At 35.0% G+C, this 92,738-nt stretch carries 105 protein-coding genes and 2 pseudogenes; 15 read left to right on the forward strand and 92 right to left on the reverse strand.

What is annotated here, in order from left to right:
- Window positions 1-266: hypothetical protein (locus tag ACFVAD_RS20175; protein ID WP_386644355.1), on the forward strand; the 266-nt coding region annotated here is incomplete at its 5' end.
- A 101-nt stretch (window positions 267-367) separates the two neighbouring features.
- Here ACFVAD_RS20175 and ACFVAD_RS20180 read toward each other — a convergent pair.
- The 9 genes from ACFVAD_RS20180 to ACFVAD_RS20220 form a co-directional block, all read right to left on the reverse strand.
- Window positions 368-538, reverse strand: a complete 171-nt coding sequence (locus ACFVAD_RS20180; RefSeq protein ID WP_386644358.1) for a hypothetical protein — start codon at window positions 536-538, stop codon at window positions 368-370.
- 339 nt (window positions 539-877) lie between these two features.
- Window positions 878-1,969: a DUF3895 domain-containing protein gene (locus ACFVAD_RS20185; protein ID WP_386644360.1), complete on the reverse strand. Its 1,092-nt coding sequence runs from the start codon at window positions 1,967-1,969 to the stop codon at window positions 878-880.
- Window positions 1,970-2,007: 38 nt separating this feature from the next.
- On the reverse strand, window positions 2,008-2,634 hold the full coding sequence (locus tag ACFVAD_RS20190; RefSeq protein ID WP_386644363.1) for an HNH endonuclease: 627 nt from the start codon (window positions 2,632-2,634) through the stop codon (window positions 2,008-2,010).
- A 131-nt stretch (window positions 2,635-2,765) separates the two neighbouring features.
- Window positions 2,766-3,146: a hypothetical protein gene (locus ACFVAD_RS20195; protein WP_386644366.1), complete on the reverse strand. Its 381-nt coding sequence runs from the start codon at window positions 3,144-3,146 to the stop codon at window positions 2,766-2,768.
- A gap of 3 nt (window positions 3,147-3,149) precedes the next feature.
- A complete protein-coding gene (locus ACFVAD_RS20200) occupies window positions 3,150-3,371 on the reverse strand; it encodes a helix-turn-helix domain-containing protein (protein WP_386644368.1) in 222 nt (73 codons plus the stop codon).
- A gap of 105 nt (window positions 3,372-3,476) precedes the next feature.
- Window positions 3,477-3,692 carry a hypothetical protein gene (locus ACFVAD_RS20205; RefSeq protein ID WP_386644371.1) on the reverse strand — a complete coding sequence of 72 codons (216 nt, stop codon included), beginning with the start codon at window positions 3,690-3,692 and terminating at the stop codon, window positions 3,477-3,479.
- Between the two features lie 35 nt (window positions 3,693-3,727).
- A complete protein-coding gene (locus ACFVAD_RS20210) occupies window positions 3,728-4,105 on the reverse strand; it encodes a DUF4257 domain-containing protein (RefSeq protein WP_386644373.1) in 378 nt (125 codons plus the stop codon).
- 248 nt (window positions 4,106-4,353) lie between these two features.
- Window positions 4,354-4,644, reverse strand: coding sequence for an AbrB/MazE/SpoVT family DNA-binding domain-containing protein (locus ACFVAD_RS20215; protein ID WP_386644375.1), 291 nt, complete (start codon window positions 4,642-4,644; stop codon window positions 4,354-4,356).
- A gap of 69 nt (window positions 4,645-4,713) precedes the next feature.
- Window positions 4,714-5,103, reverse strand: coding sequence for a hypothetical protein (locus ACFVAD_RS20220; RefSeq protein ID WP_386644378.1), 390 nt, complete (start codon window positions 5,101-5,103; stop codon window positions 4,714-4,716).
- A 742-nt stretch (window positions 5,104-5,845) separates the two neighbouring features.
- On the opposite strand from ACFVAD_RS20220, the gene ACFVAD_RS20225 reads away from it, so the two are divergent.
- Window positions 5,846-7,183, forward strand: coding sequence for a replication initiation protein (locus tag ACFVAD_RS20225; RefSeq protein ID WP_386644380.1), 1,338 nt, complete (start codon window positions 5,846-5,848; stop codon window positions 7,181-7,183).
- Between the two features lie 246 nt (window positions 7,184-7,429).
- Here ACFVAD_RS20225 and ACFVAD_RS20230 read toward each other — a convergent pair whose 3' ends face one another.
- From ACFVAD_RS20230 to ACFVAD_RS20365, 28 genes are all read right to left on the reverse strand, one after another.
- On the reverse strand, window positions 7,430-9,052 hold the full coding sequence (locus ACFVAD_RS20230) for a hypothetical protein (protein ID WP_386644384.1): 1,623 nt from the start codon (window positions 9,050-9,052) through the stop codon (window positions 7,430-7,432).
- Window positions 9,053-9,124: 72 nt separating this feature from the next.
- Window positions 9,125-9,337 carry a DUF3006 domain-containing protein gene (locus ACFVAD_RS20235; RefSeq protein ID WP_386644386.1) on the reverse strand — a complete coding sequence of 71 codons (213 nt, stop codon included), beginning with the start codon at window positions 9,335-9,337 and terminating at the stop codon, window positions 9,125-9,127.
- A gap of 17 nt (window positions 9,338-9,354) precedes the next feature.
- Window positions 9,355-11,079, reverse strand: a complete 1,725-nt coding sequence (locus tag ACFVAD_RS20240) for an MBL fold metallo-hydrolase (RefSeq protein WP_386644389.1) — start codon at window positions 11,077-11,079, stop codon at window positions 9,355-9,357.
- A gap of 59 nt (window positions 11,080-11,138) precedes the next feature.
- Window positions 11,139-11,327: a hypothetical protein gene (locus tag ACFVAD_RS20245; RefSeq protein WP_386644392.1), complete on the reverse strand. Its 189-nt coding sequence runs from the start codon at window positions 11,325-11,327 to the stop codon at window positions 11,139-11,141.
- Window positions 11,328-11,385: 58 nt separating this feature from the next.
- Window positions 11,386-11,574, reverse strand: a complete 189-nt coding sequence (locus ACFVAD_RS20250; RefSeq protein ID WP_386644395.1) for a DUF2187 family protein — start codon at window positions 11,572-11,574, stop codon at window positions 11,386-11,388.
- Window positions 11,567-11,740 (reverse strand): Spo0E family sporulation regulatory protein-aspartic acid phosphatase, encoded by a 174-nt coding sequence (locus ACFVAD_RS20255; protein WP_386644398.1) that lies wholly within the window; start codon window positions 11,738-11,740, stop codon window positions 11,567-11,569. Before ACFVAD_RS20255 ends, ACFVAD_RS20250 begins: the two co-directional genes overlap by 8 nt.
- A 146-nt stretch (window positions 11,741-11,886) precedes the next feature.
- Window positions 11,887-13,035, reverse strand: a complete 1,149-nt coding sequence (locus ACFVAD_RS20260) for a hypothetical protein (protein ID WP_386644400.1) — start codon at window positions 13,033-13,035, stop codon at window positions 11,887-11,889.
- A 250-nt stretch (window positions 13,036-13,285) separates the two neighbouring features.
- Window positions 13,286-13,501 (reverse strand): hypothetical protein, encoded by a 216-nt coding sequence (locus ACFVAD_RS20265; RefSeq protein WP_386644403.1) that lies wholly within the window; start codon window positions 13,499-13,501, stop codon window positions 13,286-13,288.
- A gap of 62 nt (window positions 13,502-13,563) precedes the next feature.
- Entirely contained in the window at window positions 13,564-13,905 is a 342-nt protein-coding gene (locus ACFVAD_RS20270) for a hypothetical protein (protein ID WP_386644405.1), read from the reverse strand.
- Between the two features lie 71 nt (window positions 13,906-13,976).
- On the reverse strand, window positions 13,977-14,456 hold the full coding sequence (locus tag ACFVAD_RS20275; protein WP_386644408.1) for a hypothetical protein: 480 nt from the start codon (window positions 14,454-14,456) through the stop codon (window positions 13,977-13,979).
- Between the two features lie 23 nt (window positions 14,457-14,479).
- Window positions 14,480-14,872 (reverse strand): hypothetical protein, encoded by a 393-nt coding sequence (locus tag ACFVAD_RS20280; protein WP_386644411.1) that lies wholly within the window; start codon window positions 14,870-14,872, stop codon window positions 14,480-14,482.
- A 1,004-nt stretch (window positions 14,873-15,876) separates the two neighbouring features.
- Window positions 15,877-16,146, reverse strand: coding sequence for a hypothetical protein (locus ACFVAD_RS20285; RefSeq protein ID WP_386644414.1), 270 nt, complete (start codon window positions 16,144-16,146; stop codon window positions 15,877-15,879).
- 45 nt (window positions 16,147-16,191) lie between these two features.
- Complete coding sequence (locus ACFVAD_RS20290; RefSeq protein ID WP_386644417.1) at window positions 16,192-21,846, reverse strand: DNRLRE domain-containing protein; 5,655 nt, start codon at window positions 21,844-21,846, stop codon at window positions 16,192-16,194.
- Between the two features lie 335 nt (window positions 21,847-22,181).
- Window positions 22,182-23,270 carry a polysaccharide deacetylase family protein gene (locus ACFVAD_RS20295; protein WP_386644420.1) on the reverse strand — a complete coding sequence of 363 codons (1,089 nt, stop codon included), beginning with the start codon at window positions 23,268-23,270 and terminating at the stop codon, window positions 22,182-22,184.
- A gap of 410 nt (window positions 23,271-23,680) precedes the next feature.
- Window positions 23,681-23,866, reverse strand: coding sequence for a hypothetical protein (locus tag ACFVAD_RS20300; RefSeq protein WP_386644423.1), 186 nt, complete (start codon window positions 23,864-23,866; stop codon window positions 23,681-23,683).
- Between the two features lie 109 nt (window positions 23,867-23,975).
- Complete coding sequence (locus ACFVAD_RS20305; RefSeq protein WP_386644426.1) at window positions 23,976-24,182, reverse strand: hypothetical protein; 207 nt, start codon at window positions 24,180-24,182, stop codon at window positions 23,976-23,978.
- Between the two features lie 67 nt (window positions 24,183-24,249).
- A complete protein-coding gene (locus ACFVAD_RS20310) occupies window positions 24,250-24,582 on the reverse strand; it encodes a DUF4257 domain-containing protein (RefSeq protein WP_386644429.1) in 333 nt (110 codons plus the stop codon).
- A gap of 552 nt (window positions 24,583-25,134) precedes the next feature.
- Window positions 25,135-25,467, reverse strand: a complete 333-nt coding sequence (locus tag ACFVAD_RS20315; protein WP_386644431.1) for a hypothetical protein — start codon at window positions 25,465-25,467, stop codon at window positions 25,135-25,137.
- Between the two features lie 499 nt (window positions 25,468-25,966).
- A complete protein-coding gene (locus tag ACFVAD_RS20320) occupies window positions 25,967-26,116 on the reverse strand; it encodes a hypothetical protein (protein WP_386644434.1) in 150 nt (49 codons plus the stop codon).
- On the reverse strand, window positions 26,109-26,252 hold the full coding sequence (locus ACFVAD_RS20325; protein ID WP_386644437.1) for a hypothetical protein: 144 nt from the start codon (window positions 26,250-26,252) through the stop codon (window positions 26,109-26,111). Before ACFVAD_RS20325 ends, ACFVAD_RS20320 begins: the two co-directional genes overlap by 8 nt.
- Window positions 26,253-26,258: 6 nt before the next feature.
- On the reverse strand, window positions 26,259-26,564 hold the full coding sequence (locus ACFVAD_RS20330; RefSeq protein WP_386644440.1) for a hypothetical protein: 306 nt from the start codon (window positions 26,562-26,564) through the stop codon (window positions 26,259-26,261).
- A 127-nt stretch (window positions 26,565-26,691) separates the two neighbouring features.
- Window positions 26,692-26,940 carry a hypothetical protein gene (locus ACFVAD_RS20335; RefSeq protein WP_386644443.1) on the reverse strand — a complete coding sequence of 83 codons (249 nt, stop codon included), beginning with the start codon at window positions 26,938-26,940 and terminating at the stop codon, window positions 26,692-26,694.
- 77 nt (window positions 26,941-27,017) lie between these two features.
- Window positions 27,018-27,251, reverse strand: a complete 234-nt coding sequence (locus ACFVAD_RS20340) for a helix-turn-helix domain-containing protein (RefSeq protein ID WP_386644446.1) — start codon at window positions 27,249-27,251, stop codon at window positions 27,018-27,020.
- A gap of 339 nt (window positions 27,252-27,590) precedes the next feature.
- Window positions 27,591-27,911 (reverse strand): restriction endonuclease, encoded by a 321-nt coding sequence (locus ACFVAD_RS20345; protein WP_386644636.1) that lies wholly within the window; start codon window positions 27,909-27,911, stop codon window positions 27,591-27,593.
- Window positions 27,887-28,144 carry a hypothetical protein gene (locus tag ACFVAD_RS20350; protein WP_386644449.1) on the reverse strand — a complete coding sequence of 86 codons (258 nt, stop codon included), beginning with the start codon at window positions 28,142-28,144 and terminating at the stop codon, window positions 27,887-27,889. Before ACFVAD_RS20350 ends, ACFVAD_RS20345 begins: the two co-directional genes overlap by 25 nt.
- 66 nt (window positions 28,145-28,210) lie before the next feature.
- Window positions 28,211-28,423 (reverse strand): RNA chaperone Hfq, encoded by a 213-nt coding sequence (locus ACFVAD_RS20355; protein WP_386644451.1) that lies wholly within the window; start codon window positions 28,421-28,423, stop codon window positions 28,211-28,213.
- A gap of 5 nt (window positions 28,424-28,428) precedes the next feature.
- A complete protein-coding gene (locus tag ACFVAD_RS20360) occupies window positions 28,429-28,761 on the reverse strand; it encodes a hypothetical protein (protein WP_386644454.1) in 333 nt (110 codons plus the stop codon).
- Window positions 28,743-29,741 carry a helix-turn-helix domain-containing protein gene (locus ACFVAD_RS20365; RefSeq protein ID WP_386644457.1) on the reverse strand — a complete coding sequence of 333 codons (999 nt, stop codon included), beginning with the start codon at window positions 29,739-29,741 and terminating at the stop codon, window positions 28,743-28,745. Before ACFVAD_RS20365 ends, ACFVAD_RS20360 begins: the two co-directional genes overlap by 19 nt.
- 1,394 nt (window positions 29,742-31,135) lie before the next feature.
- On the opposite strand from ACFVAD_RS20365, the gene ACFVAD_RS20370 reads away from it, so the two are divergent.
- The 4 genes from ACFVAD_RS20370 to ACFVAD_RS20385 all read left to right on the forward strand — a co-directional run bounded on the left by ACFVAD_RS20370 (window position 31,136) and on the right by ACFVAD_RS20385 (window position 33,146).
- Window positions 31,136-31,726: a sigma-70 RNA polymerase sigma factor region 4 domain-containing protein gene (locus tag ACFVAD_RS20370; protein ID WP_386644460.1), complete on the forward strand. Its 591-nt coding sequence runs from the start codon at window positions 31,136-31,138 to the stop codon at window positions 31,724-31,726.
- A 22-nt stretch (window positions 31,727-31,748) separates the two neighbouring features.
- Entirely contained in the window at window positions 31,749-31,967 is a 219-nt protein-coding gene (locus ACFVAD_RS20375; protein ID WP_386644463.1) for a hypothetical protein, read from the forward strand.
- Between the two features lie 37 nt (window positions 31,968-32,004).
- Window positions 32,005-32,154, forward strand: coding sequence for a YvrJ family protein (locus ACFVAD_RS20380; RefSeq protein ID WP_386644466.1), 150 nt, complete (start codon window positions 32,005-32,007; stop codon window positions 32,152-32,154).
- Window positions 32,155-32,810: 656 nt separating this feature from the next.
- On the forward strand, window positions 32,811-33,146 hold the full coding sequence (locus tag ACFVAD_RS20385; protein ID WP_386644469.1) for a hypothetical protein: 336 nt from the start codon (window positions 32,811-32,813) through the stop codon (window positions 33,144-33,146).
- A 353-nt stretch (window positions 33,147-33,499) separates the two neighbouring features.
- Here ACFVAD_RS20385 and ACFVAD_RS20390 read toward each other — a convergent pair whose 3' ends face one another.
- The 3 genes from ACFVAD_RS20390 to ACFVAD_RS20400 form a co-directional block, all read right to left on the reverse strand.
- Entirely contained in the window at window positions 33,500-34,006 is a 507-nt protein-coding gene (locus tag ACFVAD_RS20390; protein WP_386644472.1) for a hypothetical protein, read from the reverse strand.
- Window positions 34,007-34,585: 579 nt separating this feature from the next.
- Window positions 34,586-34,978 carry a hypothetical protein gene (locus ACFVAD_RS20395; protein WP_386644474.1) on the reverse strand — a complete coding sequence of 131 codons (393 nt, stop codon included), beginning with the start codon at window positions 34,976-34,978 and terminating at the stop codon, window positions 34,586-34,588.
- A 16-nt stretch (window positions 34,979-34,994) separates the two neighbouring features.
- Window positions 34,995-35,579 (reverse strand): hypothetical protein, encoded by a 585-nt coding sequence (locus ACFVAD_RS20400; protein WP_386644477.1) that lies wholly within the window; start codon window positions 35,577-35,579, stop codon window positions 34,995-34,997.
- A 695-nt stretch (window positions 35,580-36,274) separates the two neighbouring features.
- Between ACFVAD_RS20400 and ACFVAD_RS20405 the strand changes: the two genes are divergently transcribed.
- Entirely contained in the window at window positions 36,275-37,447 is a 1,173-nt protein-coding gene (locus ACFVAD_RS20405) for a tyrosine-type recombinase/integrase (RefSeq protein ID WP_386644480.1), read from the forward strand.
- 96 nt (window positions 37,448-37,543) lie between these two features.
- Here the strand turns inward: ACFVAD_RS20405 and ACFVAD_RS20410 are convergent, their stop codons facing one another.
- From ACFVAD_RS20410 to ACFVAD_RS20530, 25 genes and pseudogenes are all read right to left on the reverse strand, one after another.
- Window positions 37,544-37,795, reverse strand: coding sequence for an alpha/beta fold hydrolase (locus tag ACFVAD_RS20410; RefSeq protein WP_386644483.1), 252 nt, complete (start codon window positions 37,793-37,795; stop codon window positions 37,544-37,546).
- Between the two features lie 17 nt (window positions 37,796-37,812).
- Window positions 37,813-38,148 (reverse strand): alpha/beta fold hydrolase, encoded by a 336-nt coding sequence (locus ACFVAD_RS20415; protein ID WP_386644486.1) that lies wholly within the window; start codon window positions 38,146-38,148, stop codon window positions 37,813-37,815.
- A gap of 51 nt (window positions 38,149-38,199) precedes the next feature.
- Window positions 38,200-38,730 (reverse strand): hypothetical protein, encoded by a 531-nt coding sequence (locus ACFVAD_RS20420; protein ID WP_386644489.1) that lies wholly within the window; start codon window positions 38,728-38,730, stop codon window positions 38,200-38,202.
- A 49-nt stretch (window positions 38,731-38,779) separates the two neighbouring features.
- On the reverse strand, window positions 38,780-39,379 hold the full coding sequence (locus ACFVAD_RS20425) for a hypothetical protein (RefSeq protein ID WP_386644492.1): 600 nt from the start codon (window positions 39,377-39,379) through the stop codon (window positions 38,780-38,782).
- A 560-nt stretch (window positions 39,380-39,939) separates the two neighbouring features.
- Window positions 39,940-40,527, reverse strand: coding sequence for a TlpA family protein disulfide reductase (locus ACFVAD_RS20430; protein WP_386644494.1), 588 nt, complete (start codon window positions 40,525-40,527; stop codon window positions 39,940-39,942).
- Between the two features lie 13 nt (window positions 40,528-40,540).
- Window positions 40,541-41,059 (reverse strand): MauE/DoxX family redox-associated membrane protein, encoded by a 519-nt coding sequence (locus tag ACFVAD_RS20435; RefSeq protein WP_386644496.1) that lies wholly within the window; start codon window positions 41,057-41,059, stop codon window positions 40,541-40,543.
- Window positions 41,060-41,064: 5 nt separating this feature from the next.
- On the reverse strand, window positions 41,065-41,277 hold the full coding sequence (locus ACFVAD_RS20440) for a twin-arginine translocase TatA/TatE family subunit (protein WP_386644499.1): 213 nt from the start codon (window positions 41,275-41,277) through the stop codon (window positions 41,065-41,067).
- Window positions 41,270-42,049, reverse strand: coding sequence for a twin-arginine translocase subunit TatC (tatC, locus tag ACFVAD_RS20445; RefSeq protein ID WP_386644501.1), 780 nt, complete (start codon window positions 42,047-42,049; stop codon window positions 41,270-41,272). Before tatC ends, ACFVAD_RS20440 begins: the two co-directional genes overlap by 8 nt.
- A 1,219-nt stretch (window positions 42,050-43,268) precedes the next feature.
- Window positions 43,269-43,442 carry a hypothetical protein gene (locus ACFVAD_RS20450; protein ID WP_386644504.1) on the reverse strand — a complete coding sequence of 58 codons (174 nt, stop codon included), beginning with the start codon at window positions 43,440-43,442 and terminating at the stop codon, window positions 43,269-43,271.
- Between the two features lie 4 nt (window positions 43,443-43,446).
- Window positions 43,447-44,301 carry a hypothetical protein gene (locus ACFVAD_RS20455; RefSeq protein WP_386644507.1) on the reverse strand — a complete coding sequence of 285 codons (855 nt, stop codon included), beginning with the start codon at window positions 44,299-44,301 and terminating at the stop codon, window positions 43,447-43,449.
- A 20-nt stretch (window positions 44,302-44,321) separates the two neighbouring features.
- Complete coding sequence (locus ACFVAD_RS20460) at window positions 44,322-46,532, reverse strand: type IA DNA topoisomerase (RefSeq protein WP_386644510.1); 2,211 nt, start codon at window positions 46,530-46,532, stop codon at window positions 44,322-44,324.
- 4 nt (window positions 46,533-46,536) lie between these two features.
- Entirely contained in the window at window positions 46,537-46,842 is a 306-nt protein-coding gene (locus ACFVAD_RS20465; protein ID WP_386644512.1) for a DUF2325 domain-containing protein, read from the reverse strand.
- A gap of 93 nt (window positions 46,843-46,935) precedes the next feature.
- The gene (locus ACFVAD_RS20470; protein ID WP_386644514.1) at window positions 46,936-47,613 is read right to left on the reverse strand and encodes a LuxR C-terminal-related transcriptional regulator; all 678 of its coding nucleotides are present in this window, start codon (window positions 47,611-47,613) and stop codon (window positions 46,936-46,938) included.
- A gap of 197 nt (window positions 47,614-47,810) precedes the next feature.
- A complete protein-coding gene (locus ACFVAD_RS20475) occupies window positions 47,811-48,344 on the reverse strand; it encodes a hypothetical protein (protein WP_386644517.1) in 534 nt (177 codons plus the stop codon).
- Window positions 48,345-48,367: 23 nt separating this feature from the next.
- Complete coding sequence (locus ACFVAD_RS20480; RefSeq protein ID WP_386644520.1) at window positions 48,368-48,958, reverse strand: hypothetical protein; 591 nt, start codon at window positions 48,956-48,958, stop codon at window positions 48,368-48,370.
- Entirely contained in the window at window positions 48,955-49,617 is a 663-nt protein-coding gene (locus ACFVAD_RS20485; protein ID WP_386644523.1) for a hypothetical protein, read from the reverse strand. Before ACFVAD_RS20485 ends, ACFVAD_RS20480 begins: the two co-directional genes overlap by 4 nt.
- A gap of 213 nt (window positions 49,618-49,830) precedes the next feature.
- Entirely contained in the window at window positions 49,831-50,496 is a 666-nt protein-coding gene (locus ACFVAD_RS20490; protein WP_386644526.1) for a hypothetical protein, read from the reverse strand.
- A 21-nt stretch (window positions 50,497-50,517) separates the two neighbouring features.
- Entirely contained in the window at window positions 50,518-51,096 is a 579-nt protein-coding gene (locus ACFVAD_RS20495; protein WP_386644529.1) for a hypothetical protein, read from the reverse strand.
- A 244-nt stretch (window positions 51,097-51,340) separates the two neighbouring features.
- Complete coding sequence (locus ACFVAD_RS20500) at window positions 51,341-52,255, reverse strand: group II intron maturase-specific domain-containing protein (protein WP_386644531.1); 915 nt, start codon at window positions 52,253-52,255, stop codon at window positions 51,341-51,343.
- 115 nt (window positions 52,256-52,370) lie between these two features.
- A complete protein-coding gene (ltrA, locus tag ACFVAD_RS20505; RefSeq protein WP_251434772.1) occupies window positions 52,371-53,615 on the reverse strand; it encodes a group II intron reverse transcriptase/maturase in 1,245 nt (414 codons plus the stop codon).
- Between the two features lie 551 nt (window positions 53,616-54,166).
- Window positions 54,167-55,006, reverse strand: a pseudogene (locus ACFVAD_RS20510) (reverse transcriptase domain-containing protein); the annotation flags it as partial.
- An 812-nt stretch (window positions 55,007-55,818) separates the two neighbouring features.
- Window positions 55,819-56,295, reverse strand: a complete 477-nt coding sequence (locus ACFVAD_RS20515) for a single-stranded DNA-binding protein (RefSeq protein WP_386644538.1) — start codon at window positions 56,293-56,295, stop codon at window positions 55,819-55,821.
- A gap of 70 nt (window positions 56,296-56,365) precedes the next feature.
- On the reverse strand, window positions 56,366-56,713 hold the full coding sequence (locus ACFVAD_RS20520; protein ID WP_386644540.1) for a DUF6018 family natural product bioysynthesis protein: 348 nt from the start codon (window positions 56,711-56,713) through the stop codon (window positions 56,366-56,368).
- A gap of 238 nt (window positions 56,714-56,951) precedes the next feature.
- Window positions 56,952-57,785 (reverse strand): hypothetical protein, encoded by an 834-nt coding sequence (locus ACFVAD_RS20525; RefSeq protein ID WP_386644543.1) that lies wholly within the window; start codon window positions 57,783-57,785, stop codon window positions 56,952-56,954.
- 78 nt (window positions 57,786-57,863) lie between these two features.
- Complete coding sequence (locus ACFVAD_RS20530) at window positions 57,864-58,232, reverse strand: hypothetical protein (RefSeq protein WP_386644546.1); 369 nt, start codon at window positions 58,230-58,232, stop codon at window positions 57,864-57,866.
- Between the two features lie 176 nt (window positions 58,233-58,408).
- Between ACFVAD_RS20530 and ACFVAD_RS20535 the strand changes: the two genes are divergently transcribed.
- Window positions 58,409-58,603, forward strand: a complete 195-nt coding sequence (locus ACFVAD_RS20535; protein WP_386644549.1) for a hypothetical protein — start codon at window positions 58,409-58,411, stop codon at window positions 58,601-58,603.
- 56 nt (window positions 58,604-58,659) lie between these two features.
- Here ACFVAD_RS20535 and ACFVAD_RS20540 read toward each other — a convergent pair whose 3' ends face one another.
- From ACFVAD_RS20540 to ACFVAD_RS20640, 21 genes are all read right to left on the reverse strand, one after another.
- The gene (locus ACFVAD_RS20540) at window positions 58,660-60,426 is read right to left on the reverse strand and encodes an adenine nucleotide alpha hydrolase family protein (protein ID WP_386644551.1); all 1,767 of its coding nucleotides are present in this window, start codon (window positions 60,424-60,426) and stop codon (window positions 58,660-58,662) included.
- 64 nt (window positions 60,427-60,490) lie between these two features.
- On the reverse strand, window positions 60,491-61,459 hold the full coding sequence (locus tag ACFVAD_RS20545; protein WP_386644554.1) for a hypothetical protein: 969 nt from the start codon (window positions 61,457-61,459) through the stop codon (window positions 60,491-60,493).
- A 347-nt stretch (window positions 61,460-61,806) separates the two neighbouring features.
- A complete protein-coding gene (locus ACFVAD_RS20550) occupies window positions 61,807-62,217 on the reverse strand; it encodes a hypothetical protein (RefSeq protein ID WP_386644556.1) in 411 nt (136 codons plus the stop codon).
- Entirely contained in the window at window positions 62,214-62,753 is a 540-nt protein-coding gene (locus tag ACFVAD_RS20555) for a hypothetical protein (protein ID WP_386644559.1), read from the reverse strand. Before ACFVAD_RS20555 ends, ACFVAD_RS20550 begins: the two co-directional genes overlap by 4 nt.
- A 352-nt stretch (window positions 62,754-63,105) precedes the next feature.
- Entirely contained in the window at window positions 63,106-63,480 is a 375-nt protein-coding gene (locus ACFVAD_RS20560) for a hypothetical protein (RefSeq protein WP_386644561.1), read from the reverse strand.
- A gap of 583 nt (window positions 63,481-64,063) precedes the next feature.
- Window positions 64,064-64,498 carry a hypothetical protein gene (locus tag ACFVAD_RS20565; protein ID WP_386644564.1) on the reverse strand — a complete coding sequence of 145 codons (435 nt, stop codon included), beginning with the start codon at window positions 64,496-64,498 and terminating at the stop codon, window positions 64,064-64,066.
- Window positions 64,499-64,655: 157 nt separating this feature from the next.
- Window positions 64,656-65,201 carry a hypothetical protein gene (locus ACFVAD_RS20570; protein WP_386644567.1) on the reverse strand — a complete coding sequence of 182 codons (546 nt, stop codon included), beginning with the start codon at window positions 65,199-65,201 and terminating at the stop codon, window positions 64,656-64,658.
- 13 nt (window positions 65,202-65,214) lie between these two features.
- Complete coding sequence (locus ACFVAD_RS20575; protein ID WP_386644570.1) at window positions 65,215-65,382, reverse strand: hypothetical protein; 168 nt, start codon at window positions 65,380-65,382, stop codon at window positions 65,215-65,217.
- 207 nt (window positions 65,383-65,589) lie between these two features.
- The gene (locus tag ACFVAD_RS20580) at window positions 65,590-66,102 is read right to left on the reverse strand and encodes a hypothetical protein (RefSeq protein WP_386644573.1); all 513 of its coding nucleotides are present in this window, start codon (window positions 66,100-66,102) and stop codon (window positions 65,590-65,592) included.
- Between the two features lie 631 nt (window positions 66,103-66,733).
- Window positions 66,734-68,020 carry an IS110 family RNA-guided transposase gene (locus tag ACFVAD_RS20585; RefSeq protein ID WP_386644575.1) on the reverse strand — a complete coding sequence of 429 codons (1,287 nt, stop codon included), beginning with the start codon at window positions 68,018-68,020 and terminating at the stop codon, window positions 66,734-66,736.
- Window positions 68,021-68,304: 284 nt separating this feature from the next.
- Window positions 68,305-68,829 (reverse strand): histidine phosphatase family protein, encoded by a 525-nt coding sequence (locus ACFVAD_RS20590; protein ID WP_386644577.1) that lies wholly within the window; start codon window positions 68,827-68,829, stop codon window positions 68,305-68,307.
- A 49-nt stretch (window positions 68,830-68,878) separates the two neighbouring features.
- Complete coding sequence (locus tag ACFVAD_RS20595; RefSeq protein ID WP_386644580.1) at window positions 68,879-69,286, reverse strand: NUDIX hydrolase; 408 nt, start codon at window positions 69,284-69,286, stop codon at window positions 68,879-68,881.
- A gap of 130 nt (window positions 69,287-69,416) precedes the next feature.
- On the reverse strand, window positions 69,417-69,899 hold the full coding sequence (locus ACFVAD_RS20600) for a hypothetical protein (protein ID WP_386644583.1): 483 nt from the start codon (window positions 69,897-69,899) through the stop codon (window positions 69,417-69,419).
- A 210-nt stretch (window positions 69,900-70,109) separates the two neighbouring features.
- Window positions 70,110-70,505 carry a DUF4030 domain-containing protein gene (locus ACFVAD_RS20605; protein WP_386644586.1) on the reverse strand — a complete coding sequence of 132 codons (396 nt, stop codon included), beginning with the start codon at window positions 70,503-70,505 and terminating at the stop codon, window positions 70,110-70,112.
- A 172-nt stretch (window positions 70,506-70,677) separates the two neighbouring features.
- Entirely contained in the window at window positions 70,678-71,436 is a 759-nt protein-coding gene (locus tag ACFVAD_RS20610; RefSeq protein ID WP_386644589.1) for a hypothetical protein, read from the reverse strand.
- A 75-nt stretch (window positions 71,437-71,511) separates the two neighbouring features.
- Window positions 71,512-71,997, reverse strand: a complete 486-nt coding sequence (locus tag ACFVAD_RS20615; protein WP_386644592.1) for a hypothetical protein — start codon at window positions 71,995-71,997, stop codon at window positions 71,512-71,514.
- A 208-nt stretch (window positions 71,998-72,205) separates the two neighbouring features.
- Window positions 72,206-72,496 (reverse strand): TIGR04104 family putative zinc finger protein, encoded by a 291-nt coding sequence (locus tag ACFVAD_RS20620; protein ID WP_386644594.1) that lies wholly within the window; start codon window positions 72,494-72,496, stop codon window positions 72,206-72,208.
- Window positions 72,497-72,632: 136 nt separating this feature from the next.
- On the reverse strand, window positions 72,633-73,613 hold the full coding sequence (locus ACFVAD_RS20625) for a GNAT family N-acetyltransferase (protein ID WP_386644597.1): 981 nt from the start codon (window positions 73,611-73,613) through the stop codon (window positions 72,633-72,635).
- A 645-nt stretch (window positions 73,614-74,258) separates the two neighbouring features.
- A complete protein-coding gene (locus ACFVAD_RS20630) occupies window positions 74,259-75,545 on the reverse strand; it encodes an IS110 family RNA-guided transposase (protein WP_386644600.1) in 1,287 nt (428 codons plus the stop codon).
- A 492-nt stretch (window positions 75,546-76,037) separates the two neighbouring features.
- Window positions 76,038-78,599, reverse strand: coding sequence for a heavy metal translocating P-type ATPase (locus ACFVAD_RS20635; protein ID WP_386644603.1), 2,562 nt, complete (start codon window positions 78,597-78,599; stop codon window positions 76,038-76,040).
- A gap of 59 nt (window positions 78,600-78,658) precedes the next feature.
- Complete coding sequence (locus ACFVAD_RS20640) at window positions 78,659-79,042, reverse strand: ArsR/SmtB family transcription factor (RefSeq protein WP_386644606.1); 384 nt, start codon at window positions 79,040-79,042, stop codon at window positions 78,659-78,661.
- Between the two features lie 163 nt (window positions 79,043-79,205).
- On the opposite strand from ACFVAD_RS20640, the gene ACFVAD_RS20645 reads away from it, so the two are divergent.
- From ACFVAD_RS20645 to ACFVAD_RS20660, 4 genes are read left to right on the forward strand one after another with little or no spacing between them, the layout of a single operon-like run.
- On the forward strand, window positions 79,206-79,721 hold the full coding sequence (locus tag ACFVAD_RS20645; protein WP_386644609.1) for a copper resistance CopC family protein: 516 nt from the start codon (window positions 79,206-79,208) through the stop codon (window positions 79,719-79,721).
- Between the two features lie 3 nt (window positions 79,722-79,724).
- Window positions 79,725-80,816 (forward strand): copper resistance D family protein, encoded by a 1,092-nt coding sequence (locus ACFVAD_RS20650; RefSeq protein WP_386644612.1) that lies wholly within the window; start codon window positions 79,725-79,727, stop codon window positions 80,814-80,816.
- Window positions 80,817-80,833: 17 nt separating this feature from the next.
- Complete coding sequence (locus tag ACFVAD_RS20655; RefSeq protein ID WP_386644615.1) at window positions 80,834-81,514, forward strand: DsbA family protein; 681 nt, start codon at window positions 80,834-80,836, stop codon at window positions 81,512-81,514.
- Window positions 81,514-81,951 carry a disulfide oxidoreductase gene (locus ACFVAD_RS20660; protein WP_386644616.1) on the forward strand — a complete coding sequence of 146 codons (438 nt, stop codon included), beginning with the start codon at window positions 81,514-81,516 and terminating at the stop codon, window positions 81,949-81,951. Before ACFVAD_RS20655 ends, ACFVAD_RS20660 begins: the two co-directional genes overlap by 1 nt.
- Window positions 81,952-82,006: 55 nt before the next feature.
- Here ACFVAD_RS20660 and ACFVAD_RS20665 read toward each other — a convergent pair.
- Window positions 82,007-82,565 (reverse strand): annotated as a pseudogene (locus ACFVAD_RS20665) (SCO family protein).
- Window positions 82,566-82,786: 221 nt separating this feature from the next.
- Here ACFVAD_RS20665 and ACFVAD_RS20670 point away from each other — a divergent pair.
- Entirely contained in the window at window positions 82,787-83,833 is a 1,047-nt protein-coding gene (locus tag ACFVAD_RS20670) for a flavin-containing monooxygenase (RefSeq protein ID WP_386644619.1), read from the forward strand.
- A gap of 108 nt (window positions 83,834-83,941) precedes the next feature.
- Entirely contained in the window at window positions 83,942-84,247 is a 306-nt protein-coding gene (locus ACFVAD_RS20675) for an ArsR/SmtB family transcription factor (RefSeq protein WP_386644622.1), read from the forward strand.
- A 62-nt stretch (window positions 84,248-84,309) separates the two neighbouring features.
- On the opposite strand, the gene ACFVAD_RS20680 is transcribed toward ACFVAD_RS20675, so the two are convergent.
- From ACFVAD_RS20680 to ACFVAD_RS20700, 5 genes are all read right to left on the reverse strand, one after another.
- Window positions 84,310-85,227: a cation diffusion facilitator family transporter gene (locus tag ACFVAD_RS20680; protein WP_386644625.1), complete on the reverse strand. Its 918-nt coding sequence runs from the start codon at window positions 85,225-85,227 to the stop codon at window positions 84,310-84,312.
- 409 nt (window positions 85,228-85,636) lie between these two features.
- Window positions 85,637-86,371, reverse strand: a complete 735-nt coding sequence (locus tag ACFVAD_RS20685) for an urease accessory protein UreH domain-containing protein (protein WP_386644639.1) — start codon at window positions 86,369-86,371, stop codon at window positions 85,637-85,639.
- Between the two features lie 490 nt (window positions 86,372-86,861).
- Window positions 86,862-88,679, reverse strand: coding sequence for a group II intron reverse transcriptase/maturase (ltrA, locus tag ACFVAD_RS20690; RefSeq protein WP_483887614.1), 1,818 nt, complete (start codon window positions 88,677-88,679; stop codon window positions 86,862-86,864).
- Window positions 88,680-89,618: 939 nt separating this feature from the next.
- A complete protein-coding gene (locus ACFVAD_RS20695) occupies window positions 89,619-90,782 on the reverse strand; it encodes a hypothetical protein (RefSeq protein ID WP_386644628.1) in 1,164 nt (387 codons plus the stop codon).
- 263 nt (window positions 90,783-91,045) lie between these two features.
- On the reverse strand, window positions 91,046-91,492 hold the full coding sequence (locus ACFVAD_RS20700) for a GNAT family N-acetyltransferase (RefSeq protein WP_386644631.1): 447 nt from the start codon (window positions 91,490-91,492) through the stop codon (window positions 91,046-91,048).
- Between the two features lie 245 nt (window positions 91,493-91,737).
- Here ACFVAD_RS20700 and ACFVAD_RS20705 point away from each other — a divergent pair, with 245 nt between their 5' ends.
- Window positions 91,738-92,160, forward strand: a complete 423-nt coding sequence (locus ACFVAD_RS20705) for an Lrp/AsnC family transcriptional regulator (protein ID WP_386644634.1) — start codon at window positions 91,738-91,740, stop codon at window positions 92,158-92,160.
- Window positions 92,161-92,738 lie beyond the last annotated feature (578 nt).

The raw sequence follows: 92,738 nt of genomic DNA on the forward strand, positions 1-92,738 counted from the left end.
GAAAGTCATCGGATGAAAAATCGGAAGAGCATTTTTTCAGCAGAAGTGTAAAAAGGAAACGAGCAAAAAGTGTAAAATTCAACTTGACGTCTACACCTCCACCAATTCAACTTCTAAAACGCTCTAAAAATTGCAAGATGTATAATCGAATCTCTCTCATAATGGCATTTCCAAGTAGTGATACAAATACAACCCGCAAAGTACAAGAAAGTTTTCCTATACATAATATAATTATCATTCTCTCTGTTGAACGAATCTCAACATAAAAAAACAAAATTACAAATAATTCAAATTCTGCTAACAGTATAGAATCTTCTTCTGTTATTGCATTTTATTATTGCCATTTTAATAGTAATTTGTATGTTGTTTAAAAAACGAATACTATTATAGCTATTATTAGTAAAATCAAGGCCAAAAGAAATCGTACAAATATAGGCCTTATTTCTACTTCTTTTTCTACGTTCTTAACTTTCTTCCTGAAATCTCTCCAAGTAAAGAAAATAGCAATCAAAAATATAATTAAAAATACAATTTTCAAGTTAAATTCCTCCTCCCTGTCAACTTGTAATTCTAAAATATTTTTTATGTTGAACTTACATAGATAAGCTTATCATGGAAAGAAGAAAACCTTAAAGTTCAATTGTTTCATTTGAGTTTATTGTCAAATGGTTTACTTAAATTGTGAAAACAAGGGTGTTTGGTTTTTATTCGGTTTTAAAATTATACCCACTTCAGACCAAATTGTATGGAGTGGGTATTTAATCGGAAATCCAATTGTTCACTAAATTTCATAATCAATTTCTTCAAGTTGTTTAACTCTTGGCTGGTGTTTGAAAATGTGAGTATAGCATTTTACCTACATCCTTTTCTATTTGCATTAAAATAAGTTCAATTGCTGGTCCTCTTCCAACTTAGCGCCTGTCAATATAGAATAGAAACTATTTTCATGATTATAGGATAGCAATTTCAGTACACCTTCAGTGGCTAACATTTTCATAATTAATTGGACATCGAAATATATCCTTGGCTTATTATTAGTTGAATATAAATCACTATCCGCTCCATAACTATTAATTAACTTCCAACAAACGTCCAAGGTATTTATCTCTACATTTTGGTGATTATTAATAATTTCTAAGATAGCTTCCTGGTACTTTCTTTTTAACGACAATCTAACTTTATTAAAATCTATTTCTTTTCTATTTTCTTTACGATCAACTAACATTTTCTCTATTGCTGCCTTATTTTCTTTTTCTGCTTGTTTAGCTTGCTCCTGCTGTTCTAATTCAAGTTTCATAGAAGATTCTATCTGAGCAGCTTTTTGCAAAGCCTGAGACTTCTTTTTAGCCTCCTCTTGCTTCTTATAAACCCGCTCCAATAATTGTTTATCTTTTTCTTTCAGGTGCTGCCTGATTTCCAGTCGAAGCCTCTCAACTTGTCGTTCAAGTAGTGGTATACCTTGGTTTAGATGCTCTGAAATATCAGTCGGAAAGGACAAGTCCCCGGGAATTTCAGGTAGCCATTCGGCTTCAAGCGTCCAACCATCTACCATTTTCAGAAGGATCTCATCCAACTCATAATCAATTCTTTCGAAACCTTTTATAATATCCTTTACAAGCTCTGGTTCAATCTTGGTATGTTCTTGAAAATGTTGAATACCAAAGGTTTGAACTTCTCCAGTTAAAGTATTGGAGACTTTATATTGTCTGCGGAGTTGTCTTCCACAAGCACAAAAGAGTGAATCATTCTGCCAATCTGGGCCAGCATCAATATAATCTATTAATTCCCAACTGGCTGCAGCGACTTCTATTTCTTCATCCTTCACAGAACTCGCCTTCCAATTGGCAATGAGGTTAGAAAATTGAGTTTTCTTTCCTCTTTTGAGGAAATTTATAAGGTATTCTCTTTGAGAATCAGTAACGGACTCTAATAATTCATCACGTTCTTTTTGTGAGAGGATTTTCTTCATGGATTACTTCCCCCTTTTACCTTTCTAATGTCATTCTGTTATTTATGGTATATGTACTTACTATTTTGATAAGAGAGAAAGCTTAAGTATATATCGTGTTTTAAGTTCAGAATGCAACCTTGAATTTCATCCTTAAAGTGAGTGATTTCTCGAGTATCTGGGTTAATATAAATACTTCCATTATCTAAGTACTTATGACAATTTTGACAAGCCACAACCATATTACCTTCAAAATCTGGACCCTGTTCCCCCATCGGTCTAAGATGGTGAGTTTCTGTAAAGTATTCTCCAGGCTTTATTTCAATTCCTTTTTTTGAACAGATTTGGCATGTATGATTGTACAGAGCTTTTAATTTATTGCTTTTTTGTTGATCGCGATAATAAGATTCAGATTTTACTTTTACATTGTTCTTCGCAATTGGAGCAGCTCCTAATGAATCATCTATAATCCCTAGAAAAGTGATTTTGGATTTAGAAGCTTTATTATTACAGGATCTCTTATTACTTATTTCAGTTAATCTTGCCGGGAAGTCATTATATTGTCTTTCAAAGTATATTCTTGTAATCTCTTCTATCTCTTCTCTATGATCGTCATAAATATCCTCGTCTTCTCGCATTTGCAAATCATTGTAATCAAAGAAATCATCCTCATTCAAATAACACATATTTTTTTCTCCTCTTCTCTAGCATAAGATAGAAATAGATGGGATTTTAAAACCAACTAAATCACCAAATTTTCCTCACATATACTTATCATTGAGAAAAGAAATATCACACACAAAATAAAGCAATTAACCTAGTCTCTATAATTATTTCGTTCCTCTGCTTCCAAGACGATACTGTTTATTTTCTTTTTTAATCTGTTCTTCCCCCAAGGAGTAATAGCCTTTGTCATTCGCCACTTAAGAAACTCAATTTCATCTTCCTCTTCTTTGGTTAATAGGTCCCGAACGGTAGGAGGTTCAAACGCATTGCCGGCAGTACCCTTATGGAGCGGGACTAATGAAGGGTTTTCCTCGTAATGACGTTTGGCTGCGGATTCCATGAGACGTGTAATCTCACGTATATATTGGTCTTTGATCTCGGAATTCTCAATATCCAATTCTAGGATCTCTCTTTGGTAATGATTTATCATTTCTAATTCTCTAGGGTTTAGGATACTCTTCCACTTTGCCATTTCTCATCCCTCCTTGTTTTCGGTGTCCTGGCTCCCATAAACTTCATTTAAAGCTTGTTCAGTGACTAGCCATACTCTTCCTTCCTTCTTAATAAGACCCCGTTCCAGCTGACTATCAAATTTTCTATATCGAACAATGTCGTCTTTCAGGGTGCTATAAGGAATATTTCTTTTGTTTGAAGCAGATGCAGCAGTGTATATTTCTGATAAAGCAAACTTTTCCACACTTTTCACCCTTACAATATTTTACTTATCTTTCATTATACGTCCATTTAGACGTATGAAGCAAATAAAAAAACAGCTAAAGAATAAATCTTTAGCTGCATACATTTAGCTGATGAAGTTTCTCAATTTTGGTGTAAAATTACCTTTCGCTACACCCCTATGGTATCTATCCTCTGCCAGGTTAATAATCTTCTTAATCGTCAACCAGCTCTTAATAACACCAATTGGCGTTCTTGAATCTTTCATTGATTCTCTAAGGACTTTGATATGGTTAGTTTCCTCGTCTGTTAGAATGTCGCTAACTGTGACTTTTTGGTACATAATAGCTTCTCCTCTCAATCACAAATTTAGTTTAATTACGATGATTTTTTGTTTTGGTTTTTGTCCTTTGATTGAGTTACTTCTTTCTCTAATGACTTTGTAATATTGGCATCTGTTACTTGATTAAACATTCGGGAAAGATATTGGATTACTTTCTCTGCATTTAGTGCGCCGATAAGAGCCACAAGAAACATCCGATATGGATCTCCTGGGTTAAGAGCCAATACAAGAGCAAACGCTCCAAATGCAGAATCCATACAATCGTATAGGAATCCTAAATCCCAAGATTTTTTTAACCGTCTGGGCCACTTAATAACTTTGTATTTCCTTGCGTGTAGGTAAAGTCCTAACAAGGTACCGAAACCACCTGCTATTAATGGTTGCTCTAAAATCTCTAAAATCTCTACTAACATACTCTTCACCTCCTAATTAAATTGGCTTTCTTTTTTTGCAATCATTTTTAACAACAAAAAACGCCCCAGGGGTGAACTTTGGTTATACCTCATCTACCGAAATAGATACAAAAGTATAATAAGTTCGCCCCATAGGACGCTAATGTGTAATATTAATAGACTGCTAACCTTAAAGGTTGCATAGAAAAAAGAAAGGTAAAAAACTATACCTTAATTATATGGAAATTTTTTCACATATGCAATCATTTCTATGAATGGACCGGTTCTTTTAACCACTTTTGAAGCTCCGCAACCAATTCTCTAGCACTCTCTTCACTTAATATTAGTTTTCCCCCAGCTAATGATAAGTTTGTCTTCTCAACTGTCCCTGATACTAAGCATTGGTTATAAGCCTGATATTTCTTAAGAATTATTTGGTCTTCATCAACAAATATCTCTAGTGGATCTCCGATGTTTATTTCTAGTGAGCGTCTAAGCTCTACAGGAAGGACAATTCTTCCTAATACATCAACTTTTCGTGTAATACCAGTAGATTTCATGTAAATCACTCCCTTTTAATACATTATATAACAAATATGAAGAAGTTTCTCATTTAGTTTTCTTTTCAATTAATCCTCTATTAATGAATACTGGGTTAACTGATGATAACCGCTTTTCAATATATAAACAGTAGAATTGAATCTGTAATTAATTAACACAGTATTATTTAGGTTAAGCCGTTTAAGGCTAAGGTCTTTTAACATGATCCAAACCTCCTGCAGAACAGCAAGGAGAACCTTCTTTTCTAAAGAATCACCTTTTGTTTGAATGTATTCTAATCTATTTTTTAAGTTTGACTTAAATCTTTTAAATTTAGTAGATAACTTTTCTTTTATATGGGACCGTTCCAGGATATTAGAATGAGTATAGTCTTTCCATAAAGACATTACTTCTTCGAATTTGGTAATGAGACTTTGGAATTCAGTGTCCAAAGCATGTAAATATTCATTAGGCTCCATACAGAGATCCTCCATTTTTCCTTAAATTATACTAATTAAAGTAAATGGGTGAGTTCCTTATATGAGGGTGTTTAGTAGTACTTATAGTGTACGGTATTCTTTCCTATGTTAAATTCCGAATATTATATAGGATTTGTTATATATTTTGTATTAATGAAAGTATTTGGTGGAAGCTGCAACAACTATTTTGTTGTTTTATACACTATTTTAATATGTTTTAATGATTTAATTGTTTTATTGTTTTAAGGTGTCGAAATCCTTTGATATATAAGGGTTTCTGACAGTTAAGTATCACTAATTTTGCGTAAACTATCACTTTTCTTGCGTGAACCCTCACTAATTTTGCGTTTATCCTCACCAATTTTGAGTGAAACCTCACTGATTTTGCGTTAAACGATCACCAATCTTGCGTATACTATCACTTTTTTTGAGTAAAGTATCACTAATTTTGCGCCACATTCTTAAACTATCACTTTTCTTGCGTGAGAAAATTTAAGTTACCGCCAACTATCACCAATTTTGCGTTCAAGTATCCTAGAAATTACAATTTTATAGTCAAAGGGTATAAGTATCACTAATTTTGCGTGACTTAGAGGAATAATTTGGATAAAAACCTCTATAAAGCCTGATATGACGCAAAATAAGTGATAGTTAATGACTATGCGAAAATAATCTCTATTTCCTCTTTCTAAAATTATCACCTTTCCATTATACTAGTGATAGATTGCGAGGAGGTATGGTTTTGGGAAAGACGACAGAAGTGCAAGCCGCTCCATATGAACTTGATATTAAAAACTGGGTTACAAAGTCTAACCAACTGATCGAAGCTACATACAAGCTATCTCTACAAGAACAGCGCATATTATTGGTTTTAGCAAGTAAGGTGCAGCCGAACGATGAAGAACTAAAGGCATATAAATTCCGTGTGCAGGATTTTATGGACATTGTAGGGACGAAACCAGGTACAGGCTATTACTCTCATATTAGGCAAGTTGTAACTGATCTACAGACCAAAACATTAACCATTAAGCAAGGGACAAAGACAATGGTTGCTAACTGGCTGATGACGGCCATTTATGAAGATAATGAAGGAAGCATTCTCTTGAAATTTAATCCGGACTTAAAACATCTGTTTCTAAATTTAAAAGAAAAATTCACTTCCTATCAGCTTGAAAACGTGATTAAGCTACAATCGATATATTCCATTCGTATCTATGAACTACTTAAGCAATATCTAAGCATTGGAAAACGACACTTCACTATCGAGGAGCTTAGAAACTACTTGGCCATAGAGGAAGGGAAATATAAACAATATGGGCATTTTAAAAATAAAGTTCTGAGTGTCGCAATGGAAGAGTTAAAGGTGAAAACGGATCTCTCTTTCACATTCGAGGAGCATAAAACGGGGAGAAAAGTTACCTCTATTACTTTCTTTATAAAGGATCGCAGGCAAGAGAAAGGAAATTCGTTAAGTACAGAGGTGCAACCAGACGATGAGGGTTCCAAAGTAGAGAAATCCTCTACCAGCGAGTGGCCAACAGAGCTTCAAGAGATTGTTATGGATATGCTAGATTTAGGTATAGAAGAGGAAAAAGCTAAGTACCTCATAAATACATATCCTAAGGATCAGCTTGAGAGAAACATCGAATATGTAAAACTCCAACAACAGAAAAAGAATATTGATAACCTGGGTGGTTATTTGTTCAATTCTATTAAGAAGGATTATGCTAAGGCTAAAAAGTCTTCTGTTCGTTCATCCCGTTTTGTGAGTGAACCTGAAGATTCAGAACAGCTGGAACTGCTTGTTGGCAAATCCCATAATGACAAAATAAAAAATTACATAGAAAAGTACGGGGATACTGCTAAATTTGAAGAACATTGCCTGGCGGTAAAAAAAATTAAAGACCGGCTAAAAAAATACTCTAAAGATGATACAGACATTGCCCATCAGAGCATTATGGAACTAGTAGAACAGGATATAGAAATACTTAGTAATAGTGAGCGTGGACCAAGAAATTTAGAAGAAATGGAAGATTCCTACCTTAAGGAGATATATGCAACCATGTTGCTCCATGTATAGTGATCCCTTAGTTAAATGGTTATATAAACAATAAAAACTCAGTTCTATAAGAACTGAGTTTTTATATCATTTTCTCTACCTACGTGGTTCAACAGTCGGGAAAATGAATTATGATTCATTATTTAATCAGGTCAATAATTTAGGAATTTGGTCTACAAAGCCTTTTAATTGTTTTTTATGAGACCTTAACTTATTTTTAACCAGTAAGATCTCTTTTATATCTTAACCGTTTAGAAAGCAATTTTACTATTTAAAGTCTTTAACTCTTTCTTGTGCACCGAAAGCCTCTAAAACATCATCAAAAGCAGAAAAAACCCTTTGTTCTAAGAATTTCGGCTTTCGCATAGGAAAATTTCGGTGATATAGAAAATTCTTAAAGGAAATAAGAGGGTTTTTTAAAAACTCATCAACAATATTAAAGATCGGTCTCTTCTTTGACACTAGATAGCATAGCGCTTCATATTCTTCTATATCCAATGAAATACAACCTTTTACTATTTCTGAGTTATTTACTTGTTCGAGTTTCTCGTTTACATAATCATCATAAAACCCTAAATTATTACATTTATTATTAGTTACAGAAAATATATAAACTTCTTCCACCCCTGATAATTTATGCGATATTTCTGTTGTTAGAATCTCTGAAATTGACGTGAAAGCCTGCTTAACTGGTTCAATAAATGTTCTATCTAAGTCTTTCTTAATGGATAATTCATCGCCTTGTAGGAAGGCCGCTGCTCGTACTCTGCGGTTCTTAACTTCAAAAACTGCTAGCTTTTTTCCGAGTCTGATCATTACATCCGGAGATTGTTTAGAGTTATTTTCACCATATGCAAACTCTTCAATATATTGGTAAGGAACTTTAGAATCTTTAACACTCTGTCTACCTGCTAAAGCAACATATTCTTCAAAAGGCCTTCCAAGAAATCCTAGAATTTTATCATTATCATACATTTTCCTCACCTTAAAAAAGAAAGCCTCATATACTTCATCTTCTAAAAAGGGAATACATATAGGAATGAAGTTTTTACCATCATAGTTAAACAATGGTTTTATTTGAAATAATGAAAAATCCCAGGGGTGATTTATCTTTTCTAAGACCCATTCCTTTGCTTCTGAAAAAGAAAAGGAAAGTTCATTAACGATTTTGATACCAGCCTCTTTTATAGAAACTTCAGAATAATATATCTCTGGGTTAATGCTTACTGGTTTAGTTATTTTGGTGTTTACTTTAGAGAATCCGCTTATGAGGGAAGTAATAACTGATAAATACTCCTTCATAGTATAAGGATTTCTTTCACAAAAGTCAGATTGAATATCAATAAATTCTTTTCTATTATATTTTTCTTTTTCTGCCGCTAAGTCTAAATATATATAAGAAGATCTTCCTAATGATGCAAATACTTCTGGCCTGTTGTTGAAATGAATATTCCTAATCAACTCACTTTCCAAAGTTGAAGAATTTCCTCGATATAAAAAATCACCAATCTTGGCACATAAGGTTATCACCTGACCTAGTAATTCAGTTTCAGATAAATTCGAGGATTTAGTTAACATTTTTTCATCACCATATGCAAAAATATATTTCCAGAAAGTTAAAATGCATTGGTAGTTGATCATGGCCCTATTAGCTACGACTGTAGCAACTCTTTCATTTAAGAGTCCCTTCTGCTTCAAGAATAGCAAAAAAGTTCTTTTGGTATCTTGGTCCATGTAATCAACATACTGCAACCTAGACAAAAGTTGAAGGGTATCCAACAATGGCTTGTCCTTTATTTCATTTATCACGCTTAATTCTGAATCTTTATATCCATATAATTCACTGTAGGTTAAATAAACGAGAGTGTTACTTTGCTTGATTTTTTTCATATTGAACCCCATCCATAATTAGGTTGAAATTATGATAATCTAACGCTTGCTAGAGCAGCTTGTCTGTCTTTTTTAATCTTCCCATACATCGTTCATAAGGTTTTGAATATGCTTCTTTCTCTTCTTTGTTTTGCTGAGATTTGGTAACCATATTCCTCCTACTAGTAAAACTACATCATTAGGCTTGCAGGCTGGATCCACTTCGGATTTTGGAAAATCTTTTGTTTGACCATCAATTTCAATTACAACTATATCTCCTTCAAAACGATCAATAATGCCTTCCATGGATTGAATCCCCTTTCTTATTGAGGTGTAAAGGCCGTTAAGGTATTTGTAGTCAATCCGTTAGCAGTTACACTAATATCCCCTTCCACTGTAAACCCTTTAGCAGCTCTCCCTATTCTGAAGCTTATATCAGCCACACCATTAGCACCGGTGGACCCGGTATACACCGTTTCTGTTGATTTATAATGGAGTGTTAATGTTACTTCCGCGCCAGATACTGCATTTCCTTGACCATCTGTTACAGTGACACTTACGACTAAATTAGAGTTTTGGGTAGGTGTCGCATTACTAATTGTAGCGGCAGCGGATAACGACTGTGTTTTTTTTGGCTTTTCCTCTACTGGAGGTGTTGCCGGAGTTGCAGGAGGAGCTTGTTCGTTATTCTTTTTGGTTGTATCTTCTGTTTTTGGTTTAGTGGTTGGTGCTTTATATACCCAGGCATTTGTATTTACCTTTATGTCACTACCGTTTGTAGTAAATACAATGGTTCCTTGTTTATCATTTCGATAAATCTCGGCCCCTGTGTTATTCAGACGTTCTAAGACCTCTGGAGTGGGATGTCCGTATGAATTCTTCCCTACCTGGATGATAGCGTAGTCTGGTTTCACACGTTCTAAGAAGGCATATATAGAGCTACCGTTGGATCCATGATGCCCTACCGCTAATACGGTCGAATCAAGCTTATCTCCATGCTGTGTAATCATTTCATTCTCTGAGCGCTCATCTGCGTCTCCTGTAAAGAGGAAACTGTTTTCTCCATATGTTACTTTTACCACAATACTCATTTCATTCCGATCAGAGGAAGAACCTATTGGAGCAAGGAACTCGGCTTTGATACCGTCACCCAAATCAAAGGAGATTCCCTCGGCCCCGGTCTTAACAGAGAGACCTTTGTTTTTAATCGACTGTAATACCGATTCAAAAGTCTGGGTAGTGGCAGAAATTTTCGGCATATAAATGGCGCCTATATCAAATGAATCTATTACTGCATCCATACCACCAATATGATCTGCATCCGGGTGACTACCAATCATATAATCTACCTTTTGTACACCGAGATTATTCAGATAAGCTACCATATCATCTTCATCGTCATTGTTACCTGCGTCAATAACCATTACCTTACTGCTAGGAGTAACAATTACCTGGGCTGATCCTTGACCGATATCAACGAAATGAACAGACATTTCTCCACTGGCTGCTGGAGGGTTTGTAGCTTTTGCTTCAGTTTCTTTTGCTTCTACTTCTTTTGAGGTTTCCTTGGAATCTTCTTTTTGCGACTCTTCATCGTTTTTTTCATTAGCCGTAGCAGCAGTTTCTTCGGCTTCTTTTTCTTCTAAATTCTCATCGAATTTCGTACCGATTTGATTATCTTCTGTGGTAGTACTTTGTGCTTTATCTGCTTCAGGTAAACCGGTACCAAAACTAAAAAACGCAATAAAGGCAAGCAATAGTGTAATGCCGGCAATTTTACGATTATGTATCTGCAAGCTAGTGACATTTCCTTTTATTAAGCCTATGATCGAGGCAACTATTAAAATTAAAGCTAAGTAGGTTAATAGAGCCCATATTCCATCTTCTAAAAAAATCATGGTGATAAAAGGTATTGAAAATACTCCTCCTACAATAAAAGGCAAGTATTTGGGATATTCTTTTCGATTCCGTAATAACAAATAAATACCATAAGGTGGCGCCAGGAACAGCATGAGCCATGTTAGCCATTTTTTGTTTGAAAAATGCATCTCTTCAACTCCAATGATTATTACACTATTGATTTATTGATTGGTATACTCGATTCTGGTTATTGAATTCTTATCCTAATAACCCCATCCTGATCTGATTTATAAACAGGAACCGTAGTTTTTTTCATTTCTTTCTCAATCAAATCTTTAACCCATCCAGCAAAATTTTCTTTTTGTGATGCGAATGTATGTAAATCATTATCACGTTTGATATCAAGATTAAACTTAACACTTTTTACTTTGTGCATATCATTCACCTTCCATTAATTAGAATGGTAATATCTATGCACCCTATGAGGATAGTATTCAGCTCTTAAGGATTTTATAATTTTTATGATTTACCACTGTTCTATCCGTGGAATAACCTAGGTTTATGGCATCATCATGAGAGATTTCTACCACAGCGGAGTTTTGATAGAGAATACTTACTCTCCCCTTTATCGTCATATTATCCCTTTTGAATGAAATTACATGCCCCTCTTTTGCCTTAGCCACATTTATACACCCCTTTTGTCTCTTTTTGCACATAAACTATAAGTTCGTCTAATTCTTGTGAAATCTGCAAAGTTCTTTCATTTGATAAACCAAGCTTTTTCACTGCATCTAGCAGTTCTAATCTCTTATTCTCTAACGCACTATAATAGTCTATAATTGTAATCACCTTCACTCTTTTATTTATATTTTTATGAAATAGAAATGCAATTTCCTAGAAATAAAAAAAACCCAAAGCAAGGCATGAAAGCCTATCACATTGGGTTTTTCCCATAAATTAAATAATTTACATTTATTATACATTAAGTAAACCTTTTAAAAAAGACTTAATTGCTTCACTGGCTCTTTTTCTAGGTTTATTAAATGAAGAAGGTTCTGTTTAATTATATCTATTGTTGACATTTCTTCATCGGCTGAAACCCGCTCCCCCGTTTCTAAGTAAACTTTTCGCTGATCTGGTGATTTTCTGGCATTTAAAAATGCAGTCGTATCAGCAGAAAACAGGGATATTTCACATAACCACCGGTTAGCTAATCCCAAACAGTGGAAATTTACTTCAGGAAACTTATTTACCAAATCAATGAGTCTAGCCTTTGTTTCTTCCTTGTGTTTTAAGATGCTTGGTACAAGACCCCCTATACAGATCACCTCATGTTCTTCTTGGGATAGCTCCATTAAATTATCTACCGTATCATTAAATTGCCATACTGGCCAAATGGTAGCTGCAGGACAGAGGGATTTTAATCTCTCATAATTACTTCTGGTTTGTTGCGGGTCGCCAATTACATCTAAATTTATAAAAGCCTTTATTCTATTATCCTGACACTCCTTATTAATAAAATTAGCATATTCCTCCACGGAAATCATTTCTACTTCATCAATATGGAATAGTTCCAGCTGATTATCCAATTTTTTATTCCATCTTTGCTTGTATCTAAAGGTACTGAAGGCCCCACTGTCCACGATACAATGAAACCCCTCATCCAATATCCTCTTCCAGTTTCGATTGCCTCTAATATGATAGTAGTTAAGAAGCAGATATTTTCCGCCTAACTTTTTAAGTTCACCTCTAATATATGGATCCTTTTCAAGTCCAGACGCAAACACCCTTGTCCCTGTAAGGCTTATACGCACTTCTCCGCTCTTCATTTTCCTAAGAATCACCTTATCAGTAAAGACATCTACTAGGACCGCTAGCAACGACGAAGTAAACTTGCTATAGCATTGTAGCTGCTTCCTGGTAATCGTCTTAGAATCTATAAAAAAGCTTATTGCCTTTCTAATGGATTTTCTTGAAATAGAGAAAGGTTTAACACTCTTGTTTGTAGTGATAGATAAAAAGGAATCACTTATCTTATTAATATAATTGATTCTGCCTTTAACAGTAAAAGTAAGAATTGAGTTATTCTTGGATACTCGTCGAATAAAACGTCTTTCAATTTCTCTTGCAGACTTTTCAAACATATTGTCACTCCTTTTAAATAGGAAAAAGCAGAGGGAAGATCCCGCTGCTTTTAATTATTCATCCCTTATTAGATTAGGTTGTTACAGGTAGACTATTTTCTTCCTGTACCATTACATTCTTTACATTTTTTGTGTTTGATAGATGCTTCCTCTACATACATTAGAATTCCTTTTCCACTGCACTTTTGACAAATTATCATGCTTTACTCTCCTCAGTTAGTTAACTATCATCTTTTCTTCAAACTGTGTATTAGTTAATTGGCACGAAATGTAAAGGTGAATATTCCTTCGTTAGCCCGTTATCATTCTCTATAATTAAATTCTTCGTTGGGCTAATACCTTTTATCTCATAAGTTTTTCCAACCGTACAAGTTGAACCGTCAAATCCCAGAGACCAAGAAGCTATAACCATATCTCCTTTACCTGCCAAATATTCTTTAACATAACAGCCTATTTTTACTTTCATTTTTTTCTTCCTCCTTACGACGTCTTCTGGGTCGAACGCGTCTAGTAAGAATCTGTTTTAACCTAGACACTATCAATAAGTCTATATTTTTCGTCCATTAGCTCTTCAATATATGCTGCATCCATTTCATAAGTAGCTCTTTTTATCTCTTTATTGATAACCTTTAATTCAGAACGAATGGTGAGAAACTTATTTTTTCGGCCAAATTGTCTTAACAAGGACCAAAATGTAGCTCTTATTTTACTCTGGAAGCCAATTTCCTTATTTTTAGGAAAGCACTTATAGCATATTGCTTCAGGATCCTCTTCCTTTCCGCAATACCCACAAGCCTCCAGATTCATGTAACTTCTTACAATATAAAGAAAATCTTTCTTCCTACTATTGTTTATTAGAGATTTCCACATTTCATCACGCTCTTTCCGAAAAAGTTTAATAAAAAAGAGTAGAGTGGTATTACACCTCTACTCTAAAAAAATCATTTTTTTACTACAATAGCTTCGTAGCATTCTTCACAAACAGTCACTTTTGTAATATTTCCTTCGCCAAAATCAACAGTTATTGATTTATTAGCTTCAATGTATGGATCCTGGTGAAAATGACATATGGCTATTTCTTTTCCCTCTATCGCACTGGAATGGACATCATTCGTAGCTACCGAATTCTTTGAATACAAAGCGATGGTAGACTTTGTTTGCTCAAGTATAATACTTGTCCAGTCGTCCTTTAACCATCCTTTTTTTTCAAAGTTTTCTAGTGTCTCAAGTGGTAAATCTCCATAATTGTCGCTATGAAATGAAAAGATGATATCTCCATCCTCATCTTCCTCTTGGATCGAAACAAAAATTCCAGTCTTTGCTTCAAATACTTGCTCTAGTGCCTCACGAATCTTTACCAATGAACCTACTAGGAAAAAGTCCCCTGCTCGACAATCTAACTCATATAAATTTTTTTGCATGCTCGTAACACTCCTTTTGATTTTTAATAAGTTTGTTTGAACTTCTCAAACGCTTGTTTAAATAGTTCCATTTGTCGGAAAGGTATAATATGGTCAATGAACTCTCTTCGAGCTTCTTTAAGTGGTACATCACTCATAATTGATTTCATATCATCAATATTTTGCTGATCCCAAGTTTCCAAATTTGACTGCATAATCTCCTTTTTGCACCAGGAAACAGTTACACTTTCAAACTTGTAATAGCATTCAGAGCTTTCATCTTTCTTATAAAAAGCATATTCCTGAATGGCATCCTCTGAAGAAGATACGTTTAATAAAAATAGGGATCCGAACTCAAAATACTGGTGAGGAATCTGTGTATTGTTGACTAACAAATCAGCTAATTCCTCTGCTTGTTTTTCCGCTGTTAATAACATTTCTCCACTCTCCTAAAAGGTTTTATATATATAAAAAAGACGATAAAGTTTTATGAAACTTGGACCGTCTTTGTTAACACAAGAATGTTTGTTGAAGTTCTTGAAACACAAAAAAGCCCATGAGTAGCAAGAACGGTAATACCGTAACTTGACCCATAGGCCTGAAATTTATTAAAGTAACAGCTGACCAAATTTGGTCGCATAGAAAAAGTAAAAGAAACACTTGAATAATCTCATTATATCAAAAGCTTCAATTACTTTCTATTTTTTTCGGTAAAACATTTGCCTTTTCATCATATATTTTCGCGGTGATCTCAATTTTCATTGCTAATTGAGGTTTATTCATCTTGGACCGACCTATGATGTGATGACTAGTTCTTTTGCAAACTCTTATAACTCTTCAGCTGCCAAGTTAATCGTTAATTCTTGGTGTAGCTGTGATATTAAGTTTGATCATTTTCTACCTATGTTGTTCAACAATCGCGCCCGATAATGGAAGATCGTTCTTGAACATCAGCTTCACAGATATTCCAGAAAAGCATCCTTAACTTAAATAAGAAATAGTCATTTTAGAAAATACGGTTTCATCTAAGCATTAAGTTGGATAAATAACTTTTACTAGTGGTTCAACTGAGATACTTGTTAAACTGGATCATAGATGGATATTAATCCTAATTTTTTAACATGGGTCTTTTCTCTTGTCCCTCAAGTAAACACAGATGAATTTTTAGGGTACAGTCATTTCTGAAAGCTATGGATCCTATCTTGTGATAAATGGAAACTACTAGACAAGTGGTAATAATATATCAAAACTCTCTTTAATCTTCATCCAAAATAACGGAAATTTATAATAAACAATTAAGATTGTTGTATGTTAACTCTGTGGAATCAAATTTTTTGTAAAGAAGAAATTAGCTATCAGTTCATCGTACTATAAAAAAATTGGATGAAAACAATTAATGTTTTCATCCAATTGCATCCTTTTAGCATTCATCGATCATAGGTTACTTTATAGGAACAATAAATACCCCAACATAAATTAATGTTATACCAATTATTATTAGTAAAGTTTTGATTACCCAAATAGGCATCACTTTTAGGATTTTCGATACTAGAAAAATAACGACCGTTTGTAATAGAGAAGCATCGTAGACTGCAATTTGATCAATAAATTCATCTTTTTTTTGTGTAACTCTAGATAAGGTTAAACCTTTAATAAAAAATAACAGTCCAAATACTAATAAAAACAACTTAGAAATAATTAACCAAACCATTGATTCTTCCTTTCTAACTTTTACAAAAGTATTATTAGCAGAAAATTATTTTAGTAATCTTCTGTTCTTATATATACTACCTAAATTTCCTTTTGAACCAAAGATAATAGCGTTAACTAATCCTTTAAATGTCGGTCTATCCCCATTTGCAACTGTTGTTAAAATATAGCTTTTAGCCGAATATGAAATGTCATTTGCTAAGCGTCCGTAGAGACCAATTTTCTGGGCAGCGATTACTTTTGACCATCCGCCACCTACAACTCCACTAATTGCTCCTACTGCTGCACGTTTAGCAAAAGTCTTCCAAGGAAATTTTGACTTCCAATATTTAAATTTATATTTTTTCCAATGACTCCAAAATAGACTCCAAGTATTTCCGACAGCTCCAGCTGCAGCCTTTCCAAGGACCCACCAAGGAAAATGACCATTTGGATCAACAAACATTACTGGGTTATTCTTTGTATAGGTATATTGATTTATAGATTGTGGGTCGTCCTCAAATCCATGGAAGGTATCCCTTGTGATAAATCTTCCGATCTCCGGATCATAATAGCGAGCCATTAGATAATATAATTCAGTAGTTTCATCATATCGGTAACCAGAGTAACGATATGGGTTAGAAGAAGCCATTGTTCCTGTTTGAGTTGTGATGTTTCCCCAAGCATCATAATGATATTGAGCTACTGTAACACCCTTTGCATTCGTAAGTGCAGTGACATCACCGTGTCCATTAACATGGTAATAGTAAGTTTCAGCACCCTTAGTCATGCTAACCGGATTACCTTGGGCGTCCCATGTGTAGGAAGCTACAATGCTGTTATTAGCATCTGTCTCATAAATCACTTTATCCCCACTATAGTGAAAGTATATCGTTCCATTCGTAGTAGTCTTACTTAAGCGTTTGCCATCTTTATCATAGGTAAAACTTGCCAGTGATGTACCGTCGGATTTCTTTACTTCAATCAGACGGTTCTCTATGTCATAGATATACGTTTTTGTTCCATTATTTTTTAAGTTTCCATTCGTATCGTACGTATATGCTTGACCGTTGACAGCGGTAAGTTGATTCGCAGTATCGTTAGTGTAATTGGTTGTCGTTGTATTTCCATCTTGAGTTACTATTTTCTTCGTACGGTTCCCAACTGCATCATACTCGTAAGAAATCGTAGATCCATCTGCCAATGTTTCCTTTGTCAGCTGATTTAAAGCATCGTATTGATAAGAAATTGTTCCGGCACTTGTGACTACACTAGTTTGGTTGTTATTGGCATCATAGGAGTACGTGTAGGTATCTAATAATCCTCCGGCTACATTATAATTTTTCACCGATTTCAAACGGTTAGCATCATCATATTCAAAAGCAGTATAAGTACCATTACCTTTACTGGTAGAAATGGAATTCCCACGCTCGTCGTATATGAATTTCGCTTGGTTTACACCGTCTCGTGTAACTGCCGTTACCTGGTCCAATGAATTATAACTATATCCATTAGTAATTGTCGTCGCTCCTGAAGTAACAGTTAATGAAGTAGGATTACCGTTATCATCATATGCATAATCAATCTTGTTTGCCGCCCCTACAGATTGTTGGGTGACACGGTTATTTTTATCATACTTGAAACTTGTTGTTTTACCAGTATTATCCGCATACCAAGCAATATTTCCGTTGGCATCATAGCCCAATCCCCACTGTTTAACGCCATTATGGTATATACCGTCCATCCTATTTAAAGCATTAAAGGTGTAGGATACGGTGTCGCCTTTAGGAAAGATCAATTTTTTCGTATTTCCATTCTTGTCATAACCCAATTGAATCACTTGATTTAATGGGTTCGTAATCTTTGAAATCTGATTAAATTCGTTATAATCGTAAGTGTTGACATTGTTTTTGGCATCTGTAATAGTTGTCCGATTTCCAACCGCATCATACCCGTATGACGTTGTTTTCAAATTGGCATCCGTCACGCTGGTAAGCAAATTACGTTTGTCATAGGCAAACGACGTGGTTTTTCCTTTTCCATCGGTAACACTTGTTTTATTTCCAACTGCGTCATAGCTGAACTTCACATTATCTCCAACGGGATTATCTACTTCGGTGAGATAGTTTCCACCAGCGTCATAGGTGTTAAAGGTGTGAGAAGCTCCTTTTTCTAAGCGCATCGCATCAAACCAAGCTGTACCCAACTGATCATTGTAAAGATATAGTACATCAACGGAATTGAAAGCTTTCGTAGGTTTTACTTGTGCAGCCCCATGCTGCCAACCAGCTGTTGTTTTGCTGAAATCATTCGCAAAAGTCCCTACTGTTCCATCAGTATAATTAATCTGAACTTGAACAACATAGTTTCCACCGTTGACGTCAGCCCCTACTTGTTTCGACCACCCAGACAAAGTCAATGGTGTGTTGGCATCTCCGGAAAGTTTAATGCGTTGCTTGATAAATTTATTTTTCGCCTTTTCACCAGTAAGTTTAAGGGAATAGGTACCTACATATACATTATCTTCCCCTGTATCACTTTGATAGATTCCATCGTTGGCAGACAAGTTGGCGCTGTTTGCCCAGCCTAAAGGAGTCTTATCGCCAGCACCGGTATTTCTCTCAAAGCTGGAATTTTCCACGTGGTTATATGCACTGAGTACCGTTCCTTTTTCCAACTGGATGCCGTCAAAATAAGCTGTACCAGTTCCTGCATTAAGACCTACAGATACTCGAATGTTAGCTGTATTCGCTGGTACATTGTTGACAACAGCCTGTATACGTGTCCAATCATGCGTTCCTTTTAATTGATATGCTGCCTTCTCACTAATCCATGCACCAGTCGAATCTAAAAATTCTAACTTTACGACTGCTGTATTGGTCATACTTGTTGTTTTCACATATCCACTAACAATATAATGATTTCCTGCAACAAAAGGAATCATCTGATCTGATTTAGCAATCGCCCACCCTGTAGGGTTCGAAATACTGATTGATTTTGTACCAATTTTCGCTGTATCTGACCATGCAAAGGTAGCTGTCTTTCCAGGTTCGATTGCCTGTGTCCAGCTATCTGCCCAGTTATCCGTATTGCTATCAATCTCAAAACTTGAGTTTGTAATCTGATTATCAGCAGCAGACATAGGGTGTGTATCATAATCTACATTTCCATTTGTTGCATACCTGCTTGCAGAAGTCTGTACGTTCGCGTCAGTCGATTCCGTATTATTGTTTTCTGAATCGTAATCAGACGTACTAACGTTACTGTTAAAGTCCTGTTCCTTTACTAAGTTGTTTTGACCATCGTATGTGTAAGAAGCCGTTTGGTTTTCCGGAAGCTTCATGCTGGTAATATTGCCATTTGCATCATAGGTGTATACCCATGTTGCAGTTCCATTCGCTTTATTGGTATTAGCATCTTTTACCTGTGTCAAATTATTGTTGTTGTCATACGTAAAAGTAGTTATCGCTTTATTGGCGGCATCTAATGGATTTTCCGTTTGCTGTACAATATTTCCATTTGCATTATACGTGTAATCCACTCGGCGACCTTCTCCATCGGTCACAGAAGTAGCCAAATTGGTAGTATCATAAGAATAAGTGCTCGTACTTGTTTGCTGAACACCGTCGATCGTGATCGGGCGGCTGATGCTTGAAATGCGATCTGACGTATCATAACCAAGTGTTGTTTTAATGCTACGAGCATCTGTAATTCCCGTGATGTTATGATCAGTATCATATGAAAAAGTTGTTGCTTTTCCTTCTGAATTAATCACTTTTATGAGGTTACCAGATGCATCGTATTCGTAACTTGTTGCTCTGCCTGCCGGATCAGTTACACTTGAAACGTATCCGTTTGTGCCGTAATTGATCGCTGTTTCCCGCCCGGAAGCATCTCGAACTTTTGTTAATTTTCCAGAAGTGTCATATGCGAAAATCGTTGTGTTATTATTTGTATCAACGATTGAGCTGACTTTACCATTACTGTTAAAGTTCGTTTCTGTACCGTCAGTTTCAGTAATCGTATACGTTCCGTCACCATTTTTGATTAAATCAAGGTAAACGCCCCCAGCAGGTTTATATCCGCCTCCGACTTTTTCTCCAAAAATGTGACGCGTATTATCTTCATCTATTAAAGTAATTGGTCCACTTCCTGAATCAACAATTAACGATTCAAGATTAGTAATCCACCCGTATCCGAATAAACCTTTAAAAGAAGATTTTCGACTATTGAATGTTCGAGTTAGGCTTACTTCTGGTCCACGCCCCGGAATCTTAACATCAGTTTCTTGATAAACAAGATTTCCGTTTGCTGGATTTACACCATCTTCCGTATTCGTCCAAAAGGATTCAATACCAATAGCTTCTACTCGGTAGTTAATCGATAAACGAGGCGTATTACTACCATTATTTACCGAAATAAACGTACGAAATGGTGAAGTGGTTTCATTCTGTTGCTTAAGCATCAAACCATAGTTAGCTTGTACTCCGTTGTACCAGTCTTTTGCAAGCTTTGTAATATCCCATCCCCAGTACTCGTTATAAGAACTGCTTGTAACAGTTGATTCTTTAGTGCTTGCATTAGTTGGCTGTGTTTTCCATGTCACAGACGACGACCAATCACTTGTAACGCGGTGTAAATCTACAGAAACTTGTTGACTATCATTTCTCGTTTGATAGGCATTAAATGTCGCACTGTCTATTACACTATCACTTGGAAGTGCCGGAAGGAAAAATCTTACGAGGGCACGGGTATTTCCAAAGTAGCTGTTGAAACCGGTATGCATATAGGTATTGCTGGAGTAAATAGAGTCTGGAAAGCTGCTTGCAACAAAGTTATCACGTACCACATCCCAGCTATTAATAGTAGGATCAATGGTCACAGGATATTGTGTCTCTGGATCTTCTAAAAACGCCTGGTCAGCTACAACGTCAACAAACGTTTTTCCATTTTCTTTACGTAAATCAAGAGAGACTTTATCAGAATACTTTCCTTTTGCATCTGTCATAAATGGTAATTCAAAGAACCACACTTGGTTACCAGTTGAATCTTTAAAAATAATGGTCCCATTTTTTTCTTTATGAGGGGTCACACCCTTCACCTTCAGCTCAAAACTGAATGTATTTTCATTTTGATATTCATGAAGAATAATATCTTCTTTCACTGCGCTGCCTTGTACACGGTAATGAATATCGACGTTTTCGAAAACACCTTTATAGTTCACTTCATTATTTTTCACTGTACCTCTTGCTTTTTTTGCTTTTAATGGAACGAGGCTAATGGTTTTTTCATTCTTTTCAACAGTAACAAGTTCCCCGTTACCAGTTTCTTGCGTAAACCATACCTTTTGATTATTTGCGGTATTCTCAAATTTCCCCGCTTTTTTTACGCTGTTTCTGAGTTTATTATCAATCTTCTTCCACTTCTTGTCTGAAGGATCTTGATAAAACTGTTGCTCCATAAAAATCTCTTCAGTAAAGCTTCCATCAGGATTTAAATACCTTGTTGAAAAGGGAGTACGTTTATTAGTTAACTCCAATTTTTCTTTTGGAAGCTTATTTGGTAGTTCACCAATATCTGCGTTTAGGTTTTCCTTTTTAGGACCCCTTTCTGCTTCCCCTGGAGCTGCTTCTGTAAAACCTGGTCCTACTAAACTGATAATAAGGCAAAATGATACGATTACCGCAAACCAACGGTAAAATGACCTAAACGATGAAGACATATACTATTTTTCTTCCTCTCTCAAATTATGTACTATCTAAGATAGCCTAGATTATTATACCTAGATAATTATAAATTGGATATTAATCAAAATTTGGTAAAAAAATAGCCCCTTCCCACTTAATGACAGCTTAAAAATTTCCATTATGAATCTTCCACAAAAAAAGTTTTGTTTTTGTCTGTTATTATCCTTTAACTAGACACACAGTACTTTTGTAACAGATTTAAGGTACTCTATTTCTGTGTAAACAGAAAAAACCTCGGACTCAATTAAGTCACGAGGGTATGAATATATTAGGAAGCTTATTTTATATTTAATATGAAAATCTTAATATTCTATTTTGCTAATAAGTTGTCAATTGTTACAAATTCATAGCCTTCTGCTCTTAATTGGTCAATCATCTGAGGTAGCGCATCAACAGTACCTTGTAATTTGGTATTTTGGAAGTTGTGCTGGAGGACAATTCCTCCTGGGGATTTATCCCTATGCACAATAGTAAGTATTTCCTCTGCTGATTTACCGCTATAATCGATTGTATCCACAGACCACATGATGTTCTTAAATCCGAGCTTATCAAATACATGAGCATCAGCTGCAGTATAGTCTCCATAAGGCGGTCTAAATAAAGTAGACTTTACTCCAGTTACTCTTTCAATGATTTCATTGGTAGATGTAATCTGTTGGATGACTTGAGACGTATAAAGTTTGGATAATTCAGGATGATTCCATGTATGATTTGCAATGGTATGACCATCCTCTACCATTCTTTTAGCCAACTGCGGAAAATAAGAAACTTGCTCTCCAACTACAAAAAACGTGGCTGGTACACCTTTTTCTTTTAATATATCCAAAATTTGAGGTGTAATAATTTTGTCTGGACCATCATCGAAAGTTAAGGCGATTTTCTTTTCTGTTGTGTCTCCTTTTTCGATAGCGATTGGCTTGTTCTCTACTGAAGTGTTTGTTTGAATAAAGGTTCGATTGATTTTAGAATCGTAGGTAACCGTCATGCCTAATTTTTGTGCAGTTACCAACAATGGAATGTATGGACGGCCATTGACAACAGTTGTTGTTGTTGCAAGGTACTCGCGAATCCATTTGTTTTTTTCTTTCACGTAGTAGTCGATGTATGCCTTTTCCAATGGGAGAGCAACAATATTATTTCTCTCAACCGCAATAGAATTGTATTTCTCATTCTTGTCAACAGCAGCACCTGTGTGCTTGAAGAATAGATCTGGTACCATTACACGGCCATTTTGCATATAGTAGGTCGTCTTTATGAGTTTCCCATCCACAGAAAAATAAGCAGATGAAACTGTAGAAGCCTTGGCTGGCGCTACTCCAAAAAGACCCGTTATGATGAAGGAAATGAGAAGAATGGCCAAAATTGTTCTTTTCCCTTCCAATTTGTAAACTTTAATCATTATATCCCCCTGTGTGTTTTTCTTTTTTCTTACAGAAAGGATTTTACCAACAAAACATAAATTACAAAACAGTTTTTTATTGGAAATAATAGTGGGCAGCAAATAGAGTGAGAGCGATAGATAATATTATCACTACTGATAATTATCTAAAGGCTAGACTACTAGGATTCCACAAAGCTCTTTTGTTTTTGACTCCTTTTTCCTCGCCTCATATTACTCATCTTGTTGTTCCGTTATATGGCCCTTTAATGGAATAAGAAAAACTGTTGCTGATAATACAACAGGATTTTTATCAATCCTTTAAAAACGATCAAACTTTATAAATAATCGAACTTTGTATTAAACAATTACTTGGGCGCTTTGCCCTTTGATATACAAGATAACAAATAAAAAGAAGCAGCATCTCATGATTATAGATTCTCTGCTTCTTCTGCTCTGTTTTTATGAACAATAATTTCGACTTGATCTAGGAGCAAATGGATTTGTTCTGCATAATACTTCACTTCGTTCTTGGTTCGAGCATGGAGTAATTCTTCTTTTAATTCTTGATACTTTTCCTTATCTTCATCTGACATATGCGACCAAATACTACTCACAAGATCACCTCTATATATTGAATGTTGGATTACATTTAACGTAATAGATAATATTTTATCATTGGTAATATTATGGCATAATTTTACTAAAAAAAAAAGCAACAAAGGACTAAGCCTTTTGTTTGTTTTTTAATACGTTTCTTGAACTAAACTTGTTATTAAATCTTTTTATGGATGCTACTCTGTGATCTGCTCGGTTTAATACCTCGTGTATTTTGGATGCAAGCTCTCTAACTTCCCATTTAGTGCTGGCATTTAAAAGTTCACTTCTTAATTCATTAATTTGCTCTTTCTCTTGTTTTGTTAGTCCGAACATTCCATTTTTCCTCCTATGATATGTAATTGTAATTTTCAACACCTTTAAAAGGGAATAAGCTAAATAATCAACGACCTAAACGGTCATTTAATTTATTTAGCTCATCTGCTTTCGCCCGTTCTGTGTTTAATTCCTTATACAACAGAACATTTTCCGCGGCCATCCCCGCCATAATTGCTATTCCTAGTAACTCGCGATTATCACTAGGGTTAAACAAATAATGTGTGGTAAAAATGGCTGCTAAAGCACCTATCAATACATCCGCTAAAAATCCTAAGTGAAGACTTTTTGGTCTCTTAATTTTTTTTGGATATATCAGACTTTTTTCATGTCTAATTAAATGTGCAATCAGACCTGTAACACCTCCTACTAAACCAGCAAGACCTATTGTTTCTAACATAAAATCACGCTCCCTTTGAGATAAAATAAAAAAGACCTCCAGGACGACGAATAGAAAAATACACGCAAATTACACGTGTATCTTTTAAACGACGACCCAAAGGTCACAATGCCTAATTGTTATACCGCTAACCATAAATGGTTGCAAAAAAAGTAAAAAGAAAAAGTGTTACTCCATAATTATAACAAGTATGGACTATCTATATTAACATGTATTAAGATTAATTTAACGAATACAAATCCTTGAAATAGTTAATAATAGTGAAATTACATAATATCAAACCCTTGAAATTAAAAAGATCTCATGCTTATATGAAACAAGTACCCAAATAACCAATAAAATGCTTGTCAAGTTCTTCGGAAGAGTGATATTATTTATTTAAGTTAATTTAAATATGTGAATTAATTGTTGACAAATGAGAATGTGTGTGAATATGAAAAAAATTATCATGCTTTGTTATGTATTCTCATAAGATATAACAGTGAAAATGAAAAGAACCCTTTGTCCCCACAAAGAGTTCTGATCAAAGAATAAATGTTGTCCCCACAACAATTATCCTTTGAAGTTGTTTTCTTCATCATTGAATTCCTTAAATTCTTTTACAATTTTTTTGTAAAAACTAAATGTTTTTCTCTTGATTCCAGAAAATCCCTTCTGGAATTTTTTCTTTAGTTTACGTGTGAAAAATGATGCTAGCATTATCGTGAAACATACTAACATCAATTTTAAGGACCAACTACTGGATAGATACACATACATAGTATCAAACCTGGATGTGAAGGATAGGATCTCCTCTTTTACACCTGGTAACCAGACATTGAACACAAATTCTAAGCAGCAACTTATAAAAACACCATTGTTAATAGTATAAAGCCTCTTTCTCATGCGATACTCACCTCCAAGATACTTAGAGAAGACGTATCACATAAAATTCGACTGAAAGTAGCCGGAGGGCTTTTACACCTATTCAGTTGTAATAAAACTCCCAATCACATTCACCTTTCCTTTCCGAGCAAGGCTCTTGCATAAATCTATAAAAACAGGATTGTATGGCTCCTGATGGACCCTCTCATTATTGGTAGCTTAGTAGATATACGTAGCTTACGCATGTAATACAGTTAATATACTTTATTCAAAGGTTTTGTCCTAATATTTCATGGTAGGATTATATTCCAAAAGAATCAAAGAGTAAACCATTACTTATAAAAAATATTTCATAACTTTTTCTTTATTCCATCAATTCGAACTTTCTTCCCAAAATAGGCAAACTATCAGCGTTATATCTTTAATATAAGTATAGTAATCTTAAAAGACTTTTATACCTCCCTTCCTTAAAAAAATAAAAAAACAACCAACCCTAGAAAAAAATTCTAGGGTTGGCCAACTAATCCTCAATTTTCTTTATAATTTTATTAATCTCATCATTATAATATTCAATATCTGATCCGTATTTGGCAAACATCATAGCCTGCTGCAGCTGAACAATTCTAGTTCTCTCTTCTTCTGAAAGCTTAGGATATATGAAATTACTCATAGTTATATGGATGTCCCCCAATGTAAAGTGGGCCTGGTGCATGTTTTTTTATTTCAGATGAAAAATTTGAATTCGCAAAGATAAAACAGGCTAAGATAATTAAAGCTAGACCGGAAAGGGCAATTATTTTTTTCATAACTTTCTACTCCTTAATATCAATTTCTACTTTTGATGTTTTTGCAATATATTCTAGACATTTGATTACCGGATATTTCACAAGAGAATCAGACTGATTGAATGTTACTCCTGATTGTTGAAGCTTTTGTAATAGTTCACTGAGGGTAATCTCATCTCTTTTTACTTTATTGAAGTGATACAGGACAAGTTTCTTCCATACTATGGGTGGCCCATTAATGTAGCCCTCACCGGGATAACTATGGTTTAAGATCCGTTCCATTTTTTCAGCTTTTTTATCAGCTGCTATCTGCTCTTCATATGAAGTAGTCATTACATTCTCCCCCTAACTAAATGAGCCCAGCACAAGAACGGAAACGTTAGTTTCCGCTTTGTACTGGGCTCATCCCATCTTGTATATGATTAACCTAATTATAGCATATTTACTCAGTTTAAGGAATTTATTCCAAAATACATTCTAACGCAGCCTCTTTGATGGAATCCTCTACATCCATACGTAGCATACCCTTAATGGATTGAAAAGTCTTATCTTTCTCGCTCCAAATCGTGATGTTTTTGACTTCAATCAGGTTAGTATGCACGTGTAAAGTGATTTTAGATTTGTAAGTCTCATTTTCAGAAGAAAGCAGTAATCCTTCAATGACCATTATTCCACTATTATTGCTAATTAACTGCCCATCTATAAACATTCTATCATCGCTCCCTAACATGCTATTTATACATGTTATGCAGCCTGATAGTTTGTTATTCAAAAAACTGTGCTAGATCACCAGAAGTCATTAGGATCCACGTATCTGTCCCTCTTCTTCAGTACACCTATGATTAGTCTCGCTGTCTGCATGGTGGGGATTCGGTTTTTATCATTCGCAAGCTGGCTGATTAACCCCTCGCTTACTTTGGCCGCCTCTGCTAACCATACCTGTTTAATACCATTCTCTTCCAAGTATTTACCAAAAAGAGTCTTTCTCTTTTTCTTTCGATTAACCTTTACCTCTGACACAATTCTCCCTCCCGAAAGTCGAATTAGTAAGAAGTATGGACTAATCTCCTATTATTTAAACGTTTCTTTATTATATTTAATCTTTTAAAGGTTTCTTTAATTAGAGTCTTAAAAACTTACAATCTTTATATCTATTAATATCAATGTTTTCATAATAAAGACTACGATTCTGCTAGTCATTTCGACAAAATACATATAGGACTTTTGGATACATAATATCGAATATTACGGCATATCTTGCTATCACTTGGAAACAACAAGAAAAGCCCCAATGTATCCAAGTGATAGCATGGGGCATTCCTATTTTTTAGTAAAATTTTTAAAAATTATTTAATCATTTTAAGAAGCAGTAGCTCTAGAGGAAATGATCAATTTGATTAATTGGTTTCTATTAATAAGCTTAATCTGGTTATATCTCGCAAGCTCAATAGCAGCATCTGTATAATAGCTATTGGATACAACCCAACCTTCTTCCGCATGATAATAATCCATCGAAGCCCTTACTTCTTGGACTGCCTTTATCCCGATTTTCTTCCGGTAGCGTTTTGCTTGTACCACTATTCTTTTACTTCCCTGCTGCAATATTAAATCAGCTCCATAGTCTCCACTACCTTTGGTAACTTTAGCTATATAACCTAATCGGGTGTATAAGATTTCCAGGTATGACCGGTCATTTGGTCGATCTCCTGAATGCCTGAGTTACTTAGGATGTTGCTTTTTTGCTTTGCCGATACAAATAGAAAAACAAACATTACGGAGACAGATACTACCCCAAAAGAAGCTGTCAGAAATAATGAACTGGTTAATAAAAAGATTCCAAATGTAATTAAAACCACCAACATCATTAGCGATTCTGTTATTATGTCGTCCTTGCTCTTTCTTCTTCTGGCCATACTATATTTCCTTCCTTAAAACAGAAAGGCAAGCATCTAACCTTTTTGTTTATAGTCAAATAGTATTTAAAATTTTAATGGTCCCTGGGGAGTAATAGTGGCTATTTCAGATTTGTATATGATTTGTTGTCTGGAGTTATAATTAATAACCAAGGTAAACGTATCATAATTTGTTAGTTCTCCTTTTAGGGTTTTTCCGTTTTTTAAATGAAGGGAAATAGCAGTTTTACTTTTCCGGATCTCATTTAAAAATGCGCTCTGCATATCTCTTTTTTTCATTTTCATTAACTCCTATTGTTATCATCTGTTTCAACCAATTGTATATCACTGCAGTAAAAAAATCCTATCCCATTTTGAAATTCAACTGTATAACAGGTAGCTCGGTTGTTCTTTTGTATGGAAGAGATGTACCCCCTTTGTTTTGCAAAAGATTTTAAGTAAAAGTAGTCTTCAGGATTCTTATCTTCTAAAGTAGGAGCGGGTTCTAGGACAGTTACTTCGGACCTTAGAGAGTAAGCTACGTTATCCTGAGTTGCATCCGGTTTAGGTTCAAGCATTTCAAAAATACTCAATTGTTCCACAACATCATTACCTACCTCTATTTTTGCTTTCGCCATTCCCAAACAGTATCAAAAGCCTCGACAGCAATTTGTTCCATGGATTTATTTTCTTTTTTAGCTTTGGTTTTAATGAAGTCCTTAAGCTGGCTTGGAATCGAAATATTAAATGGTTCTAGATCACTGTCTAGGAATACTCCTTCGGGTTGTTCCAACACTTTTCCTTCTAAGATATTGTTCTTCAATACCTCTAAAATTTCTTGATCTGTACTTACTACAAGAGAAGGCTTTACCTCTAATTCAATAAAGTTCTCTTGTAAATCAATCCTAATGTTCTGAGGACCAGCGGCAGCATAAATGAGTTCAATTGCTGTATAAATGGAAGATTTAATGTTAAACGGACGTGAAAACCTAAATTTCGCATAACCTCTTCTTGTACTATAGTCTCTATTTTCAATTTTTTGATAACACTCAAAACCACGCTTCTCCGCAACGTCTAAGGGAATATTCTCACCATGTTCAGTAACTATTTTGCTCTTTTCTTCTGTTATTTCCATTAAGCGTCCGTGCTCGTGCGTATATTTATTGATAAAAAGTTGAAATAAGAGAAATCCTTGGTTTTTTAAATAATAAAACTTCTTGTCCAAACGCGATTCAGTTTGATGGCTATATGCCGTTTTAAAACGCTCGAACTCTTCCTTCGAGATAAAATAAATTTCTCTACCTTTATAAAGATGCTTTACGGCACTTAAAGTGCCGTCATTTATAAAAGAATTAACCGTGGCTACATGTATTTTTAATGCATCAGCTACTTCACCAGTAGTAAAACCAGGCTTTTTCAGAGCCTTCTCCAACTTTTCTACTTGGTCGCTAGGGAATAACTTTGTCCTTCTCATTCGCCATTTGTGATCGTATAGAGGAACTAACTTCTTTTCACGAACATATTTATAGATTGTTGCCGTTTTTACGTTTAATCTTTCTGCTACTTCTTCTGTAGTTAAGTACTCTTTAAGCGTTGGATCATTTTCTTCGTTAACCACGTGAACCCTCCTCTAACTTAATATATATATTACTTCTTAACAAAAAGTAATTTAAATTTAATAAATAAAAAGCTATCCAAAGATAACTCTTATTAATAAAATTAGCAACTTAATAGAGGAAAAAGAAAAAGAGTGCATGCATTAATCCATCACAGAACATTCTCCCTTTGCATAATCCTAAAGATTACTTAAGTTAAACTTGCACTATTTAGTTTTTCGAACTTTAAATTTTTTAAAAAGATGCTCAATTCTAGATTAGCTGATTCTCTACCATTGTCAAAAAATATTTCTGTTGTTTTAATATCAAAATAATCTCAGCAATCAGTGATTACACGAATGCTGGTAATATCGATATATTATTTCACATATTCATGTTTTTTGCATTGCCTTCAATTATATTATCTAAAATGAATTGTTTTTTTAAAATTTAGACATTAAGTATCGTCCTTTTTTAGGTGTATAAGCTTTGTACCCTCATTAAAATTAAAATGTATGTCCATATACGCTCCATTAAAAAAGAATATTCAACGAATTCTTTCCCTTTTCATATTTACATTATCAACCATTCTTTGTGAGATATCCATAAAAATTATTACGAAAATTACTTTTATATGGGGTAGCGCTGTTAAAATGTGAATTTTCAAGTTTGCCTTTCGCAGCTTTAATAACGAAAACTTTTACAATGATAAGGCTTTTGAGACAAGTCGTAGAGAGGCACTACCAAGATTTATTAGACGCCTCCCAATAGATTACAACTCTATTGAGAGAAGGCTCTATACCCTATCGTTGTATATCCGTATTATCCTGATGTTACCCCTCATGATAATACACAGGGATTGTTCGTTCATTGACCTGGTGGAGTGCCCGTTTACGTGAAGTGAACACAAAAATCAAGCATTTGTACTATAGCTCCGAGAGAATGAAATACAACCTGATATTTCTTGCTAACTACCTGCGTATGGCGTTCCGATCCATACGAGAATCGGAACAGATTACGTATTCCCTCGCTGACGCAAGTTGGATCAATGTACTATTGTGCATTACGATACCACTAGGCGAATGGCAAAGAGAAACCCTAACATATATTTATATATCACGCAGATATGTATTGTAAGCAAAAAAGGACAACTTAGTGAATGTAACCCATTTGGAACGTGAACAGTAATACACTTTCTCTACTGTTATATTGGCTAGAATGTCTCTAAAACAAGTAACACTAACACTAAATATAAACCAATATGAAAAAACTCACCCTGCCTTTTTCTTCATTCTGGGAGTAAAGAAAACAATTACCGACTAAAATATGTTAAAATACAAGAACAAGCGTTCGCATTTCGGTTTATTTTTTTCGCTTTTTTTCACTTTAATATGTAGCAGCCAAAGAATGGAGAGTGGTGATTATTAAGAAATATACTAGTTTAGACGAATACAAACAAATGAATGTTGAGTTTTTTTCTCAACCCATTGTCAAGGGATTCTTCGAAAGTGATTCCTCTCATATGGAGCTCCTCGAAAAGGCGATCATTCAAGGTGATAAGAAATCCCAAAGAATGTTGGACAACCTGTTTTTTGAGCATTTTTTATTATATAGGCTCGTAAAGTACATCACGACCCTATCCCACTTTTATTCTATTGATTTCGACAAACGGTTGAGAAAACAAAAGGTGAGATACCCTGCAATTTTGGATAAAACGATTGATGATTCGGAAAACGATGGCACCATGGGTGATTTTCTTTCCTACAAACAAGAAGAATTTCATGAGATGAATCAGGATTTAAACTTATTCGATATTATTGAAAATGACAATCTACTCCTAGCTTTCAAAAGTTTAACGCTAAAAGAAATGCAAATCTTACAACTTATAATAATTGAAAACAGAAAACAGGTAGATATTGCTCACTTGTTTGGTGAAACCCCTCAAAATATAGCAAAAACAAAGAAAAGAGCAATAGAAAAAGTACAAAGACAACTAATAAACTTCTAACCTTCAAGGAGAGTGGATATTTGTGAAAAAATTCGATGAAAAAATTCTGATGCGAGCCTTCGTTCTAGTTGACTCGAAAATAAAGAAGTCCACTATGAATACTGATCTGAACAACAGAGAGGATTTAGAACAAGAAATAAAATTAAAGGTCATTGAAGCTATACTAAAGGGTAAAATTGAAACCCCTCTTACGTTTACAGAGTATAAGGAGAAGTTTGACAGGAGAAAAGCAGTGAGCTAACCGATTTTAGCTCACTGCTTTAAGGGGGTGAAAACAAATGGAGATTCCTCAAATTGTCACCATACTAGGGAACTTTGGCTTTCCCGTTATGATAGCTATTTACCTTCTTATCCGTTTTGAGAAACGAATTGAAAGTCTAACGGAAGCTATAACAAAATTACAACAAGCCATGAAAACAAAACTTTAAGAGACTTATAAGATTGTTTTCTTCTAGAGTAGTTCCTGTTTATGTAGTACCAAGTGATATAGTCACTTGAAATAATATGGTTTTTCACGAAATACGCGGCTAACATTATTTTTGCCCGGTCGGAAATGAGTGAACTACGAAGCGCTCAACTTAGTATTTACAATCATGGCATTAATTCACCCAACAAACATAATTTTATTTTGCTTTACCTTTCAGCTAGAAAGGGATATATCGCAAGCACTCCGACATCTTTTGCAAACGCCTTTTTTTGGATTTGCATCCACAGTTAGAATTTCTTTAAAGAACTCCTGTTTATAACGGATACAAAGGGATGCTCGAACTTGATGTGTTTTTATGTCCAATACAAAATTATACCAACATAAGTAACATTTCCTATCGTGGAATATACGGTAAGTGGCCAACAACGAATTCGATTCATTAAAGGAAGAGGAGTAGTAAGACGAGCTCAAACATCTTACGAAACTTGGATTCCTCTCTTATAGTCGAAAAACCGAACCTTACTGGTTCGGTTTTTGCGGTCTTTCACCAAAGAGCAATAAAATAGAACAATAAACAAGTAATATCCAGTATAAATACACAATTAGTGGCAGAATTATGTTAATATTTAAACAAAAATAGATTGTGGGGGAATTTTTATGACCTTAGGGGCATTGTTTATTGTGGTTGTTTTAGTTTTCATTAATGAAATAATAGGAAAACGCTTAACCTTAGGGGGAGTGGACTTAGAGGACTCAAATGGAAGCAAAATGAATATTTTAGGGAAAGGATTTATAACATTAATTTTCTTGAGTATTTGGATTATTGCTTATATCAATAATAGTAATAACGATACACTCAGGTTAGTATTTGTATGTGGTATTGCTTCTATACTATTGTATCAATCCATTCTAGAATGGAAATTCCTCGTAGGGAAGAAACATATTTCCTCTTTATTAACTACTTTTGCAATAATCGTTGTTATTTTTTTATAGAGTCCATAATTGCATTAAACCTTAAGGGTTAGTATTATTTGAGATTGGGATTTAAAGATTAATTAAAGAATTATAACTTTTACTAAAAGGTTCTAATAATAAAAAAAAGAAAAAACAGCAAATTGCTCTGTCAGCTTGTAGAGATCCTTGTTTTTCTCTACAAGCTTTTTATGTGGTTAAGAATCTAGGTAATTTTGTTCATGTTTTAAAAAGAATTAGTGATACTTGCACACTCACATTCCCCTTTCTCTTGCAAAGCCCATACGTTTGTATTTGAAAAGAAATGAAATTTACAGAAAAAACACGCTGTCGATAAAATCTCGACAGCGTAACCTGGAAATTTATTATTTTTTTTAGAGAATAATCCATTGTCCACTAGAAGTTTGTACACGTTTTACAATGTAGGTACCGGGAGGGACAGGGCTACCACCTGTATGTGGCCCTTGAATAAAACGAGCAGAGTTACCGCTCCCTAAGTTATGCTCTAAGAAAAGGAATTCAGCCTCTACCGCTGTGTACTTGCCGTTTTCTAAAAAAGGAATTAATTCATCATCAATAATTCTTCGTCCACCTAAAATTTTATTTTTGTGAAGTTCTTTTGCTGTACTATTCATGTAGTTAACAAGCTCTGCCATGAAATAACCAGCAGAAGCTATCGGTACTGCTTTCCCAACAAGTACACGTCCTACAAGAGCGCCCCAAGCTGCTGAAGTAACTGGGTTAAATAAAACTTGTGAGACAGGTCCTGATAAATTTTCATTTAGTGTACGATAAGCCGCACCATGTGCCGTAGACATAGAGCGAATTTGACTTAGAGTTGCGGTAATTGTGGCAGTATATTCTCTAGTAGTGTATGACATATTATACATCTCCTTAATATTGGATTTTCAAGTTCTCGATTGTGCACGATCGACAACCTGTTATTATATAAAGAGAAATTTATTGTTAAAAAAACAACTAATACTCTAAAATTTTTTTGAATTCATTTATTTCTTGTTATTGGCCCCTATACTCCTCAAACATAACTGAGGTACCAGGCAAAACCCCACTTAGAATTCAAATCAGCCAATGAGCTAACACTATCAAACAAAACATCTGGAACCAATGCCTTCTCAAACCTTATTAACAGATTCGGAAGTAGTTTCCCAAAAATGCGGTTTTATAACGTTAAGCCGTCGGAGCGTTAAATACGAAAATTTAACAAGGTAAAGCATTTCCAGACAAGTCTTAGGAGATACTCCCAAACTTTATTAGATGTGAAATCGGTAAAGTCCCAAGAGATTAAAACCCTATTTGAGACAATGTTCTCTTCCCTATTGTTGTATATCCGCATAATCCTGAAGATACCCCTATATCTATAATCTGAGTTGATAAAATTTCTTCACAAGGGATGTACTATTACTATTATTTTTTTCCGAGTTCCTTCTATTATATATCTTTTAAATGACGAGAGAAATTTCCCTCCCGTTGGGCTTCACAAAACGAACGTATTCAAATTCCCAGGAGTCAAGATCAATACAAGCAGGATCTTCTAATGTAGAGCTATCTAGCTCTATATTATGTCGAGTTTTAAGATGATTCAGCAGCTTGCGTGTTGCTGTTACTTCTTCCAGATTCCTTCTTGTTACTGCAAAACGATGTGGCTTATCTAATAAAGCATACCCAACTCCTATCAATTCTCGTCTTATAGGAGTTGCAGCTAGATACGACTTAACTTCTATTAACAGGTTATCAAATACGAAATTCTCCCCTATATTTGACTCATAGACGGGAACTTCTTTCCCGTCTATTTTTATATGAGCAATCACATTGTTTGATGATAGATTTTCCAAGGTCTGGTCCTCCTCCTTAATCCTTATTTTTGGTATCGAGCATAAGAGATTTATGTTGAGTAGTTAACGGATAGTAATTATTGGATTTTGTGTGTCTAATCGGGAAAATACGGATTTCTTTCTTCGTAACTTTATTAACTACAAAAGGAATCAATTCATTCTTGTTCTTGAAGTACCCAGTATGGCCTTCCACCCACTCGTCAGTTTCTTTAAGGAATGCTTCCCTGCCAAAAACCGCTGACTCTATATGTATGTTATCCTTCACTGGTTCGAGAGTGATTGGCATTACCTTTAATCTACGTACACCTTCCATCACGATTTCAATCGGATATTTGTTATTAGGTTTAATCGCATAGATCACCCCTATTTTCCCGGTGCTTTTCTCCCTTACTATTAATCCCGGTGAAGCTTCCTCTAATTGAAATGATTCTCCCTCTTTCACTGAATAAGAATACCGAGTTGTTTTTGTTTTAATTTGCTTAATAACTGCTTCTTCCGCTAATTGAAGTAATTCTTCCATCGAAATCTCTTGATTCACTTTCAACGTTACCTGGATAGGTTGAAAATTCAACATTACCGTTTTTTCAATTTTTTTCCCCATTTTTGAAACACCCTTTCTAAAATGTTTTTTCTAAAAGGTTAATAGATGAAATATCACTCCGCTGAATATTTGTGATAGTCTATTAACTTGATTATAAGTTAATGATAATTAAATTACAATATGGAAAGTAATTTATGTATATTAAGTTAAAGTATTATTTAGTTATTTAATATTAATATTATATAAACTAATATTGTATTATTTTATATATATAGAATATTGAATTGAAATAAACTATAATAAGTTTATATACATTAACTTATAGTAAGTAAATTAATGTCTTTATAGTTATACCTTGTTGTAATTAATGAATATTAGTGTTCTCTAATTTAATTTAACTATATTTAGTTAAAACAAAAGACTGAGGTGGGTCCCCAGTCTTTTATCGGAAACATTCATCGTTCCGTATTTATTTTTATTGCGGTGTAAAAATATCACTTTTCTCCAGTCAGGAGATCACTTGCTTTTTTTGAAAATAAAAAAGCAGCCTATGAACAGAATAGATTCGAACACACTGGTATGTGCCACAAATTCTAATGTCCAAAGACTGCGTATTGGATTAAATGATATTTTCTGCTAACCCTGTTAGGTTGCATAAAAAAAGCCAAATAGCTTATAAGTAAAGTATATTTCAGCTCTATTCTATTGTAAATATTCTTTTTTAGAGAAAATATTTTTCTGACAGGAGTGTTTGGATGACCACAAACCTAAGTTTGATAGAAAGTTTATCTGCCAGCGCCAAGCTGCCCCCTATTCCAATAATGATAGCAAATTTAAACGACAACCGGTATTACAATAAACTTGCCGTAAGAAGACAATATAATCAAAAGTTTGATAATGAAAAATTTCAGGATTTTAACGATTTAGAAATGATATACTACTACGTTCACGATCAGAAAAATATTGATGATACTAAAAACAAAAGCGAAAAAACTAGAACTGAATACTTAAGAGAACTTCTCCAATTTTCGAAGCATATTGTTGAATATAGTCAGTCAATGGGGATAGAAATATATGATATAAAGGAGGGATCATTATTCAAAAGTCTAGATGAAACCCATCTAGAGAATTATCAGGAATGGTTGGTAAAAACCGCACCAAGACTCCTTTATAATAAAGAAAGGTTCACGGCGACTACTATTGCGAAAAAGACTTCAATTATTAAGAGCTTTTTTCGCTTTTTATTTAACTCACGGTATATAGAGAAGGATGTTGCTGCAGGGCTAAAAGTTGCAACTGTAAAAAGAGAGGAATTGCCTAATAGGGACCTGGGACCATCAGAAGTTCTCGAACTCCTTAACTATTTAAAGGAGGAAAATCATCCTATCTTATTTGGTATCATTCACCTTCTAGTGACAACAGGTATAAGGAATATAGAATTCTGCAGGTTGAGAGTAAAGGATTTGAAGAAGAATTATGCTACAGGAGACTATTACCTTGAAGTGTTGGGAAAAGGAAATAAAAATAGAATTTGTGTCGTAAAACCAAAGGTATTTGATAGTATTGTGGAATTTAGGAAAGTTAGAGGATTGCCAACCTTCCTTAACGATACTGATAATTCTCACCTATTCACAACCAACACAGGCAAACCCTATTCAAATTCGTATTTCTCTACCTATATTAAAACAGCTATAAAGCGGACACCATTGGAAATATTAAAAAACAGGGAGAATCCGATCTCTCCCCATACCATGAGACATGCATTTGCGATAATTTCTCATTACAGCGGTTCAGATATCTATGATATTAGTAGAAGTCTTGGACATGAGCAGATTGAAACGACTGTGATCTACCTTGCTAAAGTGTTTGAACAGGAGCGGAATGCGATTCATCAGTGGAAAAATGGTGTTTTAGCTGAATATATTTAATTTGATTCCAATAGGGGTACCACCAACATTTTGACATAAAACCCACGCTAAGACATTTATTAGAAAATAGGGGAGAATTGATTTTTATTTTCTTACTTATTCGGAAAAACTTAATGCCACATTGCACATCTTTCCTGGTTGCTCAACAACAGTCCAATGGCCACATTTCTCAATCTCTACAAGTTTTGCATGAGGTATGTGTTCCAACAATAGCTCTTTAATTAAAGAAGGGGTTAGCATGTCGTGATTTCCTTGAGCAACAAGGATGGGGATTTTTGAAATCTTATGTACATTTTCAGTCACATTATAATTGTTTCCCATATCCATTCCTATTGCTTTATTCACCACTAAACGTGGTTTTCTCTTTACGCTTTAAAGTTTCTTGAGATAACGTAATAATGCTCCAATATATGAAGTAAATCGTTTATTGAAGATTCTCCGATTTTGAGATTCTCTTCCAATTTGGAATGCTTGATTTTATCATCCTCAGTTTGTCTCTTCTCTAGTTCTTTACTAAACCTTTCTAATCCCTTAGAAGTAACGCCTATTGCAGCTGTTGAAAGCATTTTATTGACTCTTTCCGGATATGTAGTTACATAAAGTAAAGCGAGCATTGATCCCCATGATTCCCCTAATAAATTCATCTTTTTAAAGCCTAATTGTATTCGCAGAGTCTCTAGGTTTCCCATTTCATTATTCAAAGATAGAAAAACCACTTGGCACAAAAATGAATCCAAGTGGTCCTTTATCGTTTAGTTACTTCGGTTTTCTAATGACTTTACAGTAATAGTTCCAAACAATTCTTCTCCAAAGTAGGCCTCTAATTTCCATAATCCCGGCTCAGATAACTTAAGAGTAGAGGGTAAATGGTGATCGGCTCCGTTGTTCGGGGCAAGCATAGTAGAGGCAGGTAAAGAAAAAAGTTCTTTCCTTTCTCCAGTTCTTTCACTAACACCTATTACTTTAAATGGTTTTAGAAAGGTTTTTTTATCTCCCCAAAAGTGCCACATATATTTTTGGTCTTGTCCGGAAATAAATGGCCCGTATTCCGCAATCCCGAATTTCCCATTGTCTCCAATTAGAAAAACTAACTCATCTTCATTAGAAGTTTTTCTAATTAATTTTGCGCTTTCTACCCATTTTTCAATTTCACTATTTTGGTTATGTTCTTCTTCATTAAGGTGTTCAATCTGTTTATTTTCATTAAGGTTTTTTGTTTGTTCACTTGTGCAAGCTGTTAAAAATACAGAAATTAATATTAATAAAGGAATCTTTTTTAACATTTTTACCTCCCAATTTTTTATAATCTCCACAGGGTATTTACCTAAACATTTAAATAGTTTTAAACAGTAATAAGATAAAAATACATGAAGTTACTAGTAAGGTAAGTCCATTTAAGTACAAAAATGTATTTGTCTTATTAACATATAATCGTTTGACATCCTTCATTTCTACTTTTTTACTAGAAAGTAACACAATCACTGTTGGAAGAGCTCTCGAAAATGCATAGACAAAACCAAAAGCAAATCCATAGATAGGGTTCATAAACAATCCAATATAGATATAGAGTATATAGAAGGTAGCATAAGGCATGTACGTGAACATACCTGCTCCTAGAATTAAACCCCAAACCCACATATTTTGAATAGTACTTCCCTTAAACCACTCAGATGGGATTTGCCACTTATTTTCAGGTAACTTTATTTTTATTAACTTAAATGCATCTAATGTATAAACAAATAGTAAAATTGAAAAGATACCACCTTTTATGCTGAAAGGAATCCAAGATAGCACTACGAAAATCATTGAAGTGTAGAGGAATCCAGAAATGGATCCTGAAATAGTTGATGCTAGAAAATAATGAAATGAAACAGAAATTTTTCTCTTTAAAGTCTCCTCACCTAGGAGACTCACCTCTAAGGTTACATTCATACCTCAATTGGTGCCAATCTTTGTAATACCTGAAACTACTGATAAAAGAATACATATTAAAACGGAATAAGTAACCATACTTGCCCCCCTCTCCTAATCTAATATAAAGGGAGAATGCCAAAGTTAATTCTCCCTCTATAGAGCTATTTATAAATTAATGTTACAACCACATGCGTTTGAAATACCTGATTTCCCACTCGGCATACAATCACAACAAGCAATAGAACCCCAACTATAACTTACACACCAACAGCCGGTGGATGTATACCAATGTTTATATACTGAGTGTCCAGAAGGACACTTAGTAGATTGAGAAGAGGAACATCCAGCGCATCTTTTTCTATTAGGGAAGGTACATCCTGTTTCAGGAGGATACCAGGTTTCGCACCAGGAATATGAACCGTTAGCTAAGACCTTGTTTGGGTTCTTTGCAAAGCTCATAAACGATAGAAATATAGCTCCAACCACCGTCTTGATAAAAATTGATCTACTAACTTTCCTTTCTAGATTTTCCGCAATTACTTTAGTGAAATTATCAATAGATTGGACTAATTTAAGCATCAATTTAGCACTCCTTCCAACTCTATAGATTCAAAATCGCTATTAAGGGAATTAATTAACCCTTCAATGTGAGATAGCCCGTTACACAAGCCTTTGCCTTTCACCTCTCCATTTTCATCCAAAGCGAAGGCAAAGGGTGTGACTCTAACTCTGCTTCCTTGTAAGATATTTCTTTCAGGATCTAGAATTAATTCACCTTTAATGGCATCAACATTATTTAGTTTTGAAAAACTCTTCTTATCACCAACACCTATTAAAATAAAATTTACTTTTTTACTATATTTAGTGTAAGCTTTATTCCAATCAGGGAGTAATTCTCTACAAGGCAAACAACCTGGTGAAATAAATGCAATGATTGTAGGTTTATCACTGAATGAATTGTTTGTAACTAATTGGTCTGTGAAATAGGATAATCCTTCAACTCGAGTGAAAACCCTACCTATTGGAACCCCATCACGTTCAATAGCTTCCGATTTGGCTAAATATACTGTTCCGAATTGTCTGAATAATAAAAACAGACAAAATAATATAAATAGAATTGCCGCCCATAAAAGAATATTTGAATAAAGTAAAGCGTCTTGTCCCATTGTAGTAACCTCCCTAATTAAGTAATTCAACATTAATTTTATAGTTGTTCCAAATCTTCTCAAAGAGCAGTATCATGAAAGTCAAAGCAAGACCAGTTAAAAATAGAGGAATTTCGAATTCCACTTGAAAATAATTTTGACCAAAGACAATAACAATGTTAGCAATTAAGAGGAATGTAATTTTCAACAATGTAAGCTTTCCCACTTTTACATCAAGTAATTTTCCATAGCATCCACATGTAGTTTCTTTACCATTAGCTATCATATATGTTACACCAATGGTAAAGCTCACTAACAACAAGAATATCAAGCCACTTCCTATTAGGATATACTCAGTCATCATTAATAAAATGGCTCCACTAATTTCTGCGAAGGGTAATGTAATTCCATATATTATTAAGAAGGGTTTAGGTAAAAAGTCATATTCGCTTACTAACTGCAAGAAATATTTCATGTTTATTATTTTGGGAACTGATGAAACAATTAACATCCAGAATAGTGAATATAAGCAAATATTAAAAATATGCTCCACTATATTCAGTCCTTTCTTTCCTTCCCGACTATACTAATAGGGTCTTTTTTATTAACATCGGAATTTTTATTTTCTTCATTATCTCCAAATGCTCCTTTAAACTCTCTTAACGATTTGCCTACAGAACGCCCTACTTCCGGTAAATTTTTCGATCCAAATACAATCAAACAAACTAGAATCAACATGATAACTCCTGGGATACCAATATTACTAAACACTTAGATCACCCCCTTTCTGAACAGTATTCATTGTTTGTTTTTTCCTAAATCGGTGAAAAATAATATATGCAATGAAAATACTAAGCTCATATAAACTAATTAGGACTCCGAGTACAATTAAACCAGAAATAAAATCAGGTGGAGTTGAAATAACAGCAACAAACGTTAGGAAAATATAAACAAACCGCCTTATAGATTTGAGCTTTTCGGGGGTCAGGATTCCAATGAACGTTAAAAAACTAGTAATTGCTGGAATCTCTAAAAACAATCCAAATATTAAGCAAATAGTGAATACAAAAGAATAAAAATCTGAAAAACTATAAACAGTGTTCATTCCTAATACAACAGTTGCTTCTAAGAAAAATGTTAATAGTAATGGCACAAAAATAAATAGTCCTATACTCGAACCAACGAAAAACAATACAGAAATAATGGGGATAAGGATAAGTGAAATTTTTTGGGTTTGTTTATTCAATGCTGGCTTTATGAAAAAGTATATTTGACCAAAAAGGAAAGGGAGAGTTAAACATATTGACAAAAAAAGCATAGTTTGAAGGTATATAGTGACTGATTCTGTTATTTTAAATACATTTAAGGAAATGTTGTAATCAGCAGCCGACGATTTTAAATAATTCAGTGTACCGGGGGTTAGAAAGTAAGAAATAATAAGTATAAAGATGAAAAATCCGAATATTATAGTTATCCTTTTTCTAATTTCAATAAGGTGTTCCTTTATAGATTTTAAATTCTCTCCGGACTCTAATTCATTCACTTTCACAACTCCTTTGTTTGACTACAGTATTCAGATAATTACAAAAAATTTACCATATTTTTTAAAATTTTTCCATATTTATTCCTGAAAGAATAAATATTTATCTGCTATTCCCAATTTAAAGTGAATTTTCACCTATACAATACTTTACTTCACTCATCGGTAGATTCCTGGCATAAACGGATAATATTGTAAACTTTTTCGAAAACGCTCAGAACTATTATCAGAAGGAGTTGGAGAACATCCCCTTTTTCCTTTTTATTTCTGCATAAAATTTGTAAAGATATAATGCAGAAATCCCATATATCCTCCTTTTTTTCATTCATTATAAATAATTCTGCATGTACTGCACATATCCATTTATTTTCCACTTGGGAAATTAGTAGGCTAACTTATTGAATAATTATTATATTTTTACTATCACTTTCCTGAAAATTGAAATGGATATACATATAAAAAACAAATTCTAATTAAAATTAAAATGAAATAGACTAGTAATAGAAGGACATTATGAAGTTGGGAGGCAAGTTGAAAGGAGAAATGCTGGGACAGATAACTGGTAGAGGATTTGGGAAGTTATTTTCATTAGAGGTAATGGAGAATGGAAGACAAAGAGTTTTATATGGTTTATCAGTCTAAGTGAGAAATAAATGTAAGCTTAATATGGACGTACTGGCGAAAGCTGTAATTATGGTGGCAGAATACCACATGGCTAAGAATGGAATCTGCCCCTCAGATTTAGTTAATGGAAACGCTAATACAAAAGGTGATAAGCATGGGGAAAAGAAAAAGAGAGGACATTCACTCATATATTGAACGAACTATCCTCTCTTATGATAGTCTTATTACATACGTTAATACATATTTTGGACGGAAATACCTTTAATTTCTTACTCAAATACATTTATAAAAAAAAAGAAAGTTTTAAGTAAAGATTACACGCCTATATTTTTCATGAAAATTCTAACATTTATGAAAGGTTGTTATATTCTTTGTTATTTTTTAAAAAATTAAGTTAAAGCCTGTTTCCTTGCTAGAAATTCCTCACACTTTGGAGTAATCTCCGTTTCAGTTACGCCTATTTCTCTCATGCTTTGAACAAAATTCTCCACAATTGCCTTCCTTTTCATTTCTCTATAGGTTCGTAGATATACGCCATTCTCAATAAGCCATCCGAGATTTTAAAAATTTACCTATCTGTGATAAGGTTCATATATTTTCATCTATATCCTCCCTGTTTATCGTTATATAACGGGTTTGTTATTGATTCTGGAAATCTTTTATGCCTTTGCTTGCGCAGCTTCTTGTAAAAAGATTCTTCCTTGTTTTCCTCATGCGCAACATTTACATATTCTTCTTTTATTATTTTCTTTTGCCATTCCATCTGGCTCATAATATCATCCTTTACTTGTTAGAATTTGAATGAATTTATCAGATTTAATGCTTAACTCACTTCTTTTTTTATCCTGGTTAAATGTATTTTTCTTAAGGAACCCGTAAGAAATAATTTCTTTTCCTACGAGTTGGTCGTCCCGTAGAGTAAAGTGCTTAAAGTACTTATCGAATACTACTAGTGAAAATTGCGATCTCTTATCTTTGCTTTCAAATACAATAAAATAGACTTTTTCCCTCCGGATTACCCGTTCTACTTTTCCGAAGATGAAGTAAGGAGTTTCAAGGAGCTCATCATTCCAGTGCTGCTCATAGGCCTTCTCGAAATGGAGAATTAACCTCGATATTGGTATTTTAGCGCCTTTTACCTGAACAACAATGCTCGACAAGATACCAGGGTCATAAGAGGTAAGGAGATTAACAACAGCCTTTAAGGAGCCAATACTCTTTGGAGTCTCATTCTCTTGCTTGATTTTAATTTCTGTTGGATCTACAGACTTCTTCTCCTTTTCTTCTCTCTCTACCGTTTTTGGTTCATAATCAGGATCCAACTTATTAAAATTTATCTTTACAATATGCTTTTTGATCCCGTTATCTAGTAGGTCCTGCTGATACTCTTCTACTTTGGCTACGGATTCGAAAAAGGAAAGCGGCTTGTAAAATCCGCAAGTACTCGAATGTTTGTTTTCTTCCGACTTGCCTGTTGTTTTAAAATGCGATACCACACTATCCGTTCCTTTTACAAAGATAACAGGGGCTGAACAGGATTTATCAAGACAATAAATGCTATCTCCGTGGATTTCCGGATTATATTCATTTACTGTAATGACTTGACCACCAGGCAAAATAGCTGATTGCATTTTAATCTCCCTCCTTCATCTTAAGATTTCTTTTTCGGCTTGATCCCTTCAAAACTGAACTCCAATCTCCTCTTGTTATCATTCCATACTAGAAAGGCATCAAAATAATCGTCTGCATTCTTCTTCTTAAAGTTAGTAATCATACCTGCATTACCTTTTTCCAACAAGTTAATAATATTTTGTTGAGTGAGCTCCTTAGATAACATTTTCTTTGGAAGACTAAATTCACAATTAGTAGTCTGGTAGGCGGTGCAGCCGTAAAAACTTCCCTTATCAACTACCGGTTCTCCGCAGAAGCGACATGGCCCTAATTCTCTCTTATTGGAAACCTTTGAAGCTAAGTCTTTTGTGTCAATCACCCAGGTTTCAGACCTTTCTCTCATGTCTGAAACGAAGGAGGTTACTAACTCTTTCACTCTATTTGTAAAAGGGCCAGGCTTTCTCTTCCCCTCTCCAATTTCCTTTAACGTTCGTTCCATATTCCCAGTGGTTAGCGGGGAGGCCAGCCAATTATTTTCACCGATAGCCTTTATTAAAGTTCTTCCTTTTGGAAGCAGAACGATGAGATTTTTTTCTACTTTGATATATGACTTATTTATAATTTGATTGATTATGGCTGCTCTGGTCGCAACAGTACCTATGCTTAGTTCCTTATTGGAAAAACCTGCTTTCTCCTCTTTATTTAAAGTTCTACCAGCCTGTTCCATAACTTTGACCAGCTGACCTTGCGAATAACGAGGAGGTGGGCTTGTTATACCTTCTCTTAATTCTAAATCTCTTAAGAGTACTTCATCTCCAGGTTTAATTGAAGGCATTGTTTCCAGTTCGATTCCCGGATCTGATTCAGCATTACTTTGTTCCCCATGTACCACATCCCGCCATCCGTTATGGGTAAGAGTCTTTCCTCTTGTCTTAAAGCTAAATTGCTCGTCAACGATGGTTATAACGGTCATTTGGTCATATGTAGCGGATGGATAGTGAGCTCCGATAAACCGATTCACTATCAATTTGTATATTCTAGATTCTCCTTCTGACAGCGTTTCAATTGCAGGTATATCTTCAGTTGGAATAATTGCATAGTGATCATCTACTTTCGTAATGTCAATAAATCTCTTATTCTTACTAATGTCTTCAATAGGCGCTGGTAGTAAGTGTTTAAATGCAGGAATGTTAGTAAGTGAGGATAGGATGCGCGGGAACTCCCTCGCTTCATCTTCAGATACGACCCTAGGATCTGCCCTTGGATAGGAAATAGCCCCTTTAATATATAACGCTTGTGCTAATTCCAAGACTTCATCCGGGGAATAATGAAATTTCTTATTGGCATCTTCTTGTAAAGCGGTCAGGTTGTAGAATTGTGGTGGCGGGACATCTAGTTGTTCTTTATCAACACTTAATATACGAATCGTTTTGTTCTTACAATAAGCCAACAGCGCTTGTGCTTTCTCTTGGTCAAAAATATTCTCCTGATTCTGCAGAAACCATCGGCCAGTATATGTCTCTTCTCCTACCATGAATGTACCTTCCAAATTCCAAAATGGCTGCATTTTAAAAGATTCAATCTCCATTTCGCGGCGATATACAATGGACAGAAGACTAGTCTGCACTCTACCTAAACTGAAAGATGTATCAGCTGAATGGCCAGCCGCCTTTAACCTCTCATGCATTAGAATACTAATGGTCCTACTGGCATTCATCCCAATAATCCAATCGGAAGCTTGTCTAAGTTCTCCCTCAATAAGCGAATTCTGATAGAATTTCATATCTTTAAGATTCTTAAATGCACGATGAACAGCATCTTTCGTTAAAGAAGCACTCCAAAATCGTTGAACTGGCTTCTTTGTATTGGAATGTTTTATCACTTCTGAAACAAGCAATGTACCTTCTCTAGCAGGATCACCTGCATGAATGATAGTTTTTATTTCAGGCTTTTGTATCCAGGTAACGATATTCTTATAGATCTTATATTTACTAGGATCTACTTCTAGTTTTAAATTCTCTGGAATAATAGGTAGGTGCTCGAGCTTCCATTCCTTATAAGACGCACTATATTTACTTGGCTCAGCAAGGCGAAGCACATGACCGACACACCAGACTGCTATCCCGCCTTTAGGCATATACTCATTTGGTGCTATCTCTAAGTATAATTTTCTATCCGTTGTCTTAAATATTTTGCAGACTGTTCTGGCTTGGGACGGCTTTTCAAAGATAATAAGTTTAATAGTAAACACCTCATTACGCAGCGTCTAATAGTTCGATTCCTTTCTGAATGGCACCGCTAGCCCCAAAGCCGTTTACAAATTCAATAGGCTTGCCTGTTTGTTTGCAAACTTCTTTCACCATATCCATAGATACATGGCCGATTGCCCCTAAAAGAACCACTACACAATCTGCTTTTTTTATAATAGATTTGAATTCCTTCTTATTCCCACCGTTTCTTGTTTTTCCAGAATGGAACAAGATGTTACAATTCATTTTCTTTCCCATTTTGATAAAAGTGAGTTCGTTTGATCCACCGAAAATAGCTACAGTTTTTTTCATTGTATTCAACTCCTGGTTATATTTTAAATAATTCAATATGTATTACTTTATTAAATAATACAACAGGAGTTCGCTTGATGCAAATAAATTTATTTATTTTTCTGAATAATGAAAGTGCTTGATGTTTAACCATCCTTCATTTATCGATTTGACTACCGCCCCGACCCTGCTATTAACCTTTAACTTTTTCTGTATCGTGGTGGAATAATAGGTGATCGTTGATTCAGAAATGAATAATTTCTTTGCAATTTCTTTGTTGGTTAAATCTTGGGCCATTGATTCTAATATTTCCCACTCTCTATTGCTTAAGAGTTTATAGGGACGAATTGGTGGAGCGGCTTTAGCTTCACTTTTATCCTGCTTGAATAATTTCATGATAATGTAGCGATTTATGCCCTGGTCTATAAAGAGCTCTCCTTTGGATACTCTATTTACCGCATCCAAGAAACGATTTAGATAATTAGTCTTCAAAAGGAACCCTTTAGCCCCCCTGTAAAAACAATTTAAAACAAATGATTCTTCATCTAAACTTGAAACAACTAGAACATTCGTTTTGATTTTCATTAAATCGTTCAGGACATCTTCCCTCACTTGAAGTTTTGAATCTACAGGATCAATAATTATTATGTCTTGCGATGAGAACTGTTCCAATTCTGCTGACTCTATGGCCAAAGAACCGATAAAACACTCAGATTCCGGATAGTGAATATTTAATAGATTCTTAAATCCTTCGGCATGATAACGTTGTTCTGTAATTATGCATATTTTCATATTCTTCCCTCACTCAAAAAATAAAGCCCTCCATATAAACATACTCAAAATGAATATGTTTTACGGAGGGCTTATCCCTTATCGCTATATTTTCCATATAAAAAAGTCCCAACAGGAATAACTGCTCGAACCTTTTTGGCTCTACCTTTATTATAGAGTCTTTTTATTAATACTTACAATAAAAATGTGGAAAAATTTCAGATGCTTAGCCGAATCACCTTTCCATTATCCAACATGGTGTATCTTCCAATACCATTTTGGTCTACATACCAACACATTCTAGATGCAAGAGTACTTGGAGCCTCATGATCATGAAGCGGAACAACAGAGGAGTACTCTCTTTTTTCGCCTGTAATAGCAAGAGATACTGTGTTTTTTGAATTATTTACAACCCAACAACCAAATGTTTCATCCGGAGAGGTGTACCAGTATGCATCCTCTCTTTGTGATGAGATATCTGGGGAAAAAGGATAGGCTTCATTTTCTTTAGCTCCTTGCCATTCTGCAATTACAGAAGGAGCTGCTTCTTCCATGTGATTTACCCAAAGTTGACTATTCTTTTGGAATGAGTTGGATGTAACTTTTTTATGACAAGAGAAAAATACACTTGGATTAGTAACCTCACGATTTTTCCAATAACCACATTGATTCGTCTTAGGATCATATATTTCACATGCGGTTTGACAAGTGGCCACTCTTTTCTCTTTATTATTCACGACAAGTGACAACATACTATCACCTCCATCTCCTTGATTTAAGTATACATAAATATGATTGGTACGGTAGTGGAAAGTATGGCAACCAACACAGATCCGACCATTAATCGTCTGCTCCACCTGTGATAATCAGGGTGCTTAATTAATTTGTAAGTGAACCTAAATAACAAACTTGTTAGTAGCATACCGATTGCTATAAATACCCCGGTCGTTGTAAGAAAATTAATTATATCCTTTATAAGAGCGGGTACGCCAATAACTGTTGTTGAATAAAATAAAATGGGACCGCCCCGTAATACAAGTATAACAAGTAAGGAACTCATCATAACACCTGCAGACCATTTCATCCATTGTCCATTTTTAAATAGCAAAGACATGGAATAACCGATTACTGCAACAATGAAGAAGATGCTGATCACATTCATTCCTGTTTCATAAATACCTGGTAAAGCGCTACTCATTGAATCAGTCAATCCAGAGAATAAACCTGTAGATCCATCTTTAGATTCAAATGGCATTTGAGTTCCTTGAGGTTCCGGAATAAAAGTTCCAGCTGCTGCTTCTCTATGAGAACTAAATAAATGTACAAGTGTTATGGAGGCCAGGCTGAATACTATTTTTTTATTCAACGGTGCTTTACTCCTTTAAATACAGTAGCAACTTTTTCTTTACGAACATTCCAAACGAGCTTACCATTTACCATTGGCACTTTGCTGTAAAACTTATATTGTTCCATACTTTTCTTAGTTGCAATATCAGTGATAGTTAACCAGTTTTCCCACGAACCTACATTTTGTTTGCCTTTTTGTAGGGTTTTGACAAAATCTTTAGCATTTAAGGAGATATTAAACACGATGTTTCTTAATTTATTCTGATTTCCTTTAAATTCAACAGAATCAACAAACTTCTGATACTGCGACAACACTTCAAAGGTCCTGAATGTATATGCTGCTACATCCTTTACTTTGTCTCCTAACTCAATATTTAAAGCTAAGTGAATATTTGAATCTTCAAATGTCCCATCCTGTTGAACTTGAATTTCAACGGTGATTCCCTTTTTTATCTTTTGTATAAAGGGAGTTAACCAACTAAGGCTAGTATACTCTAAATAGTCTTTAATATTGTCGTAATAGTCTTCTTCAGAAAGCTTAATACCTGGTTGCCCATAGCTTTCTATAAACATTTTGTTCTCTTTTGCATTAAATTTAAGTTCAAGGATTTCCACTACTATTGACCTCTCCTTCAGTTGGTCAATGTAGTCATTTATATTTATTTCTTGTAAAAACATGGTTATTTCCCCTTTCCATATCCCTAGTTAAAGTTTAGTTATTATTATTTAATGTGTCTATCATTTTTCGACAAATATTCCTACATAACTATAAAATAGTTAATTAGTACCATAAAATGTTCATATTTCCTCCTTTCCCAAATGCACTGTAAATTCTTATGTAATGCATTTGGGAAAAGAGGCGACTTTAGTCGCGCTCTTCCTTAATCCTGTTTATACAGCAGCTGCTACATCATCAAAATGGTTTATATCAAAATATTCCGGTTCGTCCGGCAAGCAATATTCTGGATTAGTTCGTTGCAACAACTCTATCTCTAGAGCTTTGACACCATCAACGCTTCTATCGACGGTTATATTCAGGACATCTCCATTTTGGATACAATCTATCTTTTCTCCAACATGGATCCATATACGACTACCATCAGAAACATGAATATAATCTTGTTCAAACCCGCAAACGCTGACTGTCCAATTTTGTACTCCTATCTGTTCATCCTTAATCTTCACTGTATCTGGCTGACTACAATCTTCTATTACTGAATCAATTACGATCTCATCATCAATATAAAAGTCATTCATAGATAAGAAGTTCTCATCGAATTCTTCCAACGAGTTCATGGATACTAAGTTACCGCTAAGCTCTTTATATAACTCTTCTGCCTGAGTACCAGCTATATCCGAGTTCTCATATACTGTCAGTTTTGTTTCAGCAACTCGTTCATGGAACGTATCAACTTCTTGGAATTCAAACACTTCTGCTTTTCCAAAATAGTAAGGACGTTCTTCAGTAGAGTATTGAAAATATAGAAACTTTTCGTATGCATAGGTTTCGAGTACTAAGACAATTAAAATTTGAAGTGAAAATAATATGGTTATCATTTTTCGAGTTCTCCCATCCAATTAAAATAATTCAAATGCCAATTGACCATCTATAGGGGCCTTTTTTCTCAGAGCTTTACTCTTTACCTCTGTTACTTCTAATAGCGTAACCTGTACCTGTTCGTGCTCTCTTTGTGGCTCTGTTAAGTGAGCTAGAATAGCCCCATCTTCCACCACGTTCATTCCAAAAGCTAGGGCAAGGTCCACTTCCAAAACTTCTTTTTTCACAGAGAACCCAGGTATTACTCCCCTTTTAATGTTTTCTGCAATAGTTCTGGATTGTCTCTTCATCACATTCATAGTAGCTTCTACTTTGATTTGGTTATCCATCCAATTTACGAACTGTTCTTGAATGGATTGCTGCTTAAGTGCTTTTTTCTTCTTTCCTATTCCAGATAGAATTTCTCTTGCGCGATCAGAATGCTTACTGACCCAATCTTCTGTTGAACCTTTAAGAACTTTATTACCTTTCTTAACAGATTCAATTAGCATTGATTGTAAGTCGCCTTCTTCTCCGAGCATTGCTGAAAGTCCGTCACTTGAGACTTCTCCATTTATGGCTGCCGTGGCTCTATTCTTTTGAGCGATTAAAGTGGCCATAGTTTCCTGGAATGTTTCTTTATACTGAATGTAGAACAAGCGACATTCTTGGTCCTGTCCAATCCTCCAAGATCTTCTGGCACTTTGATTAATCGTAAATAAGCTCCAGCTGAACTGATAGTAAATTAACGTTGGGGTACAAAGCAGTCGGGTAGGTCGGAGGTGTTACCACCTCTTTCCCCCCTAAGAACCGTACTTGTACCTCTCAGCACATACGGCTCAAGCCATCTTTCATCCTCATAACTTAATATTGAAACTTCTTGAATGCTTTTTTCATGAGGCTGATGGCCTTTTTATTGTTTATGTCTTTTACACCGTTAGCCTTTAGGTACTCTACGACTTTTGGTAATTCTTTACCTTCACCGTATTTCTCTAACAGCACATGGTGTGTTTTGTGACATGATTTATGCAGTAGTTCAAGGTTTTCGTAACTGTCGATTCCCCCAATTACTACAGGTACAATATGATTGCTTTCAAGTAGTTCCGTTCCGAGTAAAGATTCCCCGCAAATTCTACATTTGTATTTACTTTTCTTCGCAAGTTTACGTTTAGCATTGGTATTTTCTCTATCGAAAATCTTCTCATCACGTTTTTCAAAGTATTGTTTGAGAGAAGCATTAAATGGACTACTATTTTGCTTAATTTTTACGTGTCTTACAATTTTTGCCCAACTCATACGTATAAGTTGTTTAGTTTTATTGTTAGGACACGTTAATAGCCATTTATCTTTGCTTACTCCAGTGTGGTCAGGTTTAAAGTACATCTTAATGATTTTCTTAATCGATGTGTGATGGTGACGGTGTTTCAGATAAATCAATACTCTCTCATTGACATAAGAATCAATGTCTCTGTAGATTACCTTCGCTACTGTTGGTGACCAATAGTTAGCGATTCCTTGTAGCACACGATTTAATTTTTCGATTAATGCTTCCGTTTCTCTGCCTTTACCCCAGTCGAACACTTCTTTGATTTTGCGTTTAGCATTTTTAACACTGTCTTGCGATGGCTTGATGAATAACTGATTACCTTGTTTAGTTGGATATTGTCTAAAATTAAATCCTAAGAAATCAAATCCTTCTTTAATATGAATGATTCGTGTCTTATCTTCGGCTAATTCTAAACCACGTTTATTCAAGTATGGCTGTAATTTTTCATACATCTCATAGGCTTGTTCCTTAGTAGGACATACGATGATAAGGCAAGTAGACCACTGGAACCTCCCCAGTAGTCTCTCTCAGAACCGGACGTGAACCTCTCAGCTCATCCGGCTCCCATTATTCAGCCGTAGGTTTGATACCAATATCCCAGTGTTTGAAGAGTTTAGGATTTTGTTTAGATATTCTGCCTAGAAAATGTTCTGCCCTTCTCTTGTGTCGAGATAACTTTTTATACTTTCTTCTCGCCCACATAATTAAGGCTTTGTTTATGTGCCTTAAAGAGGAGTACATTTCTGATTTGTAGAATTTCCCATAGTAGTTAATCCACCCTTGAATTACTGAGTTAAACATATTTGATAGGTCTATGAGCTCTTTATCAGCCTTCAATTGTAGTTTCCAATCTCTCACTTTTTGCTGAATTGATTTCTTAGATTTGTTACTGATGGCTGGCGTGAAATTCACAAAATGTTTCCCCCACCTGTTCTTCGACAGCCTTGGTCTGAACGTGTATCCAAGAAAATCAAACGCTATGTTTTCATGATCTTCTTTCCTGTCCGCATCCTTACAATATACGATTTTGGTTTTGGAAGGATGTAGTTCGAGTTTACATTCATTCATTCTTTCGCTTAAGGATTTGAGCACATTCTTTGCTTCTTCCTCTGTCTTGCAGTGGATGACTGCGTCATCTGCATATCTAGCGAATGGATTGCTTGGGTGATTAATAGCCATCCATTTATCGAACGCATAATGTAGAAATAAATTTGCTAGCACCGGACTTATGACACCACCTTGCGGTGTGCCGGAGGTGCGTTCTTTTATTCCTTCATTTGTTTGAAATGGTGCTGTTAACCATCTTTTGATGTACAACCTAACCCAGTCAATGTCTGTATGCTTATCTACTGCTCTCATCAGTAACTCATGGTCGATGTTATCGAATAAACCTTTAATATCAAATTCAAGTACCCAATTGAACTTCCAGCATCTTTTTCGGGTTGTCTCTATTGCTTGAATAGCGCTTTTCTTAGGTCTGTATCCATAAGAATCGTCATGAAAGAATGGTTCTACCAAAGGTTCGAAGTATAACTTCACTGTCATCTGTGCAATTCTATCCGCAACCGTTGGAATTCCAAGTGTCCTAATACCTCCACCTTTCTTTGGTATTTCTACCGCTTTTACCGCTGGAGGAAAGTAACTTCCCGATGACATTCTGTTCCAAATTTTATACAGATTATCCTTTAGATTTCTTTCAAATTCTTCTAAAGATTGCTCATCAATTCCTGCTGACCCTTTATTTGCTTTAACCCTGTTAAAAGCTTCAAAAACTATCTTTTTAGATATCGCATATGGCTTTGTTTTATGCATAAGTTCCTCCCAGTACTATGGTTGACTTGTTTATAAAACTGAATAATATAACCCCTTTGCTCCATCTCCGTTAGGAGGTTTCATTGCTACTACGAGTTATTCCGCCCCTATACATGGCATTGGTACTCTGATTCTTGTGGGGCTTCCACTTGAAATCTCTCCCTTAGCATCCATGTCGTAGGTTCCCACGTTCCACACAAAAGCCTATATTAAGTTCACGCCGCCTTTATACCGGTCACCGAACGGACAGTAAACAGGTTTCCTCCGAACTTATCCTGAGTTAACGACTCCCCCTCAGTTTTGATGACATCTCTACGCTTTCGATACTTCTTCAGCGGTTCAATGGTTTTCGTCTCCTTAATACGTACCTGACAGTGTCTTGCACTGCCTTTTCCCTAACGCTCAATACCCTAGCTTTTGCCTAGAGCACCTTAGGGTGGTTTGAAATCTCCACCTGTATGGCGATTCCGAGGGGCCCACCCTCATCTTTTGTGCAGCATGTTGCACTATGCAACTCTTCGAGTTGTTTTTGTGCTCCTTCGTGGCACACAATCATCTGCATACCTTACCAGCCAACCCTCTTTAAGAGTTGTCTTTTTCAGAGCTCTCCATCTGTTGGAGTCTTTGGGATAAGTATAGTGGGTTTTAAAGTCCTCCCATTGATCTGCTATCCATTGGTCTAGTTCGTTTAGAACTATGTTTGATAGCAAGGGGGATAAAATTCCACCTTGAGGAACCCCTTTACTAGAGACCCCCTCGAATTGTACTTCTGCTTTTAACATCTTTTTGATGATTGCAAGGAGCTGCTTATCTTTAATACCAAGAGAATAGATTTGTCGGATAAGTTTGTTGTGATTGACATTATCAAAGAATCCTTTGATATCAATATCCACAACATAGTGACAGTAACCTACATTGATTAGATTGGTAGCTCTTGCAATCGCATGATGTGTTGAACGGTTAGGTCTAAAACCGTAGGAATGTTTAAAGAATTTAGCTTCACAAATCGGTTCAAGTACTTGTTTGATGGCTTGTTGTACCAGTCGGTCTTCCATCGTGGGAATTCCTAGTGGTCTTTTAGTGCCATCTATTTTGTCAATAAAAACTCTACGAATTACGTCAGGTTTGAAATTACCAAGGCGATTCTGGATTTTGTTGACAAATTTTTTCTCATTAAGAACTTTATATTCCCGAATAGTCAGCCCATCTGTACCTCTAGTGCCACTACCTGTATTCGCTTTGATGTTTCTATATGCTAACAAGATATTATTTCGATTAGTTATCAATTCCATGAGATTATGAAATTGATGACCTTCTTGTGCTTTTGCATATAGGTTATCAAAGACCGATTGCATGTCATAATACTCTGAGTATCTCACTGCGTTAGTCATTGGTAAGTTCGCTACTCTCCCTTTTTATTGAGATTTCGCCTACTTTTCTTAACCGATTGCTTACCGCTAGATTTATAATTACCTATTATTGATAGTTAGACTAGTGGCCTTCCCTCCGCTATGTTTCCATAGTTTCATTAGTACCATGCCACCACTTTCACGATTGATTAATTTACGTTATAGATTTAATCTTTTCCGTAAAACCGCTTCACAGACACCAAAGTCTCCACGTCCATCGCTTCCCACGTTCCATTGTTTCTATCCGTACATCTCTACCCTTAGATGCCTTCTTTACACCTGCTTGCTTGAACATCCCTTTATGATGATAAGGACTTTCATAACAAAAAATTTTACTTATCCTCACAAGCACTGCATTAACAGCATGATTATTCCTAATCATTTCGGCTCTAGGTGCGTACATTCGAAGGTTCGTCAGTTTCTATTGAAACATTCTCATCATAGGTAGTTTTTGGACATCCGGCATATCATCCTTCCATTACTTTAGAAAAAAGCATTGGGAAGAATTTCTGCCGACTTCACCTAGCTTCAAACAGAAAATAATTTTGGTTTAATTTCTGCATGTAGGAGTCTTAATGGTATGCTTCGGGGCGGTTAACTCCCTCATTTCATAACTCGAAACAATAGTTAGCTTTCTTATTGAAAGCCGATTATTTCACATTCGCAAATGCTTATAAATCAACGTGTCACACTCTTGTTTCCTATATTACTCATAGTTTAGTAATCTCCTCTCTAGTGATAAATAAAAAGAGTATCCAACCTGTATAGGTCGAATACTCTTCGTTAAACTCTGCTTAGAATGGGTATTCATCTTCATTAGATGAAGATGATGAATTCCAGTCCCAGCCGCTATTATTATTGTTGTTGTCTTGCTCATAATGCTGATTATCGTTCGCTTGGTTGTTGTGTGATTGGTTACTAGATTCAAGATTCTTCTTGCTTTTGCCTAGAAATTTAACCTGGTCTGCAACAATTTCTGTTACAAATTGAGTTTTTCCAGTTGAATCTTGGTATGACCTGGTCTGGACTCTACCAACGACTCCAGCAAGATCTCCTAGTCCTAAGTATTTACAACTATTTTTAGCCATTTCTCCCCAGATAACCACATTAGGAAAATCCACTGGTACTTTCCCATCATTATTAGGATCTGGTTTTGCTCCAGGACGTTCGCAAGCCAAAATCATATTGGTTACGGCTTTTCCTGAGTTATTAGTATTATTAAGAACTAAAGGCTTGGCTACTCTTCCTACAAGTTGGACCGAATTCATCATGTGTAAAAACTTCCTCCTAAAGGTCTATTTATTACTCTCTCTCCCTCTTACTAGCAACCGAAATTAAAAATTAATCTTCTAAACCAAAGAAATAATCAAAGAGTCTAGCTCTGATCCCCTTGGTGTTCGTAGTTGGACGATTAGTTCCGATGTAAAACTTCTTTTCACCGGCAAAACACCAAACCACGCTTTGTCCTGTCTGCTGCTGCATACAATCAACAAAGTGAAGTATTTCGTCTACTGCTTGTTCTTTAGTATTCGCACGGCATGGAAAAAAACGTCTTGTACCGTCCTTAAATATAATCTCCGCTTTAATTCTTTTTTGTCTTGTAATTACTTCTAATGATGGTCGGTTAACCAAATATTCTGTAACTACATCTTTCTTTCCTAATAATCCCGCTAATGATTGTTGTGGCATGAAACATCCCTCTTTCTAAAAAGTTTTTTGAGAATAAAACGCAAAAAAGCACCCTTTAGAAATGATTGGTTAAACCAAAAATGGTTGTTCAATCACCCCAAAGAGTGCTGCGTTTTATAAGTTATAAGGCCCGCTAACCTTAAAAGGTTGCAATTAAAAAAGTAAAGAGAAAGTAATATACTTTAATTATAGACCTATTATTTCAAGAGTTCAATTATTTTTCTAATAATTTGCTATATTACTGTTCTCTAGAAAGAAATCGGAACTTCCCTTTTTTTAAATCTATAATCCACCAGCAGTCTACATCTTGTTGATCAAAAGTATATTCCTCATTTGGGACTTTCAATTCCGATAATTTTTTGTAAAGTCTATAATACTCTAATAATGCTGAACCTATTTCGGAAGATTCTTCTATTTTTTCAAAATTCAAGTCGTTAATTTCTGCCTTTTTTAGAAATCTAAATAGGAGACAATTATTAATCTCACTAAGTGTAAATATTAATTCAGAATTTAATAAGTTAAATATCGGGGTTTGATACATATTCTCGATAGTTTCTTTTATAACATGATATTGAGCCATTAAAAATTTTGACTCAGTATAATAACCTGTATAGTGTAGCGATTTATCCGAATCTCCTTTTACAACTTGAAAATAGAAGTTCATTTCATGATTAGTAAATTTCTTGATTCTTTTTTCAACCTCAAAAGAGACTGATGCATCATCCATCAAGTTATTAATCTCATGCTTAATCCAAAAATAATTATTAGTAATACTCATTATCCCAATAATTTTATCTATACTATTATCGAAGACAATAAGGGCTTTTTTTTCACTTTTCAATTCAGGTATTCGTACTACCATTAAATAAAAAAACCAGCTTATCAAATACCCATAACTTAAGTTATATATAGTTTCACCTAACTGACTACCATATGAAAACCAAGAGATTAAAGGTACTTGAGACGTATGGATAGAACTTAATGGCGAAAATTTTATCGTGACTATTAAGATTAAACTAATCACAACAATTACAATAAGTATATTTTCTTTAATCTTCTTTATTGCGTTCATGTATATCCCCTATTATTTTATTCTTTTATTTTCCAGAAATTCAAAACTGTCCTAATTGAAAAAAGAAGATAGCTTCCGCTACCTCCTAGCTCTGATTTTCATTGCTTGAAAAACCACATCCTGTAATTCCATATTCGTTATACTTCCAAATACATCATCTAATTCTACTGGATAGCCATTATAAAGGGATAGCCCTACTTCTACCATTCTTCGAGTAGATCCAGTTAACTCTGGTGAACTCACAATATGCATTTCTTTTTCTTCATTCCATCTCATATGTGCATATAAAGGGGAATTATCCTCTTCATACATTTTTTCTGTATAAATTTCAGGGTAAGCTGCAATATAAATGCTAGATTCATACTGAATGTCTTTACCCGGTGTTAATCTGTATCTATGCATTAAGCGTTCATAATTTTCTTGGTGAACTTCGTTAACAAAATACATTATTTTCACTCCTAATCTATTGTACAAGTGTACTTGATACAAAGAAAACTGTCTTTTAAAAAGTGAATTCGACTCTTTTATGTGAATATCCTCCATCCAAGGTGAAAAGAATGGGTATAAACTCGTCATAAATCTAATATATTTTATCAAACTGTTATGTGAAAGGGAGCGATTTGATGGACGGACAATGGACATACTCATACTCCGAAATAGAATGGGTCAATGATTCGTTTCATTCAAGAGAGGAAGCTTTGGAAGAAGCGGTAAATCAGGATCAGCAGAAGGTAGTTTGGATTGGCCAATTATCTTCAGTAGATAATAATGAGTTGGAATTCTTAGTGACTAACATCGAACGAATGGAATATGCATAAGCAACTTTAAGGCAAAAAAAATCACCTGTTATATATTCAACAGGTGATTAAGTATTCTATGACACTTTAAATAAATCTAGCTGTATAGGTTCAACTCTTTCTGTAGGAAGGAATCTTTTTATTACCGGAAAAGGTTCTCTTCCAAGAGTAATAAGTACTTTGTTAATCCGCTCCAAAATACCAATATCATAATTAGGATCTTGAAGTAATACTCTTCCTGCTTCTTCGTATCTATTAGCAAACATATCCCAATCCATAACTTCCTTCTTTTGAGGCTCATACAGCCATTTTGAGACGGTTTCTGCTGCTTCTTCATAGGAATGTATATCTTTGTCACAAACAAGGAAATAGGCCACATTCCAGGCATATTGCTCATGCTCGCCCATGTCATGATTGTCTGCATAGAAAAAATAAGATTTCCCTGTTTCTCGCACCCTTTTTTCAATAAAATCCACAAATTCGTCTCTTCCATATTCTATATCCTGGTGGATCCAGAATTGAGGATAAGGATTCGTGGTTTCCCCCTCTTTCAATGCCCCTTCTTTATCGTAAATAACGGGCCCATCATATTTCCAATCTAAAGGAGTAATATCGGAAATAGAGTAACCTTCTTCTTTCCATATATCTTGAATAGTCTGGACGATACCTAGAGGTATGAGCTCGTAGCCTGTTTGTTCTTGAATGAACAATAGCTTCCTTAATAAAAGCACTCTTGCTTCTATAGTTAAAGAACCTGGATTGTACTGTACATCCTCCGCTCTATCAAAGGTTTCATATTCTGATAAACGAATTTGGTCCTGTGCAGATTCATCCGTATGATCGAGTAGACCATCTCCTAATAAATCCAGTTGATTATTCAAATTCTCTTGTTGAATAATTCGTTTATTCATTCTTTTGAGCTCAACTCTCCTAATAGGCATCCGAAATCTAGCATCATTGCGAATTTGAGCCAATACCTCTTTGAATTCAAGGAGTGGATTTAAGGAAGAGTCTTTACGAACCAGATCCTTCAGCATTTTGTCTTCGGACACAGCTGTACAAGTCCAACATCCACTCCTACCGTTTCCACAACTATTTCCTTGCCCATCTGTCTTTATAGAGCATTCAAAGATACCTTCCGGATAAAAGTGTCTTAACTGCTCTACACTTGTCCCCCACGGAAAATACTCATAATCATCAAAATATGCCCACAGCTGACTGCCGGATAAGTGTTTAATCGGATGATATACCAATACATTTTTGTAATTGCTATGTTTGGCGAAATTACCTCCACCTTCTATCTTGTTTTTAGTGATCGAGTTATTTCTTGAGATAGACTCATTTACTCTTACTCCAAGACACAGCATAAGGTCATATTCTTCTCCTAGTGAAAAATAACTCCCTGCCATTAAATCCTGCATAATACGGTCCACAGCATTAATTTTGAGCTTGTGTGAACACCACCGGAAACGACTGTTCGGTGACACTGGTGGATTTCCTTTGGCCAATACATTAACCCAGTAGTTATCCTTTAATGAAGGGCTAGCAATATGGGCTACAATGGGCAAATTTTGTTCAGCTGCTGCATCATTTACACAATCAATAGACTGAATCAGATACTTTTGCATGTCTGGCGTTTCTACCTCGGTATTGGAGGTTATTACATGCACCTTCTTATGACGTTCAGCTGGTGACAGGGAATTTAACATCTCCCAAAATAATAATAGAACCATGGTGGAGTCTTTTCCGAAACTTGTAGCTAAAACAAACTCCTTTTTATCTCTTAAGTATAATTCTTTCATCTCTTCTTTAATCTCTAGAAATGGTTTATAAAAGTCTGACACTGTACATTCCTCCTTAAGATAAAAAGGCCTTTTCCAAAGAGGAAAAAGCCGTTGAACACACTCATTAAGCGAATAGACTTAATGATTTTTGAATAGCCATTTGCTGGAATTGAGAAGTAATTCTTCTCTCAACATCAAGAGGCATCATGATAAAGTCTAATCTATAATCTACTACTGTCTGGAACCGCTCTACTTCTGATTTAGGAAGTATCTTATTATCAATAAGTGATTGCAACTGAGCGTTATCCGGGGTAGCGTATTTAACCAAAAATTCATCCCCGAATGCATCTAGCACCTTCTCCATATCATAGACAGGACGATTAGCAACTAAGGATACGGATCCGTACTTATGTGTCAATTTCCCCTTGTCTGTTAATGCTGCGCACATGCTCATTTTTTTCTTAAAAGATTCATACGTGGCTTCAAGATTCTTGCATTGTTCCTGGAGCGGGATAAACCTCTTCACTAATTGATTTAAGGATAGTTCGCTAAGTGTATAGCTTTGTTCTGATTGGCTAATTAGCTCCTTTCCTACTTTATTAAAGCTTGGTTTTACGTAGTAGGTTGGTGGTTTTTTAAAAGGCTCTAATGCAATCAGTTCCTCTGGGATCTCTTTTTTAATTAAAGGAATATCCAAGCGTAATACATTACAGACAATTCTATCTTGTAAGTAGCAGAATAGATTTTCAATTAAGCCTTGGTTGTCTGTCGAGCTTTTGGATTTTGGCACAAATTTCGCGACCACATTATACTTCTGATACTCATGCCTTCTCACTTCACTATCCTTTAATCTGTATCGTACTTCCTTTTTTAGGTCTTCCAACTGCTGTTGAAGCTTCTTAAGTGTTGGATAGGTACCCTCTTCTATAAACTGCTCCATTAGGGAAGCAGCAGTTTCTTCGTTTTTTTTTGACAGATCCTCTGTAAATTGCTCAAAGAATGCTCTTTCTGTTCTAGAGCATTTCTTGCAACGTTTCATATCATAATCCTCAGCGGATATATTGTATTTACAGTTCTCACAATTTTTCTCCATCGTTAACCTCCAAAAAGCTCCCTATCTAGTATGAATGGGAGCAATAATAGATTACTCCCTACTAGAAAGGGATATTTGGTTGGTTATTAACTATTTTTTATGAACTCCATCTACTGAATCTGATACCAAATTCCCTTGCATATCGCAGATTATTAGCCGAGGGAAATGTTTATTTTCCTTTAAAAAGGAATTGTACTCCTCTTTTCCAAAATAAACAGCTTTTTCTACATAACCCTTTTGATTTACAAGAAATCCTCTCAGCAAAATCTGATGACAACTCTCATTCATTTCTATTATTTCACCCTACTTTATTATTCATTTATTGGTCTTAAGTTTGCATTATTTTGTTAACAAGCTACAAATTTTCCGGATTGAGATTGCCATTTTGACACTCTTTGTACTTCAGCCCCTGGATGGAACAATTTGAACATTTGTTTGACATGCTCTGAGTCCACTGCAGGTAACAAGAAAAAAAGCTCATCATCATATTCAGCCATTGTATATATGACCTCATACATCTGTTTGACAGCTTGTTCCCCGTCTAAATATTCATTACATGCTAAGACTGAAGTAATAGCTTCCGTCTGTAAGAATTGCGGAGGACAAAATTCAGATGTTGTTACAATAAACAATGCCGGTAACCCCCATAAAGTTTGAAAAGGGAAAATATTCCCTTCTGCCAACAATTCCCCATCTTTAAAGAACTGATTATTCTCCACTAAGAAATGTGCATCTTTTGTATAAAACTCGATTCTCATATCGCGATTCCCTCCTCAAAAGAGCTGAAGAGATCATACTCTACTGGTAATAAGTCATCTCTGATCATTTCAACCTCTTTAAGAAATACGGGAAGTTTAACAACTCTACTGTGATTCTTCCTAAGTTGTAAATTAACAACATCATTTGGTAAACACACAATTTTAACATTACCTTTTTCAAAAATCCCTCTTAACTGGCCGGTCTTATAAGATGGTCTTCTCAACATATCTGAAATCCAGTCAGATTGTTTCATAGTTGGATGAGTAAGATCAAATTCGACTGCATTTATCGTAGGTGTAAAACATCCCATAGATAAATCGAATAGATACTGTCCTCCATCAATTGAACCATTGAAAAAAACTCGATATCCATAAGCTGTTTGAGCTCTTCCTTGAGTACCAAACGGAACTATACGAAAAACGTAACCATCGACCTTCCATACAAATTCATTTTTCACTTCCGTAAAACGAAACCCTTTTAATAATGGACCAATTTCTACTGGCGGAATTGGAGAAAAAACTGTAATTTTAAACATTTCCTTTCACCACATTCGCCTTCTGAATACAATCCTCATTCTCTTCATTGCAGCCTATAATGTTGCAATAAAATAACTTCATAAAAACACCTCTTCTAAAAAGTTTTTTATTAGCACACTTTTTTAGAACGCAAAAAGCCCCTGGCACTAAGGTTTGATAAATAAACGAATAATCGCTAACCTTAGCCCAGGGGCTATTAATATTTAATATTCACCGCTGACTTAAATAAGTCGCTCTAAAAAGGGAAAATAATGCTAATAACCAAATTATATACTAAGCAATGAAAGATTTGAAGAAATAAATAAATTCGCAAAAAAAAGCCAGCATCTGGGAGCTGGCTTTGAAGATTATCTATATGAGACTTGAAGGAATTTCTTTCTCTAAGTTTAACTTAAATAAATTTGTTTCATTATAATGATTTAATATAAAATTGGCTTGCCCTTTAGACAAATTAATTTCTTTGATTTTGCCAATTTCTGCTTCGTATCTCTTTCTTTGAAGAGCAGATAATGAGTTTAATTCAATTTGATTTGAGCTTGTTAGAAGTGTTTCAATCCTTTCACTTTGTATATCATCCGTTTCGAAATAGGATGATTTAATTAATGAAATTAGTTCAACTAGAGTGTCCTCTTCTTGAAGAAGGAAAGTTCTTTTTCTAATTGAATATTCTCTTTTGACATTGATCATAATAAATCTTCCTTTTTTTGCATTCGAAATTTTTAACATTTATATTCAAACCCCTAACAATAATAATCTTTAATAGTATATTTAGATTATATGTAATTCAGATGCAAAAAACTATTGGATTCAATAATTAAGAACACATTTAGAATTTACTTAGGTTTATTGATTTAGGCAGTTAAATAATAATTCGTGAAAATATTTAAATTTCCTTTAATTACATTTTTAATAAAAAATTACAAAAATTAGGAATTTGAATTATAGTAAGTCATATTTTAACATATAAAAATAGTACTATACAACTACAAACTTTCATAATTTCCCGGAACGGACCATTGAAATCTCAATGATTTAACCTTTTTTTCATACTTTCCCGGAGTAATATGAAAAATCATCTAATGTTCCACATTTTATTCAAAAACTTCCGGAAAAAATATTTACCCATACTTCATACACTTTCCAAATTCCTTATTGAAGTTGTTTTTTATATTAAGATCTAAAATTATTTTCAACTATAAAAATTACGATATATATATATATGTTAAGTTAAAATGTACAACTTTTGCCCCTTGTTACAGAATTGATCCAGATAGTGGAATTACAAGTAAAGGATATTCGTTTTAAAATTTTATATTTTTATATCCCCAATCCAATTCAGGAATTTTCTTCGTTTTAATTTACAGGTTTCGTTTTTAATCAATTCGTCGATAACCCAAAACAAAAAAGCAGATATAATTGCACTGATAAAGAGAAAAACATCCAACAAACCAGTTACATCAGACATCCACATTCCTCTTTTGTACCCCGAAAGTAATAGCGGCATTAGTACGAATAATATAGCTAAGAAAATGTGAATAAAGAAGGCGGCAACCATTCGTATTTTTCCCATTATCCTTTTAATAACGAAGTCAGACAAAATAGAGGAAGGTATCCCATAGATAAAAATAATTGGAAGTAAATACATTCCAAAAAAGATTCCTATCCCAAAACCGTCATAAGCTGAATAAAGAATAATCATTAATAAACAAGTAGTTAACGCCGACAAAATTTTCCTTCCAATCATTTTATCACTACCTTTTTATTTTGATCTCTTCAGTTAAAGCTCCAGTTTATGGAATAAGCCAGTAATAATTTTTCTTTGTTCAATTTAAACAATTATTGAGTAGCACTATACACTTAAATAGAAAGAAATCTCGAGTGCGATAGAAATTCTACTAATACTAATAGGTAAATTCGATTGGAGAGTTTATTTTTTCTTCTGTAACAATATAAAAAATTGTGTAATTCTCGAAATCTAAGTGAAGAAATTTCATGTCATTATTGGTTAATCCCACTGGAACCTCTTCGTTTTTATTCACAATCCCCCATACATGGGAATCACCTTCTATTTCTGTTCCAGCAGTCCACCAAATACCTTCCTTATCAACAAGCTCTAAATAGATTCTATGGTGGTTTCTTAACGTATTATCCAAGAAGTAAAAGAAGTATATGGACTCATCCGCCTCATATATAATGATGTCACTATTACCTTTCAATTGAGTTTTTAATACACTTTCTTCTGAATATTTACTCTTTATAATTTTTCCGATACCTTCCACATAATAATCATTATCTTCTGTATTGGACGTACAGCCCAAAAGTAGAGAGATGCAAAATAACTGAATAATAGTTTTTTTAAAGTTTATAATAACTCCTCCTATTAGAGATACAGACCTACTTATTCCGTTAAAGCTCCTATATAACAGAATATGTAAATCGTCATCCAAGGCTCCACGTTTCTCAAAAAGCTTTGAAAATAGCATTCAGAACAATAAACAAAAATACGATAACAACAACCATAATCGCCTCTTTTTTTGAGGTCTTTGTATCTTCTGTCTTTTGTTGTTTTACTTTTCTGTATAATCCTTGTATTTTCTTTTGTTTTAGCTTTTTATTCTCTAACGCCATATCGGACTCCTTATAAAAAATAATGAATTCCTAAAGCATTATAATTAATTCAACAAATGCTCCCTATAATGGAATAACCTCTAAATTAACATTTTAGATCAAAGATCATAAATGTGACGTTTTAAATACTTACGCAATACTAATTATATCTTTAGGATTTACTACCCGTTTGATTTTATTTTCAGACGATTTCTAGACATAATAAAGCTATTTAACGTCTACAATTACCACCCCATACAAATCATCACCAAAATAGGCCATTAACTTCCACATTCCTTTGCTGGGCAACATCATTGTTGAAGGCAAGTGGTGATCTGCCCCAGAATTAGGAGCAAGACTGTTACTTTGGGTTAATTGAAATACAGTAATTTCTTCGTTTTTTTCTTCATTTACACCTATAACTTTAAACGGTTTTATTAGTGTCTCTTTATCACCCCAAAAGTGCCACATATACTTTTGTTGTTCACCAGAAATAAAGGGTCCATATTCACCAAATCCCAGTTTGCCATTATTACCTATACGGAAAATAAATACATCAGTTTGTCCGTCGTCTGTCACTGTAATTTCTTTAACAAGTGTTGGACTTTCTTCCCAAGTTTCAATTGCATTTGATACGCTATCATTCACTTTTTGTTGTTCGGTTTCTTTTGTACTTGTACAACCAGATATGATAAATCCTGAAAATATAATTATAAAAAGAGAAAAATTAGGTTTCCTCATCCTGTCCTCCAATTGTTTTTTAGTAAAGACGATTAAAGTAAAAGGTAGTACCTAATAAAGCAGCTTCTACAGGAACCCAGCCTTTTCTGGCATAACTTACTATTCGAGAAACACCCTTTTATTTCCTTCCTTGATCTGCTTCGTTAGTTTAAGTGAAAATATTCGCAATCCCTTTGCTTTACCAATTTTCTTTAAACGTGTTGTTCAACAATCCTCCCTCTATAAAGAAAGGAATAACTCTAGATTTCTAGCTTTTTCTTAAGATTTCATTAGGATTTATATTAATTAGACATCAAAGTCATGGATGCAAGTTGAAATTATGGTTATTTTTGGTGCGTTAGAGAAAAAAAGTCCTTAACCGCCTAACCACTCGTATCCAGAAAGTGGTGGCTAAGTAAAAGTATGGTTGCACTGGTGGATGTCCACATGTCTCATGGAGGTCAACCCTCCCATGTCTCACAGAGTCTATGCTCCAAAATTCCTTCGTCCAACCTTTCCATGAGGTGGATGTCAGTGATGCTGCCCGACAGGATCTAAGTCCGTAGTATTGTTGTTTTACTGACTAATCCGTGCTTCAAATGTCTAAATAATTTTCCTAATAAAACTTTATAAAAAACAAACTATATGATTCCTAAGCTACTTTCTGTAATAGTGCCATATGAGGAATATCCTTCAACATTCTATCTTCACTAAATTCACATTGTTTTGTCCCAATCGTAAAAAGAATTCGTATCAGCTTATTACATATGGCTATCAACGATTGCATTTTCTTTAGAGGATTATTTTTACGTGTTGTAAAATACTCATGTAAAGCTTTAAAAGCAGTGTTCTTAGCAACCAAAGGCATCGCTACTCGGAAGAGGAGAGCCCTTAGTGTCTTCCTGCCCCTCTTTGTAATCTTCGTTTGCCCTTTGTGCTTTCCAGAGGTATTCTCCTTTAGGCTTAACCCAGCTAACTTGATGATTTGTCGAGGGTGAGAATAGTAACTTAAATTCCCTACTTCTGAGAAGAAGCCAGCTACAGTGTCCTTGCCGATTCCTGTAATGGCTAACATTTGTTGAACACCTGGTATTTGTTCAAGGAGTCCATCAATATCAGATTCTAGTTCTTCGAACTTCTTATTTATCAACTCATACTTGTCTAGTAAAGTGCGAAGCTCTAATTTAGCCATCCTTGAACCTTCACGAATACCGATAGAGTCTTTCGCTACTCGTTTAAGTTCTTGAATTTTACTGAGTCCAACCGCACGCTTTACAGCTTTTCTGAGATGAATGAGGATCTCTTGTTCCGAGAGGATCTCTAACTCATGTGGTAATGCATTTAACTTTAATAATTGTAGTGCTGCTTTTCCTTCCCAATCCTTAAACACTGTAAGAAATTCTGGGAAATATCGATCTAACCAATTATGAATCTGTCCCTGCACAGCTTGTAAGTCAACAAATAGGAGATCACGTATTTTCCTTGCCACACGAAGTTCTGCATAAACCCCCTGTGGAATATTAGGTTCGGCATATCTTCCATCTTTGACTAGCTGTGCAATAACTCTTGCGTCCTTTACGTCATTTTTGGTTGGAGAATTATCATCTAATTCTTTAGATTTCTTCACATGCATAGGATTTACAACGACAAACTTAATCTCCTCTTCTTTAAGAAAATGAGCAAGGTTGAGCCAATAATGCCCTGTCGGCTCCATTCCTATAATTACCTTACGCATGCCGTGTTGTTCCATCAATTGCTTTATCCAGCTTAAAAAAAGATCAAAATGTGGTTTCGTATTTTCAAAGTGACAAGGTGCACCAAACTCTAGTCCTCTAAAGTCTTGAGCACGAGCTACATGCTTGAACTTCGCAATATCTACACCTATAATCAGTGTTTCAGAAGTAATTTGAGCAATCTTTTCATTTTGGTTATAATTCATATTGAATGCCTCCTGGTAAATATGTTTTGTCCTTTTCGCTGGCCAGCTTCAGGACACTCATATCATACCAAGAGGTTATTTTTTTGTTCAAACCTCATTTTTCTTCATTACAGGAATGCTGCCCTATTGCTTAATACCTATTTCAAATGTCGGAGTTTTACTAATTATATTTTTCATAAAAATGAAGCTTAGCTTTATGCAGATAAGCTCTCTTAATCTAAGCGAGGGGTTAAATTAACATTGAATATTAAACCAACCAGTTTCTCTAGGAAAATCCTCTCTTGTTAGTCTAGTACCAGTGATAAGTTCCCTATAGATTTGATTGTACCATCGTGAGAAACCACATATATTTTTTGGTTTTCTTGCCGTTTGCACCAATTAAGAAATTTCTTAGCTTGTAAGTTGAATTGCCGTTCAGGTAGAGTGTTAATGCCATTAATCCACAATTCCTCTGGAAACTCATTCTGTAAATCAAAGCCTGGAAACTCTTCTTCTATCTTTTTCTTACATAATATCTCATCACAAGGCAATGTTTTTCCAGAAGGAACTTGAGGGAATATTCTAGGAGAAACCAGTGGACTTACAATCTTTTTACAATTAACATTTGAACTCCAATAGTCAGCTGTTTGTAAAGCCCTCCTCAAAGGACTGATAACTAAGATATCCTCTTCTGAAAGAGGAAATTGTTCTCTAAGCAACTTAGATTGACTCACCCCTTCAGCAGTAAGTGCAGGGTCGCAAATTTGCAAACTCTTTGGGATATCTAAGGTATGTTCACCCTCCCCGTGCCTAATAAATACTAGCTCCAAATTCTATCTAACCCGCTTTCCTATAAGCACTAAATCAGTAACCAGAAAACTAATCAAAAGTGATTAAGAACGGCTGATCTTCTATATCGATTATCTTTAACAGTTCTTGTTTATATTCCGTAAAAGTAATTAACCTTAATGCTTCTTCAAGACTGGAAAATCCAACATCCAAACTTTCATCACTTGTCATAAGATTGCCGTTTAATGGTTTACCCAACCACCAAAAGTTACATATATTTTTTCTTGATTCTTGGGATACTCCACAAAATCTAAGGACTTCAATATCTAATCCAGTTTCTTCCTTTACTTCTCTAATTACTGCCTCTTCAATAGTTTCATTAGCTTCCACAATACCACCAGGTAATTCCCATCCTCTTGAAGGATCCTTTTTTAAAAGTATTCTATTCTTATTATCTCTTATGACTGCACCGGATGTTAGGGTAAATGGATTTATCATCTAGTACACCTACTTCAACATAGTCATCTATAATCAATTTAACTCCCCTTTAATTCAACAAACAAAGCCACTAATCCTGCTTAGACTAGTGGCTGCATCTTCCAGATTTGCTCCAGATAGTTGAGGAACGTTAATTCATTGACCTTGCAATTTCTAACATTCTTTCTTTCGTTAATCTTGAACTTCTCATTTCTACATAAGTACCATTTTGTACCCAATTAAGTAAGCCACCAGTTATAATGGCTCCCTTTTTATCAACTTCACCGCTATCTATCCATTCCTTAAAAAAACCTTTGTTCCCTTTAATATCGACGTGCTGAGAATGGGGAAAATCATCATCTGATAACGGAAAACCTCTTCTCAAATGAATAGCGACCATCAACTTTGTGTCCTTGCTATCCATATAATGTAGCATTATCCAAGGGGATGTTTTGGTATCTATTGTCCAATCATCAGGAATCCTTTTTGGAGTTAAAACGGTAAAGTCAACTTCTTTCTTTATTTCTGAAATAGTTTTACTGTTGTGATTATACTTAATTTCTTTAGCCATAATTATCATTGGGTAACAATTTAAAAGGATTAGTACAATTAATAAACGAATCAGAAATACCAAATTACTACCTCATTTCTATTAGAAATTTCAGGTATTAGTATTTCCTACCATTCACTTCTTATTAAACTATCCTGCCCGATTCTTAAGTAAGGAGCGATCCACTATGCTGCAATCGCTCCATTTAATGGAATAACTGAGGAGCTTCTATTAGCTGGTTTAGTTTAACAAAAAAAAGCATTTCATTATTAAAGAAATGCTGATTATTCTAACTTAATTTAGATTTTCACCATCTTTATCTCTTACATAAATCTCATACGACTCAATTATAGATAACCAATTAAGTTCTTCAGATTTCATTATTTCATTAACTCTATCCTCTATCTCTTTTGTTAAATTCTTAGCATTTTCGTCAGTACTATTTATTGAAGTTTGAATAGTAATTGATTTTTGGTATTCAGATTGAATATCTCCAACTACCTCATAATCTTTTAAGCCTTCCATAACACTCATTGTTAAAATAGATAACTCTTTGTTAGCTGTCTGAGGGTCAACAACTAACTGATTTTCAGCAAAAGTAACTTGACCATCGGAATTATTTGTAAGAAGTAAAATCCCACCAACTGCTATACATACCATAATAAAAATACCAATAACACTTTTTTTCAATTGGGACACCTCCTATTATATGGTGTCAAAACTATGTCCAGTTGATATTTTTCAATAAAATAAAACGTTTTCTTTATTCAGGACACGCCCCCGTTACTAGTAAAATAGTTCACAATCCATATTGAGAATTTAAAAGTTATACAAAAAATGAGAAGCAAAATAGCTTTCCATTTCAATTCATTGATTCGGCGATTTGTAGGAGGTCATTAATGTCAAACTCTTTTTTTAGGTACTTCTTATTTCCAACCCCAATATTGTATTGAAGCCCTTTTTTTTGAAAAATAATTACCTCAGCTGCTGGATTAATCGTTAAAAATATAACTTTAGTTCCATCTTTTAAAGCGTGTATCTGACTTTGATTGTCTTCGTACTCTTCTAGTGGTCGTTCAATAGGAGAAACTGTAACTTTGAGCATCCCAGTTATAGGCTCACTTCGATATATTAATTCTAAAGAGTCCTTATATATATAACCATCAAAATCTGTTATTTCAAATGGCAAGCTGGTTGGTACTATAACATTTTTTTTGAATTTGAGCTCATATTCTTTAACTAATTTTGCTTCTTCTAACAAAGGAATTGTTCCATTATGAATTGTTTCAATGTGAGAGACCTTATCATTTTTTACAACCAACTCCCAAATAAATGCAACTCTGTCATCCCTTATCTCATCCTTATAGAATGCCACAACCAGCATTGTGTCTTTTCTTTGTGGTGTTGGTACAATGTTATATTCACCAATGGGAGAGTCTATGTTTATTTCGGGTATGTAAACTCCATCAAACACATCACTGTTTATTGATTTTTCATTTAAGAACTGTTGCATAAATTTATCTACTACTTTCTGTGGCGGGTAAGTACCAGCCATAACAGATCTTGATGAAAGCAAAAAACAGAAGGAAAGAACTGTTATATATATACATAATTTCTTCACAATATCACCTCTTATTTAGTTTTCCGAGGTTAATTTAAATTATGTAACAAAAGCTCCCGTTTGTTTAAAAGGAATTTACTCTATATACTCAATTAACTTTGCTGGAACTGGTTCAAAAATATAAATTTCAGGATTATTAAAAGGCTTGTTTTTCAAATACTCTACGAGAGTATTCATACTTTCCCAATACTGTTTCATTAAATCTTCCTTTGAAGCTAATCCTTCAACAAAGTAACCTCTACCACCATCATATTTATCTTCAATATAAGCAAATAAATCACTTGATATATCTCGGTTAAAAACTAAAATTTTGTCACTAAACATAGGAAATCGGAAGTGAGGTTTTTCATACGGTTCCAGATCTGTACCAAAAGCAACTTTAAAGTCCAACCATTTTGGTGAATTTGTTGGTCTAAAACTCTCGGTTAGTTCTGGAAATAAATTACCGCTGTTTGTATACCATCTTGTTGCTGTTCTATGATTTAATCCTTCCGCTAAAACCTTTTGCGGATCTATATTTATATCACTATCATTTTGAATGACCATATGATATAAGAACAAACTAATGCCTCCTTTCGTTAAACAAAAATTCGGAAAAAAAATCCTTCAAATATGGACCTTAAATGAAAAGAGACGCATTCTTTATTAGAAACATTTGCCTTTGTTGAAGGTCGTTCTGAAACATCCATTTTGCACGGTTATTCAAGAAATGCTCCTATTTAATGGAATAACTGAGTAGCTTCTATTAGCTGGTTTAGTTGAAGTATGATTACTGAGCAACTTTTTTGTATTTAACAAAATATGGTGTAAAAAGAGAACCGATTATTAAAATAGCAATTCCTACACCTATTGTTGAAAAAGCATTATCAAAGGGTGAAAAGAAATGTCCAAATACCAACATCGGTATGATAGTCAAAGATACAAATTTTAACCTTCCAAGAACTGTTATTCTATGTTCAGTATTACAGTTTTCACATCCAATTGGTTTATACCCCAACCAAAAGGATTTATATATACTACTCCAACTAAATGGCGTGTTACAGTTCTTACATTTTTGCATTGAATCACCACCACACTTTCTTTTTGGTTAGCTTTTCTGACCCTTTTCTTAAAGAATGACGCTTTTCCTTATTTCAGATAAGCCCCCTAAAGGAAGTTCGTCCTGGAACATCCCTGCTGCACGAATATTCCAGATTTTACATAAACCTCAATTTCATCCATACTATTTCATATTCATCATCGTCTTGAATTTCACTTTGTACAAATCCATTCTTTCTATAGAATTCAACTGCATTTCTACTGCTCGAAACATAAACGTAAATGACATCTTTCCGACTTTTTAATTCTGAAAGCAAAAAATGTAAGAGATAATTTCCGAAACCATGGCGATGTAAATCTGGACATACAAAAAAATTTGAAATACAGTATTTCGGTGATTTTTTTGTACCAATGTTCTCGATCGCTCCAGTTGCGATAATGGATGTTGGGCTTTCTACTAAATAAATTTTTTTCCACTTCAATTGTTCCTGAAAGCTTTCAATTGAAATATTTCTCTTGAATTTCTCGATAATATTATAAGAATGATGATTTGACACAACTTCATCAAGATTTCTGGAAATTAATTCAATAACAGCAGGAATCTTCTTTTCTTCCAATTCTCTGATCCAGATGCCATATTCATTGTTAAACATATCTTTAGTGCAACCGAAGTCAGTTAGAACTTTTCTTTTTCTTGACCCGTAAACTCCCCAATTTTCTTTCTTTTCCAAATCAGGTTCATGGAGTTCATTACGAAGAACTATATCTTGGATTAATTGTAAATCAGGTATATTTTCATTTTCTGGAAAAGGCTCCACCTTCACAACAATCAGCACTGAATGATCAACAGAAATATCAATTACTGGGGTTAACCACTCTTTTTCTTTTAAAGTTGAATACGCATAAACATCAAATTCGGTTTTATTTTGTCTTGCTCCTATTAAGCTCTTTGCTACTTTTGCTACATATTTCTTATCTATTAGAAAAACATCCCTAGAGGATCCCTTATTAGAAATCAAATCAAAAACTTTTGGAATCAATTCTTTATTAAATTTCTCAAGAAATTCTTTACTTGAAGTCCATACAAAGTCTCTTTTTATATCTTTTATTTCTTCATCAGTTAAATTTTTATCGCCCATATGGTATCCTCCCAACGCAATTGGCTTTGTATTTCAATACAATATGAAGATAAAACTCATGTTCCAAAGATAGGACCTTTTGGGGGAGAACTACAGCATATGATTTATTCCATTAAAATGTCCTTTTCTGGCATAACTTACAATTCGAGAAACACTCTTTTATTTCCTTCTTCATTCCAGAATATGGTGTTTTTACTGAAGAAAAATATATTAGGTCCTCTACAATCCTCCCTCTATAAAGAAAGGAATAACTCTAGATTTCTAGCTTTTTCTTAAGATTTCATTAGGATTTATATTAATTAGACATCAAAGTCATGGATGCAAGTTGAAATTATGGTTATTTTTGGTGCGTTAGAGAAAAAAAGTCCTTAACCGCCTAACCACTCGTATCCAGAAAGTGGTGGCTAAGTAAAAGTATGGTTGCACTGGTGGATGTCCACATGTCTCATGGAGGTCAACCCTCCCATGTCTCACAGAGTCTATGCTCCAAAATTCCTTCGTCCAACCTTTCCATGAGGTGGATGTCAGTGATGCTGCCCGACAGGATCTAAGTCCGTAGTATTGTTGTTTTACTGACTAATCCGTGCTTCAAATGTCTAAATAATTTTCCTAATAAAACTTTATAAAAAACAAACTATATGATTCCTAAGCTACTTTCTGTAATAGTGCCATATGAGGAATATCCTTCAACATTCTATCTTCACTAAATTCACATTGTTTTGTCCCAATCGTAAAAAGAATTCGTATCAGCTTATTACATATGGCTATCAACGATTGCATTTTCTTTAGAGGATTATTTTTACGTGTTGTAAAATACTCATGTAAAGCTTTAAAAGCAGTGTTCTTAGCAACCAAAGGCATCGCTACTCGGAAGAGGAGAGCCCTTAGTGTCTTCCTGCCCCTCTTTGTAATCTTCGTTTGCCCTTTGTGCTTTCCAGAGGTATTCTCCTTTAGGCTTAACCCAGCTAACTTGATGATTTGTCGAGGGTGAGAATAGTAACTTAAATTCCCTACTTCTGAGAAGAAGCCAGCTACAGTGTCCTTGCCGATTCCTGTAATGGCTAACATTTGTTGAACACCTGGTATTTGTTCAAGGAGTCCATCAATATCAGATTCTAGTTCTTCGAACTTCTTATTTATCAACTCATACTTGTCTAGTAAAGTGCGAAGCTCTAATTTAGCCATCCTTGAACCTTCACGAATACCGATAGAGTCTTTCGCTACTCGTTTAAGTTCTTGAATTTTACTGAGTCCAACCGCACGCTTTACAGCTTTTCTGAGATGAATGAGGATCTCTTGTTCCGAGAGGATCTCTAACTCATGTGGTAATGCATTTAACTTTAATAATTGTAGTGCTGCGTTTCCTTCCCAATCCTTAAACACTGTAAGTAATTCTGGGAAATATCGATCTAACCAATTATGAATCTGTCCCTGCACAGCTTGTAAGTCAACAAATAGGAGATCACGTATTTTCCTTGCCACACGAAGTTCTGCATAAACCCCCTGTGGAATATTAGGTTCGGCATATCTTCCATCTTTGACTAGCTGTGCAATAACTCTTGCGTCCTTTACGTCATTTTTGGTTGGAGAATTATCATCTAATTCTTTAGATTTCTTCACATGCATAGGATTTACAACGACAAACTTAATCTCCTCTTCTTTAAGAAAATGAGCAAGGTTGAGCCAATAATGCCCTGTCGGCTCCATTCCTATAATTACCTTACGCATGCCGTGTTGTTCCATCAATTGCTTTATCCAGCTTAAAAAAAGATCAAAATGTGGTTTCGTATTTTCAAAGTGACAAGGTGCACCAAACTCTAGTCCTCTAAAGTCTTGAGCACGAGCTACATGCTTGAACTTCGCAATATCTACACCTATAATCAGTGTTTCAGAAGTAATTTGAGCAATCTTTTCATTTTGGTTATAATTCATATTGAATGCCTCCTGGTAAATATGTTTTGTCCTTTTCGCTGGCCAGCTTCAGGACACTCATATCATACCAAGAGGTTATTTTTTTGTTCAAACCTCATTTTTCTTCATTACAGGAATGCTGCCCTATTGCTTAATACCAATTATTTCAAATGTCGACCATTTACTCAATATATATTTTCACATAAAAAAGAAGCTTACCTTGTTCCAGATAAGCTCCCTTTAACAGAAGACTTGATTTCAAGATAAATTTAAACGACATTAAAGACATTAATTATAATCTTCCATTATTGCTCCTTTTGTTGAGTATCAAATTAAAAGACAACTAAAAAGAATAAGCAGTTCTATTACCGTGGAGATAAGGACAAAAAGGTGTAAGTTTTCAACACAAAAAACAGCACAATCGATCAAAAACGCTTGTTTTTTTTCATTTCAAACCTCAGGCTGTCGAGAATTTCTGACAGCTCGAGGAAGGGGGAGATCGCCTACCCCCTCTTATTTTTGTCTTAACAACCTCATACTATTTATTATTACAATCAAAGCTGCTCCTGTATCACTTAAAACGGCCATCCATAATGTAAGATCACCTGTGAAAATCAGTAATAATGCTGCAAGCTTTGTAAGAAGAGAAAACCACACATTTTGTTTGATGATGGTTAACGCTTTTCTACTCAGTCGTATGGTATGAGGAAGTTTCTCAAGGTTATCGGCCATTAACACAATATCTGCAGTTTCCATGGCAGTATCCGTACCTGCTCCACCCATTGCAATTCCCAAATCAGCAGTTGCTAGGGCGGGAGCATCATTGATTCCATCTCCCACCATGGCTACTCGTTTCCCTTCAAGCTGAAGTTTCTTCACAGCTTCCACTTTATCTTCAGGCATCAATTCTGCAAAATAGCGATTCACCCCTGTTTGGGATGCGATTTTCTTTGCGGTTCCTTCATTATCCCCTGTTAGCATCACCATTTCATCAATTCCAACTTGTTTTAGCTTATCGATAGCTTGAACAGTGATGGTTCTGATTGCATCTGAAACCGCGATAATACCGAGCACTTCGGTACGTGTACCAATAAGAATCAGCGTGTTTCCTTCATGCTGTAATTGCTTGATTTGTTTTTCTAGTTCGGAAAGGGATAAATTAAATTCTTCGTACAATTTTGGATTCCCCACAAAATACTCTTGACCATTAATGGTAGCTTGAGCACCTTTGCCTACGAGTGTTTTGAAAGTTTCCCCATTTAGTACTTGAATTCCTTTCTCTGCAGCGTAAGTGGTGATGGCTTTCGCAATAGGGTGGTTGGAATGCTCTTCAATTGTACGTCCAATTGCAAGCAGATTTTCCTCTGTACTGTTTAAAGGAACGACCTGAGAAACTTTTGGTTTTCCTTCCGTTAACGTACCTGTTTTATCAAAGGCTATAGCATTAATGGCTCCAGCTTTTTCAAGGAAGGTACCTCCTTTAATTAAAACACCATTTTTAGCAGCATTTCCAATAGCAGAAACAATCGCAACCGGTGTAGAAATCACGAGAGCACAAGGACATGCAACAACAAGCAATGCTAATCCTTTATAGGCCCATTCAGACCATGTTCCGATTCCAAGTAAAGGTGGTCCTATTATGATTAGTAATGCTATTGCAAAAACTATCGGGGTATAGATGCTTGCAAACCGGTCTACAAAAGCTTGGGTAGGGGCTTTCTTTTCCTGTGCTTCTTCCACAAGATGAATGATTTTAGCGATTGCTGTATCTTCCACAAGCTTAGTTATTCGGACTTCCAATGATCCACTTTCGTTTACCGTTCCAGCAAAAACGGAGTCTCCAACTTCTTTATCAACCGGAATGGACTCGCCAGTAATCGGAGCCTGATTTACAGTGGAAATGCCGGAAACAACATCCCCATCCAAGGGGATTTTCTCGCCAGGCTTAACGATAATAATGTCTCCTACTGAAACGTCATCAACAGGGACTTTTAATAATTGGTTTCCTTTTTTCACTACTGCTTCTGATGGTGCCAAATCCATTAAACTACGAATGGATTCTCTAGTACGCTCAATGGACTTATTTTGAAGAGTATTTCCTAATGCAAATAGCCACACTACGGTAGCACCTTCAAACCATTCTCCAATAAGAGCAGCTCCGATTGCCGCTGCTGACATGAGAACATTCATATCCAGGGACCGACTTTTGATCGCATAATATGCACTTCTGATTGGTTTGAATCCACCTACAACAATTGTTGCTGCATAAAAAAGAGTGACAAGAAGGGGATAGAATCCTGCATAGGAACCAATAAAACCAATTCCTAAGAATCCACCTGAAATAGCTGTCAAAGGAAATTCTTTTCTCGTTCTATTTGGAGTGGAACCACCTTTGGAAATAGGCGAGGCAACAAATCCAGCCCTTTTTACCTCTTTCATAATCTCTTGATTATTTGTCTCATGTACAACATGCATTTTCCCAGTTGAAAAATTCACTCGAACGTCCTTAATCGCTGGATTCAAGCTAAGGTGTTTTTCGATGGTTGCTGCACAAGCACCGCAATCCATTCCTTCTACTTGAAAGGTATGAACTTGTTTGGATGCTTGATGCGATACAACATGAAATCCCAGGTTTTTTACTTGTTTTTCAATTTTCCCGTTTAGAGAAGGGACTCCGGTTTCCACCTGCATCTTACCTGCACTGTAGTTGACATTTACCTTGTTCACGCCTTCTATTTTGGAAATACTTTTCTCGATTGTGGCTGCACAAGAGGGACAGTCCATCCCTTTAACTTCATACTGCAGTTTCTCGACTACATTTGGTGTAGCTGAAAGATGTTCGACCGGGTAATTGTCTGAATTTCCGCTACAACAAGCTGAAGCCTTTTTATCATCATCCATTCCTTTTTCCTCCTTACAGCATGAGGCAGGATGGACATTATCATTGTGATGTGTTGTATTACTGCAGCATGAGTCCTTTTCCAAATTCCCCTGCAAAAGAGGAATGGAGGAGGAATCTTGCATACTTTCATTCTTGGAACAACAACTATCTGATTTTGGTTGATCTGTTGACATAATTCTCACCCTTCGTCTAGTATTCCTGTTGTTATCCATATCTAAGTATGGAATACTCTCTATTCCTTGACCACTTCTTCTTTGGAATGTATTAATGCAATAGATACTAATTGGTGAATATGATCATCAGCCAATGAATAAAACACTAATTTTCCTTCTTTACGATACTTCGCCAGGTTCATACTCCTTAACAATCTCAGATGATGGGACGCAGTGGCAGTGGAAGATCCAATGATATTCGCCACATCACAAACACACAATTCTTTCTCCAAAGTTAAAGCATAAGCAATCTTTATTCTGGTGGAATCGGAGAGTGCTTTAAAAATCAACTCCACTCCGTTTACTTCTTCTACTCTATTTTTTAGGGTATTAACCTTTGGTTCATCAAAGCAAAAAGTTTCACAAGTGTCCTTTTCAGCAGTTTGAATCAATTTTTCTAACATGTGTTTCCTCACTCCTATTCAAACGTTCATTTGATTATTAGTTCTATGATTATGTTATGCCATGTTTTTAATATTGTCAAAACTTTATTCAAATACCCTTTTGAATAAATGTTCTTACTTTGTTAGAATGAATCCGATAAAGAATAATATTGGAGGCACCCTTATGAACAAAGCAATTATCCTGACGATCATCTTATCGATTTTTTCCTTTAATCAAGTTTCAGCTCATACAGGTCTGGAAAGTTCCGATCCTGTTCAAGGAGACACAGTAAGTGATGAGTTGGAAGAGGTCATCCTTAATTTTGAAACAAAAGTAGAAGCGAATAGCACATTGACAGTCCTCGATCCAAAAGAAACAGAAGTTCCTGTAGAAGTGGAAATTAGCGGGCAGCAAATGAAGGGGATACTGAGTCAGCCATTGGAAGCTGGCGACTATCAAGTACTTTGGAAAATAATTGGAGCTGACGGACATCCGATTGAAGGAGAGGTTACTTTTTCTGTAAGTAGTGACAAAACAGTAACTGACCAACAGGAAGATAATCATTCTGAAGAAGTGGATCGCAATATTGAAGGGATTGAGCATAATACTTTGCCTTCCTATATCATCCCATCTATCGTGGGTATATTCTCGATTACGATACTTGTTAGCCTCTGGTGGTTCTTGAGGAGGAAAAAATAATCAATGTTCTTCTTAGGAGTAATAAGTGAAACCATTCTTTATTTGTGCTTCTCGATCCTAATGGGAAGTTTCATTCTTTATGCGGTGCCTGAACGATACCGTCCATCTATTTACGTTCCAAGGAACGTCATGCTACTTGCTACTGGTGGGATTGCGATTCTATCTTTTACCCCATTGGCAATTCTGGTTCTCTATCTCTATAAAGATATTGGAATATGGAACACCTTACAGAGTGTTCTATTTACTTTTGAAGTAGGGAAAGCCTGGGTCATCACTTATTTTATAGCTACCTTTCTCTTTATCTTTATTGTGTGGTTCGATATTCGAAAGCGTGCACTTTTTGCTTTTATAGGAATTGCTTTTACCCTTGTATTGATACTTGCTCTGGGTTATGCAAGTCATGCCAGTTCCTATGACCCCATAACTGGTTTTCTCACCCACTCCACCCATTTTACAGCTGTAACGGTTTGGGTAGGCATATTGTTTGTTGTAGGCTGGAAGTCCACTAATTATGCTAACTGGCTTTCATTCTTAAAATGGTACACACCATTATCTATCCTTTGTTTAAGTGTGACGATTCTCTCTGGGCTTTATCTAATGAACTTTGTAATAGATTACGAGTTCTATACGAACTCCTGGATGCTGACATATGGACAAACCCTACTTTTAAAGCACATCTTGGTCTTACCATTGTTAGCTTACGCTTTTATTAATGGCATTTTTATAAAAAATACCTTAAGAAAACAATCAGCTTTTGATCCAAGACCATGGACAAAAGCGGAAGGAATCATCATCGGCTTTATTTTTGCTGCAACTGCCGCATTAGGACAACAATCTCCACCCCACGAAACAGATATTACAAAGGATACAGTTTCAACATTGTTTACTTATTTTTATCAAGGTAAGTACACGGAGAACATGATACTAGGTTTAGAAATGTCCTTAACAAGTGTATTGTTGTTAATTTGTGCGACGACTTTTTTCGTCTTGATGATATACTCATTCATAAAAAAAGCTGGTCCATTACTGACGTTTATACTAGGAGTTTTCTTAATTATTTCCAGTTATCTTACCATTTTAGTTAGTATTCAGTAGGAAAAGGAGTGAATAACATGTCCAAAAATAATAAATCACCATTCAAGTTAATGGTTATCGTAACGCTACTTATCATTGGGGTTATTGCGGCTCTTGTAATCATAACAAACCAAGATAATGACAATGAAGAAAAATCCTTGGAAAACACCCCATCCATTGAAGGGCAACCCGTTATTGGCCAAGAGGATGCACCAGTAACGATTGTAGAGTTCGGGGACTTTAAATGTCCTGCCTGCAAAGCATGGGGGAAAAATATTTACCCTCAACTTATCAAGGATTATGTAGATTCCGGAAAAGTTAAATTCGCTTATATTAATGTTCTTTTTCATGGCGAAGAGTCCGCATTAGGAGCTGCTGCTGCTGAAGCAATTAGAAAACAGAACCCGGATGAATATTGGGAGTTTCATAAAAAGCTTTTCGATGCACAGCCTTCAGCAAATCACGACGGATTATGGATTACAACAGATAAGGTGATGGAAGTGGCTAGTGAACTACCTGGCATTGATATGGAACAATTTAAAACTGATCTGAAAAGCCAGGAAATTATTGATGCTGTAACTCATGATAATGATCTTACCGAAGAGTTTAAAATCAGTCAGACTCCAACCATCATGGTGAATGATAAAGTTTTGGCTGACCCATTTGACTATGATAAAATCCAATCGTTAATTGAGTCTGAGCTTGAAGGTGATGAATAATGAAAAAGGTAAAAGAGGCATCTGGCCAGATCTATCTATATTTGGCTTGGGTAGTTGCCACTGTCGCTACGCTAGGAAGCCTGTATTTCAGTGAAATACGAGGATTTATACCATGTGAATTATGCTGGTACCAGCGGATTCTGATGTATCCAATGGCCCTTATCCTTGGGATTTCAACCTTCCAGAATGATAGCTCCGGCAAGAAATTTGCTCTGCCGATGGCCGTAATAGGTTGGTGCATTTCGCTGTATCACTATTTAATTCAAAAGGTTCCTGGATTTGCGGAGATTAAACCGTGTGTCAATGGCGTTCCCTGTAATGCACAATATATTAATTGGTTTGGATTCGTTACGATACCATTCCTTGCATTAACTGCCTTTTCATTAATTATTCTTTTACTCACTTTATTGAGTATGAAACAAAGGAAACAAAAATAAAGGAAGACTAAGAAAGACACTTGCAGCATCCTCGCAAGTGTCTTTCTTAAATTAACTATTTCTCATTCACAATCTTTACATGCTCGATGACTTCCTCGAAAGGCACATCTAAACCGTCATAACTCTTGATAATTATTCCATCCTGGTTAATAAGATAGAAGCTCGTACCATGTACAACTTCTCCTCCCCCGTTTGGCTTGGCTACAATTGTTTTAAAATTCTTCTGTCCAAACGCTTCTATTTCTTGTTGTGTATAGCCCGTAACAAAATTCCAATTCGCATAATTGATATCAAAACGGCTGCCAAACTCTTTCAGCACTTCTGGAGTATCAACCTCAGGATCTACTGAAAACGAGAGATATTGAACATCCAAGCCCTCTTCTTCTGTTTTCTTTTGCAGTTTAGACATATTTGCTGTCATCGGAACAAACTGTCGTGCAGCTTGTAAAAATAAAAGATGCAATAGTAACATTCCCTTTTATGTCTTCTAAACTGTACTCTTTTTCGTCCTGATTGACAGCGGAGAACTTCTCTAGTTTCCAATTTGTCTGATCCGGAATCTTTTCACTACCAAAACCACAAGAAGAAAGAATTAATAAAAGGACGCTAAGCATTCCTAAAAAAGTATATTTGTTTCGCAATCTGTTTCATCCTTTACTGTAAAATAAGTAACAACAACGGAATCGTATCATGCTCCGAAGAAGAAAGAAAGATTACCTAAACTTTGTTCATAGAAATTTCTTGAATAGCGAAATATATTCAAAAATTCATTGCTCGCAGTCTTTATAAATATTAAAATATGAGTATATATGCATATATAAAGGTGGTCTTTATTATGATTTATGATGCTTTAGTAATTGGAGCTGGCCAAGCAGGCTTATCCATGGGGTACTATTTAAAGAAGACTTCGCTATCCTTTTTACTCCTGGATGAACATTCTCGAATCGGGGAATCCTGGAGAAAAAGATACGATTCCCTCGTGCTATTTACCCCAAAGTCGTACAGCTCTTTACCCGGCATGGGAGTAGAAGGATGTCCCAGCCAATTTCCTACAAAAGAGGAAATTGCCATGTATTTAGAGAGTTATGCTGCCCACTACCAGCTTCCAATCCAGTTAAACACTCAAGTGAAAAAACTAACGAAAGAAATGGATTTTTTTGTTGTGGAGACAAATGCTTCTACACTTAGGGCAAGAAACGTTATAGTATGCACTGGGCCTTTCCATACTCCTAGTATTCCTTCCATTGCTGAAACACTATCCACTACCATAAACCAGATGCATTCCTCTGAATATCGTAACCCATCCCAATTGACACCAGGTTCTGTGTTGGTAGTGGGTGGAGGAAATTCAGGTGCACAAATTGCAATAGAAATTGCAAACCAAGGCTATGACACATACCTTTCTGTAAGTAAAAGTCTAACTCACTTACCCTTAACCATTGCGAATAAAAGCATCTTCTGGTGGCTAGATCGAACCAAAATTCTTCGAGCAGATAAAAATACTCTATTTGGAAAAGCCTTTCGAAAAAGAGGCGATGTCATTTTTGGTACAGAGTTAACTGATGCAGTTGCAGAAGGGAAAATCACTATCAAGAAAAGAAGCGTGGAGGCAACTAACCAAACCATTCTCTTTGCTGATCAAACTACCCTTAATCCAGATAATATTATATGGGCTACAGGATATACCCCGGATTTTTCCTGGATTGATATGCCTAACATTATCCAAGAAAAAGAGAAGCCGTTACATGAAAGGGGAATTACAAGTGTTAAGGGACTATTCTTCCTAGGAATGCCTTGGCAGTCCCACCGCGGTTCCGCTTTGTTACTTGGTGTTGGAAGTGATGCCCGTTTTATTCATCAAAAAATATTAGAAAATAACTAATCCTTCAATTTATTCTCATCTTTCATTACATAACAATAATTTCCGATTCTATGTATTTCCCAGTACAATCATATATAATAAAGGTATTAACTTGAAGGAGTTTATGTTATGAATAAGAGCAACATCGAATTAGATTCAGAAACATTGAACGTGGTTTCTCAGACATTCAAGGCACTATCGGACCCTACAAGGCTGAGAATCCTTCACCTGCTTTTTAATGGAGAGTTTTCGGTTAACGATATCGCAGAGAACTTAGGCCTCTTGCAGTCCACAGTATCACACCAACTCCGCTTACTGAAGAGTCTGCGATTGGTGAAATTCCGCAGAGAAGGAACAACTATTTATTACTCGCATGATGATCAACATGTCATTGACATATTGCAGCAGACCATACAACATACCAAACATAGTTAATTTGGGGTGTGTAACTCCATAAAAAATAAACGCTCCCAATACGAGCGTTTATTTTTTATAAATCAGTTGCAAAGATCCCCTTCACAATTCTCTTCATTCAAGTCAATTTGAATGGTAGTGTGCTCAAGATGATAATTACGGTGTAAAAGTGTTTGTGCTGTTTTTAAGATATCCTGCTGATTCACGTCCCTATCGATAACGATGTGACAACTTAATGCAGGGAATTCGGATGTGATGGACCAAACGTGCAGGTCGTGCACATCTCTAACTCCCTTAATCTGGAGCAACGACTCTTTAATCTCCTTCACATTTATATTGCTTGGTGCCCCCTCCATCAGAATGTGGAAGGAATCTTTTGTAACGCGATAACCACTAATTATTATTAGGACTGCTACTATTACGCTTGCAATCGGGTCAGCCAAATTCCATCCAAAAAACATGATGAGTAAAGCCGCCGTTATAGCCCCCACCGATCCAAGAAGATCTCCCAATACATGTAGGAAAGCACTCCTGACATTCAAGTTTTCGTCCTTATCCCCACTCATTAGAATATATGCAGCTATAATATTCACAAGTAATCCTATCACGGAGATAATTAGCATCCCGCCACTAAACACTTCAGGAGGGCTTTGGATTCTTTTGTAGGCCTCCCAGAATATATAAACGGAAATGCCTATTAATGTAACACCATTTATGAAAGCAGCAAGGATTTCGAACCGTTTATATCCAAATGTTTTCGAAAGTGTTGCCTGCTTTTCTCCAAATGTTAACGCCAAATAACTTAACCCTAAGGCAACAGCATCACTTAGCATGTGTCCTGCATCGGATAATAAGGCCAAACTGTTGGTCAGTATTCCCCCAATCACTTCCACGATCATATAGGTGGCAATAATGATGAACGAAAGTTTCAGAGCTTTTTTATTCTTACTGCCATGATGATGATGTCCATGGTCATGGCTGTGGCTATGATGAGCTCCCATCAAGAATCATCCTTTCTTAATATGTGTATATGTTCATATATACATTATTGCAAATTTATTTGTTAATATCAATACGTTTTTCAATATTTTTCCACATCAATATGAAAAGTAATACTTAAAATAATTCCCATCAATATAAAGAAGTATGCCTGTTTTCTGGACAACCTGTTCCAGTAAGAAAGAATGAATTCGTGTAAGGAAGTAAAAAAGAAAGGATTTCATTTTTAGGTACTTTCTTAATAAATGACACACAAAATGACGTATGTAAATTCATACGTCATTTTCTTATTAAATCAATGTTTATAGAGTCTATAATAATTGCTTAGAATTTCCACATGAAAAATACTTATAGTATGAATAAAAGCTTGTCAGTGGTGAAAGTGCTGGTAAAAGCACCTACACTCAATTATTAAATAGTCCAATAAGTTAAAGTATCCAATAACCCTAAAACAACTAAAAAGGCACCTGCAACTTTTTGGATAGTACTTCCCACTCGTCTTCCTTTCTTCATCACCATGCCACCAGCTTCGAAAAACCATATCAGAAACATAAATATGAATATTGGCACCGTAGTTCCTATCGCAAATACGGAAGGAAGAACCATGCCATATGATTCTGTTAATGCAACCGGCATTAGGCTTAAAAAAAATAGGACGAACATGGTCGGACAAAATCCTAAGGAAAAACTGAAGCCCAACAAGAAAGATCCCAATTTTCTTGACTTAATATTTTCAGCAGCAATATTGAGTATAGGGAGGTACCAATTCATTTTTAAATATCCTAATAAAAATAGCCCTACCACAATCAACAGCGGTCCAGTCAATTTCCGTATCCATGGAAAATAAAGGGTCAGTGAGGACTGAATTTCTCGACCAAATAACCAAATTAGAAGGCCAAGGGTTGTAAAGGCCACAATTTTACCTAAAGTGAATAATACGACCTCCCCCCAAGCAACTTGTTTAACAAGCGACTTTTTTCCGAAAAGGGTTAGTGCACCAATATTCCCAGTCAATTGGCAAGGAACCATCGATCCCACAAAACCTAACAAAAAGGCGTATAAAAGGGTAACCTCTTTAAATGAACTTGCAACGTTTGATAGGGGAACTGTAAGGGAGTTGGTAATCCCGTTAATAATTTCGTAAATAAAACCACATCATTTCATTCTTTTTTACCTAATTGTAAGATAAATATGTGCAGATTTCATGAAAGAACTCACTTATTCATTATTTTGCAACTATTACCTTCCCGACCATTCCATTTCCCCTATAACCTCTAACTCCTACAGCAATCCATTATATCCTCTTCTCTCTTTATTTTTTCTGGTACCATTGATAGAATGTAAGGTCTAAAAGTTACACTTTTAAAAATATATATCTACATAAATTAAAAACGCTAGGATACAAAAAAAATATACCTGCGCTAAGAAATATATTTTTTCAAATTCCCCCCTTAAACTTAATAACAATTATCTTGAATTTCCATAATTTCATAAATAAGTTATTATAGTGATAGGTAAGCCTTTGACGTTATCTCCGGCTTTTCCCCCACTTCACACCGTACAGGCGAGTTTCCCAGCATACGGCGTTCCAACTAATCCAATTCATTCAAGATTTTTATGATTATGCAAAGGAGAATCAGATAGCTTCGTTCAGACATTGCTTACGCAATTTATTGACTTCTGTAAGTTGCTTTTCATTTAACTTGAGTGAGTTTAAAAGCACTTGTATTTTCTCTAAATCTCTCAAATGTATAAGGAGATGGACAGATTTATGCAATATCATTAAGTTTCCGTATGAATCATCTTTGGTGAGATGGTACGGTGTCTTATGGTGACAATGCCATTCATCCAGTCCTAATTCAACCCCTGTAACAGCACATTTCCCATATTGTGCAATAAATCTACTAATCCGGTTATCGTTGTATTCGATGGAACGGCTCGGTATGAACTGTTTCATCACACGAGTAAGCGTTTGTTTATTGATTGCTCGCAAGTTTTGATGAATTTTGTCCCTACCTACGGTAGTGTAGTTACAAATAGTTTGAGAGAAGTTCAGATTTATCTTACAACGTTGGGCATGAATTGGGATAAGTACCATTTCTTTTATTTTGAAGAGCTTACACTCATATCCCTTGTACCGTTTCTGTAAGGATTTTGGAAAGTCCTGAAACGTAGCTTCTTTTCTCAATTCTTTTAAACGATTAAACAATGCTTTATGAAGACGATAGTTCAGCTCAGTTAAATCATCAGTGATGTGTGAAGCTGCTGAATAATAATTTTGGATTCCCATTATAACTGTATTAAAGCGCCAAACATTCTCAACCGATTGGTGTTTCTGAATCTCTTTGATTGTTTGTTTTACTTTTATCTGTGCATTTTTGAGCGCATTCTTTGTCATGTGTGAGCGAGCGACATAAAGAGTCCTTTTCTTTGTCTTTTTCAGATGGGCTTTAAAACGAAAACCTAAAAACTCTGATGAGTTTTTCTTTAGGTTGACCACCTTTGATTTTTGTTCGCTAATTTCAAGGCGAAGCCTTGTATGAAGAAAATCATTCACTGCATAATACATTTTAATTGCTTGTGAACGAGTGCGACAAAGAATTTTAAAGTCATCTGCATATCTCACGATGTAGCAATGTTTTAAATTAGATTGTTTCAACGCATTATATCTGCCAAGATTTGATTTATATAACTTATGTGTTTCAAAGCTTTCCCATTGCTTACTAACCCACCAGTCTAGTTCATTTAATACGATATTAGATAAAAGTGGTGATAAGATCCCCCCTTGGGGTGTACCTTTCTTTGGGAAACCTTCCCCAATAATTTCAGCCTTTAAAAGACGTGAAATAATGGAAAGCAATGCCTTATCTCGAATGCCTAAAGACCACATTTGTTTTATTAATTTGGCATGATTTACATTGTCAAAAAATCCTTTTATATCAACGTCAACACAGTGATATAGGCATGCGCGATTAATGAGCGTTTCAAACCTAGCTTTCGCATGATGTGTATTGCGATTTGGCCTAAAACCATAACTATGTTTATAGAATTTCGCTTCACAAATCGGCTCAAGTACTTGCAAGATACACTGTTGGAACAATCTATCCCAGATAGTCGGAATCCCTAAAGGTCGAGTTTTTCCATTTGCCTTAGGAATGAATACTCTCCGGACGGCTTGGGGTGTATAGTATTCAAACATTCTTTGTATCGTCGATACAACCTCAGATACAGATAATCGGTTTATATCTTCAATCGTTAATCCGTCATCTCCAGCAGTTTTACTGCCAGTGTTTCGTTTAATATTCCGATAAGCTAACCGTATATTTTCATCGGATTGCATTAAGTCTAGTAATCCATAAAAATTCTGACCATTAGCACTTTGAGCATATAAAGAATCAAAATAATACTGCATATCATAATACTCATTGTGTCTCAGTTTCTTTCGTTTTAACAAGTTGGTGACTCCTTTAGGAGCTGAACCTCTATTAGTCTTACAAGAACCTTATTAATCGTTGAAGAACTGCCTTGCATGGCTGGATGAATCTTTTATTAGTCTTGTGGCTATCCCTCAACGTTCATTACACGCTTCAATGGTACTGTGCCACTACTTTCACTGATATAAAGAAAAGTTATATAGTCGCTAATCTCACGACTAGTTTCCTTTTCAACGCTTCATAGAGAGTAAGCTCTCCACGTTATCAGCTTACAACGTTGAATTATGTCTATTATGGAACAAACTTAGGTGCTTCCTATGAGCCTGTTAGCATCGCATGTGCCTATAACACAAGATGGATTTTTATATTGTTGATTCTTACTCATCCAAAGCTAACCCTACATTTAGTAGTAAATACATTTCTATATAATGCCAGTCTAGACCCGTACATTCAGAAGTTCGTCAGCAATATACTTTCTTATTTTATTTCGTCGCATTCTCACCATATCTGTTCAACCCAAGCACCATGATTTACACCACCCCATCGAGTAGGCTTTCGTCAGCCTTACTGTTACGGTAAATTCTCATGCCTATTAGCCGAGCTTATAACACACTTCTTCTTACTAAACAGCGTGCTATTCGACGCAGGGGGAACCTTTTGGAGCGTTACCTCCTCATTCGACTCCTCGACATAACCCTTCAGTTTTAGAATTCTAAAACTGCCTGACCTTTACCGAAATTGTGTGACCACATTTCATTTTAATCAGGAACATTTCGCACCAACAATCTGGCCCTAAAATGTAAATGAGCGCTGATACTTTTGTTCCTGGATCGGGCCCGATTGTTAAAGATCATTTAATGGCCTTATTGAATATAAGCACCCAGTCGTATTTTAAAGTAAACAGATATTTAGTTATATAAAAAAGTCAAACAACTTTATCTGACTTCTTATTTTTATTTTTAGTTAACATTGCCCTTTGTTGGTTTTAAAATTTCTGCATATGAGATAGATTTACCTACTTCTTTATATTCTTTATGTAAGTAAGCATCTAAAATTAATCGACATAAATCAACATCTTCGATTGTAGAAAGAGTTGTTGAAAATGGTTCTACTTTGGCAAGTTCTTTTAAATATTCTATTCCCAATGGATGAACTCCATCATTGAAATATTGATATATTTTTTCAAATTCATATCCCCGCCAACACATTAATAATAGATATCGAACCTTTTTCATATATTGTAAACCATCCAGTATAATTGGTATTAAAGAAGTTAGATACAATTTATATTCATTAATAATGTCTTGAAAATAAGAATCAGTTATTGAAGTGGTACTGATTTTTAATTGGAGATAAATATGATTAATTTCCTCGGCATAACCATAACTATTACCAAATCGCTTTTTATTTTCTTCGTACAAAACTTCTAGCTGCTCAATAGGGGTTGTTAAGGTGGGGATTGGTGATTGTTTATATAGGTTTATGTGTTCATCCTTTATTGTTTTAACCTTCTCGATTAATATAGCTAAAAGCTTATATCTCTTTTCCGTATATAAATTTAAATCCCTTATCTTGATATCAAACGGTATTAGTTCGTCTTTGTCGGGATTATTGCTATACAGAAATACATAATAATCACCGTCCAAGCTATTTTTAGCTACCCAACTTGCATAAAATCTTTCTCCATCATTGTTAGGTACACCATCTACGCTTGTTAGATTTACAGGATGTGTACTAAATACAGCCCGAATGTGCTTAAAATAATTATAATCACTTACTTTAGTTTGCTTGAAAATTGTTCGGTCATTTGCTAATGGAAGGTCTTTATCCTTTTTTATTCCTTCTATAACTCTAAATAATTGATTAATTGAATCCACCATAACATCTATCGTAATAATATATTGCATTAAATTTAAGGTATCTAAATGGTTATATCCAAAACCTTTGGGTTCTACATTAATTGAAGGTAATCCATCAGCAGCTAGTGTAATCCAATCCATAGCAGAACAGATTATATTCCAATGATTTTTCCCATTAACATTTTTGAATTTTTCATTAAAAGACCTTGTGTTTACCTCATCACGAAATATTGATATTAGTTCAGAATCTATATTAATACTCAATGTATTTAACTCCTTTATCATTAATAAATCCTTAAAAAAATGTTATATTATTGATTCGTTCTTAATATACAAAACTCCTTTCTTCCACTAAACTCCCTATTATTTAATACCAATTAAAATCAGACGTTCAACTCAATCTTTTTTTCCGTAAAAAAACACTTACCTTATTACGGATAAGCGCCCTTTAATGGATTAACTAAGATAAGTCTCAATCCCAAATTCATGAATTGTACTCACCCGAGAGTTGAATAAGCATTTAAAGGCTATTCAACTAAATCTAAATAATAATGATAAAATTTAGAGTCCTTTTTGTATCCATTTTTTTCATATAATCTTTGAGCAGCGTAATTTTCTGATGCTGTTTCCAAACTAATACTTTTAGCACCTGTTTCAATAGCAAAATTTCCCGTCTTATGTAAGAGCATTTCTCCTATTCCTCGTTTTCTGGCTTCTTCATCTACATACAAGTCGTTTAATACCCATGCTCTTTTCATGGATATTGATGAAAATGTGGGATAAAGCTGAGTAAATCCTACATACTCTTGTTTATCTTTAACAACAAAAATAACAGAATCCTTACTTTCTAAACGATCTTTTATGTAAGTCTTAGCACCTTCTAAATCTGATGTTTGATGATAAAACATACGATACATATTAAATAAATTTGATACTCCTTCTAAATCTTCAATAGTAGCTTGATATATTTCCATTTGAATTCCTCTCCCCATGAGCTAAAATTATATAACTTTATCATTCTCCACTTTTAACATTTCCCTTAATAAAACTATTCTGCCGCCCATTGCCCCCCATTTCATTTTAAACTATTTATTAATTACAATTTTATATGGTATATTATTCTGAATACATAACCATTTTAAGGTTTTTTAAAAAAATTACATAATTTTAACTTTAATACTATACATATACTTAAATTTTTAATGAGGAGGAAACTTTCTTGGACGAAATTGATCAAAGCATTCTTATTCAACTTCAAGAAAATGCTCGAATATCTATGACAGAATTAGGTAAGAGGATAGGACTTTCAACTCCCGCAACAAACGAAAGAGTAAAAAAACTTGAGGATAAAGAAGTTATAAAAGGTTATAGGGCTATCATTGATCCAGAAAAACTCAATAAAAATGTAACAGCATTTATTTTATTCGATACAAAACAAGGAAAAAAATTCAGAGATTTTTGCAAAGAACAACCGGTAGTAGTAGAATGCTATCGATTAGCAGGTCAGTTTAGTTATTTAGTAAAGGTAGTAACGGAATCAGTGAAAATACTTGAAGAATTTATTGATGCTACTTTACCCTTCGGAGAACCGTCAACCTTAATAAAATTATCTTCTGTTGTGGAATATAAACCAATTTACTAAAGGTGTTCTTGAAAATAATTATATTTGAGCTTAATTTATTTCTTAATTTTTTCTTTTAGATTATAACCCTTTTTAAACGTGTTGTTGTTTTGGGTAGACAAAGGCATCCAAATAGATCTATTCGGAAACTCTTTCGACCAATGGACAGAACATGCTTATACCAATATTAAAGAAATGCCCCTGCTAACCTTCCATGCAGTAGAACTGCACCACAAAGAATGAAAATGGTTAGGACCTGTCAATACTGATACTGTCCTTAATCCAGTCAGCCCTCCTCTTTTTTTGATGATAGAGCAGGGTCTTCTTAATAATTGTCTTTTTTCTAGTCTAGAGTAAATTTATTTTCATGGTAGTTCTTCACAATTTCTTCCTTCTTACCAATTTTTCTTTAAAAGTCATGTTCAACAATATGGCCCTAGAATGAAAAATAGGCGCTTATTCCAGGAAAGTTAGCAATAGGTAAGCATTTGAAGTCATCTCCATCTTTTCCCCTGCTCCACACGGAACGTGATAGTTTCCCATCATTCCGCGTTCCATCTACTGATATGTACTAAATTATAAGTTCCTTGTTACTTCCG

The organism is Sutcliffiella sp. NPDC057660 (assembly GCF_042800035.1).
Lineage (GTDB): Bacteria > Bacillota > Bacilli > Bacillales > Bacillaceae_I > Sutcliffiella_A.

Excerpts from the sequence above, each read along its gene's own strand:
- ACFVAD_RS20185 (WP_386644360.1), bottom strand. The coding sequence starts at position 1,969 with ATGAAGAAAATCCTCTCACAAAAAGAACGTGATGAATTATTAGAGTCC.
- ACFVAD_RS20190 (WP_386644363.1), bottom strand. The coding sequence starts at position 2,634 with ATGTGTTATTTGAATGAGGATGATTTCTTTGATTACAATGATTTGCAA.
- ACFVAD_RS20195 (WP_386644366.1), bottom strand. The coding sequence starts at position 3,146 with ATGGCAAAGTGGAAGAGTATCCTAAACCCTAGAGAATTAGAAATGATA.
- ACFVAD_RS20205 (WP_386644371.1), bottom strand. The coding sequence starts at position 3,692 with ATGTACCAAAAAGTCACAGTTAGCGACATTCTAACAGACGAGGAAACT.
- ACFVAD_RS20210 (WP_386644373.1), bottom strand. The coding sequence starts at position 4,105 with ATGTTAGTAGAGATTTTAGAGATTTTAGAGCAACCATTAATAGCAGGT.
- ACFVAD_RS20215 (WP_386644375.1), bottom strand. The coding sequence starts at position 4,644 with ATGAAATCTACTGGTATTACACGAAAAGTTGATGTATTAGGAAGAATT.
- ACFVAD_RS20220 (WP_386644378.1), bottom strand. The coding sequence starts at position 5,103 with ATGGAGCCTAATGAATATTTACATGCTTTGGACACTGAATTCCAAAGT.
- ACFVAD_RS20230 (WP_386644384.1), bottom strand. The coding sequence starts at position 9,052 with ATGAAAAAAATCAAGCAAAGTAACACTCTCGTTTATTTAACCTACAGT.
- ACFVAD_RS20235 (WP_386644386.1), bottom strand. The coding sequence starts at position 9,337 with ATGGAAGGCATTATTGATCGTTTTGAAGGAGATATAGTTGTAATTGAA.
- ACFVAD_RS20240 (WP_386644389.1), bottom strand. The coding sequence starts at position 11,079 with ATGCATTTTTCAAACAAAAAATGGCTAACATGGCTCATGCTGTTCCTG.
- ACFVAD_RS20245 (WP_386644392.1), bottom strand. The coding sequence starts at position 11,327 with ATGCACAAAGTAAAAAGTGTTAAGTTTAATCTTGATATCAAACGTGAT.
- ACFVAD_RS20260 (WP_386644400.1), bottom strand. The coding sequence starts at position 13,035 with ATGTTTGAAAAGTCTGCAAGAGAAATTGAAAGACGTTTTATTCGACGA.
- ACFVAD_RS20265 (WP_386644403.1), bottom strand. The coding sequence starts at position 13,501 with ATGAAAGTAAAAATAGGCTGTTATGTTAAAGAATATTTGGCAGGTAAA.
- ACFVAD_RS20270 (WP_386644405.1), bottom strand. The coding sequence starts at position 13,905 with ATGTGGAAATCTCTAATAAACAATAGTAGGAAGAAAGATTTTCTTTAT.
- ACFVAD_RS20275 (WP_386644408.1), bottom strand. The coding sequence starts at position 14,456 with ATGCAAAAAAATTTATATGAGTTAGATTGTCGAGCAGGGGACTTTTTC.
- ACFVAD_RS20280 (WP_386644411.1), bottom strand. The coding sequence starts at position 14,872 with ATGTTATTAACAGCGGAAAAACAAGCAGAGGAATTAGCTGATTTGTTA.
- ACFVAD_RS20285 (WP_386644414.1), bottom strand. The coding sequence starts at position 16,146 with ATGGTTTGGTTAATTATTTCTAAGTTGTTTTTATTAGTATTTGGACTG.
- ACFVAD_RS20290 (WP_386644417.1), bottom strand. The coding sequence starts at position 21,846 with ATGTCTTCATCGTTTAGGTCATTTTACCGTTGGTTTGCGGTAATCGTA.
- ACFVAD_RS20295 (WP_386644420.1), bottom strand. The coding sequence starts at position 23,270 with ATGATTAAAGTTTACAAATTGGAAGGGAAAAGAACAATTTTGGCCATT.
- ACFVAD_RS20305 (WP_386644426.1), bottom strand. The coding sequence starts at position 24,182 with ATGTTCGGACTAACAAAACAAGAGAAAGAGCAAATTAATGAATTAAGA.
- ACFVAD_RS20310 (WP_386644429.1), bottom strand. The coding sequence starts at position 24,582 with ATGTTAGAAACAATAGGTCTTGCTGGTTTAGTAGGAGGTGTTACAGGT.
- ACFVAD_RS20315 (WP_386644431.1), bottom strand. The coding sequence starts at position 25,467 with ATGAGAAAGAGGCTTTATACTATTAACAATGGTGTTTTTATAAGTTGC.
- ACFVAD_RS20320 (WP_386644434.1), bottom strand. The coding sequence starts at position 26,116 with ATGAGTAATTTCATATATCCTAAGCTTTCAGAAGAAGAGAGAACTAGA.
- ACFVAD_RS20325 (WP_386644437.1), bottom strand. The coding sequence starts at position 26,252 with ATGAAAAAAATAATTGCCCTTTCCGGTCTAGCTTTAATTATCTTAGCC.
- ACFVAD_RS20330 (WP_386644440.1), bottom strand. The coding sequence starts at position 26,564 with ATGACTACTTCATATGAAGAGCAGATAGCAGCTGATAAAAAAGCTGAA.
- ACFVAD_RS20335 (WP_386644443.1), bottom strand. The coding sequence starts at position 26,940 with ATGTTTATAGATGGGCAGTTAATTAGCAATAATAGTGGAATAATGGTC.
- ACFVAD_RS20350 (WP_386644449.1), bottom strand. The coding sequence starts at position 28,144 with ATGGCCAGAAGAAGAAAGAGCAAGGACGACATAATAACAGAATCGCTA.
- ACFVAD_RS20355 (WP_386644451.1), bottom strand. The coding sequence starts at position 28,423 with ATGAAAAAAAGAGATATGCAGAGCGCATTTTTAAATGAGATCCGGAAA.
- ACFVAD_RS20360 (WP_386644454.1), bottom strand. The coding sequence starts at position 28,761 with ATGGCGAAAGCAAAAATAGAGGTAGGTAATGATGTTGTGGAACAATTG.
- ACFVAD_RS20380 (WP_386644466.1), top strand. The coding sequence starts at position 32,005 with ATGGAGATTCCTCAAATTGTCACCATACTAGGGAACTTTGGCTTTCCC.
- ACFVAD_RS20385 (WP_386644469.1), top strand. The coding sequence starts at position 32,811 with ATGACCTTAGGGGCATTGTTTATTGTGGTTGTTTTAGTTTTCATTAAT.
- ACFVAD_RS20390 (WP_386644472.1), bottom strand. The coding sequence starts at position 34,006 with ATGTCATACACTACTAGAGAATATACTGCCACAATTACCGCAACTCTA.
- ACFVAD_RS20400 (WP_386644477.1), bottom strand. The coding sequence starts at position 35,579 with ATGGGGAAAAAAATTGAAAAAACGGTAATGTTGAATTTTCAACCTATC.
- ACFVAD_RS20405 (WP_386644480.1), top strand. The coding sequence starts at position 36,275 with ATGACCACAAACCTAAGTTTGATAGAAAGTTTATCTGCCAGCGCCAAG.
- ACFVAD_RS20420 (WP_386644489.1), bottom strand. The coding sequence starts at position 38,730 with ATGTTAAAAAAGATTCCTTTATTAATATTAATTTCTGTATTTTTAACA.
- ACFVAD_RS20425 (WP_386644492.1), bottom strand. The coding sequence starts at position 39,379 with ATGAATGTAACCTTAGAGGTGAGTCTCCTAGGTGAGGAGACTTTAAAG.
- ACFVAD_RS20430 (WP_386644494.1), bottom strand. The coding sequence starts at position 40,527 with ATGGGACAAGACGCTTTACTTTATTCAAATATTCTTTTATGGGCGGCA.
- ACFVAD_RS20450 (WP_386644504.1), bottom strand. The coding sequence starts at position 43,442 with ATGAGCCAGATGGAATGGCAAAAGAAAATAATAAAAGAAGAATATGTA.
- ACFVAD_RS20455 (WP_386644507.1), bottom strand. The coding sequence starts at position 44,301 with ATGCAATCAGCTATTTTGCCTGGTGGTCAAGTCATTACAGTAAATGAA.
- ACFVAD_RS20465 (WP_386644512.1), bottom strand. The coding sequence starts at position 46,842 with ATGAAAAAAACTGTAGCTATTTTCGGTGGATCAAACGAACTCACTTTT.
- ACFVAD_RS20470 (WP_386644514.1), bottom strand. The coding sequence starts at position 47,613 with ATGAAAATATGCATAATTACAGAACAACGTTATCATGCCGAAGGATTT.
- ACFVAD_RS20475 (WP_386644517.1), bottom strand. The coding sequence starts at position 48,344 with ATGTTGTCACTTGTCGTGAATAATAAAGAGAAAAGAGTGGCCACTTGT.
- ACFVAD_RS20485 (WP_386644523.1), bottom strand. The coding sequence starts at position 49,617 with ATGTTTTTACAAGAAATAAATATAAATGACTACATTGACCAACTGAAG.
- ACFVAD_RS20490 (WP_386644526.1), bottom strand. The coding sequence starts at position 50,496 with ATGATAACCATATTATTTTCACTTCAAATTTTAATTGTCTTAGTACTC.
- ACFVAD_RS20495 (WP_386644529.1), bottom strand. The coding sequence starts at position 51,096 with ATGGCCACTTTAATCGCTCAAAAGAATAGAGCCACGGCAGCCATAAAT.
- ACFVAD_RS20500 (WP_386644531.1), bottom strand. The coding sequence starts at position 52,255 with ATGTATGAAAAATTACAGCCATACTTGAATAAACGTGGTTTAGAATTA.
- ltrA (WP_251434772.1), bottom strand. The coding sequence starts at position 53,615 with ATGCATAAAACAAAGCCATATGCGATATCTAAAAAGATAGTTTTTGAA.
- ACFVAD_RS20515 (WP_386644538.1), bottom strand. The coding sequence starts at position 56,295 with ATGATGAATTCGGTCCAACTTGTAGGAAGAGTAGCCAAGCCTTTAGTT.
- ACFVAD_RS20520 (WP_386644540.1), bottom strand. The coding sequence starts at position 56,713 with ATGCCACAACAATCATTAGCGGGATTATTAGGAAAGAAAGATGTAGTT.
- ACFVAD_RS20525 (WP_386644543.1), bottom strand. The coding sequence starts at position 57,785 with ATGAACGCAATAAAGAAGATTAAAGAAAATATACTTATTGTAATTGTT.
- ACFVAD_RS20530 (WP_386644546.1), bottom strand. The coding sequence starts at position 58,232 with ATGTATTTTGTTAACGAAGTTCACCAAGAAAATTATGAACGCTTAATG.
- ACFVAD_RS20535 (WP_386644549.1), top strand. The coding sequence starts at position 58,409 with ATGGACGGACAATGGACATACTCATACTCCGAAATAGAATGGGTCAAT.
- ACFVAD_RS20545 (WP_386644554.1), bottom strand. The coding sequence starts at position 61,459 with ATGGAGAAAAATTGTGAGAACTGTAAATACAATATATCCGCTGAGGAT.
- ACFVAD_RS20550 (WP_386644556.1), bottom strand. The coding sequence starts at position 62,217 with ATGAGAATCGAGTTTTATACAAAAGATGCACATTTCTTAGTGGAGAAT.
- ACFVAD_RS20555 (WP_386644559.1), bottom strand. The coding sequence starts at position 62,753 with ATGTTTAAAATTACAGTTTTTTCTCCAATTCCGCCAGTAGAAATTGGT.
- ACFVAD_RS20560 (WP_386644561.1), bottom strand. The coding sequence starts at position 63,480 with ATGTTAAAAATTTCGAATGCAAAAAAAGGAAGATTTATTATGATCAAT.
- ACFVAD_RS20565 (WP_386644564.1), bottom strand. The coding sequence starts at position 64,498 with ATGATTGGAAGGAAAATTTTGTCGGCGTTAACTACTTGTTTATTAATG.
- ACFVAD_RS20575 (WP_386644570.1), bottom strand. The coding sequence starts at position 65,382 with ATGGCGTTAGAGAATAAAAAGCTAAAACAAAAGAAAATACAAGGATTA.
- ACFVAD_RS20580 (WP_386644573.1), bottom strand. The coding sequence starts at position 66,102 with ATGAGGAAACCTAATTTTTCTCTTTTTATAATTATATTTTCAGGATTT.
- ACFVAD_RS20585 (WP_386644575.1), bottom strand. The coding sequence starts at position 68,020 with ATGAATTATAACCAAAATGAAAAGATTGCTCAAATTACTTCTGAAACA.
- ACFVAD_RS20595 (WP_386644580.1), bottom strand. The coding sequence starts at position 69,286 with ATGATAAATCCATTTACCCTAACATCCGGTGCAGTCATAAGAGATAAT.
- ACFVAD_RS20620 (WP_386644594.1), bottom strand. The coding sequence starts at position 72,496 with ATGCAAAAATGTAAGAACTGTAACACGCCATTTAGTTGGAGTAGTATA.
- ACFVAD_RS20625 (WP_386644597.1), bottom strand. The coding sequence starts at position 73,613 with ATGGGCGATAAAAATTTAACTGATGAAGAAATAAAAGATATAAAAAGA.
- ACFVAD_RS20630 (WP_386644600.1), bottom strand. The coding sequence starts at position 75,545 with ATGAATTATAACCAAAATGAAAAGATTGCTCAAATTACTTCTGAAACA.
- ACFVAD_RS20635 (WP_386644603.1), bottom strand. The coding sequence starts at position 78,599 with ATGTCAACAGATCAACCAAAATCAGATAGTTGTTGTTCCAAGAATGAA.
- ACFVAD_RS20640 (WP_386644606.1), bottom strand. The coding sequence starts at position 79,042 with ATGTTAGAAAAATTGATTCAAACTGCTGAAAAGGACACTTGTGAAACT.
- ACFVAD_RS20645 (WP_386644609.1), top strand. The coding sequence starts at position 79,206 with ATGAACAAAGCAATTATCCTGACGATCATCTTATCGATTTTTTCCTTT.
- ACFVAD_RS20650 (WP_386644612.1), top strand. The coding sequence starts at position 79,725 with ATGTTCTTCTTAGGAGTAATAAGTGAAACCATTCTTTATTTGTGCTTC.
- ACFVAD_RS20655 (WP_386644615.1), top strand. The coding sequence starts at position 80,834 with ATGTCCAAAAATAATAAATCACCATTCAAGTTAATGGTTATCGTAACG.
- ACFVAD_RS20660 (WP_386644616.1), top strand. The coding sequence starts at position 81,514 with ATGAAAAAGGTAAAAGAGGCATCTGGCCAGATCTATCTATATTTGGCT.
- ACFVAD_RS20670 (WP_386644619.1), top strand. The coding sequence starts at position 82,787 with ATGATTTATGATGCTTTAGTAATTGGAGCTGGCCAAGCAGGCTTATCC.
- ACFVAD_RS20675 (WP_386644622.1), top strand. The coding sequence starts at position 83,942 with ATGAATAAGAGCAACATCGAATTAGATTCAGAAACATTGAACGTGGTT.
- ACFVAD_RS20680 (WP_386644625.1), bottom strand. The coding sequence starts at position 85,227 with ATGGGAGCTCATCATAGCCACAGCCATGACCATGGACATCATCATCAT.
- ACFVAD_RS20700 (WP_386644631.1), bottom strand. The coding sequence starts at position 91,492 with ATGGAAATATATCAAGCTACTATTGAAGATTTAGAAGGAGTATCAAAT.